This is a genomic window from Actinoplanes campanulatus (assembly GCF_014647795.1).
Lineage (GTDB): Bacteria > Actinomycetota > Actinomycetes > Mycobacteriales > Micromonosporaceae > Actinoplanes > Actinoplanes campanulatus.
The window spans coordinates 162,862-245,214 of sequence record NZ_BMPW01000017.1; the positions used below are offsets into that span (position 1 = coordinate 162,862).

Annotated in this window: 87 protein-coding genes (1 of these 87 only partly in view); 38 read left to right on the plus strand and 49 right to left on the minus strand. The window is 71.8% G+C overall.

Going from position 1 to position 82,353, the window contains the following annotated elements; translation table 11 throughout:
* The 20 genes from IEZ13_RS29980 to IEZ13_RS30075 all read right to left on the minus strand — a co-directional run.
* Positions 1–600, minus strand: the 5' end (the start) of a protein-coding gene (locus IEZ13_RS29980; protein ID WP_183224662.1) for a phage tail protein. It extends 4,380 nt beyond the left edge of the window; the window shows 600 of its 4,980 coding nt (coding positions 1–600); the start codon lies at positions 598–600; its stop codon lies beyond the left edge, outside the window.
* The gene (locus IEZ13_RS29985) at positions 597–1,907 is read right to left on the minus strand and encodes an ATP-binding protein (protein WP_183224663.1); all 1,311 of its coding nucleotides are present in this window, start codon (positions 1,905–1,907) and stop codon (positions 597–599) included. The genes IEZ13_RS29980 and IEZ13_RS29985 overlap by 4 nt, the downstream gene beginning before the upstream one ends.
* Positions 1,904–3,112 (minus strand): contractile injection system tape measure protein, encoded by a 1,209-nt coding sequence (locus IEZ13_RS29990; protein ID WP_183224664.1) that lies wholly within the window; start codon positions 3,110–3,112, stop codon positions 1,904–1,906. Before IEZ13_RS29990 ends, IEZ13_RS29985 begins: the two co-directional genes overlap by 4 nt.
* Positions 3,109–5,283: a hypothetical protein gene (locus IEZ13_RS29995; RefSeq protein WP_183224665.1), complete on the minus strand. Its 2,175-nt coding sequence runs from the start codon at positions 5,281–5,283 to the stop codon at positions 3,109–3,111. The genes IEZ13_RS29990 and IEZ13_RS29995 overlap by 4 nt, the downstream gene beginning before the upstream one ends.
* 2 nt (positions 5,284–5,285) lie before the next feature.
* The gene (locus tag IEZ13_RS30000; protein WP_183224666.1) at positions 5,286–6,137 is read right to left on the minus strand and encodes a hypothetical protein; all 852 of its coding nucleotides are present in this window, start codon (positions 6,135–6,137) and stop codon (positions 5,286–5,288) included.
* Positions 6,130–7,758: a hypothetical protein gene (locus IEZ13_RS30005; protein ID WP_183224667.1), complete on the minus strand. Its 1,629-nt coding sequence runs from the start codon at positions 7,756–7,758 to the stop codon at positions 6,130–6,132. Before IEZ13_RS30005 ends, IEZ13_RS30000 begins: the two co-directional genes overlap by 8 nt.
* On the minus strand, positions 7,755–10,451 hold the full coding sequence (locus IEZ13_RS30010; protein WP_183224668.1) for a baseplate J/gp47 family protein: 2,697 nt from the start codon (positions 10,449–10,451) through the stop codon (positions 7,755–7,757). Before IEZ13_RS30010 ends, IEZ13_RS30005 begins: the two co-directional genes overlap by 4 nt.
* Positions 10,448–10,864, minus strand: a complete 417-nt coding sequence (locus IEZ13_RS30015) for a GPW/gp25 family protein (RefSeq protein WP_183224669.1) — start codon at positions 10,862–10,864, stop codon at positions 10,448–10,450. The genes IEZ13_RS30010 and IEZ13_RS30015 overlap by 4 nt, the downstream gene beginning before the upstream one ends.
* Complete coding sequence (locus tag IEZ13_RS30020) at positions 10,861–11,136, minus strand: PAAR domain-containing protein (protein ID WP_183224670.1); 276 nt, start codon at positions 11,134–11,136, stop codon at positions 10,861–10,863. The genes IEZ13_RS30015 and IEZ13_RS30020 overlap by 4 nt, the downstream gene beginning before the upstream one ends.
* An 8-nt stretch (positions 11,137–11,144) precedes the next feature.
* A complete protein-coding gene (locus IEZ13_RS30025) occupies positions 11,145–12,863 on the minus strand; it encodes a phage baseplate assembly protein V (RefSeq protein WP_183224671.1) in 1,719 nt (572 codons plus the stop codon).
* The gene (locus tag IEZ13_RS30030) at positions 12,860–13,534 is read right to left on the minus strand and encodes a CIS tube protein (RefSeq protein WP_183224672.1); all 675 of its coding nucleotides are present in this window, start codon (positions 13,532–13,534) and stop codon (positions 12,860–12,862) included. Before IEZ13_RS30030 ends, IEZ13_RS30025 begins: the two co-directional genes overlap by 4 nt.
* Entirely contained in the window at positions 13,531–13,695 is a 165-nt protein-coding gene (locus IEZ13_RS30035) for a hypothetical protein (protein ID WP_183224673.1), read from the minus strand. The genes IEZ13_RS30030 and IEZ13_RS30035 overlap by 4 nt, the downstream gene beginning before the upstream one ends.
* 1 nt (position 13,696) lies before the next feature.
* Positions 13,697–14,158, minus strand: coding sequence for a phage tail protein (locus IEZ13_RS30040; RefSeq protein WP_183224674.1), 462 nt, complete (start codon positions 14,156–14,158; stop codon positions 13,697–13,699).
* A 4-nt stretch (positions 14,159–14,162) separates the two neighbouring features.
* Positions 14,163–14,603 (minus strand): phage tail protein, encoded by a 441-nt coding sequence (locus IEZ13_RS30045; protein ID WP_183224675.1) that lies wholly within the window; start codon positions 14,601–14,603, stop codon positions 14,163–14,165.
* Positions 14,604–14,623: 20 nt separating this feature from the next.
* Positions 14,624–17,233 (minus strand): phage tail sheath subtilisin-like domain-containing protein, encoded by a 2,610-nt coding sequence (locus tag IEZ13_RS30050; RefSeq protein ID WP_183224676.1) that lies wholly within the window; start codon positions 17,231–17,233, stop codon positions 14,624–14,626.
* Positions 17,234–17,255: 22 nt separating this feature from the next.
* Complete coding sequence (locus IEZ13_RS30055) at positions 17,256–17,840, minus strand: hypothetical protein (protein ID WP_183224677.1); 585 nt, start codon at positions 17,838–17,840, stop codon at positions 17,256–17,258.
* Positions 17,840–18,382, minus strand: a complete 543-nt coding sequence (locus IEZ13_RS30060) for a Pvc16 family protein (RefSeq protein WP_183224678.1) — start codon at positions 18,380–18,382, stop codon at positions 17,840–17,842. The genes IEZ13_RS30055 and IEZ13_RS30060 overlap by 1 nt, the downstream gene beginning before the upstream one ends.
* Complete coding sequence (locus IEZ13_RS30065) at positions 18,379–18,588, minus strand: hypothetical protein (RefSeq protein ID WP_183224768.1); 210 nt, start codon at positions 18,586–18,588, stop codon at positions 18,379–18,381. The genes IEZ13_RS30060 and IEZ13_RS30065 overlap by 4 nt, the downstream gene beginning before the upstream one ends.
* 95 nt (positions 18,589–18,683) lie before the next feature.
* Positions 18,684–19,520 (minus strand): AfsR/SARP family transcriptional regulator, encoded by an 837-nt coding sequence (locus tag IEZ13_RS30070; RefSeq protein WP_183224679.1) that lies wholly within the window; start codon positions 19,518–19,520, stop codon positions 18,684–18,686.
* Positions 19,521–19,714: 194 nt separating this feature from the next.
* The gene (locus IEZ13_RS30075; RefSeq protein WP_183224680.1) at positions 19,715–20,662 is read right to left on the minus strand and encodes a DUF1152 domain-containing protein; all 948 of its coding nucleotides are present in this window, start codon (positions 20,660–20,662) and stop codon (positions 19,715–19,717) included.
* Between the two features lie 88 nt (positions 20,663–20,750).
* Between IEZ13_RS30075 and IEZ13_RS30080 the strand changes: the two genes are divergently transcribed.
* Both IEZ13_RS30080 and IEZ13_RS30085 read left to right on the plus strand, forming a co-directional pair.
* A complete protein-coding gene (locus tag IEZ13_RS30080) occupies positions 20,751–21,224 on the plus strand; it encodes a GNAT family N-acetyltransferase (RefSeq protein WP_183224681.1) in 474 nt (157 codons plus the stop codon).
* Positions 21,221–22,267, plus strand: a complete 1,047-nt coding sequence (locus IEZ13_RS30085) for a hypothetical protein (protein ID WP_183224682.1) — start codon at positions 21,221–21,223, stop codon at positions 22,265–22,267. The genes IEZ13_RS30080 and IEZ13_RS30085 overlap by 4 nt, the downstream gene beginning before the upstream one ends.
* 279 nt (positions 22,268–22,546) lie before the next feature.
* Here IEZ13_RS30085 and IEZ13_RS30090 read toward each other — a convergent pair whose 3' ends face one another.
* From IEZ13_RS30090 to IEZ13_RS30100, 3 genes are all read right to left on the minus strand, one after another.
* Positions 22,547–23,209 (minus strand): maleylpyruvate isomerase family mycothiol-dependent enzyme, encoded by a 663-nt coding sequence (locus IEZ13_RS30090; RefSeq protein WP_183224683.1) that lies wholly within the window; start codon positions 23,207–23,209, stop codon positions 22,547–22,549.
* A 63-nt stretch (positions 23,210–23,272) separates the two neighbouring features.
* Complete coding sequence (locus IEZ13_RS30095; protein WP_183224684.1) at positions 23,273–24,151, minus strand: helix-turn-helix domain-containing protein; 879 nt, start codon at positions 24,149–24,151, stop codon at positions 23,273–23,275.
* Between the two features lie 42 nt (positions 24,152–24,193).
* Positions 24,194–24,418 (minus strand): hypothetical protein, encoded by a 225-nt coding sequence (locus IEZ13_RS30100; RefSeq protein ID WP_229795210.1) that lies wholly within the window; start codon positions 24,416–24,418, stop codon positions 24,194–24,196.
* A 288-nt stretch (positions 24,419–24,706) separates the two neighbouring features.
* Between IEZ13_RS30100 and IEZ13_RS30105 the strand changes: the two genes are divergently transcribed.
* From IEZ13_RS30105 to IEZ13_RS30120, 4 genes are all read left to right on the plus strand, one after another.
* Positions 24,707–24,928, plus strand: coding sequence for a hypothetical protein (locus IEZ13_RS30105; RefSeq protein WP_183224685.1), 222 nt, complete (start codon positions 24,707–24,709; stop codon positions 24,926–24,928).
* An 18-nt stretch (positions 24,929–24,946) separates the two neighbouring features.
* Positions 24,947–25,183, plus strand: a complete 237-nt coding sequence (locus tag IEZ13_RS30110) for a hypothetical protein (RefSeq protein ID WP_183224686.1) — start codon at positions 24,947–24,949, stop codon at positions 25,181–25,183.
* A gap of 179 nt (positions 25,184–25,362) precedes the next feature.
* Complete coding sequence (locus IEZ13_RS30115; protein WP_183224687.1) at positions 25,363–26,898, plus strand: alpha/beta hydrolase; 1,536 nt, start codon at positions 25,363–25,365, stop codon at positions 26,896–26,898.
* 91 nt (positions 26,899–26,989) lie between these two features.
* Positions 26,990–27,655 carry a DUF6882 domain-containing protein gene (locus tag IEZ13_RS30120; protein WP_183224688.1) on the plus strand — a complete coding sequence of 222 codons (666 nt, stop codon included), beginning with the start codon at positions 26,990–26,992 and terminating at the stop codon, positions 27,653–27,655.
* Here the strand turns inward: IEZ13_RS30120 and IEZ13_RS30125 are convergent.
* Positions 27,621–28,247, minus strand: a complete 627-nt coding sequence (locus tag IEZ13_RS30125) for a TetR/AcrR family transcriptional regulator (RefSeq protein ID WP_183224689.1) — start codon at positions 28,245–28,247, stop codon at positions 27,621–27,623. The genes IEZ13_RS30120 and IEZ13_RS30125 overlap by 35 nt on opposite strands.
* Positions 28,248–28,319: 72 nt before the next feature.
* On the opposite strand from IEZ13_RS30125, the gene IEZ13_RS30130 reads away from it, so the two are divergent.
* Together IEZ13_RS30130 and IEZ13_RS30135 are read left to right on the plus strand one after the other, a co-directional pair.
* Positions 28,320–29,387 carry an FAD-dependent monooxygenase gene (locus IEZ13_RS30130; protein ID WP_183224690.1) on the plus strand — a complete coding sequence of 356 codons (1,068 nt, stop codon included), beginning with the start codon at positions 28,320–28,322 and terminating at the stop codon, positions 29,385–29,387.
* Between the two features lie 21 nt (positions 29,388–29,408).
* Positions 29,409–29,624 carry a helix-hairpin-helix domain-containing protein gene (locus IEZ13_RS30135; RefSeq protein ID WP_183224691.1) on the plus strand — a complete coding sequence of 72 codons (216 nt, stop codon included), beginning with the start codon at positions 29,409–29,411 and terminating at the stop codon, positions 29,622–29,624.
* Position 29,625: 1 nt separating this feature from the next.
* On the opposite strand, the gene IEZ13_RS30140 is transcribed toward IEZ13_RS30135, so the two are convergent.
* Positions 29,626–30,102 (minus strand): NUDIX hydrolase, encoded by a 477-nt coding sequence (locus tag IEZ13_RS30140; RefSeq protein WP_183224692.1) that lies wholly within the window; start codon positions 30,100–30,102, stop codon positions 29,626–29,628.
* Positions 30,103–30,194: 92 nt separating this feature from the next.
* Here IEZ13_RS30140 and IEZ13_RS30145 point away from each other — a divergent pair, with 92 nt between their 5' ends.
* Positions 30,195–30,602 carry a DUF7919 family protein gene (locus IEZ13_RS30145; protein WP_183224693.1) on the plus strand — a complete coding sequence of 136 codons (408 nt, stop codon included), beginning with the start codon at positions 30,195–30,197 and terminating at the stop codon, positions 30,600–30,602.
* 108 nt (positions 30,603–30,710) lie between these two features.
* Here the strand turns inward: IEZ13_RS30145 and IEZ13_RS30150 are convergent, their stop codons facing one another.
* From IEZ13_RS30150 to IEZ13_RS30160, 3 genes are read right to left on the minus strand one after another with little or no spacing between them, the layout of a single operon-like run.
* The gene (locus IEZ13_RS30150) at positions 30,711–31,196 is read right to left on the minus strand and encodes an HIT family protein (protein ID WP_183224694.1); all 486 of its coding nucleotides are present in this window, start codon (positions 31,194–31,196) and stop codon (positions 30,711–30,713) included.
* A 20-nt stretch (positions 31,197–31,216) separates the two neighbouring features.
* Positions 31,217–33,166, minus strand: coding sequence for a DUF1707 domain-containing protein (locus IEZ13_RS30155; protein ID WP_183224695.1), 1,950 nt, complete (start codon positions 33,164–33,166; stop codon positions 31,217–31,219).
* A 40-nt stretch (positions 33,167–33,206) separates the two neighbouring features.
* The gene (locus tag IEZ13_RS30160) at positions 33,207–34,031 is read right to left on the minus strand and encodes a hypothetical protein (RefSeq protein ID WP_183224696.1); all 825 of its coding nucleotides are present in this window, start codon (positions 34,029–34,031) and stop codon (positions 33,207–33,209) included.
* 104 nt (positions 34,032–34,135) lie between these two features.
* Here IEZ13_RS30160 and IEZ13_RS30165 point away from each other — a divergent pair, with 104 nt between their 5' ends.
* The 6 genes from IEZ13_RS30165 (at position 34,136) to IEZ13_RS30190 (ending at position 39,330) form a co-directional block, all read left to right on the plus strand.
* The gene (locus tag IEZ13_RS30165) at positions 34,136–34,672 is read left to right on the plus strand and encodes a sigma-70 family RNA polymerase sigma factor (protein WP_203833948.1); all 537 of its coding nucleotides are present in this window, start codon (positions 34,136–34,138) and stop codon (positions 34,670–34,672) included.
* The gene (locus IEZ13_RS30170) at positions 34,656–35,711 is read left to right on the plus strand and encodes a hypothetical protein (protein WP_183224697.1); all 1,056 of its coding nucleotides are present in this window, start codon (positions 34,656–34,658) and stop codon (positions 35,709–35,711) included. The genes IEZ13_RS30165 and IEZ13_RS30170 overlap by 17 nt, the downstream gene beginning before the upstream one ends.
* Positions 35,708–36,607, plus strand: coding sequence for an ABC transporter ATP-binding protein (locus tag IEZ13_RS30175; RefSeq protein WP_229795211.1), 900 nt, complete (start codon positions 35,708–35,710; stop codon positions 36,605–36,607). The genes IEZ13_RS30170 and IEZ13_RS30175 overlap by 4 nt, the downstream gene beginning before the upstream one ends.
* The gene (locus IEZ13_RS30180) at positions 36,604–37,443 is read left to right on the plus strand and encodes an ABC transporter permease (protein ID WP_183224699.1); all 840 of its coding nucleotides are present in this window, start codon (positions 36,604–36,606) and stop codon (positions 37,441–37,443) included. Before IEZ13_RS30175 ends, IEZ13_RS30180 begins: the two co-directional genes overlap by 4 nt.
* Positions 37,444–37,490: 47 nt before the next feature.
* Positions 37,491–38,120, plus strand: coding sequence for a transcriptional repressor LexA (gene lexA / locus IEZ13_RS30185; protein WP_203833949.1), 630 nt, complete (start codon positions 37,491–37,493; stop codon positions 38,118–38,120).
* Between the two features lie 328 nt (positions 38,121–38,448).
* Positions 38,449–39,330: a tetratricopeptide repeat protein gene (locus tag IEZ13_RS30190; RefSeq protein ID WP_183224700.1), complete on the plus strand. Its 882-nt coding sequence runs from the start codon at positions 38,449–38,451 to the stop codon at positions 39,328–39,330.
* Between the two features lie 20 nt (positions 39,331–39,350).
* On the opposite strand, the gene IEZ13_RS30195 is transcribed toward IEZ13_RS30190, so the two are convergent.
* From IEZ13_RS30195 to IEZ13_RS30205, 3 genes are all read right to left on the minus strand, one after another.
* Positions 39,351–39,920, minus strand: coding sequence for a class I SAM-dependent methyltransferase (locus tag IEZ13_RS30195; RefSeq protein WP_183224701.1), 570 nt, complete (start codon positions 39,918–39,920; stop codon positions 39,351–39,353).
* 182 nt (positions 39,921–40,102) lie between these two features.
* A complete protein-coding gene (locus IEZ13_RS30200) occupies positions 40,103–41,776 on the minus strand; it encodes a methyl-accepting chemotaxis protein (protein WP_229795214.1) in 1,674 nt (557 codons plus the stop codon).
* Positions 41,777–41,877: 101 nt separating this feature from the next.
* On the minus strand, positions 41,878–42,624 hold the full coding sequence (locus IEZ13_RS30205; RefSeq protein WP_183224702.1) for a TetR/AcrR family transcriptional regulator C-terminal domain-containing protein: 747 nt from the start codon (positions 42,622–42,624) through the stop codon (positions 41,878–41,880).
* An 80-nt stretch (positions 42,625–42,704) separates the two neighbouring features.
* Here IEZ13_RS30205 and IEZ13_RS30210 point away from each other — a divergent pair, with 80 nt between their 5' ends.
* Positions 42,705–43,613 (plus strand): ATP-binding cassette domain-containing protein, encoded by a 909-nt coding sequence (locus IEZ13_RS30210; protein WP_183224703.1) that lies wholly within the window; start codon positions 42,705–42,707, stop codon positions 43,611–43,613.
* On the plus strand, positions 43,610–44,389 hold the full coding sequence (locus tag IEZ13_RS30215) for an ABC transporter permease (protein WP_183224704.1): 780 nt from the start codon (positions 43,610–43,612) through the stop codon (positions 44,387–44,389). Before IEZ13_RS30210 ends, IEZ13_RS30215 begins: the two co-directional genes overlap by 4 nt.
* Before the next feature lie 5 nt (positions 44,390–44,394).
* On the opposite strand, the gene IEZ13_RS30220 is transcribed toward IEZ13_RS30215, so the two are convergent.
* Positions 44,395–45,486 (minus strand): hypothetical protein, encoded by a 1,092-nt coding sequence (locus tag IEZ13_RS30220; RefSeq protein WP_183224705.1) that lies wholly within the window; start codon positions 45,484–45,486, stop codon positions 44,395–44,397.
* Between the two features lie 112 nt (positions 45,487–45,598).
* Here IEZ13_RS30220 and IEZ13_RS30225 point away from each other — a divergent pair, with 112 nt between their 5' ends.
* Both IEZ13_RS30225 and IEZ13_RS47615 read left to right on the plus strand, forming a co-directional pair.
* Positions 45,599–46,561: a hypothetical protein gene (locus IEZ13_RS30225; protein WP_183224706.1), complete on the plus strand. Its 963-nt coding sequence runs from the start codon at positions 45,599–45,601 to the stop codon at positions 46,559–46,561.
* A gap of 4 nt (positions 46,562–46,565) precedes the next feature.
* Positions 46,566–48,434, plus strand: coding sequence for a caspase family protein (locus IEZ13_RS47615; protein WP_183224707.1), 1,869 nt, complete (start codon positions 46,566–46,568; stop codon positions 48,432–48,434).
* Here IEZ13_RS47615 and IEZ13_RS30235 read toward each other — a convergent pair.
* Positions 48,424–49,002 (minus strand): SDR family NAD(P)-dependent oxidoreductase, encoded by a 579-nt coding sequence (locus tag IEZ13_RS30235; RefSeq protein ID WP_260179464.1) that lies wholly within the window; start codon positions 49,000–49,002, stop codon positions 48,424–48,426. The two genes, IEZ13_RS47615 and IEZ13_RS30235, sit on opposite strands and share 11 nt — an antisense overlap.
* A gap of 45 nt (positions 49,003–49,047) precedes the next feature.
* Here IEZ13_RS30235 and IEZ13_RS30240 point away from each other — a divergent pair, with 45 nt between their 5' ends.
* Positions 49,048–50,061 carry a hypothetical protein gene (locus IEZ13_RS30240; RefSeq protein WP_183224708.1) on the plus strand — a complete coding sequence of 338 codons (1,014 nt, stop codon included), beginning with the start codon at positions 49,048–49,050 and terminating at the stop codon, positions 50,059–50,061.
* Here the strand turns inward: IEZ13_RS30240 and IEZ13_RS30245 are convergent.
* The 3 genes from IEZ13_RS30245 to IEZ13_RS30255 all read right to left on the minus strand — a co-directional run bounded on the left by IEZ13_RS30245 (position 50,039) and on the right by IEZ13_RS30255 (position 52,140).
* The gene (locus tag IEZ13_RS30245) at positions 50,039–50,683 is read right to left on the minus strand and encodes a hypothetical protein (RefSeq protein ID WP_183224709.1); all 645 of its coding nucleotides are present in this window, start codon (positions 50,681–50,683) and stop codon (positions 50,039–50,041) included. The two genes, IEZ13_RS30240 and IEZ13_RS30245, sit on opposite strands and share 23 nt — an antisense overlap.
* Positions 50,680–51,291: a lipoprotein gene (locus IEZ13_RS30250; protein ID WP_183224710.1), complete on the minus strand. Its 612-nt coding sequence runs from the start codon at positions 51,289–51,291 to the stop codon at positions 50,680–50,682. Before IEZ13_RS30250 ends, IEZ13_RS30245 begins: the two co-directional genes overlap by 4 nt.
* A 171-nt stretch (positions 51,292–51,462) precedes the next feature.
* Positions 51,463–52,140, minus strand: coding sequence for an HAD family hydrolase (locus tag IEZ13_RS30255; protein ID WP_229795216.1), 678 nt, complete (start codon positions 52,138–52,140; stop codon positions 51,463–51,465).
* A gap of 31 nt (positions 52,141–52,171) precedes the next feature.
* On the opposite strand from IEZ13_RS30255, the gene IEZ13_RS30260 reads away from it, so the two are divergent.
* Entirely contained in the window at positions 52,172–52,987 is an 816-nt protein-coding gene (locus IEZ13_RS30260) for an NmrA family NAD(P)-binding protein (RefSeq protein ID WP_183224711.1), read from the plus strand.
* Here the strand turns inward: IEZ13_RS30260 and modA are convergent.
* On the minus strand, positions 52,984–53,781 hold the full coding sequence (gene modA / locus IEZ13_RS30265; protein WP_183224712.1) for a molybdate ABC transporter substrate-binding protein: 798 nt from the start codon (positions 53,779–53,781) through the stop codon (positions 52,984–52,986). The genes IEZ13_RS30260 and modA overlap by 4 nt on opposite strands.
* Positions 53,782–53,909: 128 nt before the next feature.
* On the opposite strand from modA, the gene IEZ13_RS30270 reads away from it, so the two are divergent.
* A complete protein-coding gene (locus IEZ13_RS30270; protein ID WP_203833950.1) occupies positions 53,910–55,040 on the plus strand; it encodes a molybdopterin molybdotransferase MoeA in 1,131 nt (376 codons plus the stop codon).
* Between the two features lie 138 nt (positions 55,041–55,178).
* Here IEZ13_RS30270 and IEZ13_RS30275 read toward each other — a convergent pair whose 3' ends face one another.
* The 3 genes from IEZ13_RS30275 to IEZ13_RS30285 form a co-directional block, all read right to left on the minus strand.
* Complete coding sequence (locus IEZ13_RS30275; RefSeq protein ID WP_183224714.1) at positions 55,179–55,625, minus strand: group II truncated hemoglobin; 447 nt, start codon at positions 55,623–55,625, stop codon at positions 55,179–55,181.
* Between the two features lie 150 nt (positions 55,626–55,775).
* A complete protein-coding gene (locus tag IEZ13_RS30280) occupies positions 55,776–56,420 on the minus strand; it encodes a hypothetical protein (protein ID WP_183224715.1) in 645 nt (214 codons plus the stop codon).
* Positions 56,421–56,494: 74 nt separating this feature from the next.
* The gene (locus tag IEZ13_RS30285; RefSeq protein WP_183224716.1) at positions 56,495–59,305 is read right to left on the minus strand and encodes an AfsR/SARP family transcriptional regulator; all 2,811 of its coding nucleotides are present in this window, start codon (positions 59,303–59,305) and stop codon (positions 56,495–56,497) included.
* Between the two features lie 134 nt (positions 59,306–59,439).
* Here IEZ13_RS30285 and IEZ13_RS30290 point away from each other — a divergent pair, with 134 nt between their 5' ends.
* The 4 genes from IEZ13_RS30290 (at position 59,440) to IEZ13_RS30305 (ending at position 62,290) form a co-directional block, all read left to right on the plus strand.
* Positions 59,440–60,078 carry a hypothetical protein gene (locus tag IEZ13_RS30290; RefSeq protein ID WP_183224717.1) on the plus strand — a complete coding sequence of 213 codons (639 nt, stop codon included), beginning with the start codon at positions 59,440–59,442 and terminating at the stop codon, positions 60,076–60,078.
* 38 nt (positions 60,079–60,116) lie between these two features.
* The gene (locus tag IEZ13_RS30295; RefSeq protein WP_183224718.1) at positions 60,117–60,734 is read left to right on the plus strand and encodes a DUF2625 family protein; all 618 of its coding nucleotides are present in this window, start codon (positions 60,117–60,119) and stop codon (positions 60,732–60,734) included.
* Positions 60,734–61,252, plus strand: coding sequence for a hypothetical protein (locus tag IEZ13_RS30300; RefSeq protein WP_183224719.1), 519 nt, complete (start codon positions 60,734–60,736; stop codon positions 61,250–61,252). The genes IEZ13_RS30295 and IEZ13_RS30300 overlap by 1 nt, the downstream gene beginning before the upstream one ends.
* A 294-nt stretch (positions 61,253–61,546) precedes the next feature.
* Positions 61,547–62,290 (plus strand): AfsR/SARP family transcriptional regulator, encoded by a 744-nt coding sequence (locus IEZ13_RS30305; RefSeq protein WP_183224720.1) that lies wholly within the window; start codon positions 61,547–61,549, stop codon positions 62,288–62,290.
* Positions 62,291–62,304: 14 nt separating this feature from the next.
* Here the strand turns inward: IEZ13_RS30305 and IEZ13_RS30310 are convergent, their stop codons facing one another.
* Positions 62,305–62,703, minus strand: coding sequence for a hypothetical protein (locus IEZ13_RS30310; protein WP_183224721.1), 399 nt, complete (start codon positions 62,701–62,703; stop codon positions 62,305–62,307).
* 164 nt (positions 62,704–62,867) lie between these two features.
* Here IEZ13_RS30310 and IEZ13_RS30315 point away from each other — a divergent pair, with 164 nt between their 5' ends.
* The 3 genes from IEZ13_RS30315 (at position 62,868) to IEZ13_RS30325 (ending at position 65,145) form a co-directional block, all read left to right on the plus strand.
* The gene (locus IEZ13_RS30315; RefSeq protein ID WP_183224722.1) at positions 62,868–63,449 is read left to right on the plus strand and encodes an RNA polymerase sigma factor; all 582 of its coding nucleotides are present in this window, start codon (positions 62,868–62,870) and stop codon (positions 63,447–63,449) included.
* Positions 63,442–63,894: a hypothetical protein gene (locus IEZ13_RS30320; RefSeq protein ID WP_183224723.1), complete on the plus strand. Its 453-nt coding sequence runs from the start codon at positions 63,442–63,444 to the stop codon at positions 63,892–63,894. The genes IEZ13_RS30315 and IEZ13_RS30320 overlap by 8 nt, the downstream gene beginning before the upstream one ends.
* A 96-nt stretch (positions 63,895–63,990) precedes the next feature.
* Positions 63,991–65,145, plus strand: coding sequence for a S8 family peptidase (locus IEZ13_RS30325; protein WP_183224724.1), 1,155 nt, complete (start codon positions 63,991–63,993; stop codon positions 65,143–65,145).
* On the opposite strand, the gene IEZ13_RS30330 is transcribed toward IEZ13_RS30325, so the two are convergent.
* Entirely contained in the window at positions 65,142–67,736 is a 2,595-nt protein-coding gene (locus tag IEZ13_RS30330; RefSeq protein ID WP_183224725.1) for a CHAT domain-containing protein, read from the minus strand. The genes IEZ13_RS30325 and IEZ13_RS30330 overlap by 4 nt on opposite strands.
* Before the next feature lie 110 nt (positions 67,737–67,846).
* Between IEZ13_RS30330 and IEZ13_RS30335 the strand changes: the two genes are divergently transcribed.
* Positions 67,847–68,413: an O-methyltransferase gene (locus IEZ13_RS30335; protein WP_183224726.1), complete on the plus strand. Its 567-nt coding sequence runs from the start codon at positions 67,847–67,849 to the stop codon at positions 68,411–68,413.
* A gap of 90 nt (positions 68,414–68,503) precedes the next feature.
* Positions 68,504–69,127 carry a hypothetical protein gene (locus IEZ13_RS30340; protein ID WP_183224727.1) on the plus strand — a complete coding sequence of 208 codons (624 nt, stop codon included), beginning with the start codon at positions 68,504–68,506 and terminating at the stop codon, positions 69,125–69,127.
* On the opposite strand, the gene IEZ13_RS30345 is transcribed toward IEZ13_RS30340, so the two are convergent.
* The 3 genes from IEZ13_RS30345 to IEZ13_RS30355 all read right to left on the minus strand — a co-directional run bounded on the left by IEZ13_RS30345 (position 69,101) and on the right by IEZ13_RS30355 (position 71,436).
* Positions 69,101–69,994, minus strand: a complete 894-nt coding sequence (locus tag IEZ13_RS30345) for a helix-turn-helix transcriptional regulator (protein ID WP_183224728.1) — start codon at positions 69,992–69,994, stop codon at positions 69,101–69,103. The genes IEZ13_RS30340 and IEZ13_RS30345 overlap by 27 nt on opposite strands.
* 61 nt (positions 69,995–70,055) lie before the next feature.
* Complete coding sequence (locus IEZ13_RS30350) at positions 70,056–70,934, minus strand: alpha/beta hydrolase fold domain-containing protein (protein ID WP_221245933.1); 879 nt, start codon at positions 70,932–70,934, stop codon at positions 70,056–70,058.
* A gap of 31 nt (positions 70,935–70,965) precedes the next feature.
* Entirely contained in the window at positions 70,966–71,436 is a 471-nt protein-coding gene (locus IEZ13_RS30355; protein WP_183224730.1) for a YfbM family protein, read from the minus strand.
* A gap of 730 nt (positions 71,437–72,166) precedes the next feature.
* Here IEZ13_RS30355 and IEZ13_RS30360 point away from each other — a divergent pair.
* Complete coding sequence (locus IEZ13_RS30360) at positions 72,167–72,928, plus strand: DUF6082 family protein (protein ID WP_183224731.1); 762 nt, start codon at positions 72,167–72,169, stop codon at positions 72,926–72,928.
* A 116-nt stretch (positions 72,929–73,044) separates the two neighbouring features.
* Here IEZ13_RS30360 and IEZ13_RS30365 read toward each other — a convergent pair whose 3' ends face one another.
* Positions 73,045–73,386, minus strand: coding sequence for a DUF7660 family protein (locus IEZ13_RS30365; protein WP_203833951.1), 342 nt, complete (start codon positions 73,384–73,386; stop codon positions 73,045–73,047).
* A 37-nt stretch (positions 73,387–73,423) separates the two neighbouring features.
* Between IEZ13_RS30365 and IEZ13_RS30370 the strand changes: the two genes are divergently transcribed.
* Genes IEZ13_RS30370 through IEZ13_RS30380 form a run of 3 tightly spaced genes read left to right on the plus strand, consistent with a single transcriptional unit; the run spans position 73,424 to position 76,004 of the window.
* Entirely contained in the window at positions 73,424–74,497 is a 1,074-nt protein-coding gene (locus IEZ13_RS30370; RefSeq protein WP_183224732.1) for a tyrosine-type recombinase/integrase, read from the plus strand.
* The gene (locus IEZ13_RS30375) at positions 74,494–75,738 is read left to right on the plus strand and encodes a tyrosine-type recombinase/integrase (RefSeq protein ID WP_183224733.1); all 1,245 of its coding nucleotides are present in this window, start codon (positions 74,494–74,496) and stop codon (positions 75,736–75,738) included. Before IEZ13_RS30370 ends, IEZ13_RS30375 begins: the two co-directional genes overlap by 4 nt.
* 32 nt (positions 75,739–75,770) lie before the next feature.
* Positions 75,771–76,004, plus strand: a complete 234-nt coding sequence (locus IEZ13_RS30380) for a hypothetical protein (protein WP_183224734.1) — start codon at positions 75,771–75,773, stop codon at positions 76,002–76,004.
* A gap of 237 nt (positions 76,005–76,241) precedes the next feature.
* Here the strand turns inward: IEZ13_RS30380 and IEZ13_RS30385 are convergent, their stop codons facing one another.
* From IEZ13_RS30385 to IEZ13_RS30395, 3 genes are all read right to left on the minus strand, one after another.
* A complete protein-coding gene (locus tag IEZ13_RS30385) occupies positions 76,242–77,003 on the minus strand; it encodes a hypothetical protein (RefSeq protein ID WP_183224735.1) in 762 nt (253 codons plus the stop codon).
* A gap of 419 nt (positions 77,004–77,422) precedes the next feature.
* Positions 77,423–77,893 (minus strand): SRPBCC family protein, encoded by a 471-nt coding sequence (locus IEZ13_RS30390; protein ID WP_183224736.1) that lies wholly within the window; start codon positions 77,891–77,893, stop codon positions 77,423–77,425.
* Positions 77,894–78,085: 192 nt separating this feature from the next.
* Positions 78,086–78,646: a HEAT repeat domain-containing protein gene (locus IEZ13_RS30395; protein ID WP_183224737.1), complete on the minus strand. Its 561-nt coding sequence runs from the start codon at positions 78,644–78,646 to the stop codon at positions 78,086–78,088.
* Positions 78,647–78,828: 182 nt separating this feature from the next.
* Here IEZ13_RS30395 and IEZ13_RS30400 point away from each other — a divergent pair, with 182 nt between their 5' ends.
* The 3 genes from IEZ13_RS30400 to IEZ13_RS30410 all read left to right on the plus strand — a co-directional run bounded on the left by IEZ13_RS30400 (position 78,829) and on the right by IEZ13_RS30410 (position 82,083).
* Complete coding sequence (locus IEZ13_RS30400; protein WP_183224738.1) at positions 78,829–79,506, plus strand: hypothetical protein; 678 nt, start codon at positions 78,829–78,831, stop codon at positions 79,504–79,506.
* 581 nt (positions 79,507–80,087) lie between these two features.
* Positions 80,088–81,221, plus strand: a complete 1,134-nt coding sequence (locus IEZ13_RS30405) for a hypothetical protein (protein ID WP_183224739.1) — start codon at positions 80,088–80,090, stop codon at positions 81,219–81,221.
* 100 nt (positions 81,222–81,321) lie between these two features.
* Complete coding sequence (locus IEZ13_RS30410) at positions 81,322–82,083, plus strand: hypothetical protein (RefSeq protein WP_183224740.1); 762 nt, start codon at positions 81,322–81,324, stop codon at positions 82,081–82,083.
* Positions 82,084–82,353 lie beyond the last annotated feature (270 nt).

Below are 82,353 nucleotides of genomic sequence, written 5' to 3' on the forward strand. Positions count from 1 at the left end.
CACCGGGACTCCCGCGTGCACTCGCAGCGGCGAGGTGTCCACGTTCAGCAGTCCCCGGTAGACCTCGGCGAGGCGCGGGCTGAGCGGCTCGCCCTCGGGAACCGCACCGGTCGGCAGGTGGATGTCGACGTGCGGGCCGTCGCGCCGCGCGTCCATCCCCTCGCGTGGGGTCCACGTGACGTCACCGGGCAGGGTTCGCAGGTCCATCGCGACGGCGGTGCCGCGCAGGGTGATCGCCGGCCCGGTGAGCGGTGCCCGGGGGCTCCAGCCCTCGACCCGCCAGCCGACCGTGCCGAGGTCGAGGCCGAGCAGCTGCACCCGGGCGCGCATCTCGACGGTGCCGTCGAGCGAGCCGTCCGGGCGGAAGCCGGCCCGGCCGGTGAGGTCCGCGAACGGCACCCGGCCGCTGAGCACGACCTGGCCGCCGGTCAGGCCCCACTCCCCCTGCACCGCCCGCAGGCCACCGGCGGTGACCCCGGTGAGCTCCACCACGGTCGCCTGCGCCGATGGGCGGGGCACGCTGGTCAGCAACCGCTGCGCGTCGGTGGCGCTGCGGGTGGCCGGCGCCGGCTCCGGACCGGCCCGGACGGCGGCGGTCATCGGGGCACCGTCCGGCCGGCCTTCTCGTACTGCCGGCGGATCCCGGTCAGCAGGTGCTCCTGGGTGACGACCCGGCCGTCGGCGGCGGCGAGGTAGGCGGCGTCCAGGGTGGCGTCGCGGATCTGGGCGCCGGTCAGCGGGTACCGCTGCGCCAGCTCGGCCAGTTCGACACCGCTGTCCATCGGCAGCGCGGACGGGGCCACGGCGGCCCAGAGCCGCTGCCGTTCACCCGGTCCGGGCTCGGGGAACTCGACCACGACGTGGATGCGGCGCAGGAAGGCCGTGTCGATGTTGGCGATCAGGTTGGTGGTCAGGACCACGATCCCGGTGTGCTGCTCCACCCGGGACAGCAGGTACGAGACCTCCTGGTTGGCGTAGCGGTCGTGCGCGTCGCCGACCTCGGTGCGGGCGCCGAAGATCGCGTCGGCCTCGTCGAACACCAGGATGCACCGCTCCCGCGCGGCCCGGTCGAAGACCTTGGCGAGCGCCTTCTCGGTCTCGCCGATGTACTTGGAGACCAGGGCGGACAGATCGATGAGGTACGCGGGCAGCCCGACCGTCGCGGCCAGCGCCGCCGCGGTCATCGTCTTGCCGGTGCCGGGCGGGCCGTGCAGCAGCGCGATCAGCCCGGCCGCGTTGTCGTGGTGCGCCCCGAAGCCCCACTCGTCGACCACGGTGCCGTGGTGCCGGATCCGCGACGCCAGCTCGTCGATCCGGGTCCGGGCCGCCGCCGGGAGCACCACAGCGGACAGCGTGTGCACGGTCTGCAACCGACGGGCCGGGAAGTCGGCCGAGGCGGCCGGTGCCTGCGGCGGCAGGCCGAGGATCCAGGTGACCAGCGCCGGATTCGGCCGCAGGGCGCCGGACAGGTCGTCGGGCGGATCGAGGGTGAGCATGCCGGCGGCGCGCAGCTTGCCGTGCGCGGAGAGCATCACGGTCGCGTCGAGGCGGCCGCGGAAGGACCGGGCCGCGATCGTCCGCGCCACCTCGCCGGTCAGCGCCGTCACTCCGGGCCGGTCGGTCAGCGCGCCGTAGAGGGCGGTGAACCGTTCGTCGGCGTACGGCGCGACCGCGGCCAGCAGCACGACGGTCTCGGCGGCGGTGAGGCCGGCGGTCGTGGCGATCTCGGCGAGCGGCCCGACCCCGTCGAAGCGGGACCGGTCGGGCAGTCCCTCGCCCGCGTCCTCGATGCCGAGCGGGCGGGTGGCCACGCCGTCCCCCCGCTCCTCGATGCGCACCCGGACCAGCGCCTCGAGCATCTCCAGGGCGGCGCGCAGCTCGAGGACCGGCCGGGGCGTCGCCGTCACGGCCGGAACCTCACCGACAGCGGCCGCGACCAGGGAAGCCTCAGCAGCCCGACCGGATAGGGCAGGCGCGGGAACACCACGTCGAGCGGGTGGGTGGCGGCGAGCAGCAGCACCGGGTCGCGGTCGGTGTCGACAAGGCCCCGCCGGGCGATCCAGGCACCGCGGATGAACGCCGGGGTGGAGCGCTCGAATCCGGGGATCAGCGCGGTGAACGAGGCGAGCACGCCGAGCGCGGACTGCGCCACCTCGGGCGCGTGGGCCGGCGGATGCCGCCGGCGCGGACCGGCGCAGATCGGGGCGGGCCGGCCGGCGAGCAGCCGCACCAGCGGGTCGTCGGCGAGGGTGCGGTCGTCCGGGTCGACGACGGCCGCGAGCGCCGCCTCGCGGACGTCGAGCGGGTCCAGTTCGGGGTGCAGCCCCTCGGCACGGCGGCAGTGCTCCGCCAGCCACGGATAGAGCAGCACGAGACCGGCCGCCCGGGTCACGGTGGCCAGGTCGACCGCGGTGGCGTGCGGGGCGGCGAGATCGGCCAGTCCAGCGACGGCGGCGAGCACCTCGGTCTCCCGCCGGGGCCGGTCGTCGGGCGTGGGAGCCGAGGTGGGCCCGGAGGGAAGGGGCGCCACCGGTGTGGGCGCCGGTGGATGGCCACCGTCGGCAGGTGAGGGCCCGTCCGTGGCGGGCGGCACGCCGAGAGCACTGCCCAGCCGGGTCATCAGAGCCACCCATTCCGGTGGCCCGGCCGCGGCCGCGACGGCCCTGGCGACCGCGGCGTCGGACAGGGTCAGCAGGGCCCGCGGCAGCGCATCGGCACCGCGGTGACCGCCGGCCCGGCCGGCGGCGGGATCGGCGGCAGCGGCAGCGGCGAGCCAGGCCCGGGCCGCGGCGAGCACCGTCGGCGCCCCGGTCACCGGCAGCGGCGCGTGCTCGGCGGCCGGTGTGACCGGCGTGACCGGGCGGCGGGTCCGGCCGTCGCCCGCGGCCAGCACGCGGGCCCGGATGGCGTCGGCCCACAGCACCGCCAGCGTCTCGTCGTCGCACCCGTCGATGTCGACCGCCAGGCGCACCTCGACCCGGTCGACGACGACGTCGTCCACATCGGCCAGGGCGCGGTCCAGTGCGGCGGGGAGCATCCGGGCCGCCACCCGCGCCAGCCGGCCCGCGTGCGGGCCGCGGATGCGCAGGATGCCGACCGCGACGTCGGTCATCCCAGTAGCCCGGACAGCTGCCGCAGCTGCGCGTCGAGCCGCTCGCCGAGGTCGGCGCCGGCCCCGGAGACCTTGACCATCTCGCTCACCGTGCCCAGCAGTTCGAGCGTCGCGGCACTGATGACCTGCGGGTTGTCGGTGGCGATCGCGGCCGAGAGCCGGGCCTGCGAGCGCTCGGCCACCGCCGTACGCTCGCGCAGGTCCTTGTTGGTGGCGCTGAGCTGCCGCATGGCGGCGATGGTGGTCTCGGTGAAGTCGGCGATGCCCTTGCCGACGGTGGCGTTGACGCCGGAGACGGACTTCCCGCCGACCTGGATCTTCTCCAGCAGCTCCACCTTGGCCTCCACGCCCGCGATGCGCTCCGCGTGCTTGGACACCTCGCTGACCTTCGACTCGACCCCGGAGATCCGCTCGCCGTGCTTGGACACCTCCTTGACCGTGGACTCGACGCCGGCGATCCGCTCGCCGTGGCCGGCCACCTCGCCGAACTGGGACTCGATCGTGGCGATGCGTTCACCGTGGCCGCTGAACTCGTCGTACCTCGATTCGACGGTGCCGATCCGGGCGCCGAAGCCGCCCTGGTCGAAGGCGCCGCCCTTGTACGCGTTGAAGTCCGTACGCAGTTGGCTGAGGTTGGTCCCGAGCCCGGTGAGGCCGGCCTGCATGGCGGCGAAGCGGCTCTCCACGGTGGCGCCGACGGCGCGCAGCTCGTCCGCGGCCGCCTTCGCCTCGGCGGCGGCGCCGATGGCCGCGGGCAGCGCGGATCCGACGTCGCGGGTGTTGCGAACCGCCGACACCCGCCCGGTGGCCACCACCGTCCCGGCGGAGTTCACGGTGAGGACGAGCGTGTCCGAGGGGCTGAAGCCACCCGCCGGCAGGTAGCCGGCGATCCGGCCCTCCTCACCGAGGTTGATGATCTTGATGTCGGCGACGCCGCGCTTGCTCTCGATCTCGGTGGCGAGCAGATCCTTGACCGCGCTGCCCGGATAGCCCACGTACCCGCTGACGCCGATGACGCCGTCGGCGAAATGGTTCCACCCCTCGGTGTCGTACACGATCCAGGGTTTGTCCCAGTGGGTGTCCGGCGGATTCCAGACCGGGACCAGCGGGTCGTCGATGAACACCTCGTGCCAGCGGTCGGGGATCTGCCGCGGCGGCATGTAGACGTGTATGCATCTCCCGCCGATGAGGACCGAGCCCTCGGGACAGAACCTCACCGGCGGCAGCGTTCCACCGCCGGCGGGCGGCGGCTGCGGCGGCGCGTACCCGGCCAGCAGGGCCTCGAGTTCGGAACGGTACCGGCCTGCGGGGTCGGTGCAGGTGCCGCCCAGGAACGCCTCGGTCAGCCCGCGCGGCGGCTCCCAGGCGTGCCGGTACCGGCAGTCGAACACCCAGTCGCCGCCGACCTGGCTCAGCCAGCCGAGGACGACGCCGGGGCGGGTGGTGGTGCGCTCGCCGGAGAGCCGCAGCAGCGCCTCGACCCGCAGCAGGTCGAGCGTCGCGAAGAGCACCATGTTGAGCCAGCCGGCCTTGTAGCCCTTGGCGCCCGCCAGGTCGGCGGCGGCGATGGAGGTGGCCTGCAACCTGGCGATGAGCCCGGTGGCGACCAGTGGGCTGGTGCCGTTGGTGAGCCGGGTCGCGATCGCGTCGCGCAGGGTGTTGTACGAGTTGACCGGCGTCGAGTCCAGGTTGAGCGCGACGGGTTGCGCGCTGAGCAGCGGGTCGGCCGAGAAGTCCATCCGGGTGCCGGTCACCCGCCCCGCGACGGTACGCAGGACGACGCCCCGGGTGTGCAGCTCGGCGTGCCCGGCGCAGCCCGCCTCACCGCAGTCGGGGACCGGCTCGATGGTGTCGCTCGCCTCCAGCACGACGCTGAAGCCACCCGGCACGGTCGTGATGAAGTCGTACGAGGGCGTCATGGTGGCCGGGGGCAGCGGGACGGACCCGGCCGCCGGCATCGGCAGCGGCTCACCGGTCTGGTCGACCGCGAGACCGGGCTGGATCGTCAGTGTCGATCCCGAGACGACACCGCCGAGGCCGAAGTTGACGCCGAAGCCGACCGCGCGGCCGACGAGCCGGTCCCGGCGGTACTCGTGCGCCCGCAGCAGGTTCAGGTCGGCCGCGGTCAGGGTCTGGCCGCTCGCGAAGACGGGGTACTGGTTGTCGGACATGCCTACTCTCCCGGCGTGTCGGTGGGCAGGAGGCCGACATCGAGCCGGTCGATCGGGCGGCCCTCGTCGATGCACTCGTAGATGTGGATGCCATTGGCGTGGCTGACGACGGACACCACGGAGCAGAGCAGCCCGTTGAGGTCCGCCTGGTAGTTCGCGACGGCCGCCGCGTACGCGGTGACCTGCGGTCCGGTCGGGTCGGCCGGCAGGGTCGGCGGGGTGGCCAACACCACGCTCGCGAACAGATTCGGATCGACGAAGCAGACCCGGATGTCCACGTGCGCCGGCGCGTACCGGTCGACGAAGTCGGCGACCTCCTCGCGCCGGCCCCACGGCGCGAAATCGGTGGTGCCGGGCACGAACAGCGTCGCCGTGTACGGCCGGCCGGTGATCCCGGCACCCGGGGCCTTGTAGTGCTCCAGCAGGTAGGGCAGGTTGGGCGTGGACACCCCGAAGTAGAGCGTGAACCAGCTCAGGAAGCCGCGCGGCGTGCCCCGCCGGCGCCACAGCCGGGCGGACCGGGCCAGGTACTCGCGCCGCCGGGTCAGGCCGGCCTCGTCCCGGCCCCAGCTCGCCGGAAACGCGAAGCTCGCCCACGACGCCACCTGGTCGTACGTGTCGAGGTACGCGGCCAGCAGCGCGTCGGCGCCGGCGTCGTAGGGCAGGTCGTCCGGCCAGCGGAGCACGGCGTCCGGCCCGAGCGTCAGCGGCAGGTCCTCCAGCCGCTCGACGATCGCGTGGTTGAGCTCGTCGGCCAGCCCCAGGTACGCGTCCACCTGCGCGAACGAGACCGCATCGTCCTGGTACACGGCGGGCAGCTGCGCCGCGAGCCGGGTGTAGTCCGGGCTACGCATCGCCGCACCGCCCGGTCAGCGCGAGCCGTACGGTCAGGCAGTTCGCCGCGGCGAGCACCGGGACGGCGTTGGGTGGGATCGGCAGACTGCCGGCGGACTGCGGCAGGAACGACGGGTCCCCCTGGACCTTCATGGCCAGCAGCTCCACCCCCCAGACGTCGGGGTTGCCGGCCATCGCGTCGACCACTTCGGTGAACCGGATCGGTTCGCCGGGGGCCCAGCCGCCGGCCGGCTGGTCGATGCGCGGCCAGGGGCCGTCGACGACCGGCTCGGCGGCCGGCGGGCCGGGCTCCGGCTCGTCGCGGGCGAACAGCGCGGCGATCCGGCCCCGCACGTCGGCGATCACCGCGTCCCGGTCGATGCCGACCGGGCCGACCAGCGTGGCCTGCACCAGGATCGGCGCTTCGGCGAGCAGGCCCGCCCCCACCTCGTCGCCGATGACCCGGCGCGGCGCGAGGTCGTCGACGTCGTCGCGCCAGTCCGGGAACGGCGCGCCCGCCTCCGGGCCGATCGCCGCGGTGAGCACGGCGCGCAGGAAGCCGTCCGAGTTGCCGGTGCCCGTGATCCGCTCGACGATCAGCGTCACGGCGGGCGCCTGCGGGTCGGCGGCGATCTCCGGCGTGGCGCCGGTGGGCAGCCCGTTCCAGGCGATGCCCGGCAGGCGGCCCGGCACTGCCCAGGCCCGGCCGACGCCGGGGTGCGCACGGGCTCGCCGGGCGTAGTCGCCGGCCGTCACCGGCTCGCTGGTCAGCGCCTGGATCGGATGCGGCGGCCAGATCAGCGACCGGCCCCCGGGGTCCTCGAGATGTTCGGGCAGCATGCCCGGCGGCTGCCCGGCCACCGCCATCGCCAGGTCGGCCTCGGTGGCGTCGAGGTCGGCGGCGGCGAGCACGGCGCGGATGGCCGGTGCGGTCATCGCCGTGGCCGCCCGTACCTCGTCGAGCCGGGCGACCAGCGCCTCACGCGACAACCGCCGGCGTTCGCGCCGCACCACCGCGGCGATCTCCTCGGGCCACAGCGGCAGCGTGTGGCGCAGCGTCGCGGCGGCTCGCGCGTCCCGGGCCGCGACGGTGCCCCCACCGGCGCGCTCGGCGGCGACGGCCTCGGCGACGATGTCCGTCTGTTCCTGGGCGATCCGCCGGACCAGCCGTCCCCGCAGCAGCGTGACCACGGCCGGCCGCTGCGGCGCGGTGAACACGCCGGCCCACGGCGGCTTGGACAGCAGCGCCACCGCGTCCGCCTGCGAGGCCGCGGCCCGGACCAGCGACTCCAGCGTGGTCGCCGAGCCCGGCGCGGACGCCGCGAGCGCACCGGCGATCGCGGTGAGCGAGCCGGCCGGGATCGTGCCGTGCCAGTGCCGGTCGGTGTCGGGCGCGAAGGAGCGGGCCTCCAGCGGCCAGGCCTCCATTCGCCGCTGCGCCACCCGGTAGTGCAGGTCGGCCAGTCCGAACGCGGCCGACTCGGCGAGCGTGACGCCGGGGTCGACCGGGTTGTGGTCGGTCCAGGACGGGGGCGTCTCGGCGCCGAGGCGGGCCATGACCCGGGCACGGATCGTCTCCCAGTCGGCATCCGGTGGCTCCGGCACGAACGCCGTCAGGGGCGCCGCCGGTGGGTTGGTCATAGCTGCTCCACACAGGTGAGGTGGTGCGAGGCGGACGAGCAGTACAGACCGCGGCAGGCGTCGACCTCGATGACCTCGACCGGCGCCCCGCCCGCGTCGCGCAGCTCGAACGAGGTCACCACGTCGACGTCGGGCTGCCGTTCGAGGAACGCCACGAGGGTCGAGGCGTACAGCGAGCGTCCCCAGCGCGCCGCCGCGCCGCCGGACGGGTGCAGGAGGGCTTCGAGCGCGGCGGCGATCGCCTCCTTGCCGGCCAGGGCGGCGACGCCCCGGCGCAGCAGCACGGTGGCGACCACCGTGACGGGGGCGTACAGCGGGCAGAGCACCGCGACCCGGGCGCCCATCGGCCGGGTCACGCCGGCCGCCTCGACGATGCGCTCGACGAGGCTGACCGGGGGGTACGGCGCCGGGTCGTCGGGGCGGTCGGGCACGACCACCAGGCCGACCCGGCCGGGTTCGCGGTCGCCGGTCTGGTTGGTGTGCGGCAGGCAGCGCACCGCCGCGACCTCGGGGAAGGTGAGCGCCACCAGCTGCTCGTAGTCCCACGGGGTCAGTGACCGGTCGCGGTGCCGGGCACGGGCCGACGCGCGCGTCCGGTACGCCTGGTCGGACTCGGGGCCACGGCCGCGTACCGAGGCGAGGTCGGTGACCTTCTTGACGCCCCGGACCGGGGTGAGCGTGCCCTTGATGGTGCCGGGCGGCAGCGCCGTGGCGGAGCTCGGGTCGAGGGCCGGGTCGGCCGCGCCGGAGACGAACTCGGCCAGCACCGCGTCGACGACGACGCCGCGCAGGTCGCCGAGGCGGTCCGGCGCCGACGTGACCAGGCGGATCCACCGGCCGGTGGCGGCGCTCACCTCGGTGCAGCCGGCCGGCCAGCCCGGCGGCGCGACGAACCGCAGCAGGCCGGCCTCGCGCAGCTGGCGCGACCCGTCCGCCACGGCCAGCTCGGACCAGGCGGTGCCGTCCCACCACTCCCAGCGGGCGTCGACCGGTTCGGTGGCGCCGCACGGCGCGGCCGAGTCGACGTCGAGGTAGAGCGAGACGCTGGAGCCCAGCGCCGGGTCGGGCAGGTCGAGGCCGATCGCCACCATGCCCGGCGCGCCCAGGTCCGACACCGCCCGCCGGAACGGCCGGAACGTGCCGCTGCCGGCCTGCACCGCGTGCCGCCAGCCGCTGGTCGACTCGACCCGGGTGGCCGGCAACGGTGACGTGGTGTAGCTGATCGTGATGCTGGACGCGATCGGCGGCACCGGCGGCGTCGGCATCACCGGGCCGGTAGGGCCGCCGGCGATCGCCTTGGTGGCGAAGTCCGCGACGCCGGCCTGGTAGGCGGTCCAGCCGAAGTCACCCTGGTGAAGGAAGGCGCGGACGAAGTGGCCCGGTTGCCCGCCGACGGTGAACCGCTCCGAGCCGACCTCGCCGCTGACGGTCGCGGTGACCGAACCGAACCGGTCCATGCCGGGCCCGAAACCGGACCAGTGCCCGTCGACCCGCCGCTGCCAGCGGACCGACGGGTCGCCCGGGTCGGCGAGCAGGGCGCCGATCCGTTCGAGCTCGTCGCGGACGGTCGAGTAGGCGCCGCCGAGCTTCAGCCGGGCCGAGGAGATCTGGGTCGTCATGTACGTCGCGGTCGACGCCGGGATGCCGCTGCCGCCCGCGGACGAGGCCAGGACCCCGTCGCCGGCCTGCATGGTGACCGTGATGGTCAGGCCCGCCAGCGCCTTGCCGAACGCCTCGTCGGAGCGCAGGTAGAACGCGTCGCCCCGCTTGGCGACCGCGCCGAACGGCTGGAACTCCTTGGTGAGGTCGACCGCGCCGTCGTTGTAGAAGGCGGCCTGCGGGACGTACGCGCTGCGGCCGGTGACCTCCACCGTGACCGCGGTGAACCCGAACCCCTCCGGGACCGTCACCCCCGGCGGGATGACGCACTCGATCCACGGTGGGCCGCCGTCCGGGGTCCCGCAGCCGCCGGTCAGCGTGACCGAGACGGTGGCACCGGCGACCACCCCGCCGGTGGTCGGGCTGGTGGTGCCGTCCGTACGCGAGTAACGCCAGACCGCGCCGGTCAGCCCGCTCACGCCGGTGGCGCCGGCGAACGAGAGCCGGGTGGTGAGGGTGCCGTCGGCGAACGCCAGTGCCGGCGAGGAGATCCGCAGCACGTGCGGCGCGTCCGGTCCCTGCGGCACGGCCAGCGGGAACGGCGGGGCGGATGCCGCGACGCCGGGCAGGCCGGCCGCGGAGCCTCCGGGGGCGAGCGAGCGCACCCCGGCGAGGCTCGCGCCGTGGGCGGTCAGCGGGTCGGCCGTCGCGTACCGCCGCTCCTTGCCGAACGCGTCCTTGCCGCCGCGCAGCAGGGTGCCGCGGGGCACCACGGCGGGCGCCAGCTTGGGGTCGACGGTGACGTGCGCGACCACCCGGTCGGGCAGCACCGGCAAGCGCGGGATCCGCAGGATCGCCGCCAGCCACTCCACGTGCAGGCGGTCCGGCAGCGTCGCGGCGTGCGCGTCGAGCTGGGTGTACTCGGCGGCGAGGGCGCGCAGCAGGGCGCGGTCCGGCTGGTGCGGTGCGGACAGCGTGTCCGTGCCGTCGGGGCCGGCCTCGAAGAGGGCGTCGTACCAGGTGCCCCGGTCCAGCGCGGCGAACCGGGCCGCCACGGCGAGGGCCGCGACGACCTGCCCGGGAGTTCGGATCATGCCGCGCCCGCCAGGTAGAACGGGACCACCAGGCTGTTCGGGCGGCGGTGCCGGTCGATCCGGTACTCGATGGTGACGTCGACCCGGTCGTCGGCGTCACCGGCCGGCACCGCGACGACCGCGTCCACGATGACCCGCGGCTCGCCGAGCACCAGCGCCCGGCGTACGTCGTCGGCCAGCCGGTAGCAGGCGTCGGCGGTGCTGGGCTCGAACACGTGCCGGTCGACGCCGGCGCCGAGGCTCGGGCGCATCACCCGGCTGCCGAGCAGGGTGCGCAGCAGGATCACCATCGCCTCCTCGACGTGCTCGGCGCCGTCGTTCAGGGCGACCACGACGGTGCCGTCCGGGGCCGGGGCCCACCGCGGCGGGAACGCCCAGCCCCGGCCGACCTGCGGGTAGTCGCCGGCGGTCATCCGATCACCACCGTGGGGCTGCCGACCGCGACCGAGGCGCCGCAGCCGCACGAGTCGCCGGCGCGCAGCGCGGGCCGGCCCTGGATCAGCACCGTGACGGAGCCGGCCACGAACGGCGACGCGGGCAGGTGCGACGGCGGCGGGATGACGCACACGTGCATGTCCCCCGCCACCGCGGCCGGCATCCCGGCGATGAGCACGGTGGCGACGCCGGGTCCGACGACGGTCCCGCCGTGCACGGTGGTGTCCCCCACCCGGGCGGCTGCCGGCATTGCGCCTCCTAGTTGATGGTGACGAGCGATCCCTTGAGCGCCAGGGACCCGGTCGCCTGGAGGTCGAAGGTCGCGGAACTCTCGATTTTGGACGGCCCGGAGGCCTTGCCCTCGAGTTTGAGCGCGTCGAGCTTGACGGTGCCGGCCGACGACGTGAGCGTGATGTCGCCCTTCGCCGCGGTGAGTTCGATGCCGTCGGCGGAGAGCCGGATGGCGTTGCCCGAGTCGCCGTGGGTCAGCACCAGCTCGGCGTCCTTGTCGTTGAGCACGAGGGTGTTCCCCTTGCCCGAGGCGAGGGTCACCGTCGCGTTGTCGTCGTCCTCGAAGCGCAGCACGTGCCCGCCCGGGGTCATCAGCAGGCGTACGGCGTTGGCCTCCGGGTCGACCGTGATCGGAGGTTGCTGCCTGCCGTTGTAGAGCGAGCCGAGCACGACGGGGGCGGCGGCGTCGCCGTCGACGAAGCCGACCAGCACCTCCTGGCCGACGTCCGGCACCACGACAGTGCCGTACCCGTCGCCGGCGTCGAGGGTGGACAGCCGGGCCCACACGCCGTCGCCGCCGTCCGCGCGCCAGGGCAGGCGGACCCGGACCCGGCAGAGCGAGTCGGGATCGTCCAGCGCCTCGACCACCCCGACGACCAGGCCCGGCCCGGCGGCGGCCGGCGGCGGTGCCAGGGCCGGCGGTGACCCGACCTGGAACTCGGTGCGGTACCCGTCGGCCGAGAGGCGGTGCCGGGCCGCGGTCACGTAGTGCGGGCCGGACATGCGTCGGCCGATGCCGGCGATGGAGACCCAGCCGTCGCAGCGCAGTGCCGGGTCGCCCTGCACCACCCCGGTGCCGAAGTAGTGGGCCAGCGCGGCGATCCGGTGGGCGGCCACCGCCCGCGAGTCGGCCGCATCGGCGGCGGCCACGGCCGGCGACTCGACCCGTACGGTGCGCAACGGCCAGCCGGTGTCGCCGACCGCGGCGTCGTGGGCGGCGCGGTCGCCGAGGTCCATGGCGGCTGCCCCGGCACCCTGTTCGGCCTCGGTCGCCTCCAGCGCGTCGACGTCCCAGGCCACGCCGACCGCGCTGTCGATGGCGCGGGTGAGGTCCTGCGTCAGGTGCAGCTCGACGATCGAGCGGGTGTAGTCCAGCTCGATCGGCTGTTGCGGGGCGGACGGCGGGCGCAGCACCAGCGTCCCGGCGCGTACGTAGGTCACCCAGCCCAGCTCGGCGGCGCGGCGTTTGAGCAGCTCCCAGTCGCTGATCCGGTCGCTCACCACGAACGGCCGGGTCAGCCCGCCGGCGGCGTCGGTGTCCAGGCCGTAGTCGGCGGCGATGGCCGCGGCGACGTCCGCGTCGCTGACGTCGGCGAGCTGCCGTGACCGGGGCGGGTGGTCGAGCAGGATGGACCGGGCGCGCCCCTCGACCCGCAGCAGCGGCCGGCCGCCGCGCGGGAAGTGGGTGGTGAGCGACGCGATCACGCCGTCGAAGACGGTGGTCAGGTCGGCGTGGTAGCCGAGCGAGACCGCGACCGCCGCGCCCGGCTCGAACGGGCCGTCGTCGCTGTGCCGGACCGCCCGGCGGTCGGCGTCCCAGTTCTGCACGAGCAGGGTGAGCCGGCCGTGCCGGCCGACCTCCTCGTGCACGTCGATCTCGACCACGTCGGCGGCGACCAGTGGTTCGAGCGGGCTGCCGGCGACCCGGACCTCGAAGGCCGGCCGGTCGCGCTGCGCCCCGGTCATCGCCGCACCGCCAGCGGCGGCAGGATCAGCAACTGGCCGGTGACCAGGCCGCGGGGGTTGGCCAGCCGGTTGGCCGCGGCGAGCGGGCGCCAGAACGCGGAGTCGCCGTACACCTGGGCGGCGATCGTGTCGAGCCGCTCGCCGTCGCTGACCAGCCAGGTCTGGTACAGATCGGGGGAGCTGGGGCGGTCCTCGGCGGCCACCTCCTCCGGCGACAGCGCCTCCTTGAGGGCGAGCTTGACCGTCGCCCGCAGCGGCTCACCCGTACGGTCGAAGAGCTTGTAGGTCACGTCGGCCTGGGTGAGGACGCCGCGGAAGCTGAACCGCCCCCAGTAGGCGTGCACGTAGTACGGCTGGTGGGTGTCGCCCTGGAACCTGGTGAGCTCGAGCAGCGCATCGAGGCTGCGCCCGATTCCGCCCGGCTCGCCGACCACGCCGGTGCCGTCGAGCAGCAGGTCGAGCTGAATCTGGTCCGGCTCGCCGCCGCTGAACGACTGCTGCGGCGCCGACGTGCCCGCCGACTGGGTGGCCTGGTAGACGTTCTTGCGGGAGAAGGCCAGCTCGGTCGGGTTGAGCTGGGCCTGCCAGCGGATGCCGGCCGGGCGCTCGAAGTTGATGTCCGCGTACGCGTCCAGGGTCAGCTTGGTGAGTTGCAGCTCGGTCAGGTTCATCGGTCCCACTCCCGGCGCAGGATCTCCAGTACGCGCTCGGTGGCCCGGCGGACGATCACCTCCAGGTCGGCGTCGACCGCGGGCTCCCCCGGTGTCGGCGGCACCGGGGACGGCGCCGCCACGACCGTCTCGGTGACGATCTCGCCGATCGTGACCGCCATGTCAGATCACCTGCTTGAGCAGGAGCCCGTGGTGGGCGATCTCGATGGACTCGATGGCCACCGCGGACGACTGCGCGTCGAGGTCCGGTCCGGTGAGCTTGGCCGGCCAGCCCCGGGTGAACGCCCAGACCCGCACCGGCGCCAGCGCGCCGTCCACGGTGCTCATCAGCACCACGGTGCCGTCCCGCGGGACCACCACGCCGGTGACGTGGAACTCGTAGAACCAGCTCCACAGCTCCTGCAGCGGGCCGGCGCCCTGGCTGAGCACCAGGTTGGGAAACGACGCCCGGCTCGGGAACCGGTGCGCGAACCGGTTCTCGCCGCCCTCCTGGTACTCCTCGACGTTCACCTCCCCGGCCAGCCCGGTGCACTTGGAGAAGTTCACCGCGGCCAGGCCGTCGATGGTCAGCACGAAGTGCGCCGTGATGTACGGCTCGACGGTGGGCGACGCGAACGGCAGCACCCTGTCACCTGGTCTCGATCTCGATGCCCTCGCAGGCGAACTCGAGGCTCTCGATGGCGACGTCGGTGCCGGTCGACTTGAGGCCGGGGCCCTCCAGCTTGACCGGCCAGGCCGCCTTGATCTTCCAGGTCATCACCGGCTCGCTCACCTCGTTGAGCAGGCTGATGCTCACGTCCCGGCGCTCCACCGCGCCGACCGTGATCGAGTTGTACCACTGGAACAACCCGTTGCCGGCCTCGGCCGGGGCGATGCCGCGCTTGAGCGTGACGTTCGAGAACTTGCGCAGGCCGGGCTGCTTGTGCGTGGAGAACTGCAGGTCGGCGCCGCCGCGGTACTCGATGACCTCGGCCTCCAGGGTGAGCCCGCTCACCTCGGAGAAGCTGGTCGTTCCCCGCTCCTGGTCGCCCCAGTCGACGACGAAGTGCAGTGTGGACAGCGGATACATCGATCAGGCTCCTTCGCGGATCACTCGGACAGCCGCTTGTGGCTGAAGCGGAACACGACGAACTCGGCGGGCTTGGCGGGCGCGATCGCCACCTCGGTGATGATCAGGCCCAGGTCGATGTCGGCTTCGGTCATCGTCTCGCCGAGGCCGACCCGCACCCGGTAGGCCTGCTCGGGTTTGGTGCCCGCCAGCGCGCCGGCCCGCCACTGCTGGTCGAGGAAGTTCTCCACCGACACCTTGATGCGGATCCAGGTACGCGCGGTGTTGGGCTCGAAGACCACCCACTGGGTCGCCCGGTCCACCGAGGTCTCGATCATGTTGAACAACCGCCGGACGTTGACGTAACGCCACTGGGTGTCGTCGGTCGCGTTGCGGGCGCCCCAGAGCCGGGTGCCGCGGCCGGGGAACGCCCGGATGAGGTTGACCCCGCCGGGGTTGAGCAGGTCCTGCCGCCGCTGGGTGTAGCTCTGCGACAGCCCGACGATGCCGGTGACCGCCTCGTTGCCGGGCGCCTTGTGCACGCCGCGGAGCCGGTCGGTGCGGGCGAACACCCCCGCGACGAAGCCGGACGGCGGCACCGTCGTGAACCGGTCGCGCGAGTCCGGGTCGATCGAGACGATCCTCAGGTGCGGGGCGTACACGGCGGCGTGGGTCGACGCGAGCGTCGTGTTGCGCCACGCCAGCAGCGCGGCGTCGTCGTCCTCGTCCGGCGCGTCGACGATGGCGAACCGGCGGAACTCCTCGCAGTGCGCGACGATCTGGCCCACCAGGTCGGCGCGCAGCAGCGGGTCGCCGACCGTCACCAGGTCCGGGCAGATCACCATGGCCGGCTCCGGCACCTCCTCGAGGCGGGCGAGCCCGGACCGGAAGTCGTCGTTGGTGGCGGGCTTGTCCGCGCCGATCCTGTCGGGGGTCACGTAGAACGGGGCGGCCGCGAGCGACACGGCCGGCGCGCCGGCGGCCCGGGGCGCGACCCGGATCAGCGCGGAGACGCCGTTGACGACGTCGTCCTTGGCGAAGTACCGCGGGTGGTCCTCACTCAGCGACAGGCCGGTGAAGCTCTCCGCAACGGCGCCGTTCACCGCCACGGTGACCGCGAACCGCTCGGCGCCCACCGAGGCGCTCTCCACGGCGTACAGCCCGAAGCGCCGCTGGGTGTTGTCGCTGACCGCGGTCGAGGCCGGGAAGCGCAGCACGTACGTGTCACCGCCGGCCGGCGCCACGTCGGTGATCGCGGCGAACGCGGTGCCGATCGCCAGCCGGTCGCCGGGCCGCGGCGCCACCGCGCAGCGCACGGCGAGGCCCTCGTCCGCGTCCGCCTGCAGGGTGAAGGCCGCGTCGGTGTACGTGTGCGCCGCGTTCGGCGTCGGCGCGAGCGTGAACCCGGTCGGGGTACGGGTCGCCACGACAGCGGTGGCGCCGGTACCCGTGTAGGTGACCTGCGCGCCCAACGGCAGGAAGCCGTACCCGTTGGCGACGTCCGGGGCGGTCAGGTCGGTGATGCTCAGCCCGCTGTCGGCGAGCAGCACCGCGAACACCGGCGCGTTGACCGTCACCGGGCCGCTGGGCGGCGGCGCCGAGCCGACGACGTCGAAGCGGTTGGAGGTCCAGACCGCGGCCCGGCCGTCGCTCGTGGTGATACGGGCGGCGGCGCTCTGCGGCGCGGACGCGGACAGGTCCGCCGAAACCGGCGCGGTCAGCGGGCGTTCGAACGCGAGCGCCGACAGCGGAACCGACGTGCTGAGCGGCGAGCCGGAGGGCTGGTTGGCCACGATCGCGGTGGCCGGGAAGTTCGCCCGCCGCAGTACGAAGGCGGCGCCCGGCACGCTGCCGAGGGCGGCGTCGAGGGCCAGCCGCACCGCGCTGCCGGCGGTGGCCACATCGGTGACCCGGGCCGCCGACCGGGTGCCGTTCGGGTGGGTGGCCACGACGACGTCGCCCACCCGGAAGCCCTTGCCGGTGGCGAGGTACACCGACGGCGTGCCGGAGGCCGCGGCGCTGGCCACGACAGACCCGGTGGTCATCGCGGCGGCGCCGGCCGAACTCAGCGTGATCGCGTTCGGGGTCAGCGACACCACCGTCGCGGTCACCGGCGCGGCGGCCGAACCCGACGCCGGCACCGGGACGAGGGCCAGCGTGTCACCGGGCCGCAGCCCGGTGGTGGAGGCCACCTGGAGCACGTGCTCGCCGGAGCTGGTGACCGAGACCGCCGGCCCGGTGGTCGTCGCCCGGTAGAACGCGCCCGACGCCCCCGCGACGTCCGGGCGCACCTCGACGGTGAGCGCGTTGCCCCAGGTGCCCGGCGAACTGGCGGTGATGGCGAAGCTCTGCGTACCGGAGAGGTCGAACGCCTTCCAGGACGCCTCCGAGGAGGGATCCACCCGGACCACCCAGGCGGCCGGGCCGCCGTTCTCGAAGAAACCGAAGACCGACTCCGCCAGGTAGCCGCGGGCCGAGGCGGCTCCGAACGTACGGACGAAGTCCGCCCAGCCGGTGACGCGGGTCGGCGTGAGGACCGGTCCTTTGCGGGCGGTGCCGAGTACCGCCACGACACTTGTCGGTGCGGCGGCGATCGGCTGTGGTCCCGACGAGACCTCCTCTATGTAGACCCCCGGAGACAGGTAGGTCACAGTGCCCTCCTCGGTTCTGCGTTCAGTTCGTGTCGATCAGACGGATACGGGTGGCGGTTCTCGTCAGATCCATGGACAGGGTCCGCAGCGGGTTGCCGTCGACCAGCAGGTCCATCGGGGTGAAGGCGGCCGGCCACGGCACCGCGGCCGACCGGTACACGCCAGGCTCCTCCTCGGCCAGGTGGACCACCGGCTTCGGTACGGGCCCGGAGGTGGCCAGGCAGGTGAGGGTGCGCCCGGTACGCGGCGCGTCGGTTGCGGCCGTAGTGAGCACGACGGTCAGGGTCATCGGCACCGGTTGCAGCGGCACCTCGATCTCGGCCTCGGTGAGGTCGACCAGCACCGTGCCCGGCGGCCGGCCCGGCACCGGCGCGAACTCCAGCAGGTCGCGCTGCGGGCCGGCCACGGTGACCGCGAGCCGAGGGGGTTGCGCCGGCTCGGCCGCGTCGGTACGGGCGAAGACCACGACCGCGTCCGGCAGGGTCCGCACGCCCCACCCGCGCGGCGCCGGTTGCAGCCGGGCGGTCAGGCCGGTGACGGCCCGGCCGGTCGAGGCGTGCACCAGCCGTACGTGGTGCCGCAGCCGGGTGGTGACGGACGCGAGCATCACGGCACCGCCACGTAGTCGATGCGGTGCTCGCGGACCCGGCCGGCGCCGTCACGCTCCAGCACCGGGATGGGTGCCACGTCGACCTCGTAGAACACCGACAGCCGGCCGGGTCGCCCGAGCGCGCCCCAGATCTGGTTGCGCTCGTCGTGCCCGGGCCCGACGAGCCGGATCACGATGCTGTCCACCTGGTCCGCCAGCGACGGCGCCAGGTCGGGCGGGCGCAGGATCGGCATGGTGTGGAACGCCTGGACCACCCGGCCGAGGCGGCTCTGCGCCTCGTCGTGCACCCCGGTGAAGGTGACCAGGTAATGCAGCTTGAGCGACAGCGGCGCCCGCACCAGGCCGGCGGCGCCCTCGACGAGCGGACGGTTGCGCAGGTGGGCGTGCTCCTCGGCGGCGAGCAACGCGAGAATGCCTTTGGCGTCGGGAAGCGCCACCTTGTCCGCCTGCGACAGCGAATGGTGCACCACCCAGGAGCCGAGATCCGGCGTCGCCTGGTGGATGACGTCCCGCAGCGCCTCGCTCACCTCGAGGATCACGATCGCTCCCAGCGCGCCGGGCGGATGCCCTCCGCGTCCAGGCGCACCGCGATGATCTGCGCGATCTCGGCGAACGATCCCACGTAGTGCTCCTCGTCGGTGGCCATGTCCACAACCCGGGCGCGGATCACGGTGGGCAGCCCCTCGATCTCGCGAGGCTCCGCCCACACGTCGACGAGGAATCGGTACTTCCACGCAGTCGCCACCAGGACCGTGACCCTTCTCTCGACAGCCACGCTGTCAAGGGCCGCTCACCGGAGGGTCACCGTGATCCCGCGGTGCGATCACCGCGGGATCACGGTCAGGACATCCGCCGGAGCCGGCCGAGGGCGCGGTCGATGGTCTCGGTCAGCCGGCCGACCTCGCGGCGGGCCCGCTCCAGTTCGGCCGTGAGCGCCGCGACGCTCGCGGACCGGCTCCTGTCGTGGCGGGCCAGCCGGGCGTACAGCGCGACGGTCTCCGGCATCGGATCGGCGCCGAGCTCATCGAGCAACACCATGCGGCAGCGCTCGAACTGCCGCTCCACCAGGTCGTCGCGGCCGGCATCGGCGTACGCGGTCATCAGGTGCCTGTGCACGTCCTCGCGCAGTGGCTCCAGCCCCAGGGCCAGTTCGCCGAACCGGGTCACCGCCGCCACGTCGCCGCGCTCACCGTGGTGCCGCACGAGGCAGTCGAGCGTGCTGAGATAGAGGTTCTCGATCCGGTTGCGGTGCGCCAGCACCCACTCGTCGTGGCAGGCTTCGAGCAGTTCGCCGCAGTACATCGAGGCGGCCGTCTCGAGCCGGGCGGCATCCGCCTCGGTCACCGTGGCCTCGTCACGCTGCAGCACCGGCGCGACCAGATCCTGAAAGACGGACGCGTCGACGGTGACGCCCGCCGCCGCGTCCAGGCCGACGCACGGGCCGCCCACGTTGGCGATGACCTCGACACCGACGTTCGACCGGATCTCCGACCGGAGTCGCCAGAGCGCGGTGTTGAGGCGGCGCCGGGCGGTGCCGGTAGAGCAGTCCGCGAACAGCTGGGCCGCAGCGACCGACCGGGGCCGCCCACCGCTCGGGGCGAGGGCCAGGTAGGCGAAGACCATGGTGGCGCTGGGCGAGAGGGTGACGGGTTCGTCCCGCGCGACGACCGTCGGCATGCCGAATAGGTTGAGACGCAGGCCCGAATCCAACACCGCGATCCCCCCACACACAGCAACGATGTCGTGTCGGCTGAGGAGAGCGTACGCACCCGGAATCCGCCCCGCCACGCCGCAATGGGCTGGACCCCGTCGAGTTCACCCGTTCCACGTCGCCGGTCCCGGCCGTTCGCGACGGTCGCAGGGCGCCGTTTTCAGTGCGGGAACGGGACCCGGGGGCGGGGGTCGATCTCGTCGCGGAACCGTTCGATGAGGTGGCTGACCTGGAGCATGTCGTCGGTGCCGCGGATCCGGTCCAGGTAGAGCGACCGGGCCGCCAGGCCGGGCAGGTCGAACGTGAAGTACATGGCCATCAGGGGGTTCACGAACAGCGGCGTCCCGCCTGTGCGGCCGTCCAGCGGCACGTCCCCGGAGGCGCCGGTCAGAGCCGCGGCGATCTGTCCGTTGACGATGCTGGACCGGCCGGGCGTGCTCGTGCGGGCGTGTTCGACGGCGTCGCGGTAGAGGGCCGCCTCCCGGCCGTGCGACGGCACCGTGAACGCGCCCAGGTAGTGGCCGTCGCGGTCGAGGGCGGCGATGTTCTCCAGCACCTGCACGTGGTTGATGCCGTGGTAGGCGTCGATGCCGAACCCGATGGACGCCACCAGCCGGGTCGGCACCGGGGTGGCGGCCACCGCGGCGAGGCTCGTCGCGTCCTCGACCGGGGTGCCCAGGGCGGCCTCGTCGCCGCGCATCAGGATGTCGGTGCCGCCGTCGACCAGGATGATCGCGTCCAGGTCGAGCCGTTTCGCCAGCCTGCGGTAGGCGGCGCGCAGGGGGCGTACGCCGGTGCGGGGAAAGGCGTGGACCGTGGACGGCAGGCTGTGCCGGGCCAGCCAGCGGGCCAGGGTCCGCTCCGGGAAGTAGTCCTCCGGGCCGACGGTGCCGGCGGTGATCGCCGCTACCCCGGGTTCCCGCCAGACGCCTCTGTCGAGGGCGTGCAGGTTCACGATCGAGAGGCTGCCGAAGTGGACCGTCCGGCCGGTGCTCTGCAGGGCCAGGGCCAGCGGTAGCCCGGCGTAGACGTCGAACCCGCCGCCGGCGCCCGCGATCAGCACGCGTCGCGCGTCCGAGAGTGCTTCGAAGAACGGCAGTCGCCACACGTGCCCATGATCGTGACTCGTGCCGTGGCACGCACCCTCTATTACATCCTAGGAGGATAGGTTGGGCCTCTTCGATAGAGTGCCGGCTATGGGAGCGCTGCGGCTCGAGCCGATGACCCACGAGCAGTTCCGGTCCTACCGGGAGGAGACGGTCCGCTCCTACGCCGCCGATCTGGCCGGCACCGGCCTCACCCCGGAGGACGCTCTCATCCAGGCCGAACAGAGCACCGCCACCCTGCTGCCGGACGGGCTGGCGACACCCGGCCATCACCTGTGGACCGGCTGGGACGGCGACCTCGAGGCCGGTGTGCTGTGGATGCGCGTCCGCACCGAGGCCGACGGCCCGCACGCGTTCATCTTCGACTTCTTCATCCACGAGGCGGTCCGCCGCAAGGGGTACGGCCGGGAGCTGATGCGGGCGGCCGAGGCCCGGTGCCGGGAGCTCGGCGTCGTGTCGATCGGGCTGCACGTCTTCGCCCACAACCCGGGCGCCCATGCCCTGTACGAGCAGATGGGTTTCCGGACCACGTCGTACAACATGGCCAAGAGCCTCGTCCCGTGACTGATGGGCTGGACGCCGCCCGCCGGGGCCGGCCGCACCACCCCGACCGCGCGACGGACGGCGGCGAGGGGACCCGGTTCGAGGTGTTCGTGGAGCGGCTGGACGCCGTTTCGTGGGACCGGCTGCATCACGCGTACGGCATCGCCGACGACGTGCCGGACATGCTGCGGGCGCTGCGCGACCCCGACCCTGAGATACGGGGCGATGCCCTCGGCGGCCTGCACGCCACCGTCCTGCATCAGGGCACCCGGTTCGAGGCCAGCCAGGAGGTCGTGCCGTTCCTGGTCGCGTTGATCGACGATCCGGCGACACCCGACCGGGGCGACCTGCTGCGGTTGTTCACCGGCCTCGCGATCGGCGACCGGCGCGACGACCGGCTGCCGTTCGACCCGGCCACCGAGCTAACCGCGGCGGCCCGGCTCGACGGTGTAGCCACGGCCGCCGACCGGCTCGACGGCGCGGACACGGCCGCTCTGGTACGGCGCTTCCACGCGGAGCAGGACGCGGACGACTTCTCCGGCGAGGAGTTCGAGCTGCTGAACCTGCTGGCCACCCGATGGGAGGACGACTGCTACCACCGGGCGGCCGCCTTCCAGGACGTCATCGTGTCCTGGATCGGCGACCCGGACGACGCCGTGGCGGCTCGGGCGGCCGCCCTGGCGGCGTGGTTCCCGCTGAACACCGCGACCGTCCAGGCGTGGCTGGCCGTCCCGGCGTCCCGCGAACAGCCCCGGGCCAGCGCCAACCTGGCCCTCGCCCACACCCTCCTCGAGGATCCCCGGATCGACCGTCTGCTCGACAGTCTCCTCGACACCGATCCCCGGACCGATCCGAGGAATGATGCTGGGATCGGTGCCGGAATCGTCACGGTCACGGCGGCGGTCGCCACGGCGTACCGGAAAGGCGAAGCCCTCTCCCCCGCGGCCTTGACCGTGCTGATCGAGACCGCCCACCGCGACCCGATCGGCGAGGTGACCGGCTGGAGCCGAGCCTTGCGCGGTTTCGTGATGCTCGCCCTGCACCGCCTCGACCTGCACGTCTGAGACTCACCGCCGCCGTCCGTGCGCCGCCGCCCAGGCGATGGCCGCGACAGCAGCCCACAGCTCCACGACCGTGTGCACCGGCCCCGCAATCAGCGGCCACCGCGCACAACCCACCGACCGTGCGCCCCCACCCACGCCGTAACCACGACAGCAGCACACGCAATCGCCGCCGTGCGCGCCTACCTTGACGTCGAGGTGGCCACGGATCGGGCCCTCGCACCAACGCTGTGGGCGCGTCCCGCACTGGATGTTCGTTCACCACGTGGGAAGGCGGGCTGGTCAGCCCAGGGTCAGCGGGCGTAGGCCGGCCGCGTCGAGGCGGTCTCGCTCGACGGGGGTGAGCGGGGCGCGGCCGGTGGCCTTGCGGATCACTGTGAGTGGGTCCCCGCCGAGGGCGGCGACCGACTCGCGCCACAGCGGGCCGAACAGCAGGGCGAGCACCCTCTCCCCCGCCGGCCCGGTGAGCCACGGCGGCACGCCGGCGGCGTCGGCCACATCGACTCCGTGAACCGTGGTCTCCACGATGCGGGTGAGCAGGAAGTCGCCGAGCAGCATGGCGTCGGCGTGGCGGGTTCGCACCAGACGGTCGTCCGGTTCGGGAGAGCAGACCGTGCGCACCTGGGCGGCGACGTCGGCGAGGCGGGTGGCGAGGTCGCCGGTGAGGGCCTGGGCGGTGCGCACCCGTTCGGCGTTGGCCTCGGCGCCGAAGCGGTCGTCGGCGCGGTAGTAGCCGGTCGCGCTCACGTCGGCGGTCTCGGGCTCGGGCGCGGCGACCATCGCGGGCACCCGGCCGAGCACGGTGATCACGTGCCCAACGACGTCGCGGACCGTCCACGGCGTACAGCGGGTGGGCAGGTCCCAGGCGGACGGTGGCAGGGCACGCAACGCCCGCACGAAGGCTTCACACTCGGCGTCCAGCGCCGCCCGCACTGAGATGATCATGAGAGGAGCAGCATACGGCCGTAACGCACCCGGTAGCGGTCCGGGCCGGCCGCTCCGGGATCGTCACGGGTTGAGCAGCATGCGGGCGTAGTGGGTCTGATAGCGGTCCAGGGTGGGCCCGGCGTCGGCGGTGGCGACCCGCTCGATGGCGTCGAAGACCCGGCGGTAGCTGCGGACGATACGGCGGCCGCGGGAGATCATGCTGGTGTTGAAGAGGTCGACCAGGACGCAGCGGTCGTCGGCCAGGTAGAAGCCGTGGTAGGGCGCGATGGGCCACTCGGCGTCGTCGGGGACGATCCGCAGGGTCACGTTGGGGTAGGCGGCGACCTCGCGGATCCGGCCGATCTGGGCGATCATCTCGGCGGGGCGGCCGATCCGGTTGCGCAGGACCGCTTCGGTGATCAGGAAGACGAAGGCGCGGTCCGGCAGGAGCAGGATCTGGTTGCGGTTCATCCGGGCGGTGACCGCCTCGGAGACCGCGACCGCGGAGTCGGCGACGCGGGCGTCGTCCAGCTCGGTGTGCAGGTCGGACATGACGGCCCGGGCGTACTCGCTGGTTTGCAGCAGGCCGGGCACCACCGCGGGCTGGAAGACGCGGTGTTCCAGGGTGGAGACCTCGAGCTGGCGCAGGTCGCGCTGGCGCTCGGCGAGGCCGAGGTGGGCGGGCCGCCAGTCGGTGAGCCGGTTGTCGGCGTGTTCGGCGCGGGTGACGAGCTGGTCGACCTCGTCGGGTGGCAGGCCGAGCTCCTCGGCGAGCAGGCGCACGTCGGCGGGTTCGGCGGCGACGGCGCCGGTCTCCAGCCGGGAGATCTTGGCCTGGCTCATCCCGACGCGTTCGCCGAGGGCCTGGCCGGGGATCCGCTTGCTCTTGCGCAGGCGGGCGAGGACGACGCCGACGGGTTCGTCGGTGGTCCGGCCGAGGGAGTCGGGCGAGCCGCTCATGTGTGGTGACCCGCCTCCCTCCACGCGTGCTTGGCTCCGATCTTAGGTGTCCGCCCGCACCGCGGCGGCGAGCAGTTCCGCCGGGATCTCGACGAGTTGCTCGCCGTCGGGCAGGTCGAGGTCCACGCTGTCGGCGGAAACCGTGTATCCCTGGACGATCAGGGTGCCCCGGTCCGTGCGATAGACGGTCGGGCAGCTGCCGCCGCCGCAGAGCGTGGTGAGCAGGGTCAATTCGGGCGTTTCGCCGCTATTATCGTGATTTGACACGGCCTCTGATGATACGCGGCCTTGCGAATATTCGGGCCGGACCTCACTCAAACACACCCAAAGGCGTAGCCGCGTCATCGGTTCGGGCGATTGCGCGCTCCGCGCACGGTCCGCTCATTCATTCTCGCGAATAGCCGTTGTGACCTTCGCGCATAGAGCCGCATATTCGTAGCAGAGAGTCACGGAATCGTCACGACATCGCGGTCGGCAGGTTCTCGACATCGGGGTCAAGGCTCTCGGTAGGTGCATATGCGTCGCGACCCGGCATCGCCTGGATCGGAGGCCACCATGCTCTTCCCCACCTCACTGTCGGCGCTGCTCGACGAGCCGTTTCTCTACCTGGCCGTCGCCGCCGTCTGCCTGCTCCTCACGCTCCGCGCTCTCCGCTCCCTTCGGCGGGTGCTCCTCCCGACCGGGACGCTGCTCCGGGCCGCCGTCGCGGCGTCCTTCGTCGTCTTCACCACCACCCTGGCGCTGGCGATGGTCGCCGCCGCCGCGCTCGCCCGGTGAGCCCGGAGGAGGAAAACCATGATCGAGTACGCCGTGCCGGCCGCCGTGGCAGCCGTGGTGATCCTGGTCGTCCTCACCGAGATCGCGGCGGCGGTACTGCCGATCGTGATCGTCCTGCTGTTCGTGCCACCGCACGAGCGGGAAAGTCTGGCCCGGCTGCTCGCCGCCTGCGACAGCTCGCGCCGGCTGCGCCTGTGGCCGGCGTTGCGGGCCGCCGTCCGCGCCCGTCGCAGCGAGCCGAAGCGGGTCCCCTGACCACCGATTCACCCCGACGGGCGCGTTGCGGCCGGGAGCGGGCAGGGGCTCGCGGGTCTGGTAGCCACGGCTCACGTAGCCGTACGAAAAAGGGGTCTTGAGGGTTTTTCCCTGACAGTGATTGATTTGAATGCATGAGAGAGTGCGGAGGTCCTGTCTCCTCGTCGGAAGGACCTCTCGTGCGACGACTCGCCGTGCGTGTCACCGCCGCGCTCGCTCTCGTCTCCGCTGTCGCCGTCGCGCCGCAAGCGGCGTCCGCGAGCGGCGCGGCGCCACCGTTCTCCTGGTCGGCGTGCACCGAACCGCTGCTGATCGGGTTCGACTGTGCCACCTACGAGGTGCCGCTGGATCATGACAAGCCGCGTGGGGCGACCACCACGATCGCGCTGTCGCGGCGGCCGGCCGGGGATCCGGCGAACAAGATCGGAACCATCTTCGTCAATCCGGGTGGGCCGGGCGGCGCGGGGCGCAACATGGTGCGCGCCGCGGCCCGGATCGCGTCGCCGGAGGTGCTCGCCCGGTTCGACCTGGTCGGGTTCGATCCGCGCGGGATCGGCGGGAGTGACCCGATCCAGTGTTTCGGGACCGACGCCGAGGCCGAGGCGCTCTACGCGCGGATGACCGGCGTGCCGATCACCCGCGAGCAGATCGCGAGCACGCTGGCGGCCAATCGGGAGTACACCGCGGCCTGCGAGGACAACATCGGGCCGCTGCTCACGCACATGAGCACGCTCAACGTGGCGAAGGACCTCGATCTGCTGCGGCAGGGCGCCGGGGATGACCGGCTCACCTACATCGGCTACTCCTACGGGACGCTGATCGGCGCGACCTACGCCAACCTGTTCCCGAAGCGGGTGCGGGCGGTCATCCTGGACGGCAACGTCGACCCGGACCAGCGGACCGACCACCGGCTGGCGAACAAGTTCGAGCGGGCCGGTGGGTTCGAGATCGCCCTGGCCGGGTACCTCGCCGAGTGCGACGAGGCCGGGGCCGCCTGCGCGCTCTCCGGGGACGCGCGCGGCAAATTCGACCGGCTGCGGGACCGGCTGCGGGAAGGGCCGGTGGAGATCCCGGGCCTGGGGACGATCACCCTCGACGCGCTGACCGGCTTCACCGGGCAGACCCTCTACAACATGGCGAGCTTCCCGGACGCCGCGCAGCAGATCCAGGAGGTCTACGACCTGGTCTTCGGTGACCCGGCCGGGCTGCGGACCGCCGGCGTCCGGCTGCCCTCGGCCCCGCCGGCGCGGGGCTGGCTCTCCGACGACGCCTACAGCTACACCAGCAACGACGCCTCGTTCGCGGTGAACTGCGCGGACGCGCCGCTGCCGCGGAATCCGGCGCTCTATCCCGGGTTCGCGGCGGCCTTCGAGAAGGCCCACCCGACGTTCGGGCGCGCGGAGGCGTTCAGTGAGGTCGGCTGCGCCACCTGGCCGAAGATCACCGAGGCGTACGACGGACCGTGGAACCGCCGGACCGCGGCGACGATCCTGGTCGTGAACCCGACCTACGACCCGGCGACCCGGCTCGACTTCGCGGTCCGGATGACCCGTCAGCTCGGTAACGCACGGTTGCTGACACTTGACGGCTTCGGTCACACCAGCAACTACAGCGCGTGTATTAGCGGCTGGTATACCCGTTATCTGATCGATGGCGACCTCCCTCCGGAGGGCACGCGGTGCGCTCAGGACCGGGTGCCCTTCCCGGCTGTCTGAGATCTGACGGCGCCGGTGCCGACCCAGGCGGTCGGTACCGGCGGACCCGCATGTCACACTGCACCGGCTACCTTGATCGAAAGGCCGGTACGTGTCCTCGTTCGATGACCTGTTCGCTCAGCATGTCGCCACCGGCATGGCCCGGCAGCTCGCGCTCGCCGACCTGCTCGGCGACCGTGGCTGGCAGCTCGACCTGAACGCGGGCATGGTGACGTTCGGCAACGATCTTCGCTACCCCATCCAGCTACTGGGCACGGAGAGTCACGCGGACGGCACCTGGTTGTGGGCCTGGGCCAATCAGAGCGCCGGCGTCTCCCCGCACCTGCTGGAACTCGCCGGATGGCTGCGCGAGCACGGGCGCATCCACAACGTCCGCGAGCTCACCGAGCCGGCGCTGCGCCTCGACCGCACCGACGGCCACCGCATCGCGCTGGTCGCCTCCGGGCTGACCGGGCGTTCCTACTACCGGGGCGCCTACCAGGGCGGCGCGATCTTCTTCCACCTCGAGAACCTTCCCTCCCGGGTACGCGGAGCGGTCCCGCCCGAACGCACCTTCACCGTCCTCGGGCAGGTGCTGCAGGCCTTCGCGGTCGACCATCGGACGGTCGTGGTGTCCTTCCTCAAGCAGCAGGGCTGGCGCGTCGACGACACCCCCGGCGGCGTGATGGGCCGGCATCCGGACAACTCGACGGTTCGTGTCACCTTCGACCACCTGGGCCGGGTCAGCGATCTGACCGGTCAGGTGCAGCCCCGCTGAACCACGGGGCGAGCGCCGCGTCGACCGCCTCCTGAACCGCCTGCTGCACGACGGCCGGATCGTCGCGGTGCTCCTCTCGCTCCAGCAGCACCTGGAGGGCGCCGGTCACCGCGCCCACGAACGCGCCGGTCAGCGCGGCCGCCCGCACCTCGTCGAGGCGCTCCGGGAAGGCCGCCGCCAGATGCGCGGCGATCTGCCGCTGCGCGTCCAGCTGGATCCGCAGCGACAGCCCCTGCACGGCCGGGACCTCGCGGATCAGCCGCAGCCGCAGCGCCGCCAGGCGGCCGCTCATGTCGTCGCTGTCGTCGCCGACCCGGCGCAGCGCCCGCAGCAGCACCTCGGCCGGGCCGTCCCCCGGGCCGCGCTGGTCGATCGCCTCGAGGGCGGCGTGCACCCGATCGTCGGACTCCGGGAAGACCAGGTGCTCCTTGCCAGGGAAGTAGCTGAAGAACGTGCGGGTGCCGATCTCCGCCCCGGCCGCGATCTGCGCGACCGTCGTCTCGTCATAGCCCTGCCGCTCGAACAGCTCGGCCGCCACCTCGACCAGGGCCTGCCGGGTGCGGGCGCGTTTGCGATCACGAAGAGACACCATGTCGCCATTATGCACCCACCGCTAATCTGCATGCATTGCAGAATTGCACTCAATGCGGCTAACGTCGTGGGCATGAAGGCACTCATCTCCGGGGCCGGAGTGGCCGGCCCGACTCTGGCGTTCTGGCTGGTCCGGCACGGGTGGCAGGTGACTCTCGTGGAGCGGGCCGCCGGGCTGCGCTCCGGCGGCAACCCGGTCGACGTCCGCGGGCCCGCGGTGGCCGTCGCCGAGCGAATGGGCATCCTGCCCCGGCTGCGGGCGGCCGCCACCCACGCGAGCGCCATGCGGGTCCTCGATCCCCGTGGGCGGCCGATCGCCCGGATCGCCATGCCCAGCCGAGGCGGCGAGGTCGAGATCCCCCGCAGCGATCTCGCGACGATCCTCGCCGGGGCGGTGCGCGACGACGCCGAGCTCATCCTCGACGACACCATCACCGCGATGCGCCAGGAGCCGGGCGGGGTGGAGGTGACCTTCGAGAAGGCCGCACCACGACGGTTCGACCTGGTCATCGGCGCCGACGGGCTGCACTCGACGGTGCGGCGGCTGGCGTTCGGGCCGGAGTCACGGTTCGTGCGGCCGATCGGGCTCGGGGTGGCGACCGTGCCGCTCGGCGAGCCCGCCGAGAATCCGGATGAGGTGCTGTTGTTCAACACACCCGGGCGGCTGGTGTCGATCCATCCGGCGCGCGGGTCGGCGGTCGCCGCGTTCATCTTCCGCAGCGAGCGGATCAGCCGGGAAGGGCTGGCCGCGGCCTACGCCAGGTCCGGCTGGCGGGTGCCCGCGCTGCTGAAGCTCGCGGTGGGCAGTGACGAGCTGTTCCTCGACCCGGTCAGCCGGGTCAGCCTGCCCCGCTGGAGCAGCGGGCGGGTCACCCTGCTCGGGGATGCGGCTTCCTCCCTGTCCCTGCTCGGCGACGGGTCGACGCTCGCCATGACGGCGGCGCACACGCTGGCGCAGGCCCTCGCCGGCAGCCCGGGCCGGTTGGAGGAGGCGCTGCGCGGCTATGAGACCGAGCACCGGAAGCTGGTCATGCCCAAGCAGCGGCGGGTCGGGCTGGCCGCCGGCATGCTCGTCCCCGCCACCCGGCTCGGCCTGACCACCCGCAACGTCGCCGCCCGCTGGATGGGCCGGGCGGCATGAGATCCCGGCTATCGTGTCCGGGTGAGCACCCGCGATGCGCCAGCGAGGATCGGCGACCTGCCACCGATCGGGCGGCCCGCCAACAGCGCCCTGCTGGCCGCCGGCATCACCACCCTCGCCCAGGTGGCCACCCACCGGCCGGCCGAGTTGCTGGCGATGCACGGGGTCGGCCCGAAAGCGATCCGTCTGCTGTCCGAGGCCCTCACCGAGCACGGCCTGACCTGGGCCGGCGAATAGGTCACCGCGAACCGGCGAACCACGGGTCGCCGTCGCCGGCCCGAGCGAGCGCCAGGCAGCGTGCTTGGTGGGCGGGTAGCGGCGGCACCGAGTCCGGCGCGAACCAGCCGACCTCGACGGACTCGTCGTCGTTGACCCGGGCCGTGCCGGCGACAGGCCGGCACCGGAACCCGATGGCCAGCCAGTGCACCTGATCGCCGTTGGGGGCGGTGGACAGCTCCAGCGCCTCGACCGACAGCAGCCGCTCGGCCTCCACCACGACACCGGTCTCCTCGAAGACCTCGCGCCTGGCGCCCTCGGCCGGCTGCTCGCCGGGTTCCAGACAGCCCGTGGTGAGAGCCCACTCCCCGGTGTCGGAGCGGCGGACCAGCAGCACCCGGCCCCGCTCGTCGAGGACCACGGCGATGACGCCACTCAACGGCAGCGGGTCGTGACCGATCTTGGCGCGCAGGGCGACGACGAACTCGGGTATGGGCATGCGCGCCACCCTACGAAGACCGCACCAGCGGGCGGGGTGGCAGCCGTGGACGGGAACCGTTAGCGTCTGGCGGAGCCGAACGGGGGTTGGACATGGCGTATTTCGACGATCTTTCCCCATACGCCTACAAGCCACGTGCACGGGACTGGGGCCGGACCGTGCTTTCGGTCGGCTGGCTGGACGCCGCACATGAGTACCGCACCGGTCCTACCTCGGATGACTTTCGGTCCGCCCTCCTGCGACGGTGCACCAAGGACAAGTACCGGATAGGGCAGACCAGGGGTTTCCATCAATGCAACCTGCCGCCATGTGACAAGCGCGAGTTCTGGCCGCCCATCTTGGTGGCCACCACCGAGGGGGAGATCCTTCTCGGGTCGGCGGAGATCCGGGTCGAGGCGAAGAACGGTGTCGTCTTCGCAGCCCCGACTCTCATCTATCACTATGTCATCGAGCACGGCTACCAGCCGCCGGACGATTTCATTGAGGCGATCTCCCGCTGATCTCGCTCCGGGGCCGCGAGCGGAAGTAGCGGCGCATCACGATGCCACCGATTTCAAACCCCAAACCCCCTCAACCCCTCACCGGTACGACGTGAGCGCGCGCGTCGGTCATGCCCGGGACTCCAGGTGCGGGCGCAGGCGGGCCGCGTAGGGCTCGCGGTGCTCGGCGGCCATGAAGTCGGGCAGGGGCCGGGCGCGGTACAGGTCGTCGCCGGCGTACCGGGGCAGGACGTGCACGTGGTAATGCCAGACGTCCTGGTTGCCGGCGGGCTCGTTGTGCTGGCGCACTGAGGTGCCGTCGCAGCCGTACCCCTTCTTGAGGGCTGTCGCGATCTCCCGCACCAGGTCGTGGACCGCGTGGCCGTCGCGGGCCGGCAGGTCGTAGAGGTTCTCGTGGTGGGCGTTGGGCACCACGAGGACGTGGCCGGGATTCTTCGGCCACCAGCGTGGCGAGATCACGGCGGTCGCCAGCTCACCGCGGTGCACGACGGCACGCTGGGCGCCGGGATCACGCGGGTCGTCACCACCTGCCACCAGGCGGCAGAACGGGCAGACGTAACCGTCCGGCTCATGGTTGAACACATCGACCTCCATCGTGTTTCCGCCGCGGCGGGCTATCCGATCATCAGGGCCGGTGGGGTCTCGGTGGAGCTGTGGTAGTTGCTGACCGCGTAGCGGCCGGGCAGCAGGCGCAGGTCGGTGTGCATCGGGTAGTTGGTCCAGCCGTCGACCGGGACCTCGCTGACGATCGCGCCGTCCACCGGGGACAACGTGTGCAGGATGCCCAGGTAGGTGAAGGCCACGAAGCGGTTGGCGTCCGCGGCCGCGCCGATGATCTGTTCCGGCAGTTCGGTGAGCCACCGGCGGTGGCCGTCGGCGAGGGAGAAGGCGGCCACCCGGTTCTCCTCGGAGCCGCCCGCGGGCCGGGCCGGGATGATCAGGGTGTCGCCGACGACGGCCAGGGAGCGGACCCGGGCGCCCGGGTAGGGGATGAAACCGGGGTAGGCGCCGGGAATCTGGGCGGGACCGACGTCCAGGTCCGGCTGGGACAGCGAGATGGCGGCCCGGCGGTTGCCCCGGGCGTCGAAGGACAGCACCGCGTCCGCGGTCCGGGTGCCGTCGTCGGTGGTCCGCACGACCAGCGGTGTCGTGGACAGCACCACGGTCGCCTTGTTGTTGCTGGCCCGGTTCACCAGGGCGTCGTCGGGGTGCATCCGCAGCGGCACCTGGAACCGGACCTGCCCGGATGCGGGGTCGGCCATCACGAGCCGGGCGGCGGCCTCGGGGCAGGCGGAGATCAGCACCGCGTCGTTGCCTGCGGCGGTCACCGAATAGCCCGCGCAGGTGGCCGGGGCGGCCTTGCGCCACTTCACCCTGTTGTCGCGCAGGCCGACGGCCGCGAACCCGGTGCCCTCCTTGAACACGACGGTGTTCCCGGCGATGCCGACCTCGTCGTCGACGGCCGCCACCGACGTTCCGCTGTCGCCGACGGCCCGGGTCCGCCGCCACAGGGTCTTGCCGGTGGTCAGGTCGACGGCGACGAGGGTGTTGCAGATCAGGCCGTCGTCGTCGGCGCCGAGCCCGAGGATGCCCACCCCGTCCGAGACGCCGCGGCTCATCGTGCACAACTCCTGCCGGTCCGGCGGCTGGAAGGTCCACACCTGCCGCCCGGTGGCCGCGTCGTAGGCGGTGACCAGGTCCTCGCGGGCGCGGATCAGCGTGTCGGCGTGCACCCAGGTGCCGGTGGCCTGCACGTCGGAGGGCCGGTCCGGGCCGGCCTGCCACTGGATGGCCATGTTGCGGCCGGTGGCGGTCGGGGGCGCGGCGTCCGGGACGCGGGCCACGAGGACCGTGGCGATCACCACGGCGGCGACCGTCGCGGCGGCCGCGGCGAGTCTCCAGGGCCGCCTACGGCGGGCCACCCGGCGCTCGTGTCCGGACACCGGGATGCGGCTGTCGGCGTGCGCGTCCTCGAGGCGGCGCGGCACGTCGGCGCGCCGTCCGGTTCCGGTACGTGCGGCGAGGTCGGCCGAGATCGCGTCGAGGTCCCCGTACCGGGAAGCGTCGGTGACCGCGGCCGTCAGCTCGGCGTGGTCGCCGCTGCCGATCAGCCCGGCAGCGAGATCGCGGTCCAGACGGGCGGCGAGCCGGGCCCGGTCCGCCTCGGTGACGAACAGCCGTTCGCGCTCGAACGGCGGCCCGCCGACGCCGTCCATCGCCCTCTTCAGCTGCCGGTAGGTGACCACCTCGGCGACCTTGGTGAGGCGTCGCTCGTGTTCGCCGGCGGTCAGCACGCCGTCGGCGAGGGCGTCGCCGAGCCAGGTGACCGCGTCGCGGCGGTCCGCGGCCCGCACGCGCAGCCGGTTGGTCCAGTCGCGGACGCCGGGCCGGTCCGGCAGGTCGGCCACCAGCCCCGCCAGGATCTGCGGGTCCTTGGCGCGCTCCGCCGTGCCGGTTCGGGTCTCGTGTTCGGCGGCGTCGAGGCGGCCTTCGGCCAGGGCGATGTCCAGCAGGTCGGTGGTGTGCTGCCGGTCGGCGTGCGAGGCGCGCGGGAGGTCGGTCACGGCCGTCGATGCTAGAAGATCAACGCCATCGGGTACGGGATCAGGTCCGCTGGTTGCGCCGGTACACCACCCGCCACGTCTCGGTGTCGTCGCCGGGGCCGTCCGACCAGGGCGGGATCTCGCCGCCGGCGGCCGCGGTGAGGAAGCTGTCCGGCTGGAGCAGGCCGTCCTGCCAGGTGGCGAGTTGCCGGGTGAGTGTCTGGTGGGTGAGCGGATGCCACTCCCACAGCCAGGAGATCATGTCGTCGGCGCGCTGCTGTTCGCGGCCCGGCGTGACCCTGGCGAACAGATGGGTGAACTCGGCGAACGCGTCCGGGTCGCCGAACTGGGCGGTCATGGCGACGGCCTGGGCGCCGAGGACGACGGCGGTCCGTTCGGCGAGGCGGGCCCGGTTGACCGCGGTCTCCGGGACCCCGGCGCGGGACAGCAGTGTGGCGTACAGGCCGGGGTGCAGGGCCGGGATGGTGCGCGGCCGGCTGGCGACGACGAGCTCGTTGATCTGTTTGGCGAGGGCACCGGCCTCGGCGCGGTTCTCGAAGTGCAGTCGCAGGCTCATCCGGTCGAGCACCAGCACCGAGTAGTGCTTGCCGTGCTCGACGGTCGCGCCGGGGACCTCGGCGATCGGGGTCTCCCGGACCAGGATCTCGCCGCCGCGGGTCATGGTGAGCAGCCGCTGCTCGGTGACCACGATCGTCCAGAGGCATTCGAGGTCGTCGACGGTCACGGCCACGATCCGCTCGCCCGGCCGCACTGCCTTGTGGACGCCGTCCTGCCCTTTGGCGAGGGCTTTGCGGGCGCGGCGGTGGCTGGTGGCGAGCACATCGGCGAGGGCCGGATCCAGCTCGGCGGTTCGGAACAGTCCCACGAGGCCTCCAGTACGTGAGTGGCATTCCTCATGTACTGGCGGACAACGTCGCGGCGGCGGTCCGGAAGCTGTCACATTCGGCGTAGCGGTGGTGCTTCCCTGATGTGAAGCAGTTGTTGACCGAGCGGGAGGGCGCTGTGCCGGCCTCCGTGCGTTCCGATCTCGAACACATATTCCGCTCCGCGTACCCCAGGGTGGTCGGGGTGGCGGCCCGGGTGCTGGGGTCGCGGGACGAGGCCGAGGATGTCGCCCAGGAGGCGTTCCTGGCGTTCGGCCGGAGCAGCGTCCCGGCGGGTGAGGCGGTGGGCTGGCTGTGTGTGGCGGCCGCCCACACCGCGCTCAACCATCTGCGTTCCGGGCGCCGGCGGGCCTCCCGGGAGGAGGCCGCCACTGACGGTGGTCACTCGACCGCGCCGGATGTCGCCGACGCGGTGGTCACCCTCGACGAGCGCCGGAGGGTACGCGCGGCGCTGTCCCGTCTCCCCCGCAGGCAGGCGATCGCCCTGGTGTTGCGGCACAGCGGCCTGAGTTACGCCGAGGTCGCGGCCGCTCTCGAACTCTCCCCCGGCAGCGTGGGCACCACCGTGCGGCGCGCCGAATCCGCTCTTCGTAAGGAGTTGGGTCATGCCTCACCCGAGTGACGGTCTGCTGCGCCGTCTCGTCGACGAGCCGGACGGGGTCGCCGACTCCGACCGCGAGCATGTGACGTCGTGCGCGCATTGCCGGTCCCGTCTCGTCGAGGCGGAGGCCGACGCTCTGCTGGTCGAGTCGGCGCTGCGGTTCGACGTGGCGCCGGACGTGGACGCGGCCTGGAATCGCCTGGTCACCGCGGCGCCGGTGGCCGTGCCGGTGCGTAACAGGCGCAGGTTCGCGGTCCGCAGCCCGTTCGTCGCCGTGGTCGGGGTGGTGGCGCTGCTGGGCGGGGCTTCGGCGGCCGCGGCCGGGGACTGGTTCCAGATCTTCCACACCGAGAAGGTCGCGCCGGTGACCGTGGAACAGGCTGACCTGGTCGCCTTGCCGGATCTGTCGTCCTATGGCGCTATGACCGTAGCGGAACGGCCGAATGTCCGAAGCGTCGAAGGCGCCAACGAGGCGCGGCGGATCACCGGGCTCCCCACTCCCCTGGTCAAGGAGTTGCCGCGTGGCGTGACCGGCCAACCACGTTTCGTCGTAGGAAATCGGATGAAGGCGATTTTCGCCTTCGATCGCGAGAAGGCCGAGCAGACGCTCGGTCAGCCGATGCCCGAGCCGCCCGCCGGCCTCTCGACCAGCCAATTCAGCCTCACCGCCGGCCCCGGTCTGGCCGCCGTCTGGTCCGAGGCCCGCGGCGTGCCGGCGCTGATCGTCGGCCGGGTGAAAGCGCCGACCGCCTACTCGACCGGGGTGCCGTTCGAGACCGGCCTCGACTACCTGCTCACCCTGCCCGGCCTGCCGGCGACCGTCGCCGACCAGTTGCGGAGTTTCAAGAACGCCACCACCCTGCCGCTGCTGGTGAGGTCGGCGACGCAGGTCAGCTTCACCACGGACGTCAACGGCACACCGGCGACCGTTCTGGCCAGCCGGGACGGGGCCGTCTCCACGGTCGTCTGGGTGGAGAAGGGACACGTCAACGCGGTCGGCGGCACGCTCAGCACCGACGAGGTCCTCGACGTGGCCCGGAACCTGCGGTGGAAGCAGTGACCGACTCCCCCGCCGTGTGGGCCTCCCACCTGCGCAAACGCTATCGGAAGCGGGTCGCGGTGGACGGCGTGTCGTTCACCGTGGCCCGCGGCGAGGTGCTCGGGCTGCTCGGGCCGAACGGGGCCGGCAAGACCAGCGTCATCAAGATGATGCTCGGCCTGGTCCGGCCGGATGCCGGCGAGGTGATGCTGCTCGGCCGCCCGAACACCGATCCACGGTCCCGGGAGCGGGTCGGCTATCTGCCCGAACTGTTCCGCTATCAGCCGTGGCTCACCGCCGACGAGGTCCTGGCCCTGCACGTACGCCTGGCCGGGGTGACCGTTTCCGATCGCGAACGTCGTGACGGGCTCGGCCTCGTCGGTCTCGCCGACCGGGCATCCGACCGGGTGGGCGGCTTCTCCAAGGGCATGCAGCAGCGGCTCGGCCTCGCGGTGGCGCTGGTGGCCCGGCCGGAGCTGGTGGTGCTCGACGAGCCGACCAGCGCCCTCGACCCGCTGGGCCGCGCCGACGTCCGTGACCTGCTGCTCTCGTTGAAACAGCGGCGGGTCGCGGTGCTGCTGAACTCGCATCTGATCGGTGAGGTGGAGCGGGTCTGCGACCGGGTGCTGATCCTCGACCGGGGCCGGGTGGCGGCATCCGGCACCCTGGCCGAGTTGCTCGGGCGCCGGTCGCTCCGCTTGCGCCTCACTTCCGTGAACGACGAGGCACGGTCCGTTCTCGGCTCCTTCGAGCGCGAGGATGATCTTTACACCGTCGACATGCCCGACGACGTCCCCGCGCTCGTCGCCGACCTGGTCGAACACGGGGTGCGGGTGCACGCCGTGGAACCGGCCCGCGCCACCCTCGAGGAGCGGCTGCTCGACATCCTGCGCACCCACCCGGAGGAGCACCGGTGACCGTCCTGACCATCGCCACGCTGACCCTGCGGGAGGCGTCCCGGCGCCGGGTGCTGCGGTCGCTGGCCGTCCTGACCGTGCTGCTGCTGACGCTCAGCGCGTGGGGCTTCTCCCGGATCGACGCCGAGTTCGGGGGCCTGACCAGCGGCGAGGCCAAGGTCGCCGGGTCGACGGTGCTGAACCTGGTGATGTTCGGCTACAGCCTGATCGCCGCGCTCGGCACCGCCTTCCTGGCCGGGCCCAGCCTGGCCGGGGAGGTCGAGTCCGGGATCGCGCTGGCCATGATGACCAGGCCGATCCGCCGGTGGACGGTGCTGCTCGGCAAGTGGCTGGGCCTGGTCGCGTTCGGATCCGGGTTCGTGGCGGTCGCCGGGGTGGCCCAGTTCCTGATCGTGTACCTGACCGTCGGCTACTGGCCGCCGCATCCGGTGACCGGTCTGCTGCTGCTGGCCGGGCAGACGGCCGCGCTGCTCACCCTGGGTCTGCTGTTCGCGACCGCGATCTCGCCGATGGCGTCCGGAATCGTGGCGGTCGGGCTGTTCGGCGCCACCTGGATCGCCGGGGTGGTCGGGTCGGTCGGTGAGGCCCTCGGCAATCCGAGCGTCGCCCAGATCGGGGTGGTGTCGCGGATGCTGCTGCCCACCGACGGGCTGTGGCGCGGTGCGATGAACGCGTTCCAGGATCCGGCGCTGCTCGCCCAGATCGGCACCGGCGTGGAGGAGTCACCGTTCCTGAGCATGGCGCCGCTCACTCCCGCCTACCTGACGTGGGCGGCGATCTGGACGCTGCTGGTGCTGGGCCTGGCCGCGCTCGGTTTCCAGCGCCGCGACCTGTGACGGCGCGCCGATTTCGCCGCGGGGGACGAATAGGGCAGGATCACCAGGTGCTCGACGAGGACCTGCCCGCGCTGCCCGACCGCCTCCAGCGGATCCTTCTGGCGATCCGGGACTCGGTCGTCAAACACGGTTACGCGCCGTCGACCCGGGAGATCGCGGACGGGCTCGGCATGTCGGCGTCCACGGTGAGCCGGCATCTGCGCACGCTGGAGGAGTTCGGCTACCTGCGGCGCGGGCGTGGCGTGGCGCGGCCGGTCGACGTCCGCATGTTCCTGGAGACCGAGCCGGTGCGGTCCGACGACACGGTCGGGGTCCCGCTGGTCGGCACGATCGCGGCGGGCGCCCCGATTCTCGCCACCGGCGACGACACCGAGGAACTGCTGAACCTGCCGCGCGACCTGGTCGGCCGGGGCACGCTGTTCAGCCTGCGGGTACAGGGTGACTCGATGGTCGACGCGGCCATCTGCGACGGCGACATCGTCGTGGTCCGTCAGCAGTCCGAGGCCTGGAACGGCGACATCGTCGCCGCGATGATCGACGACGAGGCGACGGTCAAGGTCTTCCGGCGGCGCGGCGGCCACGTCCTGCTCGAGCCGCGAAACCCGGCTTACCAGCCGATCCCCGGCGACGACGCGGTCATCCTCGGCAAGGTCGTCACGGTCCTGCGCCGCGTCTGACCCCTCCCCGGTACGCTCACCGCACGCGACCTCACCACCCACTCCGGTCCGCAGCGCGACCCCGGTCCGCCCGCATGGTCACCCTCGCCGCCGCGGCCCGGATCACCCACGTGACCGTCGCTCCGGGTTGGCGTCGCTCACTTGTTCCACAGAGCTTGAGCCGCGGCCGTTCGACGTCTTTCCGACTGTCCGACCCGTCTCGACGGCCACTAATGTATCGATGATGACCGCCGGGCATCCCTGGATCGCTGCCCGAGGCCACATCCTGTCGGGAACACTCGCCGCCGCGGACCCGTACAGCCGGATCGAGGCGAGGAGATGACCGGACATGGGCGGATCCGAATCTTCCCCACCACAACCCCGGATCGACGGCATGGTGCCGATCAACTTCGGCCGACAGGTAGAGGTGCACCGTCTCGCGGTCGCCGGCGGCGAAACGCAGATCGCCCGCGCCACCGGTAAGCGGCTGGGCCAGGCGCTGCTGCCCAGATCAAGGTTCGCCGAGGCGCATGCCATCGCTACCGCGACGCTGACCCTGGGCCCGGACGCCGGTGCCTTCTACGATCGGGGCTGGGCCCGCCGGGCGACCGGCCGGCCCCAGCCGGCACTGGACGACTACCAGCAGGCCCTGCATCTGTACCAGCGGGCCGGCGATCACGGCAACGAAGCCGCCACCCTCAACAACATCGGCAACGTGCACAACGGGCTGGGCGACCGGCGACAGGCGCTCGACTACTACCAGCAGGCCCTGCCCATCCTGCGGGAGGTCGCCGACCGGGCCGGCGAAGCGGTCACCCTCAACAACATCGGCCTCGCGTATGACGGGCTGGGCGACCGACAGCAAGCACTCGACTACTACCAGCAGGCCCTGCCCATCACCCGGGAGGTCGGCGACCGGGCCACCGAAGCCACCACCCTCAACAACATCGGCAGCGTGTACGACGGGCTGGGCGACCGGAGGCAGGCATTGGACTACCTTCACCGGGCCCTCCCCATCAGCCGGGAGGTCGGCGACCGGGCCGGCGAAGCGGTCACCTGGTACAACCTCGCGATGATCCACCGGGTCGACGGCAACCTCGTCCTGGCCGTCGCCGAACTCGAACGCGTCGTCGACCTCGACCGGCAGGTCGGACACCCCGACCTGGCCGACGACACCGCCATGCTGAAGCAGGTACGTCACGAACTGGCACAGACCCACATCGAGACCTGATCATTTGCCGGCCGGGAAGGTCAGGTGCGGGTGGTGCTGGTCAGGTAGCCGGGGAGGCGGATGTGGTCGCCGTTCCAGAAAGCGGCCACCTCGGCCGGCATGACCTTGGTGTTCGTCCAGTCCGGGGCGGTGAAGACGGAGCGCAGGTAGTCCTCGGTGACGCCCCAGCCCTGGTCGGCCTCGACGCCGATGGCCAGCACGAAGAGGCTCCCGCCCGGGACGAGGAGGGTGGGCAGCAGGGCGAGGTAGCCTTCCACGCCGCCCCAGCGGTGCAGGCTGTGCAGCAGGCCGGAGTCGAACACGATGTCGAACGGATCCATCGCCAGCTCGATGACGTCGCAGACCCGGAAGTCGACGGTCACCGCGGCGGCGAATGCCTTGGTGCGGGCGCGTTCGATCGCGACGGACGAGATGTCGACAGCGGTCACCTGGTGGCCGCGGCGGGCGAGGGAGATCGCCAGTTCGCCGGTGCCGCAGCCGAGGTCCAGGACGGACGCCCCGCGCGTCATCACCTCGGCGAGCGCGGGCTGTGGTCCGCCGATCTCCCAGGGTGTGGCGCCCTCCTGATAGATCTCGTCGTAGTCGGGCATCACGGCTCCTCGACGCCGCTGATCCGATATCTGCGAACGTCGGCGGCGGTGATCGGCGGCGGCTCGGGCCCGAGTTCACCCGCGATGATGATCAATGCGCCTCCCGGGTCGGCGGCTGGCCTCTCTTCGACTTTATCCACGTCGAAGGCCGGGCCGCGATCACGGCCCGGCCTTCGACGTGGTCAGTACCGGTACTGCGCCACGAGGCCCTGCAGCTCGGTGCCCATGCGGGCCAGGTCCGCGCTGGCCTGCCTGGTGTCCGCGACACCGATCGCGGCCAGCTGTGAGGCCTCGGCGACACCGGCGACGGTGGTGGCGATCTCGGTGGCGCCCGCCGCGGCGTCGGAGACGCTGCGGCTGATCTCGCTGGTCGTCGCGGCCTGCTCCTCGACGGCGCTCGCGATCGTGGTCTGGTAGTCGTTGATGCGGGCGATCACGTGGGTGATCTCGCCGATCGCCTCGACCGCGCCCTTCGCGTCGGTCTGGATGGCCTGCACCCGGCGGGAGATCTCCTCGGTGGCGCGGGCCGTCTCCTGGGCCAGGTCCTTGACCTCGGTGGCGACGACCGCGAAGCCCTTGCCCGCCTCGCCGGCACGGGCGGACTCGATGGTGGCGTTCAGCGCGAGCAGGTTCGTCTGCTCGGCGATCGCGGTGATCACCTTGATCACGTCGCCGATCTCGGACGACGACACGCCGAGCTTCGCCACGGTGGCGTTGGTGTTGCCGGCCAGGATGACCGCGTCTTGGCCGACCCGTGCCGCCTCGGTGGTGTTCTGGGAGATCTCGTTGATGGACGCGCCCATCTCCTCGGTGCCGGCCGCGACGATCTGCACGTTGTGTGACACCTGGTCGGCCGTGTCGGCGACCTGGGTCGCCATGCGGCTCGCGTCGCCGGAGCCGGCCGCCACCTGGTCGCTGGTGACGGACAGTTCCTCGGACGCCGCGGCGAGCGTGTCGGCGTTGCCGGCCACGGCGCGGACCAGGACCAGGCTGCGTTCCAGCTCCTCGTTGAACGCGTCGGCCAGTTGTCCCAGCTCACGGCTGCCGGCCGGCTGGAGCCGGAACGACAGGTCGTAGACGTCGCGCTTGCGGAGCGCGTCGGTGTAGCGGACCACGATCCGCCCGACCTTGGACTGGAGGAGGAACACCACGCCGCCCATCACCAGCGGCAGCAGGACCGCGAGCGCGACGAGCAGGTGGATGGCGTTCTGGATCGACTGTTCCGCGTCGCTGACGATGGCCGCGGCCCGGTCGTTCAGCAGTTGCTGGAAGTGCTGGAGCGGCTCGGTGATCACCGCCTTGTCCGCGTGGTACTTCTCGTCGAACATGATCGTCCGGGCGACCGCGAGCTTCTTCGCGTCGCTGAGCGCCGCGTCGGCCTCGGACAGCTCGACGTCCGCGATCGCCGGCGGCATGTCCGCCTCGGGCACCCCGGTCGCTTCGAGGACCAGCCGCTGTGATCGTGACTCGGTCTCGACCAGTGCGTCGGAGTTCGCCTTGGCCTCGTCGACGAGCGCCAGTTCGTCCGGGGTGGCGCCGAGTTCCTTGAGCTGGCTCACCACCTGGTCGCGGGTCTTGGTGGTGTCGATCTCGTGCCAGTACGCGTCGAGGTGTTCCGCCTCGGTGGTGACGGCGTACTGGCGGGCCTGGTCGGTCAGGAAGTCGGAGGCGCCGAGAAGCCGCACCCCCAGCGCGGCGAACCTGGCCTGGCGGTCGGCGGCCGTCTGTTGGTCGTCGACGGCGTCGCTGGTCAGGCTGACGCCGAGGACCAGGAGGCCGGTGATCAGGCCAAGGCTGCCGACGGCCACCTTGCTGACGGTGGATTGCCGTACCGCGGCCCGCTTCGAGATCGACAAGGGGCTTTCTCCTCGCTGTCGCTTCGCCGAACGTCTCCCGCAGCGATCGGTCGTCGCCACGACCGAATGAGGCGCGTCTCACGTAGTGAAACCGCTGGCAGTCAGGTGAGTCGGCGCAACAGGGTCTCGACACCGTCGAGGAGGCGGTCGAGGCCGAAGCGGAAGGAGCGGGCCGGGTCGCCGATGGCGTTGTACTCCTCGCCGGCGGCGGTGCCGACGCGCCCGGAGAGCGGGTAGGCGCCGGGGGGCATCACCCTCTCCAGGAGGGGCGCGTTGGCCTCCCACCATTCGGCGTCGCTGATGCCGGATTCCTCGGTGGTGCGGCGGGCCAAAATCGACGTGCGGGCGGAGCCGGCCGTGAAGTCGCAGACCATGGTGAGCACCTGGTCCATCTCCAGGTCGGCGAGCCCGTAGCCCTCCATGGCTTCGAGCTGCCACTCGTAGCGGGCGCAGCCGTGCGGGCCGATCCACGGCCGGCTGGACTCGACCTGGAGCAGCCACGGGTGGCGGTGGAACTCGTCCCACATGTGCCGGGCCACCCCGGCCAGGCGGTCGCGGAGCGGGCCGTCCGGGTGCGGCGGGTGCGGGGTCTCGCCGATGACCTCGTCGACCATGAGGCCGATCAGTTCGGAGCGGCCCGGCACGTACGTGTAGATGGACATCAGTTTGAGGCCGAGCCGGTCGGCGACCTTGCGCATGGAGAAGGCGGGCAGGCCGTCCTCGTCGGCGACAGCGATGCCGGCCCGGATGACCTCGTCGACGCTGACCCGCTGTTTGGGGCCGCGGGAGCCCTGCGGGGTGCCCAGCCGCGAGCGCCACAGAAGGTTCAAGGTCCGGTCCGGTTCCATTGGCACAGACTACCCCGTGAGGTGTACGGTGTTCCGCGCTACGATTTTCCGTAAGGGATACGGAGTTAAGGAGCGTTCCTGTGGACACCCTGCTCGCCGAGGGACTGCGCAAGAGATATGGCGACCTCGACGCCCTGGACGGCTTCGACCTGCACGTGCCGGCCGGGGTCATCCACGGCCTGCTCGGGCCGAACGGCGCCGGCAAGACCACCGCGGTGAAGGCCCTGACCACCCTGATCGACCTGGACTCGGGCGTCGCCCGGGTCGCCGGCTTCGACGTCCGCACCCAGGCCGGGCAGGTGCGCGCGAGCATCGGCCTGGTCGGGCAGAACCCGGCGGTCGACGAGATCCTCGGCGGCCGGCAGAACCTGGTCATGTTCGGCCGCCTCTACGGGCTGAGCAAGGCCGCCGCCCGCGCCCGCGCCGACGAACTGCTCGACGTGTTCGGCCTGACCGGGGCGGCCGAGCGGGCCGTCTCCACCTACAGCGGGGGCATGCGCCGCCGCCTCGACATCGCCGCCGGCCTGGTGCTGACCCCGGCCGTGCTGTTCCTGGACGAACCGACCACCGGCCTGGACCCGCGGGCCCGCAACGAGGTGTGGACGAGCATCCGGGAGACCGCGGCCCGCGGCACCACGGTCCTGCTCACCACGCAGTATCTGGACGAGGCCGACCAGCTGGCCTCGGAGATCTCGGTGATGAACCACGGCCGGGTGATCGCCGAGGGCAGCCCCGAGGCCCTGAAGCGGAAGATCGGCGGCGACCGGGTGACCGTCACCCTGCACGGGCCGCTCGACGAGGCCGCCCGCGCGCTGGGCGGAACCGTCGACGAGGAGACCCGGACGATCACGGTCGAGGTGACCGAGGGCCTGGCAGCGATCGTCCGCACGCTGGACGCGCTGGACGCGAGCATCGAGGACCTCCAGCTGCGCCGCCCCACCCTCGACGAGGTGTTCCTGACCCTGACCGAGAAGGAGCCAGTCACATGACGACACTGCGCGCGGGCTGGATCATCACGCAACGGGACCTGGCCCACTGGGTGCGCCAGCCCTGGGGACCGATCTTCGGCCTGATGTTCTCGATCATGCTGCTGCTGGTGTTCGGGTTCCTGTTCGGCGGGGCGATCAACGTGCCCGGCGGCGGGGACTACATCGCCTACCTGCTGCCCGGCATGATGGCGCTGAGCATGCTGTTCGGGGTCGAGTCGACGGCCACCGCGATGGGCAACGACGCCCGCAAGGGGATCACCGACCGGTTCCGGGCCATGCCGATCGGCAGCGCCTCGGTGGCGCTCGGCCGGGTCGGCGCCGACATGGCCAACTCGACGGTGGAACTGCTGGTCATGCTGGTCGGCGGCTTGGCGGTCGGGTGGCGGATCACCGGAGATGCGGTTGCGGCCGCTCTGGCCGTACTCCTGCTGTTGCTCTTGAGGTTCTCGATGCTGTGGATCGGGATCTTCATCGGCCTGCGGTTCCGTGGGGAGGGCGCCACGTCGGCGGTGCAGGTGCTGGTGTGGCCGATCGGGTTCCTGTCGACGGCGATCGTGTCGGCCGAGACGATGCCGGGCTGGCTCGGCGCGATCGCCGCGTGGAATCCGCTCTCCGCGACGGCGACCGCGGCCCGTGAGCTGTTCGGCAATCCGACCGGCGTGACCGGCGGGGTGCTCGCCGACCACGCGGTGCTGCTGGCGGTGGCCTGGCCGGTGCTGCTCACGGTGATCTTCGCGCCGCTGTCGGCCCGCGCCTACCGGCGACTACGGGCGTAGTCGAGTCAGCCGAGGGTGCGGCGCAGGCCGCGCCGCACCCCACCGGCCCGGCTGCGGATCCGGGCCAAGATCGTCGGTTCCGGTACGGGCACCTGCTGCCGTAGTTCGTCGGCGTGCCCGAGCATGCCCACGATGGTCTCGATGGCGGCGTCCAGGATCTGCCGTTCGTCCAGCTCGTCCGGGGTGGGCGTCTGCCTCATCGCGGACGGCCGCAGCTCGGACAGGTCGCCGACGATGTGACACGGATAGTCCTGGAGCTCCTTGATCTGCTGCTCGGCCAGGTCGGCGATCCACTCGGCACGGTCCAGCCCGACGCCGAACCGCATGTCGTTGTCGCGCCGTTGCAGCACCGCCCGGACCAGATGCTGGTGCACCACCCGCTGATAGGGCATCCGGTGTGGAAAGCGGTCTCCGAGCGCCAGGTTGACCCGCCGCAGCAACTCGATCTCGGGCGCGCCGAGCGACGGGTTGGCGGTGGGCGCGGTCATCTCGCAGACCCCGTCCGGGATGCCGATGATCCCGGCGAACCGCTGCCACAGCAGCTCACGCGGGGCGCCCGGCGGCGGGACGGTGACGATGTGCCGGCGCTCCGGCGGCACCAGGTCACCCCAGCGCAAGAACATCCGGTTGGCGGTGTGGTGCTCCCAGAACCCCTCGAATCTGCCCAGTTCGACGGCCGCGACGAACTCCTCGAACCGCCAGGTGCTGCGGGCCCGGATGCTCTGCTGCCACATGGACGGGAAGGTCCGCCACAGGTCGCGCGCGGCGACGATGACGTGCACCTCGGAGGGCTGAAGGCTCTCCACGGCCCGTCTCGCCTGCTCGGCGTCGGCGGCCCCGAAGCCCTCGTTGGTGAGCACGACATCGCCCGGCCACCTGGCGAACGTCTCGATCAGCCGGTCCCACGTCCAGTACGCCTGCGGGTCGCGCCACGGCACCTGCCGCAGGTCGGTCATCGCCTGGTCGTGCGCCGTGAACGAGACCGGCATCAGGAAGCCGGCCCGTTTCAGCCGCTCGGTGTTGTTCCAGAGCACGTCCTGCACGAAGGTGCTACCGGTCTTGGGCGCACCGATGTGTACGAAAACGCGCCGTGGCATCCGGCCTCCACCTCATCCGTCCCGAACCACGTGAATGATCAGCAATCCTGGTGAAAGACTGATGACGCACTCCCGTAGGAAGTGTTTACGTCAGGTAACGACAATGTCAGCCGTGATCTGCTTCGTGTACCGCTCCCCGTTCGAGGGAATTCTCGGCAAGCACGTCCGCTGGCTGCCCGACGCCACCGTGCTCGACTGGTTCCGCCGCGGCTGGACCGAGGCGGGCGCCGACCCCGGCGCCTGGGTGAAAGCCGAGCTCGGCGCCGACGTCTACGGCCTCGACTCGATCTTCGAGGAGGCGGCGGAGCGGTCCCTGCCCTCGCCCGGCTCCATGTCCGAGCTGCGCAAGCTCCTCAAGAAGCATCTGTACGTCGAGGGCGCGCTGACAGTGGACGACCACTCCGTGCGGGTGTCCACGGACGACGACGAGGTGCCGCTCGCCTACTTCCTCCTCGACCAGAGCCTGGTCGCCGCCGAGCCGTCGCGGCTGGCGTACGCGTTGCACGAGCAGTGGCCGCTGCCCGCCTCCGCAGGCGACGACGACGGCGAGCCGGTCACCACGTTCGCGGCGTCCACCCTGGGTGACGTCGACTGGGACACCCAGGGTGTGGTGGTGCGGCTGCGCGGTGTCCGGCTGCCCGGCCTGCCCGCGTGGCTGCGCGACGCCGTCCCGTCCGGCTGGCCCGACGAGCTGACCCTGCTGCGCGCGGCGGTCGGCCCGCACGACACCGACCTGGAACCGGCCCTCGACCGGATCAACCGGTGGGGCGCCTGGAACGATCAGTACCTGGACATCGCAGGCCTGGACGGCGCCCACGACAAGGCCCACCGCATCGTCCGTGAGGTGATGGCACAGGTCGCCGGCCACGAGAAGGTCCCCGGGCCGCTGGGCCGCCGCCGCCCCGCCGACGGCCGGATCGCCGTCGCCGACCACCTGGCACAGGGCGCCTTCCACATGGACGACACCTTCGGCTACCAGCAGATGTTCGTCTTCGACGATGTGTGGGCGGCCCACCACCACTACCTGGCGAAGTCGTTGACCCGTTGGTTCAAGGGCAAGTGGGATCTACTTTGAACGGATGGCGGGTGACGTCTACGTCCTCCTGGTGGGCATCAACGACTACGGTGACCGCGCGGAGCCGTTGAGGGGCTGCCTCAACGACATCGACGCGTTCCGGGACCTGCTGCGCGACCGGATCCCCCGGCCGAACCTGCGGATCCGGGAGCTGCGCGACGCCGAGGCGACCCGGCAGGCCGTCATGGACGGGTTCACCGGTCACCTCGCCCGAGCCGCGGTCGGCGACCTGGCGGTCTTCTACTTCGCCGGGTACGGGTCGGTGGAACCGGAGAGCGAGCACCGGACCCTCGTGTGCGCCGACAGCCGCACACCCGGCGTGCCGGACCTGGCCGAGGCGGAGATCAACACCCTGATCGCCGAGGTCACGACCGGTAGCGCGCACATGCTGGTCCTCCTCGACTGCGGGCACACCGACCACGGCAGCGGGGACGGGCTCGCCTGGAGCCGCGCCGTCCCGCCCGGCCCGCGCCGGATCACGGACACCCCCGACCACGACCCGCCACGCGTCGTCCTAGCCGCCTGCCACCCCACCCAATCGGCCATGGAGCTGCTGATCGACGGTCGTTTGCAGGGTGCCTTCTCGGCGACCCTGCAGCGAGGGCTGACCCTGCCGGAATCCTTCCCCTACGCCGCGCACCTCAACTGGGCGTACCACTGGGTCACTCAGCTGGTCGCCCATCAGGAACCGGTCGGGTATGCCGTACCGCCCGCGTCCCTGGACGAGCCGATGTTCGGCGGGATCGTGCGGCCGCGCCCGCCCGGGGTCAGACTGGAGCGCTACCGGGACCACTGGTGGATCGACGTGGGCCCGGCGCACAGTGTCCCGCCGCCGGCGGACGGCCGGACCACGGTCGTGGCGGTCCATCCTCCGGAGCCGGACGGCGCGCCACCGCTGGGCCGGGCCCGGGTGACCGAGGTGGAGTCCCGCCACTGCCGGGTGACCCTCGACCCCGGCTGGACCCCCGACCCGGGCCTGCGCTATCCGGCTACCGTCGTCGACCTGCCGCTGCCACCGGGCGGGATCCGGCTGGACGGCGCTCCGGCGGCCACCGACCTGGTCCGCGCCCACATCGCGGACTCCCCGCACATCCGCGAGGCCGGCGACGGCGAATTCGTGCTCTACGCCCGGCACGGATGGCTGATCATCGCCGGACCCGACGGCGCACCGCTGGCCGCTCCGGTCCCGGCCACCCGGGAAGGCGCCGCCGCCGTCCGGGAGCGGCTCGACCACCTGGGCCGCTGGCAGGTCGTCAGACAGCTGGACAATCCGGTGTCGACGATCGCCCGCGGGCAGGTGCGCCTGCACCGGACCAACCACCACCACCGGCCCATGCTGGACACCTTCTCGTCATGGCCGACGGGACCGGGAGACAGCGATCCCGTCGACCTGGCCTGTCAACCGACCGGGGACGGCTGGTCCGCGGCTCCCGTAGACCTGTCCCTGGGTAACTCGACCGACCGTCCCCTGTACTGCGCGCTGCTTGTCCTGACCGACGATTTCCGGATCCACGACCGGCTGCTCCCCACCCGGTTGATCCCACCGCGTTCCTGGGTGGACGTCTCCGAGGCTCTCGCGGTGGCCGGCGTCATCCCGGAAGACCGCTGGAACGGTCGTTCCGTCGTCGACGAATGGTGGAAGATCATCGTGTCCGAGCAGCCGTTCGACTCGGCCGCGTTCGACCTGCCCCGCCTCGGCGAGCCCATCCCCGCACCATCCGCGGCCATCCGGAGCAGCCGCAACGTCCTCGACCGGCTCGCTGTCCAGGCCATCACCCGCGACGAGGCGACGGAACCGGACGGCGGGCCGGAGTGGGCGACCACGCTGCTCCCCGTGCGCTTCCATCGGCTGGAGGGCGGAGTCAGATGGTGAAGCCGCCGTCCACGTCGACGGTCGCGCCGGTGATGTAGCGGGCCTCCGGGCTCGCCAGGAACGCCACCGTCGCCGCCACGTCAGCCGGTTCCGCGTAGTGACCGAGCGCCGTGAGCCCGCTGATCACGGCGGCGTCCGGCCCGCCGGCCGGGTTGGCGTCGGTGTCGGTGGGGCCAGGGTGGACCAGGTTCACGGTGATCGCCCGCGGGCCCAGCTCGCGGCCGAGCGCCTTGGTGAGCCCGGTCAGCGCGGTCTTGCTCATCGCGTAGAGCGAGAAGCCGGGGAAGACGGCCCGCTCGGCCATGTTGCTGCCGATGGTGACGATCCGCCCGCCGGCCGGCATGTGCCGGACCGCCGCCTGCGACGCCACGAACGGCGCCCGCACGTTGACCGCCACCGTCTGCTCGAACTCGTCCAGCGTCAGCTTCTCCACCGGCCCGACCAGGAACGCCCCGGCGTTGTTGACCAGGATGTCCAGCCGCCCGTGCCGCTGCGCCACACCGTCGACGGCGGTGACCACTGCGGCCGGGGGCTGGCGGCGATCGGACCTCGCGATCGTGTGCTTCAATTGCTGACCGTCGCATCGATCTTTGATGATCAACGGGGAGCCGCATTGAAGCGTAGGGATGTTTTTCTGGCCGTGGCCGCCGCCGGAGTGGGCGCGCTGGTGGCGCCGTCGCCGGCGTTCGCGGCGGGCCTACCGGCCCTGGTGACGAACCCGGCCCAGGCCGACCGCGAGTTCGTCCTCTGGCTGTCGGTTCACGATCCGCGCAGGTCCGTCCGGGAGGCGGCCACGGCGGCCCTGGCCACCGCCGCGCAGGTCACGGCGTTCCTCGCCACCGGCTACCAGGCCGCGCTGGACCAGGCGGCACAGATCCGGGCGAGCCACCTCGACTTCGCCAACGGCAAGGCGGCCGCGCATCCGGCGTCGTCGTTCCCGTGGGTCGCCGCGGCGGCCCGGCGCGCGATCGAGGGCACCGATGCGGAGCGGGCCGAGTTCGCCGGCGCCGGCTACGCGGCGGCGCTGCGCGACGATCAGGCCGGGATTGCGTACGACGACGGCGCGGCCCTGGTGGCCCCGGCCGACTGGGACTTCCTCTCGACCCTGGCCACCCTCGACGCGGGCCCCGGCATCCATCAGCGTGTTCGGTACGTGGACACCGACGCCGACCTGGCGGAGTTCCTGCGCCACGGCCTGCTCAGCGCGGCCGCCGTGGAACTCGAGTCGCTCCGGGCGCAGTACGTCGCCGACGAGTGGGCGAAGTGGCCGGAGGTGCGGTTCCGGACTGTGCAGGCCACCGAGATCGAGCAGGCCGCCCGGGCGGGCGCCGCGAGCCCCGCCACCGCCGTGCAGGCGTGGCAGCAGCTGATCGAGCGGTTCAACCGGCAGCCGTCGTACTGGTCCCAGGGCCAGCGGCTGGCGCGGACCCGCAGCGAGGCGTGGGGTCGCGTCTCCCAGCGGGCCGGCGCGTCGTCGACCCCCTACCTGGACCCGATCGTCGGCGACGCGGCGGCCGTCCGCGGCCGGTGGCTCACGGAGGCCGACGGCGCCGCCGAACGGTCGGCCTGGTGGACCACTCTGATCCGGTACGCCGAGGACACCGTCATCGACTGGATGCACTCCTGACCGGCGCCAGAATGCGGTCGGCGAGGGTGTCACCGCGCACGAAGGCGGCCGGTTCGTCGTCGTCGGAGTAGTCGTCGGGGTGCAGGATCCGTTCGGCGATCGGCTGGGCGGGGCCGGGCACCCCGGCCGTCCGCAGGGCGTCGGCGAGGCGGGCGACGACGTCGGAGTCCGGCGCCTCGAAGTGCACGATCATCGGGGCCAGGAGCAGCAGCAGCCGGGCGCCGATGATCGGCTCGGGCTGGCGGGCGGCGAGCGCGGCCACCTCGTCCCAGGTGAGGCCCCGCCCGAAGGCGCCGCCCTCGTCGGTGGCGACGGTGATCGCGTCCGCGCCGTCCGGCACGAGCAGGTAGTCGACGCCCTCGTCCTCGTCGAGGTTGCGGTAGACGACCGCGAGCCGCGCGTCCCGGCCGGTGTCGAACGTGAACACCGGCCAGGCCGCGTGGTCGGTGAGCCGCCGGTAGGCCGCCTCCACCTCGTCGAACGGGATGCCGAACAGGGCGGCCACGTCCTCCATCGGGTCCATCAGGTGCGGACCGAGGTGGGCCGGCCAGAACGCGGCCGCGCCGAGCAGGGCGCCGCCGTCGTCGAGCGGGCCTCCGTCGTACCCGGGAATGGTTTTCATGAATTGATCGTCAGGGTGCGCTCGGCGAGCTGGAACGCCGGCAGCATGCCCGGATGCTCGTCCGCTCCGAACGGGCTGAGCTGCACGACCATGGCGCCGTCCTTGGTGTTCAGGGCGAACGCCGAGTACTTGCTCTGGTGGTCGAGCTCCTTGCTGTAGGACTCCCAGGTGACCTCGGCCGCCTGCCCGCCGCCGATCTGCACGTCGGAGTAGGTGACCCCGGACACCTCCTTGCCGCGGGCGCTCGCCTTGACGAACATCTTCAGGTGGTCGCGGGGCGCGCCGGACAGCCCGCCGGCGACGTGCACGCGCAGGAAGCCGATGTTCCCGGCCGGTTTGGCGTCGACCTCGCAGCGGACGGTGAAGACACCGACCCGGGCCAGCTCGGCCAGCTCACCAAGCGCCTCGACGTCGACCGCCTTCGGCTCCCAGTCCTCCGCCAGCTCGAACGAGACCGGCAGCTCGCAGGCGCTGCCCGCGGCCCCGACCCGGACGGCGGCAGCGCTGGCGGGGGCGGACGGCGCCTTGGCTTGCGGGGTGGACGACGAGGCGCCGGAACAACCGCCGACCGCCAGAAGCGCGGCCACGGCAACCTTGGAGATCTTCACGAGCACGGGAGCTTATCGGGTCGCCGGATGGGGACTGCGGAGACCGCCCGGGTGTGGCGCCGGGCCTGGCCGGGCGCACGTTCGGGCGGTCCGAGCCGTGATGGCCGCACACGGACGACGTCGTGTGTGCGGCCATCACGGCTATGTCCCGAGTAGGCGGCCACGACGCCGCTATCGTGTGCGCCCACCCGCCCTGAACGTGAGCTCGTCGAGGGAGCGGACGCGGCGGACCCCGGCGCCGGGGTGGGCGCCGGCGCGGTCGAGGAGCACGGCGGCCAGGCCGGCGTTCTGGGCGCCGAGCACGTCCTTGCCGAGCGAGTTGCCGACCATCAGCGTCTCGGCCGGGGCCGTGCCGAGCAGGCCGACCGCGTACCCGAACGCCCGCGGATCCGGCTTGCCGGCGGGCAGCACCGACGACGCCACCAGCAGGTCGATCTCGCCGGCCAGGCCGAGCCGGTCCACTTTGCGGCGCTGCTGGCCCTCCTCGCCGTTGGTGAGGATGCCGACGGTCAGCCCGGCCGCCCGGGCCCGCCGCAGCGCCGGCACCGCGTCGCCGAAGATCGACCAGCCGGCCTCGTACCGTTCCAGATATCCGGCGAACAACTCGTCCGCCTCGGCGTCGGTCATCTCCCGGCCGAGGAACTCCCGCACCCGGTCGCGCCGCTGCCCGGTGAAGGTGACCTCCCGCCGCTGGTAGCGCGCGTAGTGCCGGTGGGAGATCCCGGACCAGCGCCGGGCCACCCCGGTATCGGTGACACCGAGCGTCGCGGCCCACGCCACGACTGCGGCGTCGGAGGCGCTCTCCTGGTCCACCAGGGTGTCGTCGAGGTCGAACAGCACGGCACGCATGATCCGTAGCGTATGGGGGACGGATGCGGGCATGACCGACGACAGTCCGATTCTCGTTCTGGGTGGCACCGGCACGGTCGGCAGCCGGGTGGCCGCACGATTGCGCGACGACGGCCGGGAGGTCCGGGTCGCGAGCCGGCACGGTGAGCAGCGGTTCGACTGGGACGATCCGGGGACGTGGGCGGCCGCGCTGTCCGGCGTACCGGTGATGTTCGTGCTCCTGCCCGATCGGTTCGGGATGCCGGAGGCATTCCTTCCGTCGGCGCTGCGCGCCGGGGTCCGGCGGGTGGTCCTGCATTCCGACCGAGGGCTCGGCGTCATGCGGCTCGATCATCTACACAAGGCAGAGCGAGAGGTACGGGAGAGCGGCTGCTCCTGGACGATCGTCCGCCCCGACTGGTTCCACCAGGACTTCGAGACGTTCTTCCGGGACGCTGTTGTGGCCGGACGGTTGTGTCTGCCGGTTCCGTCGGCGCGGCAGGGGTTCATCGACGCCGACGACATCGCGGCGGTCGAGGTGGCCGCGCTGACCGGTGACGAGCTGGCCGGGCAGGTGCTGGAGGTAACCGGGCCGCGGGCGCTGTCGTTCGGTGAGGCGGCCGGGGAGATCGAGCGGGTCACCGGGCGGCCGCTGGTGTTCGACGGCACGGCCGACGGCTACCGGCGGACGATGCGCGCGGGCGGCCTGCCGGACGAGATGATCGACGCGCTGGTCGCCGATTTCACGACCCTGGAGGAGCGCGGTGACAGCGAGCCGACCGGTGTGGTCGAGAAGGTGCTGGGCCGTCCGGGCCGCGACTTCGCCGACTATGCGAGCGACGCCGCGGCCCGGGGCGTGTGGTCCTAGGGTGCCTGGAAACCGGCTTCGGTGAGGACCTTCACGCCGTCGGCGGAGAGCACGTAGTCGATGAACGCCTGCCCGCCCGTGGTGTTGGCGGCACTCTTGAGCAGGGCGATCGGGTAGTCGTTGATCGCCTTGGCGGACTCGGGGAACTCGATGCCGTCCACGTCGGCGGCGGACGCCTCGGCGTCGGTGCGGTAGACCAGGGCCGCGTCGACCTCGCCGAGCTTCACCTTGGACAGGGCGGCCTTCACGTCCTGCTCCAGGGTGACCGGGGTGAGTTCGACAGCGGCCGCCTCGAGGGCGGTCCTGGCGGCGGCGCCGCACGGGACGGCCTCGGCGCAGAGCGCCACCTTCAGGTCGGGTTCGGTCAGGTCGGCGAGGCCGGTGATGCCTTTCGGGTTGCCCTTGGCGACGGCGATGACGAGCTGATTGCGGACGAACGTGACCGGGTTTTCGGCGCTGGTGACGGCCTGCATGTTCTTCGGGGAGGCGGAGGCGAACACGTCCGCCGGGGCGCCCTCGTTGATCTGGGTGGCCAGCCCCGAGCTGCCGCCGAAGTTGAAGGTGACCTTACTGCCCGGGTGGGCGGCCTCGAACTGCTTGCCGAGGGTGGTGAACGACTCGGTGAGCGAGGCGGCGGCGAAGACGGTGACCGCGCCGGTCTCGCCTTCGTCTTTGCTGTCACCGCAGCCGGCGAGCCCGAGGGTGAGAAGAACCGCGAGTCCGGCCGCGGTGGCGAAACGTTTGATCACCGGCCCACCATAGCGGCAGACATCTGCGGCTGCATATCGCCTCATCGACCGCATCTGCATAGAGGCCAAGCCATATGACGCCGCAAATGCCGGTAAGACCGTGGGTAGCGGCGAAGATCATGCCTGGCCGTAGGCTGGGGCCGTCACGAACAGGCCGTACGCAGGGAGAGATCGTGGGAACCCCGTGGGATCAGGCGTACGTCATCGCCCGGGACGCCGCCGATCCCCTGCCCGGCCGGACCGTGCCCGTGGAGGAGGCGCTCGGTCAGGTGCTCGCCGGGCCGGTGCGCTGTGTCCGGCCGGTGCCGGCGTTCGACAACGCGGCCATGGACGGTTACGCGGTCGCCGGCGACGGGCCGTGGACCGTACGGGGACGCGTGCTCGCCGGCCACGCCGCCGGAGTGCCGCTGAGCCCCGGTGACGCCGTGGAGATAGCGACCGGGGCGCCGGTGCCGGACGAGGCCGAGGCGGTGCTGCCGTACGAGGAGTGCACGGTGACCGCGGGCGCCGTGCACGCGGCGCGCGGGCAGCGGGCGCACATCCGGCGGGCCGGGGACGCGCTCGCCGCCGGGGCGGTGGTCGTTCCGGCCGGCCGTGTCGTGACGGCCACCGTGGTCGCGGCCGCCGTGCAGGCCGGGGCGCAGACGGTGTTCACGCATCGTCCGCCGACCGTGTCGCTGCTGGTCACCGGCGATGAGGTGATCACCCGTGGGGTGCCGGGGCCGGGTCAGGTGCGGGACAGTTTCACCGAGCCGGTCGCGGCGGTCACCACCCGGGCCGGCGGATGCTTCCAGGACAGCCGCCATCTGCCCGACGACCCGGACCGGCTGGCCGCCGCCCTCGCCGGGTCGCGCGCGGAGGTGATCGTGGTGAGTGGATCGTCGTCGAAGGGGGCCGCCGATCACCTGCACACGCTGCTGGCCGCGGAGAAGGCGACCTGGCTGGTGCAGGGCGTGCGATGCCGTCCCGGGCACCCGCAGGGCCTGGCGGTGCTGCCGGACGGGCGGTTCGTGGTGAGCTTGCCGGGGAACCCGTACGCCGGCCTGGTCGCGGCCTTGACCCTGCTCGAACCGCTGGTGGCGACGCTGGCCGGACGCCCGCCGGGCCCGCTGCCGACCGCGGCGGTGACCGGCCGCACCCGGCTGATGCCCGGCGGCGTCCGCATCGTCCCGGTGACCGGCGGCCGCATCGCGGGCCCGGGCGGTTCGGCGGGTCTGCACCTGGCGGCCATCGCCGACGCCCTGGCCGTCCTGCCCGACACGTGGACCGACGGCGCCGCCGCCCCGCTGCTCGCGCTGCCCTGAAAATCCGGGTGAGAATCCGCCCCGGGTGCCTTTAGGATCGTCGGCAGCGGTGGGCGGCTCCTCGCGGCGCTTCCTTCTTGAACAGACATTTTGGTAAAATGCCCCATAGCGTCTCGGCTTTCCGCCCACCGCTTCACCTCAGCCGTGCCAGCGCGGCACCTCCTGGCACGGGTGCAGGTCGGTGTCGGCGGTGGCGTGCGAGTTCTGGACGGCCACCTCGGTGCCGAAGTCGAGGTAGTCGCGCAGCGCCGTCCGGGTGCGGGAGTCGCCGGGCAGGCCGGTGCGGTCGGCGGCGGCCAGGAAGAGGTCGATGAAACGCTGCCGCCGATCCTCACGGATCGACTTGCCGCGATGCGCCTCCAGGAGCGCCGGAAAACCGCCGAGATCATCGGTGTACGTGGTGGGCCCGCCGAACACCTCGGCCAGGAACGCGGTCAGGTGGTCGATGTGTTCTGGGTGCCCGTCACCGAAGAGCGGGTGCAGAAGTGGATCGGCGAGAACGGTCGGATACCAGTCGGCGACCAGACGGTGCAACGCCTCGCGGCCGCCGACATGTTCGTACAATGTGGTCTCAACACCGGTCATGATTACACAATTACACGCTGCTTGAACTGTGGCAATGCCCAAACGGCCACCACTGGCGCGAAGCCGGCGGCGGCCGTCGGGAACGTCAGCCCAGCGGCTGGCCACCGATCGGGACGAACCGATCGAAGCCGCCGACGAAATTGACCTGGATCAGGCCGTAGAGACGGTTGTCGGTGCCCCGGACGAAGACCTGGTCGGCCACCGTCCGGCCGGCGAACGGCGCGGCGCCGGTGGAGACCGGGTTGCCGGTGCCGATGCCGCGCAGGTTGATGTAGCCACCGAACCGGGTCGAACCGGGCGGGCGACGGTTACGGCCCCGTCCTCGAGGCCGCGGGCGAAGATCCGGGTCTGCGGCGGCTGGGAGCCACGCGGCGGGATCTGGACCGCCGCGATCTCGCTGGAGATCAGCAGCCCGGGGATCACCTCGAAGCCGCTGGGCGTGTCGAACGCGGCGCCCAGCGCGGTGACCGGCCGGTTGAAGATGTCCCGGCCGAACACCTGCGCCCCGTCCGGGGTCAGGACGCCGGTCGGGTCGCCGAGGACGACCATGCCGGTGGAGACGAACGGGTCGTAGGTGTTGGCGGTCGGGTTGCCGCGGCTGTACAGGATCGCGCCGTCCTGTCCACGGTTGACGATGAACCGGCCGTTCGGGTCGGCGGCCGGGGTGCTGAGCGCCGTGACGTCCGGGGGCAGCGGGGCCGCGGCCGCGACGGCCGGCGACGGGACGATCCCGATCACCGTGGCCGCGGTCACGCCGGTCAGCGCGTACCCGAGGGCTCTGCCGAGCTTGAGCATTCTTCCTCCCCGTTTCGGGTTTCGTGTTCGGGAGGAAGCGTGGCCGCGGCGGCTTGCGGAAATGTTGTGGCGAGTCAGTGGTCCGGCTCGGCTTCGCCTTCGCCCAGTCCGGCGAGCGCTCTTGCCTGCTGGTCACGCGCGCCGGTTCCCACGGCCAGTTCAAAGGCGCGGCGGTACGAGGTGAGCGCACGTTCGTGGTCGTCACAGGCGGCGTAGGTCTCGCCGAGGCCGTTGAGCGCCGACGCCTGCCCGAACCGTTCGCCCAGGTCGTCGAAGATGTCCAGGGCCTGCTGGTGATGTTCGCGCGCCCGCCCGTGGCGCCCGAGCCGCCGCTCCTGCGCGCCGAGACTGTCCAGGGTCCACGCCTGGCTGCTGCGGTGCCCGAGTTCCCGGAACAGTGCCAGGGCCTGCCGGTGCCCGTCGGCCGCCACCGCGTGCCGGCCACTGCGCGACTCGACCTCGCTCAGGCTGTTCAGGGCCCACGCCTCGCCGAACCGGTGCCCGGACCGCTGGTGCATCGCCAGCGCCCGTTCGGCGTGCCCACGAGCCGTGCCGACGTGGCCGAGCCGGGCCTCGACCGAGGCGAGCCGGGTGCGCACGTGTGCCTCGCCGGTGCGGTCGCCGAGCCGCCGGAACCGGTGCAGCGCCTGTTCGAACCGCTGGGCGGCGCTCTCGTACCGGCCGAGTTGTTCCTCGATCATCGCGAGGTTGCCGAGCGCCCGGGCCTCCCCCACCTCGTCGCCGCCCCGCGACGAGAGCCGCAGCGCCTCCTCCAGGCGCTCGATCGCCACCGGGTGCCGGCCCTCCTGCGCGTACGTGTAGGCGAGCGCGTTCAGCGCGTACGCCTCGCCGGGTTCGTCGCCGAGGTCCCGGGCCGCGGAGCGGGCCGTCTCGAAGACGACGACGGCGGCACTGTGCTGGTCGCCGTCGAGGTAGCGGTACAGGATCGCGGCGAGCCGCACGGTCACGGCCGGTGCCTGGTGGGCGGCGGCGTGCACGGCGATCGCGGTGAGGTTCGGCAGTTCGGTGTGCAGCCAGTCGCGTGCCGTCTCCGGTTCGGCGAAGTCCGGCACCGGCCCGGTCGCCGTCACCGGTGGCCGCCGGCCGGCCTCGCCGGGGTAGAGCACCTGCATCGCCGCCGAGGCCGCGCCCAGATAGTGGTCGTAGAGGCGGGCCAGCGCGGCCGGCCCGTCGGCGGCCCGTTCGGCGGCGTACGCCCGCAGCAGGTCGTGCAGCCCGTACCGGTCGTCGGCGAGCCGGTGGATCAAGTGCGCCCGGGTCAGGGCGGCCAGCGACTCGCGCACCGGGCGGCCGGACAGCGCTGCGGCGGCGAGCGTGTCGATCCATGGGCCGGGATGCAGGCCGAGCAGCGCGAACAGGTCAACGGCCGCGGCCGGCAGGTGCCGCAGCGACCAGGAGAAGACGGCCCGGACCGCGGCCCGTGGATCACCGCCGTCGCTGAGCAGGTCGAGGCGGCGCTGTCCGGCCAGTTCGGTGGTGAGGGCGCGGAGGGTGGCGTCCGGCCTGGACGCGGCGAGTTCGGCGGCGATCCGCAACGCCAGCGGCAGCCGGGCGCACTGTTCGACCAGCATCGCGGCCGCCGCCGGCTCCCGGGTGACCCGGTCGCCGACCAGTTCCCGCAGCAGCCCGGCCGCGGCCGGCTGGGTCAGCACGTCCAGAGGAATCCGCCGGGCGCCATGCACCGAGACGAGCCCGGCCAGTGAATCACGGCTGGTCACCAGGACCGCGCAGGTGGGCGCGCCGGGCAGCAGGTGGCGAACCTGCTCGACGGTGGCGGCGTTGTCGAGCACCACGAGCATGCGGCGGCCGGCCAGCTGGGTGCGGTACTGGGCCGCGCGCTCGTCCAACCCGGCCGGCGCCGCCCGGCCCTGCGGCAGGACCGCGGCGAGCAGGGTGCCGAGCGCCTCCATCGGCGTCACCGGTTGTTCCGGGTCGAAGCCGCGCAGGTTGACGTACAGCTGGCCGTCGGGGAACCGGTCGCGGGCCCGGTGCGCCCAGTGCACGGCCAGGGCGGTCTTGCCGGCGCCCGGTGTGCCGGTGAGACAGACGATCGGCGGGGTTCCGGGCCGGTCGAGTTCGGCCAGTTCCGCGGCCCGGCCGGTGAACGCGGGCACGTCGGCGGGCAGCTGCGCGGGCACCGGCCGGATCGTGACCACGGCCGGATCGTTGCTCAGCACCACCTGGTGGGCGGCCTGGAGAGCCGGTCCCGGGTCGGCGCCGAGCTCGTCGCGGAGCAGGCGGCGGATCCGGTCGTAGCGGATCAGCGCGTCGGAGGGCCGGCCGGCCGCGTGCAGGGCCCGGATCAGCGCCTCGGTGGCCGGTTCGAACATCGGCCGCTGCTCGGCCAGCTCGGTCAGCGGCGCCAGCACCGTCTCGGCCCGGCCGTCGCGGATCTCGGTGTGCGCCCAGGCGACGACCGCGGCTGCGTGCTCGTCCCACAGCGTCTCGCGGATCCGGTCGGCCCACACACCGCCGACACCGGACAGGGGCTCACCCTGCCAGAGATCGAGGGCGGCACGGGCTTCGCCGCGCGCCAGCAGGGTCCGGAACCACAGCACGTCGACCTGCTGCGGGTCGGCGTCGAGCAGATAGCCTCCGGACGTACGGATCAGCGGCTGGTCCGTGGCGTCCCCGAGCACGCGGCGCAGCCGGGCCACATAGGCGTAGATCGATCGGCGAGCCCCCGGCGGCGCCGTCTCACCCCACACCCGCCCGATCAGCGTCTCCAGGGCGACCGGCCGTCCCGCCTCGAGCAGCAGCACCGCGAGCACGGCACGCTGACGCGGCTCCCCGGCCGGCACCACCCGTCCCCCGGCCCGGACCTCGACCGCCCCCAGCACCCGGAACTCCATGCCGCGGTCCACGACCACACGATATAGACACCTGTCGAATGCGTAGGCTGGCCGGCATATACGTCGCGGAAGACCCACACATCTCTGCTCGTCTCCACCACTTCCTGCGGGCGCGCTCGCACCGCCGTCCACGAACGAGCGAGTCGGTGATCCGGTCCTCGCTCCCGGCCGGCGACATCGTCGAGACGATGGTCCGGTTCGAGGAGCGTTACGGCGGCCTGGCCTACACCGTCCGGGGCGGCAACGACATGGAGTACGGTCTGGACGGCCCTCCGTCGGTGCACGCCACCCCGTTGGGCCCGGCCTTCGACGGGATCCTGGACGGAGACTGGACCTGGGGCCTGAGCGTCCTCGCCGACGGCCGTACCGCCATGGGACCCGGGCGGTGGCCGTTCCGGGTCATCGACCGGTCCGTCGATCAGCGCCTGGAACGGCATGCCCTGATGGCCGAGATACACGGCTGGTTCCATCGCACGTTCGAATGCCGGACCCCCGCGCACGTCCCGCCGGTGGCCGACGAGAGCGTGCTGCCGCCACCGGTGCCCGAGGCGACCGGCCCGGCCGAGTGGTGGTGGTGTTCCGAGGACGTCGCGGTCCAGGCGACGCTGAGCGGATGGCCCCCGGACCGGGACAGATGGACGGTCCGCTACTTCGCCCGCACCCCGCAACAGGCCGCCGAGGCGAATCCCACGATCTACGCGGCGACCGTCCACGAGACGGTCCCCGCGGCCCTGTGCACCCTGTGCTGCCAGGCCATCGAACCGGGCAGGACCTGCGCACGCTGACGCGCCGCCGCTTGATCAACAACGGTAGAGTGCCCGCCATGCGCGCGCTCGCCGACCTGATCGACATCGAGGATTCCGCCTGGCCGGAGATCCGGAACGCCGTCGCGGGCGCACCCTGCCCGGTGACGGTCCTCCCCGCCGACCGGGGCCGGGCCGACGCGGAGCTGGAGCGGGTGCAGGTGACGACCCGGTCGTGGCTGGGCGCGGTCGTGCACCGTACCGGTGGGCTGGTGATCGACCACGGCTGGCTGCGCGTCTTCGGTTCCGGCAGCGCCGCCGACCGGCTGGCGTCGCTCGGCGAGATGAACCCCACCGACGGCCCGCTGCTGGTCGGCGTCGACGTGCTGGGTGGCCGGTTCGCCTGGGCCGCCGACGGCGGCACGCCGTCGATCCGCTATTTCGCGCCGGACAGCCTGCGCTGGGAGGACCTGGAGATCGGGTACGGGCACTGGCTGGCCGCGATGCTCGGCGGCGGGACGACGCGGTTCTACGCGGACCTGCGCTGGGACGGCTGGGCCGAGGAGGTCGCCGGGTGTGGCCTGGACCAGGCGATCTCCCTGTTCCCGCCACCGTGGACCGTCGAGGGCAAGGACCTGAACGCAGTCTCCCGCCACCCGGTCCCGATGGCCGAGGCCCTGTCCCTGCAGGACCTCTGATGCGCCGCGTCTGGCTCCTCCTCGCCGCGCTCGTGGCCGCAACCGGCCTGGCACTCGGCGCCGCGGTCTGGTTCGGTGTCCCCCTCGACGGCGGCCCGCTTCGGCAGATCCCGCTCGGCCAGCCGGTCACCGTGACCCTGCCGGAACGCGGCGCGATGCTCTGGGTGACGACCGAGGGCGGCCGGGTCAGCTGCGAGATCGTGGGCGTCCAGCCGGAGCGGGGCCTGTCCTCGTTGATGCTTCCCGATCAAAGCCTTACGGCGCGAACGGACGGCCAGACCTGGCACCCGGCCATGCTGCTGACGGCCTACCCGCCCGGCGAATACACGCTCACCTGTACATCGAGCGAGACGTCCCTGGCCACCGCCGAGGCCCCCCTGATCCGCGACTTCCGGACCCGGGCCGTCGCGCTGCTGGCAGCGGCGATGCTGACCGTCGCGGGCCTGGGAACTGCCGCGATCGTGGCACTGCGCAGCGGCGCATCCGGCCGCCGGGCGGGCGGTCCCGGCTGGTCGTGAGGCTGTCTGAAACGGCCCTGACCCTGCTGGTCGATTGCCCCTCTGTCCGTTCCTCCGGCTCGTTGCGCCGACCAGCGCACACGTAACGGGTTCCGTGGTCGCCCGCCCGCGTCATAGCGGCAGGCAGGGCACACGAACGGCGCGAACGTGAGCGGCCGCCGGGCCCGACGGGGGCGCGGCACGGGCCGGAATGGGCAGCCGGCTCGCGGGGCGGGGCGGGACCGCCCTGATGGAACGGGACGGCGTCGCGCGTACCAAAGGTATCTGCCGGGAATCGGGCGGCTCTGGAAGGGCATGGGTGATGTACGGGTCCGGGCGTACCTGCTCGGCGAGTTCCGGTTGGTGGTGAACGGCCGCCTGATCGACACCGGGGCGAGCCGTCGCAGCCGGGACCTGATCGCCTATCTGCTCACGCATCGGGAGTCGGCGGTGCCCCGGGACGTACTGACCGAGACGTTCTGGCCGCGTGCCCGCCCGACGGCGGCGCGTAACAGTCTGTACGTGGCGCTGACCGGGGCGCGGCGGATGCTGCGGCCGGCCGAGTTGATCGAGCGGTGCGGGGAGGGTTACCGGATCGTCCGCTCGGCGCGGGTGTGGACGGACGCCGACGAGTTCGAGCGGTGCTGCCGGGAGGGCCGGCGGGCGGTGGATCCGGCGGAGGCGGCGCGCTGTCTGGAGGCGGCGGGTCTGCTGTTCCGGGGTGGGTTCCTGGCGGATCAGCCGTACGCGGAGTGGGCGGCCGCCCGACGTGAGGCGCTGCGGGCGCTGGCGCTGGAGGCGCAGAGCCGGCTGGTGGTGCTGTACACCGAGCGTGGTGACCACGGCCCGGCCGCGACGCTGGCCCGCCGGATCCTCGCCGACGATCCGTGCAACGAGGACGTGCATCGCGGGCTGATGCTGTGTTATGCGCGGACCGGGCTGCGGCATCTGGCGCTGTTGCAGTACCGGCAGTTGGTCGCGACGCTCTGGGACGACCTGCGGGTGCGCCCGGCGGGTGAGACGACCGAACTGTACGAGCGGCTACGCCAGCCGGCGTAGCCGCTCGTGGTCGGTCACTGGATGGTGAAGGTGTCGCTGATCTCGTTGGAGACGCTGGTGTTGACGCCGGCGGTGACGGTGTAGGTGGCCACCAGCTCCATGACGTCGCCGGAGCTGACGCTGGTGAGCGCGCCGAAGGGCACCCGCAGCCGCACGGTCCGTGGCGTGTTGTCCTCGGGCTTGAGTGGCTCCTTGAACTCGGCGAAGGCGACCCGCGTCGCGGTGCTCCGGTCGACGACCGACACCTGGAGCAGGTGCTCGTCGACGAACTCGTTCAGGCCCTCGCCGATCTCGACGTCGGCGAGGACGTCGAACGGCTTGGCCGGGTCCAGTACCGAGATGCTGAAATCGGTATTCTTGCGGACCGGGTAGAGAGAGTTGATCTGGGCGTCGAAGGCGTTGGGAGCGGCCATGGTCTTCTCCTCGTCCTCAAGGGTGTGGCTGACCGGCAGACCACACCCGGCGGCGCTTACCGGGCTCTTAATCGGGGTGTCATCCCTCGCGTGTCGGTTGGGCGACAGTCCCTGGTGCGGGCCCCTCGGAGCCGGTTACGCAGAGGCGACCGAAGGAGACTCCGATGGAGCCGAACGAGACGGCCGCGCTGGTGCACCGGGCGGCCGCCGGTGACAGCCGCGCCTGGGAGGCGCTGGTCAGGGCGTACGCGGGGCTGGTCTGGTCGGTCGCGCGGGCGCACCGGCTCGGTTCCGCCGACGCCGAGGACGTGGCGCAGACGACGTGGGAGCGGTTCGCCCGGTCGCTGGACGCGATCAAGGAGCCGGAGCATGCGGGCGCCTGGCTGGCGACGACGGCGCGGCGGGAGTCGCTGCGGGTGCTGACCGCCCGCAACCGGGTGACGCCGACCGGGGATCTGGCGTGGACCGGGGCGTCGCCGGCGGCAGAGGACGTGGTGGTCGCCGGCGACGAGGAGGTGCGCCGGGCGGAACTGGCCGGCCGGGTGTGGCGGGCGCTGGACCGGCTCGGTGACGCCTGCCAGCAATTGTTGCGGGTGCTGATGGCCGAGCCGCAGCCGTCGTACGCGGAGGCCGCCGCCGCCCTGGACATGCCGATCGGCTCGCTGGGCCCGACCCGTCGCCGCTGTCTGGAGAAACTTCGCCGGCTCGTGGATGTATCAGAGGCGCGGGGACGTGCTCATGAGTGACATGGAACTGGACGCCGTGCTACGGGGGCTGATCGCCCGGGCGGATCCGATGCCCGAAGCGGTGGAGCGGTACGCGCTCGCGGCGTTCGCGTTCCGGACGGCCGACGAGGACTTCGCCGATCTGGAGTGGGACTCGTTGATCGACGCCGCGGCGCTGACCCGGGGCCCGGACGACACCAGGATGCTGGTGTTCGGCCCGGCCGGCCCGGACGGTGTCCGCATCCATCTGGGGGTGACCCGCACCGCGGGCGGGTTCGAACTGGACGGGTCGGTCGAGCCGGCCGGTCACACCGAGGCCGAACTGCTTCATCACGGGGGCACCGTGCGCCGGCCGATCGACGCCGCGGGCAGGTTCGATGCGGACCTGCCCGCGGTGCGGTCGTTCCGGGTACGGCTGCGGGGCGCCGCCGCACCGATCGTCACCGGGTGGGTGGCGATCGGCTGACGCCGAGAGAGCGAGAGAATAATGCCCGAGCCGACCGAATTCCCGAATCCGTGGCAATTCGATCCACGTATCCGACAGAGCGGCAACGTCTACTACATGGCCGACGAGGTTCTCGTCGCGACCCCCGACGTGGGGGTGGTCCAGGGAGAACTGGAGAACGAGCTGGGAGCCCGCCGCCCTCAGGTGGCGGGCCGCAGCATGTCCCGGGTGACCCGGTTCATCCTGCCGGGCGCCGCCGGCGGCCGCGGACGTCGTTCCACGCTGGACGCGCCGGCGATCGTCCGGCGGCTGCGGAACCGTCCGGACCGTCCGCGGGTCGGCCTGAACCACGTCTTCGCCGGCAACGGGATCTTCACCGGTCAGCCGAAGCTGCACGGTGGCGCCGGCACGGACCCGCGGGCCACCCCCTACCCGCTTCCGGCGCCGGAAGCCCCGGTGGTGGGCAGCCGTCCGGTGAAGGTGGCGATCCTGGACACCGGTATGGATCCGGCCTCGCTGGCGCTGCCGATCTTCGCCCAGCACCCGTTGCACGGCACGCACGAGATGGACACCGTCTACGAGAACCCGGCCACGCAGGCGATCAGCCTGATGGGCGGGCACGGCACCGCGGTGGCCGGGATCGTGGCCCGGTACGCGCCCAACGCCGAGCTGACGTCGATCCAGGTGCTGAACCAGTTCGGTGTCACCGACGAGCTGAACCTCACCGCCGCGCTCGAGCGGGCCGCGGCGGCCGGGGCGGAGATCGTCGTCATGTCGCTGGGCGGCGCCCTGCTGCCCGAGGAGAGCGTCGACGAGCTCGCCACCATGTTCGACGTCCTGCCGCCCGGGACGGTGCTGGTCGCCTCGGCCGGCAACACCGAGACGGAGATCGAGGACTACTTCCCGGCCCGGGCCGGGCGGGTGACCTCGGTGGCCGCCATCGACACCACCGACGGTCAGAAGGCCCCGGCGTCGTTCAGCAACTCCGGGGACTGGATCACGGCGTGCGCGCCCGGCGTGGGGGTGCACTGCGCGTACCCGGCCGGCACCTGGAACTACACGGCCAACGGGGCGCCGGTCGTCTCGACCGGCTACATCGCCTGGAGCGGCACCTCGTTCTCGGCGCCCTATCTGGCGGCCCGGATCGCCGCCGGCACGATGGAGAACGGGACGGCCGCGGACGCCGCGGAGAAGCTGAAGGCCGGCCTGACCGGCGGGTTCCGGCGGTACGGCGGCTTCCTGGACGCGCCGCCGGACTTCCTGGCGCCCTAGCCGGCGCCGTAACACACGAACGCCGCCGCGGCCGGATCATCGACCGCGGCGGCGTCCTGTGCGGCGGCCAGCGCGGCCGCCGGCCCCCGCCCGGCGCGCAGCTGTTCGTGCAGGTGGAGCATCACCTCGAGGGTGGCGCCGTCACGGACCGGCGCGACCGTGGCGATCACCGACCGGGCGCCCATCGCGAGCAGCGCCGCCGCGAATCCCATCAGCTCGTCGCCGCGGTGCACGGTGGACAGGCCGGAGTCGCAGGCGGACAGCACCACCAGGCCGGGCGGGCGGCGCAGCGTCTCCAGGTCGTAGGCGGTGAGCGGGCCGTCGCCCAGCCGCAGCGCCGAGAACTGCGGATTGTCGGCGCGGAAGGTGCCGTGCGCGGCGATGTGCACCCGCCCGGCGCCGTCGACGGCCCGCAGCACTCGGGTCACCGCGGCATCCGGGCCGGTCAGCGCCGGCGTCCCCGGATAACTGGCGGACAGCGAACCGATCTCGTCGGCGGCGCCCGGCAGGCCCGGCCCGGCGACCAGCACGGTCCGGTCGCCGGCCGGGACAGCGGTGACGGCCCGCAGCCAGGTGGCCGCGCTGGGCACGACCGTCACGGCACGGTCCCGGCAGCCGGGCAGCATCCGCCACGGCACCCCGTGCAGCCGCCCGGACGGCACGATCACCAGCCCGGCGCCGCCGATCCGCGCCCGCAGCGGGCCGAACAGCATCCGGTCCAGGCGGTTCGCCCCGGACCGCACCGGCAGGTCACGCACCGCCATCCGGTGCAGCGCGAAGCGCAGCGCCCGTACCTCGGCGTTGATCTGCTCGACCGGCCCCAGCTCGTGCCGGCTCAGCCGCCCGCCGGCCAGCACCACGGCGTGCAGCGTGCCGGCCACACTGATCAGTTCGATCAGGACCCGGCCGGCCAGGTGGGTGGTCAGGGCCGCGGGGCCGCATCCGGCCGCGTGTGCCGAGCTTTCTCCGGGCCGGGTACGGCGTACGCGCTCGCGGATCGACCGTTCCAGCTGGGTCTGGCGCTGGCTGTGCCGGCGCGCGTCGCGTCCTTCGGCGAGTGCCTGTTCCCGAACGGCTACGACCGCCCGCAGTTCGGCGATCTCGGCGGCCAGCCGTGGGTCGGTGGGCGGCCGGGCCGGGCGTAGTTGCTGGGCGGCGGCCCGGCCGCGTTCGGCCCAGGTGAGCATGTCCCGCGCCGACCCGTCCGCCACCGCCAGCGACAGGGCGGTGGCGATCAGGTCGAGGCCGTGTTCGGCGGCCCGCACCCGCAGTTCGGTGGCGCCGAGGGTGAGCCGGTGCTCGTCGAGCGCCCGCAGCCCGGCCCGCAGCGCCGCCTGGGCGCCGCGCCGGTCACCGGCGGCGATCCGCAGCAGCGCCTCGGCGTGCCAGGCGCTGACCCGCTGGGCGGCCGGACCGCCGGACCGGGCCCGCCCGGCCTGCCGCAACAGTTCGGTGGCCTGCGCGGTGCGGCCGGCGGCGAGCGCGCAGCGGGCGGCGATCAGGGTGGCGTCGGCGGCCGGGGCGGCCCATCCGGCGGTGCGCAGTTCGGCGGCGGCGGCCAGCGCGGCCCGCAGCACGGCCGGCCCGCGCTGGCCGTCCGTCCAGTCGGTGCGCAGCAGTGTGTAGCGGGCCACCGCCGCCCAGCCGGGCCGGCCCTGCTGGTCGAAGGCGCGGCCGGCAAGGCGGGCGGCGTGCCGGGCGGACTCCAGGTCGCCGCAGGCCAGCGCGGCGGCGGCGAGCAGCAGGCGGGCCTCGGCCAGGTCGGCGGCCATCCGGCGGCGGGTGAGCTCGGCGACGGCGGCGGCCGCCACGTCCCGCGCCTCGTCGTGCAGGCCGGCCGAGAGCAGCACGTCACACCGGTCCATCATGATCATCGCGGCGGGCAGGTGGTGGGCGCTGTAGTGCTCCTCGGCCGCGTCCAGGTGGGTGAGCGCGGTGACGATCCGGCCGGCCCGCCCTGCGGCGAAACCCCGGTTCCAGCGCACGTCGGCGACCGCCAGATCCTGCTCCAGCTCGCGGTAGAGCTGCTCGGCGCGGACCAGGTCGGCCTCGGCGGCGTCCGGCCGGCCCCGGTACGCCTGGAGCACACCCCGGTTGTTCAGCAGTTTCGCCTCCCACAGCAGGTCGCCCTCACGCCGGAAGACGGTCAGGGCGCCGCCGTACTGGCGCAGTGCGGCCTCCAGCAGGCCCTGCCGCTGGGCGACGACGGCCAGCTGATGCCGTAGCCGGGCCGCTTCCAGTCCTTCCAGGTGCGCTGCGGCGGCCTCGCCGAGGCGTACCGCTTCGTGGATGTCGCCCTGATCGGCGCGCACCAGGGCGAGCGTCATCCGGGCCCGGGCCGCGTGCACCGGAAGGCCGTTGCCGTCGGCGACGGCGACCGCCCGCCGCAGGTGCCGGGCGGCCGAGCGCACGCTGTGGGTCTCCCGCCCGGCCAGGCCGAGCACCCGCTCGGCGGCCGACTCGGCCGCGGCGTCCCCGGCCCGGCGCGCGGCGGCCCGAACCCGCAGCGCCGTGGCCCGCGCCCGCCAGGGGTCGGTGGGGACCAGCCGCATGGCGGTGCCGGCCTCGTCTTCCAGATCGCGTTCCCGCACTGTGGACTCCCGACACTCGGTCTTTACCAGACACTTAAGAAAGCGGCGGACGCAATGGGGTTTACGGTAGCCTCCCGATGATCATTGCAGCGCTGTAAAGGAGTCTTCCCGTGCCCGTGCCCGCCCTGGTGGCCGCGGCTTGGCGCCGTGCCGCCGAGCTGGACTTCCCGATGTCCTGCGAGGACCCGGCCGGCCCGCTGCTGGCCACCCTCGCCGCCACGGTCCCCTCCGGCGGCCGGGTCCTGGAGCTGGGCACCGGCGCCGGCGTGGGAACGTCCTGGCTGGTCAGCGGCCTGACCGGCCGCACCGACGCCACGATGACCACGGTGGAGCTGGACGCCGGCCTGGCCGCCGCGGTCCGGGCCGCGGACTGGCCACCGTTCGTGGAGATCCTCACCGGCGACGCCTGCGCCCTGCTGCCCACCCTGGGCGCCTTCGACCTGATCTTCGCGGACGCGCTGGCCGGCAAATGGGAGGGCCTCGACCTGACCCTGGCGGCCCTGTCCCCCGGCGGTGTCCTGATCGTCGACGACATGGACCCGACCCGCTACCCGGAGCCGGAGCACCGGGCCAACGTCACCCGCGTGGAGGAGACCCTGGCCAACCACCCGGACCTGGTGTCGGTCCAGCTCCCGGTCGGCTCCGGCTTCACCATCGCCACCCGCCGCCGCCCGTGACCGACGTCAGCGACGGATCTCCGCCACGTCGGTGGTCCGCCGCGCGAAGCCGCGCTGCCGGGCAGGTCCGCGGCCTTAGGGTGTGCGGCTGTGAAGCGATCGATCCTGGTGATGGCGGGGCTGGCGATGGTGGTCCTGGGCGGATGCAGCAACGATGAGCCGGCCGCGGCCGGAGGCCCCGAAGCAGCCGTGGCGACCGAGGCGGCCGGTGGGACGGAGGCGGCGCCGAGCCCGGAGCTGACGGGTTCGGCCGAGTTGCGGTGCCTGATCGAGGGCAGCCCGTGGCACGTGTCCAAGACGGACCTGGAGACCCAACTGCAGGGCGTGATGCAAGGGATCGACGTGACCGGCGTGCACATGACCGGCGATCAGACCCTGACGGTGACACCGGCGCTCAAGGCGACCTTCACCGACGGCATCACCACGACGCTCACGGCGGACCTGGGCGGCGGGATTACCATGCGGGTCACTCAGAAGCACACCGGGACCGCGTCCGGCGGGTGGCAGGTCGACGGGAACACGCTCACCCCGCACGGCGCGTGGACCGGCGGCATCAAGATCGACAACAAGGTCACGATCAACGGGCGTTCGGCGAACGCCCCGATCCCGGTGCCGGAGAACCCGCTGGGCGACGTCCCGATGACATACACGTGCGTGGACGGCGTCCTCAATCTGCAGGCGCAGGGATCACCCTTCATCTACCTGTTCCGCTGACCAGGCCATGCCGAGCTCGAAGCGGGTGCCTACGCCGTAGTGGGCCATCGCCTCGGCGATCCTGCGCTCGACGGTGCGCTGCGATGTGCACTGCGCGGTGGCGATCGCCCGGTCGGACATGCCGAGCGCGAGCAGTCGCAGCACGCCGTGGAACTCCGGCTTCGGCGCCCGGTATGGCGCGGCGGCCTGCCAGACCGTCTCGCAGTACGCGGCGGTGAGCGCCCGGATCGCCGGATCGTGGACGATCATGATGCTGGGCGGCGGATCATCGCCCCAGGTCAGCGGCAGCGCGCACAGCACCTCGGGGTCGGAGTAGAGCCAGCTCGCCACCCGCCGGGCCAGCCGCACGCGCAGACCCGCCCGGATCAGCACGTCGATCACCGCCCGGTCGTCGTCGGTGACCACGGCCGCGGCGGGCAGCACGGCGCGGGCGTGCCGCATGCCCTCGGGGTACGGGCCGACGACCTCGGCGAGACTGGGGGCGATCACGTCGCGCAGGACGCCGAGCGACGGGTAGAGGTTGATCGGGGCGCGCGGCGGGGTCAGCGCGGCGTGCCGGGCCCAGGCCCGCCACTGCTCCTCGTGGCCGTGCACGACCTCGACGCCGACGGTGATGCGCGGATGGTTCTGCCACTCCCGGGTCAGGGCGGGCAGCACCGCGATCAGGCCGGCGGTCGCGCGCGCCTGCCGGGCCAGCACCGCGGCGGGCTCGTCGTAGCTGAGCCGGTCGCCCGTCTGCGCGACGAACCCGGCCCGGATCAGCCCGTCGAGCGGGCCGTCGTCGAGGCCGAGGGCGGGCAGGTCGGATCGGCGGGCAGGTCGGGCCTGCAGGAGGGAAACCAGCAGGCGCAGGGCCGGTTCGGTCACAGCGTCGGAACTCTAGCCGTTCCCGCCCCGGCGCGCGAGAGCCGGTCGAGGTGGACGGCGGTCAGGGGTGGGTCAGGCGGGTCGTCGACTGGATGTGGGTGACTATCGCTTCGCGGCCAGGGCGGGCTTCGGGGACCGGGAGCAGTGGGTAGACGTGCAGGGCGCCCGGCTCCTCGTGATAGGTGAGCGGGACCGAGGACGGCAGGCGGTCGCGGAGCAGGCGGCAGTCGGCCAGGGTGATGTCGCGGGTGCCGACCAGGATCTGCAACGGCGGCAGGCACGACAGGTCGCCGAAGAGCGGGCTCAGGCGCGGGTCCTGCAGGGACAGCGAACCCGCCCAGGAGGCGGCCATCGGGCGCAGGCCCGGACGGCGCAACCAGGGATCGTAAGGTTCGATCAGGTCGACCTCCGGGTTGCTGATCGACAGGTCGAGCCAGGGGGCGATCGCGGTCAGGCCGGCCACTCCCCCGGCCTCACCCGAGACGGCCTGGGCGGCCAGCAGCGCGAGGCCTCCGCCGGCGGAGTCGCCGGCCAGGTAGCAGCGGCGGCCCTCGGCCACCAGGTCGGCGATCACCGCGGTGACGAACGAGCACGCGGCGAGACCCTGGTGGTCCGGCGCGAGGCCATAGATGGGCACGGCCACCTCATGCCCGGTACGCGCGGCGAGGTGCCCGATCAACGACCAGTGCTGGCTGACGATCTCGCTCGTGTAGGCGCCGCCGTGCAGGTAGATGACGGTCACCCCGGTGTCCGGGCCGGACGGGCGGACCCGGTGCAGGTCGAAGCCGTGCGTGCGGGAGGTGCTCACCCCGTACCGTCGAATGATCGCCGAAGGCGGCTCGGAAGGCCCCTTCGGGCGCGCGAGTGTCCGCAGCCCGGCCTCTTCGCTGATGAATTTCCGCTGGTAGGCGAGCCGCGTGAAGGCCGCAACAATATTCATCTGCCAACTCGCCACAGTGACTCCCGGCTGCTCAGGTCGCGGTGAAGAGGACGGCGCGTCCCGCGGCGGCGGCGCGCTGGTAGAAGTTCACGACATCGGCGAAATCGGTCCAGAGGAGTTCGAAGTCGTAGTCGCGCTCGCTGGCTGGCAGCAGGGTGTCGAATCGTTGGCGCAGCCCGGCCCGGTCGATGTCGCGCAGCGCAGCGGCCACGTCACGGACCTGGGCGGCGTCGACGTACACGACGTAGTAATCGTCGTGCATGCCGTGACCGCCGAGGATGGCGTGTGACAGCGGGTAGTCGCCGGCGTCCGGGTCGAGGCTGCCGTCGGTGAGGCAGCGGTGGATCTCGTCCCAGGCCTTGTCGGTGTCGACCTTGAGCTGGTCGTCGTCCCAGTTCTCCTCGATGTCCCCGAGCAGCTCGCCGACCGCGTCGTCGTCGCCGTCCGCGTCGAGCAGCGCTTTCTCCTGATCCGCGGTGATCGCGAAATGCACCCCCAGCATGTCGCAGATCATAGGGCCGATCGAGCGGGGTGGGGTTGTGGGCCTTCTGCGACTTCCGGGGCTGGTGACGTCCGCGTCGGGCGGCAGGCGAACGGCGTCGAGCAGGGCGGCCCAGGTGGTGCGGCCGGTCTCCAACGCTGCGATGATCGCGTACGGCTGCCGGCGCAGCGTCTCGACGTCGATGCGGCCGTGGTTGAGCGCACCAGCGCTCCGGAGCGAGGAACAAGCCGACCTGGGTCTTGACCGGCCCGTCGGTGCACAGCAGTGCGTCGGTCAGCTCGAACAAGGCGTCCTCGCGCCGGGTCATGCATCGGTAGAGCTGCTCACGGAACTCCGCCAACACATCGATCGCTTCTGCTCGTCAGCCATGACCGCCACAGCGATCATCGATAGGTGCGGACACGGCTCCGCGGGTCTCAGCATGCCGAAGCGTCAAATACCCCAGGCATCGCATGACGCTCAGTTACAGCAGGCGGCTCGGAGACGGGACCCGACGAGTACGGATCTGCCGAGATGAGTGACTTGGCACTAACGCAAACGCTTCAAGACGCCATCAAGTCGTTCGGTCATTTGGAGTATGCCCTTTGGTGCGGGAATTCCTCAGCTTCCCACTACTCATGACACCGGTATCGCCATCAGCAGTGGGATCATTAGATCGATTACACCTCTCCAAGGGCATTGACCGCTACGGCTACCCTAAGATGATTGCCAATGAATAGAAGGTGGTCATATGTCGAGTCGGCGGCGTCTATCCTACAGTCCGACGGTTGTTGTCGTTGTGCTGATTTGCATCGCCATGCTGGTTGGTTCCGTTCTTGGCTTACCGCATTTCTTGCTATGGCTGGAGCCTCATGGGGAGGATTGGGCGACGCCTTCTTCCATCGAGCAATCCTATGACGCGGTCGGCGCAATATTCGCCGGACTTGCTTTTCTCGGTGTTGTACTTGCACTTGTATTCCAACTTCGGCAGGCCGCAGTGCAGCAAGTGGTGTCGCTGCGGCAGCAACACGTAGAAATTCTTAAGACCGTGATCGCAAACCCTGATTACGAACGAGCAATGCGAGGTCCCGGCTACGATTTTCCGATCTACGCCTACATCAATCTCCACCTGCAGAATACTTTCCTATTCTGGCGAGTCGGCGAGATCGGCGATGAAGTTGCTCATTGGGACCTAGCCGATCTATTCTCGAGTGTCATCGCAAGAGATTGGTGGATGGGAACGGCGCGAATCGCCTGGGTGACAGGTCGGACATCGCGATCCGAGCGCCTATTCGTTCAACTTGTGGATAAAGCATGTCAGGCAGCAGGAGAGCGACCTGCACCGGATCCCGCGCCCCAAGAAGCTGATGATGATGTAGGCCAGGACTCGGTTTCGGTGCGGCCCTTGCGACTAACGAATCCAACTGCAGTTTTCCTGGCGCTTGGCGCAATAGGCGTGGCTGTCGGGGCCGTTGCTAGTTGGCATCTGGCTCGACCCAATAAGGCCGACTAGCAAACACTCCAGCGCACTTTCTGCCGCGAGTCGCTCGCCACGGAGCGTCACAGGCGCTGTCGTCGGCCAAGCGCAAGCTCGTGCCGACGACCGGGCACCCGATCTTGGCGCTGCTCCTACTCGTAAACCAGCGCCGCTCGGAAGATGGCGGCCACCGTCGACCAATCTGGGCTATCGGGAACCGGCTCCTTCAGAACGTTTGAGAAGAAGCCGTCCATGGACTTCGTCCAGCGACCTGCGGCGTCGATGAAGGCGTCCGTGGAGGGATTCTCGGTCGGCAGATTGTCTTCACGAAGCCGGGCTGCCAAGCTCATCAAGTAGCGAGCGAGATCCTCGCGACTCTCTACGGCGGCAATCTCAGGATCCTGCCAGTTCACGACGCGCACCTTACTTGAGTACGTTCTGGCCAGCGTCCGGATCTGCTTGGTATGCAGGTAATCCTTGGTGATCCACGGCATGTTTGTGCTGGTGGATCGGGTAGTGAGGGGTGCCTGGATGTCGTCGTGGAGTTGTCTGCGGCTGGTGCGGTCTTGGGACGCGGCTGGTGGTCTGGTCGTGCGGTTCGGGGTGGCGCTGCTGGATGCGTATCTGGAGTTTCTGGCGGTGCGGTCGCGGCCGAACACGGTGGTCGCGGTCGCGTATGACCTGAAGGTGTTCTTCACCGTGGTCGGTAAGGCCCCGGGCCGGATAGTGGCGGCGGACGTGCTGGCGTTCGTGACCGCGCAGTACGCCGGTGGCCCGGCGCAACGGCTGCAGGCCGTCGGCGACGGCGGTGGCGTGTCGGCGCGAACGGTCCGGCGGCGGCTGTCGAGCGTGTCCGGGCTGTTCGCGTTCCTGCAGGCCCGCGGTGATGTCGAGGCGAACCCGGTCCCGCGGGGCCTGCCGACCCGCCGGCAACGGCAACGGCCCCGGCAAGGCGTCCCGCTGGTACGCACCCCGCGCACGCTGCCGCGGATCCTGCAGCCGGCCCAGGTGGATGCCCTGCTGGCGGCGTTACGCACGCACCGGGATCGGGCCATGTGCGAGGCGATGGTGCTCGGCGGGCTACGCCGCTGCGAGGTCCTCGGGCTGCGGCTGGAGGATCTGCAGGTCGCCGCCCGGCGGGTGTTCATCGCCGAGGGCAAGGGCGGCCATCAACGACAGATCCCTGTCTCCGGCCGGTTCTTCGCCTCCGTGGCCGCATATCTGGACGCCGAACGCCCGGCCGGGACCGTCACCGACCGGCTGTTCCTGGTCCTCAAGGGCCCGGGCCGGGGCCGGCCGCTGTCGGCGGCCGGGCTGGATCAGATCCTGGAGTCGGCCCGGCAGCGGGCCGGGCTGGGCAAGGTCACCTGCCACCAGCTGCGGCACACCTGCCTGACCCGGCTGCGGGAAGCCGGCATGGCCCTGGAAGCAGTCCAGGCCCAAGCCGGGCACGCCTCCATCGAGTCCACCCGCATCTACCTGCACCTGGCCGACGACTGGCTGGCCTCGCAATACCGGCGGGCTGCCGAAGCGATCGACGCGCAGCTGTTCTCCGGCAAACCGGTTCCCCACAACGGTTTCAGCGTGATCGAGGGTGGACGGTGACAGCGTCACGGCGGCTGCCCGGCTGGGACCAGCTCGCCCTCGCGATCCCCGACATGGTGGCGCCGATGCGCCGTTACCTCGACCAGCTGTCCTGCATCCTGCGCCCGGGCAGCGTCTCCGGCGCCGACCTGGCCCTGCGCTCGCTGGCCGCCTTCCTCGTCGAGCAGGCACCCGAGGTCCGGTTCATCACCGACATCCGCCGCCGGCACATCGAGGACTTCCGGACCTGGCTGACCGTCCGGCCCGGCTACCGCACCGGCCGGCTCACCCCGGCCACCCTCGCCCACCGCCTCGGCACCCTGCGCATGTTCTTCGTCCGCATCAGCGACTGGGACTGGCCCGAAGCCCCCGCCCGGATCCCGATCATCCCCGCCGACCTGCCGAAGCAGGACCATCCCCTGCCGAAAGCCCTCGACGACCCGTCCGCCGCGAAACTGCTGCGCGCCGCGCAAGCCGATCCCCGCATGCTCACCCGGGTCGTGGTGGAAGTGCTGCTGCGCACCGGACTGCGCGTCGGTGAGTTCACCGCCCTGCGCGCTGACGCGATCGTGCTCATCGGCGCCGCGCACTGGCTGCACGTCCCCGTCGGCAAACTCCACGAAGACCGCTACCTGCCCCTGCACCCGCACCTGGTCACCCTGATCGGCGACTACCGCACCGCCCACGTCGCCACCGGCAACCCACTGCTGCTACCGAGGGAGAACGGCAGCCCTCTCGACCGGCACACCGTCACCCGGCTGATCAACAGAGCCGGCACCGCCGCGGGCCTGGCCCACATCCACCCGCACCAACTCCGCCACACCCTGGCCACCCAGGCCATCAACCGCGGCATGACCCTCGAAGCCATCGCCGCCCTACTCGGCCACCGCAGCCTCGACATGACCCTGCGCTACGCCAAAATCGCCAACCGCACCGTCGCCGACGAATACTTCGCCGTCACCGAGAAAGTCGAATCCCTCTACCAGCAAGGAAAACCACTACCCGCCGACACCATCGGACCCCGCATGGCCCGACTCCGCCGCGAACACCACCGGCTCCTCGGCAACGGCTACTGCACCCGCCCACCCGAACTCGACTGCGCCTTCGAAGCGATCTGCGAGACCTGCACCTTCTTCCAGACCAGCATCGAGTTCCGGCCCACCCTGCAAGCCCAGCACGACCACGCCGCACAGCACGACCAACCCCACCGAGCCGACCTGTTCACCCGACTCCTGACTCGCCTCGACGATCAGGCGTCCTGACTCCGCCCACTACAGGAAAGGCCCATCACCCCATGTCCGGGATCAACCTCGCCCTCGCCGACGCCGACGAGCTCACCGAACTCCTCCAGTTCATCGACGCCTGGCTCACCACCGACCAGGAACACCTCAACCCGTCCCTGCAACGCTTCGCCGGTCACCCCGCCTACGACACCGACCGGCTCAAAGCCACCCTCGCCCGGTTCGTCTTCCTCCTCGGCGGCGACACCGACGGCGACCTCTTCGAACCCCCAGCAACCACTGCATAACCCTCGCCACAAGATCGACTTGACAAGGATTACCTGCATAATGCCGCGATCCGAGCGTTACGTAGAGTCATGGTGAAGGGCGTGTCGGCGCGAGCGGACATGCGAGCCCGACACGCACCTGCGCGAGCATGGCATCACCGGCGGACCCGGCTGGATGATCGACATGCTCGGCTTCACCCGCTTGCGCTTGCAAGACCAGCGCTACCGCATGCCCGGCACCTGCCACGATATCTGAGCTCAGCCGAGTTTCGGGATCACCGCGTCACCGAACATGCGCTGCAGACCCCAGGCAGCGAGGCCAAACAGCATTCCGCTCAGCAGGGCGATGCCGAACCCGGCGAACCCGTTGCGTTTCTTCTCGCTGGGAAGTGCCTGCGGCGACCATGGATGTTCCCGGGCCAGCCACCAGAACAGCCCCAGGGTGAGCGGGGTGCTCAGCACCACAAAGAACCAGAACCACCGGGTGCCGGTGACCGGGGCGGGCCCCGCGATGAGCGTCCCGAGGATGAGCAGGAAGCCGGCGATGCCGACGCCGGCCAGGATCGTTCCGGTCGGTGGCTCGGCGGGCGATCCCCGGTCCTGGCTGGCCTGCACCGTGGCGCCGAGCGCCTGTGCCTCCGGCCCGGAATACTGCATGCCGTCCTCCGAGGCGGGGTATGGCTGGCTGATCGCGCCGTCGTCCACGACGGTGTAGTAGGCCCTGCCGTCGTCGGTGTGCCACAGGAAGACCGGCCCGGCGGTGCCGAACGTCGCCAAGCGTTCCCCGATGGGGTTGACCAGGCTGGTGTCGTGCTCCCAGTTGTCGCCCCACTCGTACGACGTCACGTGGCCGCCTGCCAGGTCGGCTCGGGCCTGCGCAGCGCTCGCCTCCCGAGGCGCCGCCCACCAGGCGAGGCAGGCCCACGCGACCCAGCCGGCTACAAGCACGATCCGCAGCATCCGCCACCACGAGATCGTGGGCCGTCCGCCCACCTCCTGCACCACCGCTTCGCCTGTCACGGAGCTCATGATTCCAGGCAGGTGCTACGGCCGGCGAACGGTGAGCCGGCTGACGGTCCGTCCGGCTCGGGCGAGACAGCCGGACGACGACGAAGTCAGCTCACCGACGGTGAGCGCTCGGCTCATAGGGTTCGGCGCGGTGCCGGCCAGGAAGGTCTTCATTCAGCCGGCCAGCTGGACTGGGCTACACGATGGTGGGGGCGGCCACTGTGCCGTCGTCAGGCAACCGCGAACCGGACGGCACGACACCTAACGGATGGACGGTCAGGTGCACTCATCTCTGTCGCGAAAAGGCGCGCGTTCATGGTGGTGCGTGACTGAACGCAGCAGGAGAATCTGCCTGACAACGGCGTAAGTATCGGCGGGTCAGTGACATGGTCAGAGGAAGCGTCTGGTTACGCGAAACACGCCTGGAACGGTCAGGCGGCTCCGGCCGGTGCCTCCGCGGTGACGCGGATCCGGTCCAGCGTCTCGGTCATCGTGCGGCGGTTGTGGGCGTCGCGGTCAGTGATTCCTAATGTCGCGATCCCGAAGATCTTGAGCGCCAGCCCCCTGCGGTCGGTGTATGTCTCGGTCACCTCGCAGCCGTCGTTCACCGGGCGGAACGTGTACGTCCAGCGGGCCACGTTGAGGAAGCCCGCGCCGACCACGTCGAAGCTGAACTCGCGGCCCCGATCGGCGGCCACGACTGTGCACTCGGTGCGCCATCGCCGGCCCCGGTAGGCGTTGATGCCGGTGAAACGGGCCCCCTCACGGGGGCCGGGCGGTTCGGTGACCCAGCGGCAGCGGGTGGTCTCGGGGCTCCACTGACCCATGCGGGTGACGTCGGCGACGAGGTCCCATACGGCGTCGGGCGCGGCGCCGATGCGGGTGGTAACGGTGACGGGCATTCCGCCATCGTGCCTCAAATGGGCCTTCACGGTGTACCCGCGTGCGGGCAATCACGGCTCACTGGGCGGCCGGCGTTGTACTCCTCTGCCGCGATCCGCCCGCCCCTGCCGTGCGCGCCTTGGCCTCGCCTTGGCCGACCGGTATGCGGATGCGCGTCCAGGGGCTGGTCGCCGCTCAAGGGCACTACTGCGTTATCCGGGCCGATCAGAGTCCTCTTCGAAGAACTGGAGCAGGAAGCCGATTATCTTGCGACGTTCGGGATCTTTGACCGCGCACGGCGCGTCGGCTGTCTCGTACGCCATGCGTAGCCGATTTCTGAGCGGCATCCATGTTTCGGCGGACACGATCTCCACCTCGGTGATGAGATAGGCCGCTTCGCGTGCGGATTCCCATGCGTCCTCGATGACCAGGTCGACCAACAGCGGCAGGATGGAGGTGCAGTCGAAGGGCCTGAGGGCGTACAGGAGAGTTCCGCGTGCGCCGCGGGTGCGCTCCTGCCGCAGCAGGTCGACGACGACTTCGAACGCCTCCGGGACACGCATGGCCGACAGCGCGTACGCGACGCTGTTGCGAACACTGGCGTCGGAGGTGGCGCCCAAGACCTCCAGCATGGCCGGGACCGCCCCGTACGCACGGCGATCGCCGAGCTCGAGAGCCGCGTCGCGGGCCCTGCCCGAATCTGTGCCGGCGAGTTGCGCCAGCAGGTCTCCCACCTCCGGATGTTCCGGACCGGCCACCTCGTCACCGACCACTCGACGCCAGCTGCGGCAACGGACTCACCTGGTGAGCCTGACGGATCCTCCCCGAGCCCGCACTGATTTAGCCGCGATCCGAAGCCACGTTGGCTGTCACGTGGGGTGAACCTCGGGTGTCACCTGTGCGGGCGTTGGTCTACGCTGTGGCTCACTTCATGAGGTAGATGGGCAGGTCATCGATGGTTCGGACCGATCTCGTCGTGCCGGCTCGACTGGTCCAAGGATTGCGGATTCCGTCACTTTCGGTCACCACCGGCGGGGCGGAGGTGCACTGGGTTGAGGTCCCGACGAGTCGCTGGCGGTTCATGCGGCGGCCGGCGCAGCGGCTCCCGCTGGATCCGCGTAGCGCACGCCTGGCCCGGCGTTACCTCCGGGTCGAGCCTTGGGCCTCGTTGGCGCGGCTCGTGATGCTCCTCGGCTGGGTGACCGTGGAGGTAGTCAGCCCGTCGGCGCTTACCCTGCCGATCGGGATCATCTTCTGGCTTACTCTCATCGTGGGGTCGATCCCACAGTTCAGTGGCGTATTGCCGCGACAGTCGCCGTACCGAACCGCGGCTGGTGACCTGCGCGTACCGCAAGTTCCCATCGAGGTCGCCAAGCAGTGGGTCGAACTGAACCCTGGAGTGGTTCCGACCATTGAGCCGGTTCCGCGACCCCGGTCTCGGCGCTGGTACGCCACCTGGTCGACCGTTCTGCTCGTCTCGGCGATCGTGCTGTTCACGGTGTTGGCGAACGACGGGCGGGAAGACTCCGCCCTGATCTGGGTCGTGGTGCTGTCGTTGTTCTTCATCGGCGTCGCCACGGCGCTGAAGACGCTGCCGCCTGGCTACATCCGCTTCGAACCCGGCGATTCCTGAGCCCGAACCCACACGGTAGCGACCTGCCGAACCGCTTCGTCAGCGAGTTCACGGTCGGGCAGTGCTGGTGAGGTCGCCGGCTCGATCGGGGTTACCGGATCTGCCGCGATTCGGGCAGTGCCGGTGCGGCGCTGGTCCCGTCGTCAACGAGTGGATCTGGTGATACCGCAACCGCACGCTCGCTCCTCGGCTAGCGTCGTCCGATGAGCGACGAACCAGTGCCGGCGGCCCCTCGGCCGCATCCCTCCTACCGGTGCTCCGAGTGCGCGTCACCACTCTCGCTTTGGGCTGCGAATACTGCGGGGCTTGATGGAAACGGGCAGCCTCAGCCGGTCCGGCAGTACCGCCGCTGCGTTGAGTGCCGGAACCTCTTTGTCCGCATCGGGGAGGAAACCGAATGGAACGTCGTCTCGGAAACCGAGGTAACTGATCGCATTCGGTTCATGGTCTCGAGGCTGTAGGGAACGCGCCGATCTGCCGCCGTCCGTGCGCGCCGAACGCCGGTCGCGCACCGAGCTGGAAGTCACCGCCGCACATTCCGCTGTCCGGGTGGGCCTCACATGTAGCTCTATCATCAGCGGATGATCAAGAGGTTGACCGTGGTAGCCGAGCGCGAGGCGCTGGGTCTTGCCGGTCCCGGCGCGCACGTCGCGGCGGCCGGTCCGGTGACCTACGTGCACGGCCCCGATGCCCGGGTGTTGATCATCCAGGCCGGTGACCGGCCGGGTGGTAGCACGGTCGACAGCCGAGAAGGCATCGAACTGCGGGCGCCGTTCCCCGTGGAGATGTCTGGGTGGCTCGACGCCCACGACCTGCCGCTACTGGGATTCGTTCGGCTGCACGACGGCTGCCTGGCGATCGGCACGCTGCGCGAGACCCGTCGGGTCAGCGCCGGCACCGTCCGGTGGGGAAGTCCGGGGACAATCGGGTCGGTCGCCGCGGGATCGGCCGGGTCACTGCGCCAGGTCGATCTAGCCATTGATGAGTACCTCCCGGTCGATGTGCTGGACCTGGTCCGGCCGACGCCGGTGCAGGACATGCCCGGGATCGACTGGCTGGCGGAGGCCACGCACGACCGGGTCGCCGCATTGCGTGGCTTCCTCACCGGCTGGTACGCCGACGTGGAGCCCATACCGGCATCGAGCCAGCCCACGTCGATGCGGCTGCCCGAACCGCTGGCCGACTTCTACCGTCTGGCCGCCGAGAAACCGATCATCTACGGCGTGCACAACCGCGTCGTCAAGCCCGGCGAACTGCGCTTATCCGACGGACTGGTCGCCATCGCGCACGAGAACCAGGGCGTGTGGACGAAGTTGATCGATCCCAGCCAGGACGACCCGGTGATGGAGAACCACGGTGACCTCGGCTGGTTCGACCCCGTCACGGGAGTTTCCGTCGCACCGGCCGACACTATCGAGCGACTGAGTGACTTCCTGCTGCAGTTCGCACTGGTCGAGGCGGTGATGTCGGCACCGTTCGCCGGACACGCCACGATCAGTGTCACCGACCTCGAGCGTGTTGCCGAGCGGATGCGAATGTTGCCATTGCCGCCCGCGAACTTTCCGGAGAACCCGACCCGCATCTACGTGGCGCCGGGCCTGGTCGCGATCGCCTTCCCGTTTGAGGGCTTGCAGCTCTCTGTCGCGAGTCGGCAGCGTTGCGCCCTGCGGGAGTGGCGGAACCCAGGGTTCGAATGGGACGCCTTCAACGGGTGAGCCAGCGCACACAACGGTAGATAACCCATCATTGAGGGCATGTTCTTGTGCTGAAGAGAGCGCGTTCGATCCGAGGCCAGCCCTCGAGAATTAACTCAGGATGAGTGAGTTGGGCGTCTGTATGGTGATCGACATGCTCGAGGGTCTCGACGAACTGGCCGCCGGCGACCGCCGCCGAGGGTGGGAGTTCCTTCGTACGCTGACCGCGGCGTTTGGCCGTCCAGTCGTCGAGAGCGATGGTGTCGACCCGGCCTTGGTGCAGGTGGGCGAGGACCGGATCGGTTTCGCGTTGCCGGCCGCACTGCGTGAGGCTTATCTGCTGTTCGGTCGCCGACGGGACCTGACCGCTGCTCAGGACAGCTTGGTATCGCCGCAGAGTCTTGACGTTGACCCTGATGGTGTCCTGGTGTTTCGGGTGGAGGCGCAGGGCTGCGCATCGTGGGGTGTTCCTGCCCGGGCGATCGGTCAGGAGGATCCGCCGGTCGTGGTGAACGTTGGAGACGGCTGGGAACCGTACTCGGATCGGCTCTCGGTAGCGCTTGTCGAGATGGTGATGTCGGAGGCGATGTTCTCTGCCGACGAGCGCAACGTCGACAATCGGGAGCTAGACGACACTACGAATGCGCTGGTGAGCGCCGTGTTCGAGCCGCTCCCGCTGCCGGTCCTCCCATTCTGGGCAGGGATGGATGGGCCGGGAGTCCGCTGGTTCGCCGGTCATGATGTGCTGCTGCGAAATGACGGCGAGACATGGCTGTGGGTCCATGGCCGGACCCCGGACGCGGTGCAAGCTGTGCGGGAACGGCTGTCCGGCGAGTGGCTGACGGACTCGAATGATGAGGGGGAAGAGGAACTCGAAGACTGAGTTCCGTGCCGGGAGTGTGGGGCCGGTCAATGGGCGCATGCTGGCTGGCGAGCGTGGGCAGTAAACGTCCTCAACTGCCGCTGACCGAACGCGGCTTGGTCGCAACTTGAAGATCGCCAGATTCGAGTTTTGTCGTCGAAGGTGCTCTTGGGGCCGGGATGATCGGGTCATGTTGGGGTTAGTCGGACACGGCCGCCGCGCTGCGGGAGACGGTTGTTCCGCCCCGGGTTTGATGGAGACATCGAAACCTGGGAGAAGATTCAGCTATGC

What these genes read in the sequence shown, in the direction of transcription:
- IEZ13_RS30140 (WP_183224692.1), bottom strand. Translation starts at nt 30,102, where the DNA reads ATGCCCATACCCGAGTTCGTCGTCGCCCTGCGCGCCAAGATCGGTCAC.
- IEZ13_RS30365 (WP_203833951.1), bottom strand. Translation starts at nt 73,386, where the DNA reads ATGCCGTGGATCACCAAGGATTACCTGCATACCAAGCAGATCCGGACG.
- IEZ13_RS30090 (WP_183224683.1), bottom strand. Translation starts at nt 23,209, where the DNA reads ATGATCATCTCAGTGCGGGCGGCGCTGGACGCCGAGTGTGAAGCCTTC.
- IEZ13_RS30350 (WP_221245933.1), bottom strand. Translation starts at nt 70,934, where the DNA reads ATGAATATTGTTGCGGCCTTCACGCGGCTCGCCTACCAGCGGAAATTC.
- IEZ13_RS30305 (WP_183224720.1), top strand. Translation starts at nt 61,547, where the DNA reads ATGGGTGATGTACGGGTCCGGGCGTACCTGCTCGGCGAGTTCCGGTTG.
- IEZ13_RS30220 (WP_183224705.1), bottom strand. Translation starts at nt 45,486, where the DNA reads ATGCCACGGCGCGTTTTCGTACACATCGGTGCGCCCAAGACCGGTAGC.
- IEZ13_RS30010 (WP_183224668.1), bottom strand. Translation starts at nt 10,451, where the DNA reads ATGATCCGAACTCCCGGGCAGGTCGTCGCGGCCCTCGCCGTGGCGGCC.
- IEZ13_RS30145 (WP_183224693.1), top strand. Translation starts at nt 30,195, where the DNA reads ATGGCGTATTTCGACGATCTTTCCCCATACGCCTACAAGCCACGTGCA.
- IEZ13_RS30195 (WP_183224701.1), bottom strand. Translation starts at nt 39,920, where the DNA reads ATGCCCGACTACGACGAGATCTATCAGGAGGGCGCCACACCCTGGGAG.
- IEZ13_RS30105 (WP_183224685.1), top strand. Translation starts at nt 24,707, where the DNA reads ATGCTCTTCCCCACCTCACTGTCGGCGCTGCTCGACGAGCCGTTTCTC.
- IEZ13_RS30300 (WP_183224719.1), top strand. Translation starts at nt 60,734, where the DNA reads ATGCGCCGCGTCTGGCTCCTCCTCGCCGCGCTCGTGGCCGCAACCGGC.
- IEZ13_RS30045 (WP_183224675.1), bottom strand. Translation starts at nt 14,603, where the DNA reads ATGTATCCGCTGTCCACACTGCACTTCGTCGTCGACTGGGGCGACCAG.
- modA (WP_183224712.1), bottom strand. Translation starts at nt 53,781, where the DNA reads ATGAGGCGATATGCAGCCGCAGATGTCTGCCGCTATGGTGGGCCGGTG.
- IEZ13_RS30190 (WP_183224700.1), top strand. Translation starts at nt 38,449, where the DNA reads ATGGGCGGATCCGAATCTTCCCCACCACAACCCCGGATCGACGGCATG.
- IEZ13_RS30370 (WP_183224732.1), top strand. Translation starts at nt 73,424, where the DNA reads ATGTCGTCGTGGAGTTGTCTGCGGCTGGTGCGGTCTTGGGACGCGGCT.
- IEZ13_RS30410 (WP_183224740.1), top strand. Translation starts at nt 81,322, where the DNA reads ATGAGTGAGTTGGGCGTCTGTATGGTGATCGACATGCTCGAGGGTCTC.
- IEZ13_RS30000 (WP_183224666.1), bottom strand. Translation starts at nt 6,137, where the DNA reads ATGCGTAGCCCGGACTACACCCGGCTCGCGGCGCAGCTGCCCGCCGTG.
- IEZ13_RS30310 (WP_183224721.1), bottom strand. Translation starts at nt 62,703, where the DNA reads ATGGCCGCTCCCAACGCCTTCGACGCCCAGATCAACTCTCTCTACCCG.
- IEZ13_RS30255 (WP_229795216.1), bottom strand. Translation starts at nt 52,140, where the DNA reads ATGCGTGCCGTGCTGTTCGACCTCGACGACACCCTGGTGGACCAGGAG.
- IEZ13_RS30110 (WP_183224686.1), top strand. Translation starts at nt 24,947, where the DNA reads ATGATCGAGTACGCCGTGCCGGCCGCCGTGGCAGCCGTGGTGATCCTG.
- IEZ13_RS30355 (WP_183224730.1), bottom strand. Translation starts at nt 71,436, where the DNA reads ATGCTGGGGGTGCATTTCGCGATCACCGCGGATCAGGAGAAAGCGCTG.
- IEZ13_RS30170 (WP_183224697.1), top strand. Translation starts at nt 34,656, where the DNA reads ATGCCTCACCCGAGTGACGGTCTGCTGCGCCGTCTCGTCGACGAGCCG.
- IEZ13_RS30320 (WP_183224723.1), top strand. Translation starts at nt 63,442, where the DNA reads ATGAGTGACATGGAACTGGACGCCGTGCTACGGGGGCTGATCGCCCGG.
- IEZ13_RS30295 (WP_183224718.1), top strand. Translation starts at nt 60,117, where the DNA reads ATGCGCGCGCTCGCCGACCTGATCGACATCGAGGATTCCGCCTGGCCG.
- IEZ13_RS29990 (WP_183224664.1), bottom strand. Translation starts at nt 3,112, where the DNA reads ATGACCGACGTCGCGGTCGGCATCCTGCGCATCCGCGGCCCGCACGCG.
- IEZ13_RS30055 (WP_183224677.1), bottom strand. Translation starts at nt 17,840, where the DNA reads ATGCTCGCGTCCGTCACCACCCGGCTGCGGCACCACGTACGGCTGGTG.
- IEZ13_RS30125 (WP_183224689.1), bottom strand. Translation starts at nt 28,247, where the DNA reads ATGGTGTCTCTTCGTGATCGCAAACGCGCCCGCACCCGGCAGGCCCTG.
- IEZ13_RS30260 (WP_183224711.1), top strand. Translation starts at nt 52,172, where the DNA reads ATGACCGACGACAGTCCGATTCTCGTTCTGGGTGGCACCGGCACGGTC.
- IEZ13_RS30360 (WP_183224731.1), top strand. Translation starts at nt 72,167, where the DNA reads ATGTCGAGTCGGCGGCGTCTATCCTACAGTCCGACGGTTGTTGTCGTT.
- IEZ13_RS30215 (WP_183224704.1), top strand. Translation starts at nt 43,610, where the DNA reads ATGACGACACTGCGCGCGGGCTGGATCATCACGCAACGGGACCTGGCC.
- IEZ13_RS30405 (WP_183224739.1), top strand. Translation starts at nt 80,088, where the DNA reads ATGATCAAGAGGTTGACCGTGGTAGCCGAGCGCGAGGCGCTGGGTCTT.
- IEZ13_RS30095 (WP_183224684.1), bottom strand. Translation starts at nt 24,151, where the DNA reads ATGAGCGGCTCGCCCGACTCCCTCGGCCGGACCACCGACGAACCCGTC.
- IEZ13_RS29995 (WP_183224665.1), bottom strand. Translation starts at nt 5,283, where the DNA reads ATGTCCGACAACCAGTACCCCGTCTTCGCGAGCGGCCAGACCCTGACC.
- IEZ13_RS30280 (WP_183224715.1), bottom strand. Translation starts at nt 56,420, where the DNA reads ATGCTCAAGCTCGGCAGAGCCCTCGGGTACGCGCTGACCGGCGTGACC.
- IEZ13_RS30245 (WP_183224709.1), bottom strand. Translation starts at nt 50,683, where the DNA reads ATGAAAACCATTCCCGGGTACGACGGAGGCCCGCTCGACGACGGCGGC.
- IEZ13_RS30015 (WP_183224669.1), bottom strand. Translation starts at nt 10,864, where the DNA reads ATGACCGCCGGCGACTACCCGCAGGTCGGCCGGGGCTGGGCGTTCCCG.
- IEZ13_RS30275 (WP_183224714.1), bottom strand. Translation starts at nt 55,625, where the DNA reads ATGACCGGTGTTGAGACCACATTGTACGAACATGTCGGCGGCCGCGAG.
- IEZ13_RS30400 (WP_183224738.1), top strand. Translation starts at nt 78,829, where the DNA reads ATGGTTCGGACCGATCTCGTCGTGCCGGCTCGACTGGTCCAAGGATTG.
- IEZ13_RS30130 (WP_183224690.1), top strand. Translation starts at nt 28,320, where the DNA reads ATGAAGGCACTCATCTCCGGGGCCGGAGTGGCCGGCCCGACTCTGGCG.
- IEZ13_RS30325 (WP_183224724.1), top strand. Translation starts at nt 63,991, where the DNA reads ATGGCCGACGAGGTTCTCGTCGCGACCCCCGACGTGGGGGTGGTCCAG.
- IEZ13_RS30005 (WP_183224667.1), bottom strand. Translation starts at nt 7,758, where the DNA reads ATGACCAACCCACCGGCGGCGCCCCTGACGGCGTTCGTGCCGGAGCCA.
- IEZ13_RS30150 (WP_183224694.1), bottom strand. Translation starts at nt 31,196, where the DNA reads ATGGAGGTCGATGTGTTCAACCATGAGCCGGACGGTTACGTCTGCCCG.
- IEZ13_RS47615 (WP_183224707.1), top strand. Translation starts at nt 46,566, where the DNA reads ATGGCGGGTGACGTCTACGTCCTCCTGGTGGGCATCAACGACTACGGT.
- IEZ13_RS30380 (WP_183224734.1), top strand. Translation starts at nt 75,771, where the DNA reads ATGTCCGGGATCAACCTCGCCCTCGCCGACGCCGACGAGCTCACCGAA.
- IEZ13_RS30020 (WP_183224670.1), bottom strand. Translation starts at nt 11,136, where the DNA reads ATGCCGGCAGCCGCCCGGGTGGGGGACACCACCGTGCACGGCGGGACC.
- IEZ13_RS30035 (WP_183224673.1), bottom strand. Translation starts at nt 13,695, where the DNA reads ATGGCGGTCACGATCGGCGAGATCGTCACCGAGACGGTCGTGGCGGCG.
- IEZ13_RS30030 (WP_183224672.1), bottom strand. Translation starts at nt 13,534, where the DNA reads ATGAACCTGACCGAGCTGCAACTCACCAAGCTGACCCTGGACGCGTAC.
- IEZ13_RS30025 (WP_183224671.1), bottom strand. Translation starts at nt 12,863, where the DNA reads ATGACCGGGGCGCAGCGCGACCGGCCGGCCTTCGAGGTCCGGGTCGCC.
- IEZ13_RS30070 (WP_183224679.1), bottom strand. Translation starts at nt 19,520, where the DNA reads ATGCCGACGGTCGTCGCGCGGGACGAACCCGTCACCCTCTCGCCCAGC.
- IEZ13_RS30080 (WP_183224681.1), top strand. Translation starts at nt 20,751, where the DNA reads ATGGGAGCGCTGCGGCTCGAGCCGATGACCCACGAGCAGTTCCGGTCC.
- IEZ13_RS30315 (WP_183224722.1), top strand. Translation starts at nt 62,868, where the DNA reads ATGGAGCCGAACGAGACGGCCGCGCTGGTGCACCGGGCGGCCGCCGGT.
- IEZ13_RS30205 (WP_183224702.1), bottom strand. Translation starts at nt 42,624, where the DNA reads ATGGAACCGGACCGGACCTTGAACCTTCTGTGGCGCTCGCGGCTGGGC.
- IEZ13_RS30390 (WP_183224736.1), bottom strand. Translation starts at nt 77,893, where the DNA reads ATGCCCGTCACCGTTACCACCCGCATCGGCGCCGCGCCCGACGCCGTA.